At 37.2% G+C, this 114,602-nt stretch carries 115 protein-coding genes, 1 tRNA gene and 1 pseudogene; 67 read left to right on the top strand and 50 right to left on the bottom strand.

All coding sequences use genetic code 11. From position 1 onward, the window contains the following. The first annotated feature begins 579 nt into the window (after positions 1–579). The 12 genes and pseudogenes from H4J52_RS14755 (at position 580) to H4J52_RS14700 (ending at position 7,732) form a co-directional block, all read left to right on the top strand. Positions 580–969, top strand: coding sequence for a hypothetical protein (locus tag H4J52_RS14755; protein ID WP_182225016.1), 390 nt, complete (start codon positions 580–582; stop codon positions 967–969). A 236-nt stretch (positions 970–1,205) separates the two neighbouring features. Further along, entirely contained in the window at positions 1,206–1,535 is a 330-nt protein-coding gene (locus tag H4J52_RS14750) for a hypothetical protein (protein WP_182176862.1), read from the top strand. Positions 1,536–1,695: 160 nt separating this feature from the next. After that, positions 1,696–1,953: a type II toxin-antitoxin system Phd/YefM family antitoxin gene (locus H4J52_RS14745; protein ID WP_182176863.1), complete on the top strand. Its 258-nt coding sequence runs from the start codon at positions 1,696–1,698 to the stop codon at positions 1,951–1,953. Continuing rightward, positions 1,941–2,240 carry a type II toxin-antitoxin system RelE/ParE family toxin gene (locus H4J52_RS14740; RefSeq protein WP_182179509.1) on the top strand — a complete coding sequence of 100 codons (300 nt, stop codon included), beginning with the start codon at positions 1,941–1,943 and terminating at the stop codon, positions 2,238–2,240. The genes H4J52_RS14745 and H4J52_RS14740 overlap by 13 nt, the downstream gene beginning before the upstream one ends. 122 nt (positions 2,241–2,362) lie before the next feature. Then, positions 2,363–2,752 carry a hypothetical protein gene (locus H4J52_RS14735; protein WP_182179507.1) on the top strand — a complete coding sequence of 130 codons (390 nt, stop codon included), beginning with the start codon at positions 2,363–2,365 and terminating at the stop codon, positions 2,750–2,752. Between the two features lie 540 nt (positions 2,753–3,292). Further along, the gene (locus H4J52_RS14730; RefSeq protein WP_182179493.1) at positions 3,293–3,547 is read left to right on the top strand and encodes a type II toxin-antitoxin system Phd/YefM family antitoxin; all 255 of its coding nucleotides are present in this window, start codon (positions 3,293–3,295) and stop codon (positions 3,545–3,547) included. Continuing rightward, on the top strand, positions 3,540–3,800 hold the full coding sequence (locus tag H4J52_RS14725) for a Txe/YoeB family addiction module toxin (protein ID WP_182179491.1): 261 nt from the start codon (positions 3,540–3,542) through the stop codon (positions 3,798–3,800). Before H4J52_RS14730 ends, H4J52_RS14725 begins: the two co-directional genes overlap by 8 nt. Before the next feature lie 132 nt (positions 3,801–3,932). Next, positions 3,933–4,391 (top strand): GFA family protein, encoded by a 459-nt coding sequence (locus tag H4J52_RS20550; protein ID WP_182179489.1) that lies wholly within the window; start codon positions 3,933–3,935, stop codon positions 4,389–4,391. A gap of 311 nt (positions 4,392–4,702) precedes the next feature. Next, positions 4,703–5,776, top strand: a pseudogene (locus H4J52_RS14715) (IS3 family transposase). A 131-nt stretch (positions 5,777–5,907) separates the two neighbouring features. Next, positions 5,908–6,507: a helix-turn-helix transcriptional regulator gene (locus H4J52_RS14710; RefSeq protein WP_182179487.1), complete on the top strand. Its 600-nt coding sequence runs from the start codon at positions 5,908–5,910 to the stop codon at positions 6,505–6,507. Positions 6,508–6,625: 118 nt separating this feature from the next. After that, positions 6,626–7,171, top strand: a complete 546-nt coding sequence (locus H4J52_RS14705; RefSeq protein WP_182179485.1) for a hypothetical protein — start codon at positions 6,626–6,628, stop codon at positions 7,169–7,171. 117 nt (positions 7,172–7,288) lie between these two features. Next, positions 7,289–7,732: a DUF6326 family protein gene (locus H4J52_RS14700; protein ID WP_182179483.1), complete on the top strand. Its 444-nt coding sequence runs from the start codon at positions 7,289–7,291 to the stop codon at positions 7,730–7,732. An 87-nt stretch (positions 7,733–7,819) separates the two neighbouring features. On the opposite strand, the gene H4J52_RS14695 is transcribed toward H4J52_RS14700, so the two are convergent. Further along, on the bottom strand, positions 7,820–8,272 hold the full coding sequence (locus H4J52_RS14695; protein WP_182223885.1) for a hypothetical protein: 453 nt from the start codon (positions 8,270–8,272) through the stop codon (positions 7,820–7,822). A gap of 791 nt (positions 8,273–9,063) precedes the next feature. Here H4J52_RS14695 and H4J52_RS14690 point away from each other — a divergent pair. The 5 genes from H4J52_RS14690 (at position 9,064) to H4J52_RS14670 (ending at position 11,916) form a co-directional block, all read left to right on the top strand. Beyond that, entirely contained in the window at positions 9,064–9,396 is a 333-nt protein-coding gene (locus H4J52_RS14690) for a hypothetical protein (protein WP_182179480.1), read from the top strand. A 422-nt stretch (positions 9,397–9,818) separates the two neighbouring features. Continuing rightward, the gene (locus tag H4J52_RS14685) at positions 9,819–9,980 is read left to right on the top strand and encodes a hypothetical protein (RefSeq protein WP_182225014.1); all 162 of its coding nucleotides are present in this window, start codon (positions 9,819–9,821) and stop codon (positions 9,978–9,980) included. A 78-nt stretch (positions 9,981–10,058) separates the two neighbouring features. Then, entirely contained in the window at positions 10,059–10,493 is a 435-nt protein-coding gene (locus tag H4J52_RS14680) for a GNAT family N-acetyltransferase (protein ID WP_182179476.1), read from the top strand. Between the two features lie 114 nt (positions 10,494–10,607). Then, positions 10,608–10,847, top strand: a complete 240-nt coding sequence (locus H4J52_RS14675; RefSeq protein ID WP_182179474.1) for a DUF2798 domain-containing protein — start codon at positions 10,608–10,610, stop codon at positions 10,845–10,847. Between the two features lie 595 nt (positions 10,848–11,442). Continuing rightward, the gene (locus H4J52_RS14670; protein WP_259366654.1) at positions 11,443–11,916 is read left to right on the top strand and encodes a low molecular weight protein-tyrosine-phosphatase; all 474 of its coding nucleotides are present in this window, start codon (positions 11,443–11,445) and stop codon (positions 11,914–11,916) included. Positions 11,917–12,016: 100 nt separating this feature from the next. Here H4J52_RS14670 and infA read toward each other — a convergent pair whose 3' ends face one another. The 6 genes from infA to ald all read right to left on the bottom strand — a co-directional run bounded on the left by infA (position 12,017) and on the right by ald (position 17,007). Then, positions 12,017–12,235 (bottom strand): translation initiation factor IF-1, encoded by a 219-nt coding sequence (infA, locus tag H4J52_RS14665; RefSeq protein ID WP_011043571.1) that lies wholly within the window; start codon positions 12,233–12,235, stop codon positions 12,017–12,019. A gap of 84 nt (positions 12,236–12,319) precedes the next feature. Beyond that, positions 12,320–13,021, bottom strand: coding sequence for an arginyltransferase (locus tag H4J52_RS14660; protein WP_182223884.1), 702 nt, complete (start codon positions 13,019–13,021; stop codon positions 12,320–12,322). Positions 13,022–13,048: 27 nt separating this feature from the next. Then, complete coding sequence (aat, locus tag H4J52_RS14655; RefSeq protein WP_182225012.1) at positions 13,049–13,765, bottom strand: leucyl/phenylalanyl-tRNA--protein transferase; 717 nt, start codon at positions 13,763–13,765, stop codon at positions 13,049–13,051. Between the two features lie 3 nt (positions 13,766–13,768). Beyond that, the gene (gene trxB / locus H4J52_RS14650; RefSeq protein ID WP_182179468.1) at positions 13,769–14,725 is read right to left on the bottom strand and encodes a thioredoxin-disulfide reductase; all 957 of its coding nucleotides are present in this window, start codon (positions 14,723–14,725) and stop codon (positions 13,769–13,771) included. A gap of 161 nt (positions 14,726–14,886) precedes the next feature. Then, the gene (locus H4J52_RS14645; RefSeq protein ID WP_182179466.1) at positions 14,887–15,726 is read right to left on the bottom strand and encodes an isopenicillin N synthase family oxygenase; all 840 of its coding nucleotides are present in this window, start codon (positions 15,724–15,726) and stop codon (positions 14,887–14,889) included. A gap of 159 nt (positions 15,727–15,885) precedes the next feature. Next, positions 15,886–17,007, bottom strand: a complete 1,122-nt coding sequence (gene ald, locus H4J52_RS14640; RefSeq protein ID WP_182179464.1) for an alanine dehydrogenase — start codon at positions 17,005–17,007, stop codon at positions 15,886–15,888. A gap of 135 nt (positions 17,008–17,142) precedes the next feature. Here ald and lrp point away from each other — a divergent pair, with 135 nt between their 5' ends. The 12 genes from lrp to H4J52_RS14580 all read left to right on the top strand — a co-directional run bounded on the left by lrp (position 17,143) and on the right by H4J52_RS14580 (position 31,300). Further along, complete coding sequence (gene lrp / locus H4J52_RS14635; RefSeq protein WP_182179462.1) at positions 17,143–17,625, top strand: leucine-responsive transcriptional regulator Lrp; 483 nt, start codon at positions 17,143–17,145, stop codon at positions 17,623–17,625. A gap of 141 nt (positions 17,626–17,766) precedes the next feature. Further along, positions 17,767–20,292 (top strand): DNA translocase FtsK, encoded by a 2,526-nt coding sequence (locus H4J52_RS14630; RefSeq protein WP_259366655.1) that lies wholly within the window; start codon positions 17,767–17,769, stop codon positions 20,290–20,292. Positions 20,293–20,338: 46 nt separating this feature from the next. Next, a complete protein-coding gene (gene lolA / locus H4J52_RS14625; protein ID WP_182179460.1) occupies positions 20,339–21,025 on the top strand; it encodes an outer membrane lipoprotein chaperone LolA in 687 nt (228 codons plus the stop codon). Continuing rightward, a complete protein-coding gene (locus tag H4J52_RS14620; RefSeq protein WP_182179458.1) occupies positions 21,025–22,410 on the top strand; it encodes a replication-associated recombination protein A in 1,386 nt (461 codons plus the stop codon). Before lolA ends, H4J52_RS14620 begins: the two co-directional genes overlap by 1 nt. After that, positions 22,400–22,801 carry a fluoride efflux transporter CrcB gene (gene crcB / locus H4J52_RS14615; RefSeq protein ID WP_182179456.1) on the top strand — a complete coding sequence of 134 codons (402 nt, stop codon included), beginning with the start codon at positions 22,400–22,402 and terminating at the stop codon, positions 22,799–22,801. Before H4J52_RS14620 ends, crcB begins: the two co-directional genes overlap by 11 nt. 46 nt (positions 22,802–22,847) lie before the next feature. Continuing rightward, positions 22,848–24,128, top strand: coding sequence for a serine--tRNA ligase (gene serS, locus H4J52_RS14610; RefSeq protein ID WP_182179454.1), 1,281 nt, complete (start codon positions 22,848–22,850; stop codon positions 24,126–24,128). 146 nt (positions 24,129–24,274) lie between these two features. After that, on the top strand, positions 24,275–24,760 hold the full coding sequence (locus H4J52_RS14605) for a TlpA disulfide reductase family protein (protein WP_310649642.1): 486 nt from the start codon (positions 24,275–24,277) through the stop codon (positions 24,758–24,760). A 73-nt stretch (positions 24,761–24,833) separates the two neighbouring features. Continuing rightward, positions 24,834–25,961 (top strand): carboxypeptidase family protein, encoded by a 1,128-nt coding sequence (locus tag H4J52_RS14600; protein ID WP_182179452.1) that lies wholly within the window; start codon positions 24,834–24,836, stop codon positions 25,959–25,961. Between the two features lie 220 nt (positions 25,962–26,181). After that, the gene (locus tag H4J52_RS14595; protein WP_182179450.1) at positions 26,182–27,672 is read left to right on the top strand and encodes a sodium:alanine symporter family protein; all 1,491 of its coding nucleotides are present in this window, start codon (positions 26,182–26,184) and stop codon (positions 27,670–27,672) included. A 139-nt stretch (positions 27,673–27,811) separates the two neighbouring features. Further along, positions 27,812–28,138 carry a hypothetical protein gene (locus H4J52_RS14590; RefSeq protein ID WP_182225011.1) on the top strand — a complete coding sequence of 109 codons (327 nt, stop codon included), beginning with the start codon at positions 27,812–27,814 and terminating at the stop codon, positions 28,136–28,138. A 49-nt stretch (positions 28,139–28,187) separates the two neighbouring features. After that, the gene (locus H4J52_RS14585; RefSeq protein ID WP_182179446.1) at positions 28,188–28,478 is read left to right on the top strand and encodes a YeaC family protein; all 291 of its coding nucleotides are present in this window, start codon (positions 28,188–28,190) and stop codon (positions 28,476–28,478) included. Then, positions 28,475–31,300, top strand: coding sequence for a DUF349 domain-containing protein (locus H4J52_RS14580; protein WP_182179444.1), 2,826 nt, complete (start codon positions 28,475–28,477; stop codon positions 31,298–31,300). Before H4J52_RS14585 ends, H4J52_RS14580 begins: the two co-directional genes overlap by 4 nt. 365 nt (positions 31,301–31,665) lie before the next feature. On the opposite strand, the gene ansA is transcribed toward H4J52_RS14580, so the two are convergent. Further along, positions 31,666–32,676: an asparaginase gene (gene ansA, locus H4J52_RS14575; protein WP_182179442.1), complete on the bottom strand. Its 1,011-nt coding sequence runs from the start codon at positions 32,674–32,676 to the stop codon at positions 31,666–31,668. Positions 32,677–32,902: 226 nt separating this feature from the next. Further along, positions 32,903–34,789 carry a signal peptide peptidase SppA gene (gene sppA, locus H4J52_RS14570; RefSeq protein WP_182223883.1) on the bottom strand — a complete coding sequence of 629 codons (1,887 nt, stop codon included), beginning with the start codon at positions 34,787–34,789 and terminating at the stop codon, positions 32,903–32,905. A gap of 93 nt (positions 34,790–34,882) precedes the next feature. Here sppA and H4J52_RS14565 point away from each other — a divergent pair, with 93 nt between their 5' ends. Both H4J52_RS14565 and H4J52_RS14560 read left to right on the top strand, forming a co-directional pair. Beyond that, entirely contained in the window at positions 34,883–35,554 is a 672-nt protein-coding gene (locus H4J52_RS14565; protein WP_259366656.1) for an NAD(P)H nitroreductase, read from the top strand. Between the two features lie 16 nt (positions 35,555–35,570). Then, positions 35,571–35,990, top strand: a complete 420-nt coding sequence (locus H4J52_RS14560) for an N-acetyltransferase (RefSeq protein ID WP_182179438.1) — start codon at positions 35,571–35,573, stop codon at positions 35,988–35,990. A gap of 159 nt (positions 35,991–36,149) precedes the next feature. Here H4J52_RS14560 and asnS read toward each other — a convergent pair whose 3' ends face one another. Beyond that, positions 36,150–37,550 (bottom strand): asparagine--tRNA ligase, encoded by a 1,401-nt coding sequence (gene asnS, locus H4J52_RS14555; RefSeq protein WP_182179436.1) that lies wholly within the window; start codon positions 37,548–37,550, stop codon positions 36,150–36,152. Between the two features lie 196 nt (positions 37,551–37,746). Between asnS and H4J52_RS14550 the strand changes: the two genes are divergently transcribed. Next, complete coding sequence (locus tag H4J52_RS14550) at positions 37,747–38,115, top strand: hypothetical protein (protein ID WP_182179434.1); 369 nt, start codon at positions 37,747–37,749, stop codon at positions 38,113–38,115. Positions 38,116–38,167: 52 nt separating this feature from the next. Here the strand turns inward: H4J52_RS14550 and bioA are convergent, their stop codons facing one another. Next, positions 38,168–39,466, bottom strand: coding sequence for an adenosylmethionine--8-amino-7-oxononanoate transaminase (gene bioA / locus H4J52_RS14545; RefSeq protein WP_182225009.1), 1,299 nt, complete (start codon positions 39,464–39,466; stop codon positions 38,168–38,170). A gap of 113 nt (positions 39,467–39,579) precedes the next feature. Here bioA and bioB point away from each other — a divergent pair, with 113 nt between their 5' ends. From bioB to bioD, 4 genes are read left to right on the top strand one after another with little or no spacing between them, the layout of a single operon-like run. Continuing rightward, positions 39,580–40,626, top strand: a complete 1,047-nt coding sequence (bioB, locus tag H4J52_RS14540) for a biotin synthase BioB (protein WP_182179430.1) — start codon at positions 39,580–39,582, stop codon at positions 40,624–40,626. Positions 40,627–40,658: 32 nt separating this feature from the next. Beyond that, positions 40,659–41,798: an 8-amino-7-oxononanoate synthase gene (locus H4J52_RS14535; protein ID WP_182179428.1), complete on the top strand. Its 1,140-nt coding sequence runs from the start codon at positions 40,659–40,661 to the stop codon at positions 41,796–41,798. Next, on the top strand, positions 41,798–42,583 hold the full coding sequence (gene bioC, locus H4J52_RS14530) for a malonyl-ACP O-methyltransferase BioC (RefSeq protein ID WP_182179426.1): 786 nt from the start codon (positions 41,798–41,800) through the stop codon (positions 42,581–42,583). Before H4J52_RS14535 ends, bioC begins: the two co-directional genes overlap by 1 nt. Then, positions 42,576–43,265, top strand: coding sequence for a dethiobiotin synthase (bioD, locus tag H4J52_RS14525; RefSeq protein ID WP_182179424.1), 690 nt, complete (start codon positions 42,576–42,578; stop codon positions 43,263–43,265). The genes bioC and bioD overlap by 8 nt, the downstream gene beginning before the upstream one ends. Before the next feature lie 73 nt (positions 43,266–43,338). Here bioD and pepE read toward each other — a convergent pair whose 3' ends face one another. From pepE to H4J52_RS14500, 5 genes are all read right to left on the bottom strand, one after another. After that, positions 43,339–44,067: a dipeptidase PepE gene (gene pepE / locus H4J52_RS14520; protein WP_182179422.1), complete on the bottom strand. Its 729-nt coding sequence runs from the start codon at positions 44,065–44,067 to the stop codon at positions 43,339–43,341. A 51-nt stretch (positions 44,068–44,118) separates the two neighbouring features. Beyond that, positions 44,119–44,517, bottom strand: a complete 399-nt coding sequence (locus H4J52_RS14515) for a type II toxin-antitoxin system HicB family antitoxin (protein WP_182179420.1) — start codon at positions 44,515–44,517, stop codon at positions 44,119–44,121. A 522-nt stretch (positions 44,518–45,039) separates the two neighbouring features. Beyond that, complete coding sequence (locus H4J52_RS14510; protein WP_182223880.1) at positions 45,040–46,443, bottom strand: alkaline phosphatase; 1,404 nt, start codon at positions 46,441–46,443, stop codon at positions 45,040–45,042. A gap of 75 nt (positions 46,444–46,518) precedes the next feature. Then, positions 46,519–47,718, bottom strand: a complete 1,200-nt coding sequence (locus tag H4J52_RS14505) for an endonuclease/exonuclease/phosphatase family protein (protein ID WP_182179416.1) — start codon at positions 47,716–47,718, stop codon at positions 46,519–46,521. 5 nt (positions 47,719–47,723) lie between these two features. Next, positions 47,724–48,356 (bottom strand): TetR/AcrR family transcriptional regulator, encoded by a 633-nt coding sequence (locus H4J52_RS14500; protein ID WP_182179414.1) that lies wholly within the window; start codon positions 48,354–48,356, stop codon positions 47,724–47,726. A 695-nt stretch (positions 48,357–49,051) separates the two neighbouring features. Between H4J52_RS14500 and H4J52_RS14495 the strand changes: the two genes are divergently transcribed. The 3 genes from H4J52_RS14495 to deoA all read left to right on the top strand — a co-directional run bounded on the left by H4J52_RS14495 (position 49,052) and on the right by deoA (position 54,103). After that, on the top strand, positions 49,052–52,210 hold the full coding sequence (locus H4J52_RS14495; protein WP_182179412.1) for a TonB-dependent receptor: 3,159 nt from the start codon (positions 49,052–49,054) through the stop codon (positions 52,208–52,210). A gap of 157 nt (positions 52,211–52,367) precedes the next feature. Next, positions 52,368–52,790, top strand: a complete 423-nt coding sequence (locus H4J52_RS14490) for a cytidine deaminase (RefSeq protein WP_182179410.1) — start codon at positions 52,368–52,370, stop codon at positions 52,788–52,790. 11 nt (positions 52,791–52,801) lie between these two features. Beyond that, positions 52,802–54,103 (top strand): thymidine phosphorylase, encoded by a 1,302-nt coding sequence (deoA, locus tag H4J52_RS14485; RefSeq protein ID WP_182179408.1) that lies wholly within the window; start codon positions 52,802–52,804, stop codon positions 54,101–54,103. An 82-nt stretch (positions 54,104–54,185) separates the two neighbouring features. Here deoA and upp read toward each other — a convergent pair whose 3' ends face one another. The 5 genes from upp to udk all read right to left on the bottom strand — a co-directional run bounded on the left by upp (position 54,186) and on the right by udk (position 58,214). Further along, positions 54,186–54,812 (bottom strand): uracil phosphoribosyltransferase, encoded by a 627-nt coding sequence (gene upp, locus H4J52_RS14480; RefSeq protein WP_182179406.1) that lies wholly within the window; start codon positions 54,810–54,812, stop codon positions 54,186–54,188. 77 nt (positions 54,813–54,889) lie between these two features. Beyond that, on the bottom strand, positions 54,890–55,465 hold the full coding sequence (locus H4J52_RS14475; RefSeq protein ID WP_182179404.1) for a thymidine kinase: 576 nt from the start codon (positions 55,463–55,465) through the stop codon (positions 54,890–54,892). A 24-nt stretch (positions 55,466–55,489) separates the two neighbouring features. Then, positions 55,490–56,263, bottom strand: coding sequence for a deoxyribose-phosphate aldolase (gene deoC, locus H4J52_RS14470; RefSeq protein ID WP_182225007.1), 774 nt, complete (start codon positions 56,261–56,263; stop codon positions 55,490–55,492). A 24-nt stretch (positions 56,264–56,287) separates the two neighbouring features. Beyond that, on the bottom strand, positions 56,288–57,532 hold the full coding sequence (locus tag H4J52_RS14465; RefSeq protein ID WP_182179402.1) for a NupC/NupG family nucleoside CNT transporter: 1,245 nt from the start codon (positions 57,530–57,532) through the stop codon (positions 56,288–56,290). A gap of 31 nt (positions 57,533–57,563) precedes the next feature. Next, positions 57,564–58,214 (bottom strand): uridine kinase, encoded by a 651-nt coding sequence (gene udk / locus H4J52_RS14460; RefSeq protein WP_259366657.1) that lies wholly within the window; start codon positions 58,212–58,214, stop codon positions 57,564–57,566. 257 nt (positions 58,215–58,471) lie between these two features. On the opposite strand from udk, the gene H4J52_RS14455 reads away from it, so the two are divergent. Then, entirely contained in the window at positions 58,472–59,692 is a 1,221-nt protein-coding gene (locus H4J52_RS14455; protein WP_182225003.1) for a phosphopentomutase, read from the top strand. Positions 59,693–59,938: 246 nt separating this feature from the next. On the opposite strand, the gene deoD is transcribed toward H4J52_RS14455, so the two are convergent. The 3 genes from deoD to H4J52_RS14440 form a co-directional block, all read right to left on the bottom strand. Beyond that, positions 59,939–60,643: a purine-nucleoside phosphorylase gene (deoD, locus tag H4J52_RS14450; protein ID WP_146800086.1), complete on the bottom strand. Its 705-nt coding sequence runs from the start codon at positions 60,641–60,643 to the stop codon at positions 59,939–59,941. A gap of 210 nt (positions 60,644–60,853) precedes the next feature. Next, positions 60,854–61,849: an adenosine deaminase gene (add, locus tag H4J52_RS14445; RefSeq protein ID WP_182179399.1), complete on the bottom strand. Its 996-nt coding sequence runs from the start codon at positions 61,847–61,849 to the stop codon at positions 60,854–60,856. Between the two features lie 112 nt (positions 61,850–61,961). Beyond that, positions 61,962–62,867 carry an endonuclease/exonuclease/phosphatase family protein gene (locus H4J52_RS14440; RefSeq protein WP_182225001.1) on the bottom strand — a complete coding sequence of 302 codons (906 nt, stop codon included), beginning with the start codon at positions 62,865–62,867 and terminating at the stop codon, positions 61,962–61,964. 148 nt (positions 62,868–63,015) lie between these two features. On the opposite strand from H4J52_RS14440, the gene H4J52_RS14435 reads away from it, so the two are divergent. The 3 genes from H4J52_RS14435 to H4J52_RS14425 all read left to right on the top strand — a co-directional run bounded on the left by H4J52_RS14435 (position 63,016) and on the right by H4J52_RS14425 (position 67,236). Then, positions 63,016–63,573, top strand: a complete 558-nt coding sequence (locus H4J52_RS14435) for a phosphoribosyltransferase (RefSeq protein ID WP_182179396.1) — start codon at positions 63,016–63,018, stop codon at positions 63,571–63,573. An 18-nt stretch (positions 63,574–63,591) separates the two neighbouring features. After that, positions 63,592–64,698 (top strand): hypothetical protein, encoded by a 1,107-nt coding sequence (locus tag H4J52_RS14430; protein WP_182224999.1) that lies wholly within the window; start codon positions 63,592–63,594, stop codon positions 64,696–64,698. A gap of 306 nt (positions 64,699–65,004) precedes the next feature. After that, positions 65,005–67,236, top strand: a complete 2,232-nt coding sequence (locus tag H4J52_RS14425; protein WP_182224997.1) for an NADP-dependent isocitrate dehydrogenase — start codon at positions 65,005–65,007, stop codon at positions 67,234–67,236. Between the two features lie 69 nt (positions 67,237–67,305). On the opposite strand, the gene H4J52_RS14420 is transcribed toward H4J52_RS14425, so the two are convergent. Further along, positions 67,306–67,542, bottom strand: coding sequence for an RNA-binding protein (locus H4J52_RS14420; RefSeq protein WP_182179390.1), 237 nt, complete (start codon positions 67,540–67,542; stop codon positions 67,306–67,308). Positions 67,543–67,853: 311 nt separating this feature from the next. Here H4J52_RS14420 and icd point away from each other — a divergent pair, with 311 nt between their 5' ends. From icd to H4J52_RS14405, 3 genes are all read left to right on the top strand, one after another. After that, entirely contained in the window at positions 67,854–69,104 is a 1,251-nt protein-coding gene (gene icd, locus H4J52_RS14415; RefSeq protein WP_182179388.1) for an NADP-dependent isocitrate dehydrogenase, read from the top strand. A 213-nt stretch (positions 69,105–69,317) separates the two neighbouring features. Then, the gene (locus tag H4J52_RS14410) at positions 69,318–69,875 is read left to right on the top strand and encodes a cold shock domain-containing protein (protein ID WP_182179386.1); all 558 of its coding nucleotides are present in this window, start codon (positions 69,318–69,320) and stop codon (positions 69,873–69,875) included. A gap of 246 nt (positions 69,876–70,121) precedes the next feature. After that, positions 70,122–70,304 carry a hypothetical protein gene (locus H4J52_RS14405; RefSeq protein WP_182224995.1) on the top strand — a complete coding sequence of 61 codons (183 nt, stop codon included), beginning with the start codon at positions 70,122–70,124 and terminating at the stop codon, positions 70,302–70,304. A gap of 172 nt (positions 70,305–70,476) precedes the next feature. Here the strand turns inward: H4J52_RS14405 and H4J52_RS14400 are convergent, their stop codons facing one another. Further along, on the bottom strand, positions 70,477–70,803 hold the full coding sequence (locus tag H4J52_RS14400; protein WP_182224993.1) for a VF530 family DNA-binding protein: 327 nt from the start codon (positions 70,801–70,803) through the stop codon (positions 70,477–70,479). Between the two features lie 401 nt (positions 70,804–71,204). On the opposite strand from H4J52_RS14400, the gene H4J52_RS14395 reads away from it, so the two are divergent. After that, positions 71,205–71,354, top strand: a complete 150-nt coding sequence (locus tag H4J52_RS14395; RefSeq protein ID WP_182179380.1) for a hypothetical protein — start codon at positions 71,205–71,207, stop codon at positions 71,352–71,354. Between the two features lie 552 nt (positions 71,355–71,906). Continuing rightward, a complete protein-coding gene (locus tag H4J52_RS14390) occupies positions 71,907–73,148 on the top strand; it encodes a tyrosine-type recombinase/integrase (protein WP_182179378.1) in 1,242 nt (413 codons plus the stop codon). A gap of 78 nt (positions 73,149–73,226) precedes the next feature. On the opposite strand, the gene H4J52_RS14385 is transcribed toward H4J52_RS14390, so the two are convergent. Genes H4J52_RS14385 through yejK form a run of 4 tightly spaced genes read right to left on the bottom strand, consistent with a single transcriptional unit; the run spans position 73,227 to position 77,108 of the window. Continuing rightward, complete coding sequence (locus H4J52_RS14385; protein WP_182224991.1) at positions 73,227–74,066, bottom strand: M23 family metallopeptidase; 840 nt, start codon at positions 74,064–74,066, stop codon at positions 73,227–73,229. Further along, positions 74,059–74,937: a 6-carboxytetrahydropterin synthase gene (locus H4J52_RS14380; protein WP_182179374.1), complete on the bottom strand. Its 879-nt coding sequence runs from the start codon at positions 74,935–74,937 to the stop codon at positions 74,059–74,061. The genes H4J52_RS14385 and H4J52_RS14380 overlap by 8 nt, the downstream gene beginning before the upstream one ends. Positions 74,938–74,950: 13 nt before the next feature. Then, positions 74,951–76,003 (bottom strand): dihydroorotase, encoded by a 1,053-nt coding sequence (gene pyrC / locus H4J52_RS14375; RefSeq protein WP_182224989.1) that lies wholly within the window; start codon positions 76,001–76,003, stop codon positions 74,951–74,953. Positions 76,004–76,031: 28 nt separating this feature from the next. Next, on the bottom strand, positions 76,032–77,108 hold the full coding sequence (gene yejK, locus H4J52_RS14370; protein ID WP_182223872.1) for a nucleoid-associated protein YejK: 1,077 nt from the start codon (positions 77,106–77,108) through the stop codon (positions 76,032–76,034). A gap of 80 nt (positions 77,109–77,188) precedes the next feature. On the opposite strand from yejK, the gene H4J52_RS14365 reads away from it, so the two are divergent. The 3 genes from H4J52_RS14365 (at position 77,189) to H4J52_RS14355 (ending at position 79,338) form a co-directional block, all read left to right on the top strand. After that, the gene (locus tag H4J52_RS14365) at positions 77,189–77,401 is read left to right on the top strand and encodes a DUF1414 domain-containing protein (RefSeq protein WP_182179368.1); all 213 of its coding nucleotides are present in this window, start codon (positions 77,189–77,191) and stop codon (positions 77,399–77,401) included. 64 nt (positions 77,402–77,465) lie between these two features. Beyond that, the gene (locus H4J52_RS14360; protein ID WP_182224987.1) at positions 77,466–79,163 is read left to right on the top strand and encodes a DUF3413 domain-containing protein; all 1,698 of its coding nucleotides are present in this window, start codon (positions 77,466–77,468) and stop codon (positions 79,161–79,163) included. Positions 79,164–79,261: 98 nt separating this feature from the next. After that, positions 79,262–79,338: transfer RNA gene (locus H4J52_RS14355), tRNA-Pro, on the top strand. A gap of 153 nt (positions 79,339–79,491) precedes the next feature. On the opposite strand, the gene H4J52_RS14350 is transcribed toward H4J52_RS14355, so the two are convergent. Both H4J52_RS14350 and H4J52_RS14345 read right to left on the bottom strand, forming a co-directional pair. Continuing rightward, positions 79,492–80,031, bottom strand: a complete 540-nt coding sequence (locus H4J52_RS14350; RefSeq protein WP_182179364.1) for a hypothetical protein — start codon at positions 80,029–80,031, stop codon at positions 79,492–79,494. 110 nt (positions 80,032–80,141) lie between these two features. Next, positions 80,142–80,555 (bottom strand): LIC_13387 family protein, encoded by a 414-nt coding sequence (locus H4J52_RS14345; RefSeq protein WP_182179362.1) that lies wholly within the window; start codon positions 80,553–80,555, stop codon positions 80,142–80,144. Positions 80,556–81,771: 1,216 nt separating this feature from the next. On the opposite strand from H4J52_RS14345, the gene H4J52_RS14340 reads away from it, so the two are divergent. Continuing rightward, complete coding sequence (locus H4J52_RS14340; protein ID WP_182224985.1) at positions 81,772–82,320, top strand: heme NO-binding domain-containing protein; 549 nt, start codon at positions 81,772–81,774, stop codon at positions 82,318–82,320. After that, positions 82,317–83,810, top strand: coding sequence for a sensor histidine kinase (locus H4J52_RS14335; protein WP_182224983.1), 1,494 nt, complete (start codon positions 82,317–82,319; stop codon positions 83,808–83,810). The genes H4J52_RS14340 and H4J52_RS14335 overlap by 4 nt, the downstream gene beginning before the upstream one ends. A gap of 245 nt (positions 83,811–84,055) precedes the next feature. Here H4J52_RS14335 and H4J52_RS14330 read toward each other — a convergent pair whose 3' ends face one another. Then, a complete protein-coding gene (locus H4J52_RS14330) occupies positions 84,056–84,565 on the bottom strand; it encodes a hypothetical protein (protein WP_182179358.1) in 510 nt (169 codons plus the stop codon). 13 nt (positions 84,566–84,578) lie between these two features. Further along, positions 84,579–86,213, bottom strand: a complete 1,635-nt coding sequence (locus H4J52_RS14325; protein ID WP_182179357.1) for an LruC domain-containing protein — start codon at positions 86,211–86,213, stop codon at positions 84,579–84,581. 304 nt (positions 86,214–86,517) lie between these two features. Between H4J52_RS14325 and H4J52_RS14320 the strand changes: the two genes are divergently transcribed. The 9 genes from H4J52_RS14320 (at position 86,518) to H4J52_RS14280 (ending at position 96,680) form a co-directional block, all read left to right on the top strand. Beyond that, positions 86,518–87,258: a hypothetical protein gene (locus H4J52_RS14320; protein WP_182179356.1), complete on the top strand. Its 741-nt coding sequence runs from the start codon at positions 86,518–86,520 to the stop codon at positions 87,256–87,258. 220 nt (positions 87,259–87,478) lie between these two features. Further along, positions 87,479–88,771: a WecB/TagA/CpsF family glycosyltransferase gene (locus H4J52_RS14315; RefSeq protein ID WP_259366658.1), complete on the top strand. Its 1,293-nt coding sequence runs from the start codon at positions 87,479–87,481 to the stop codon at positions 88,769–88,771. An 8-nt stretch (positions 88,772–88,779) separates the two neighbouring features. Further along, complete coding sequence (locus H4J52_RS14310) at positions 88,780–89,478, top strand: sugar transferase (protein WP_259366659.1); 699 nt, start codon at positions 88,780–88,782, stop codon at positions 89,476–89,478. A gap of 369 nt (positions 89,479–89,847) precedes the next feature. After that, positions 89,848–91,137, top strand: a complete 1,290-nt coding sequence (locus H4J52_RS14305) for a polysaccharide biosynthesis/export family protein (protein WP_259366660.1) — start codon at positions 89,848–89,850, stop codon at positions 91,135–91,137. An 8-nt stretch (positions 91,138–91,145) separates the two neighbouring features. Continuing rightward, entirely contained in the window at positions 91,146–92,540 is a 1,395-nt protein-coding gene (locus tag H4J52_RS14300) for a hypothetical protein (protein ID WP_259366661.1), read from the top strand. Then, positions 92,495–93,763 carry an O-antigen ligase family protein gene (locus tag H4J52_RS14295; protein ID WP_182223870.1) on the top strand — a complete coding sequence of 423 codons (1,269 nt, stop codon included), beginning with the start codon at positions 92,495–92,497 and terminating at the stop codon, positions 93,761–93,763. Before H4J52_RS14300 ends, H4J52_RS14295 begins: the two co-directional genes overlap by 46 nt. Next, positions 93,756–94,847 carry a polysaccharide pyruvyl transferase family protein gene (locus H4J52_RS14290; RefSeq protein WP_182223869.1) on the top strand — a complete coding sequence of 364 codons (1,092 nt, stop codon included), beginning with the start codon at positions 93,756–93,758 and terminating at the stop codon, positions 94,845–94,847. Before H4J52_RS14295 ends, H4J52_RS14290 begins: the two co-directional genes overlap by 8 nt. A 4-nt stretch (positions 94,848–94,851) precedes the next feature. Then, entirely contained in the window at positions 94,852–95,796 is a 945-nt protein-coding gene (locus tag H4J52_RS14285; RefSeq protein WP_182179351.1) for a glycosyltransferase family 2 protein, read from the top strand. A gap of 38 nt (positions 95,797–95,834) precedes the next feature. Then, the gene (locus tag H4J52_RS14280; protein WP_182179349.1) at positions 95,835–96,680 is read left to right on the top strand and encodes a glycosyltransferase family 2 protein; all 846 of its coding nucleotides are present in this window, start codon (positions 95,835–95,837) and stop codon (positions 96,678–96,680) included. Between the two features lie 195 nt (positions 96,681–96,875). On the opposite strand, the gene H4J52_RS14275 is transcribed toward H4J52_RS14280, so the two are convergent. The 4 genes from H4J52_RS14275 to H4J52_RS14260 all read right to left on the bottom strand — a co-directional run bounded on the left by H4J52_RS14275 (position 96,876) and on the right by H4J52_RS14260 (position 101,248). Further along, positions 96,876–97,283, bottom strand: coding sequence for a hypothetical protein (locus H4J52_RS14275; RefSeq protein WP_259366662.1), 408 nt, complete (start codon positions 97,281–97,283; stop codon positions 96,876–96,878). A gap of 24 nt (positions 97,284–97,307) precedes the next feature. After that, complete coding sequence (locus tag H4J52_RS14270) at positions 97,308–98,318, bottom strand: glycosyltransferase family A protein (protein WP_182179347.1); 1,011 nt, start codon at positions 98,316–98,318, stop codon at positions 97,308–97,310. Beyond that, on the bottom strand, positions 98,311–99,585 hold the full coding sequence (locus H4J52_RS14265; protein ID WP_310649643.1) for an oligosaccharide flippase family protein: 1,275 nt from the start codon (positions 99,583–99,585) through the stop codon (positions 98,311–98,313). Before H4J52_RS14265 ends, H4J52_RS14270 begins: the two co-directional genes overlap by 8 nt. 208 nt (positions 99,586–99,793) lie before the next feature. Next, positions 99,794–101,248 (bottom strand): sigma-54 dependent transcriptional regulator, encoded by a 1,455-nt coding sequence (locus H4J52_RS14260; RefSeq protein WP_182179345.1) that lies wholly within the window; start codon positions 101,246–101,248, stop codon positions 99,794–99,796. Between the two features lie 556 nt (positions 101,249–101,804). On the opposite strand from H4J52_RS14260, the gene H4J52_RS14255 reads away from it, so the two are divergent. Together H4J52_RS14255 and H4J52_RS14250 are read left to right on the top strand one after the other, a co-directional pair. After that, positions 101,805–102,869, top strand: a complete 1,065-nt coding sequence (locus tag H4J52_RS14255; protein ID WP_182179343.1) for an ice-binding family protein — start codon at positions 101,805–101,807, stop codon at positions 102,867–102,869. A gap of 575 nt (positions 102,870–103,444) precedes the next feature. Beyond that, positions 103,445–103,681, top strand: coding sequence for a hypothetical protein (locus H4J52_RS14250; RefSeq protein ID WP_182179341.1), 237 nt, complete (start codon positions 103,445–103,447; stop codon positions 103,679–103,681). A gap of 693 nt (positions 103,682–104,374) precedes the next feature. Here the strand turns inward: H4J52_RS14250 and H4J52_RS14245 are convergent. The 3 genes from H4J52_RS14245 to H4J52_RS14235 all read right to left on the bottom strand — a co-directional run bounded on the left by H4J52_RS14245 (position 104,375) and on the right by H4J52_RS14235 (position 105,909). Next, positions 104,375–104,629: a hypothetical protein gene (locus H4J52_RS14245; protein WP_182179339.1), complete on the bottom strand. Its 255-nt coding sequence runs from the start codon at positions 104,627–104,629 to the stop codon at positions 104,375–104,377. Continuing rightward, complete coding sequence (locus tag H4J52_RS14240; protein WP_182179337.1) at positions 104,619–104,843, bottom strand: hypothetical protein; 225 nt, start codon at positions 104,841–104,843, stop codon at positions 104,619–104,621. The genes H4J52_RS14245 and H4J52_RS14240 overlap by 11 nt, the downstream gene beginning before the upstream one ends. Before the next feature lie 349 nt (positions 104,844–105,192). Further along, the gene (locus H4J52_RS14235; protein WP_182179333.1) at positions 105,193–105,909 is read right to left on the bottom strand and encodes a riboflavin synthase subunit alpha; all 717 of its coding nucleotides are present in this window, start codon (positions 105,907–105,909) and stop codon (positions 105,193–105,195) included. 237 nt (positions 105,910–106,146) lie between these two features. Here H4J52_RS14235 and H4J52_RS14230 point away from each other — a divergent pair, with 237 nt between their 5' ends. Next, a complete protein-coding gene (locus H4J52_RS14230; protein ID WP_182179331.1) occupies positions 106,147–106,320 on the top strand; it encodes a hypothetical protein in 174 nt (57 codons plus the stop codon). 682 nt (positions 106,321–107,002) lie between these two features. Here H4J52_RS14230 and H4J52_RS14225 read toward each other — a convergent pair. The 6 genes from H4J52_RS14225 to H4J52_RS14200 form a co-directional block, all read right to left on the bottom strand. Beyond that, the gene (locus tag H4J52_RS14225; protein ID WP_182223867.1) at positions 107,003–107,560 is read right to left on the bottom strand and encodes a YbhB/YbcL family Raf kinase inhibitor-like protein; all 558 of its coding nucleotides are present in this window, start codon (positions 107,558–107,560) and stop codon (positions 107,003–107,005) included. A gap of 93 nt (positions 107,561–107,653) precedes the next feature. Next, positions 107,654–108,457, bottom strand: a complete 804-nt coding sequence (locus H4J52_RS14220) for a helix-turn-helix transcriptional regulator (RefSeq protein WP_182179327.1) — start codon at positions 108,455–108,457, stop codon at positions 107,654–107,656. Positions 108,458–108,554: 97 nt separating this feature from the next. Then, on the bottom strand, positions 108,555–108,911 hold the full coding sequence (locus H4J52_RS14215) for an alpha/beta hydrolase-fold protein (protein WP_182224982.1): 357 nt from the start codon (positions 108,909–108,911) through the stop codon (positions 108,555–108,557). Between the two features lie 152 nt (positions 108,912–109,063). Then, positions 109,064–109,204 (bottom strand): alpha/beta hydrolase-fold protein, encoded by a 141-nt coding sequence (locus tag H4J52_RS20545; protein ID WP_182179323.1) that lies wholly within the window; start codon positions 109,202–109,204, stop codon positions 109,064–109,066. Positions 109,205–109,454: 250 nt separating this feature from the next. Beyond that, a complete protein-coding gene (locus H4J52_RS14205; RefSeq protein WP_182179321.1) occupies positions 109,455–110,078 on the bottom strand; it encodes a class I SAM-dependent methyltransferase in 624 nt (207 codons plus the stop codon). A gap of 127 nt (positions 110,079–110,205) precedes the next feature. After that, the gene (locus tag H4J52_RS14200; protein ID WP_182179319.1) at positions 110,206–110,706 is read right to left on the bottom strand and encodes a GNAT family N-acetyltransferase; all 501 of its coding nucleotides are present in this window, start codon (positions 110,704–110,706) and stop codon (positions 110,206–110,208) included. Between the two features lie 422 nt (positions 110,707–111,128). On the opposite strand from H4J52_RS14200, the gene H4J52_RS14195 reads away from it, so the two are divergent. Then, positions 111,129–111,374, top strand: a complete 246-nt coding sequence (locus H4J52_RS14195) for a type II toxin-antitoxin system CcdA family antitoxin (RefSeq protein ID WP_182179317.1) — start codon at positions 111,129–111,131, stop codon at positions 111,372–111,374. Continuing rightward, the gene (locus H4J52_RS14190) at positions 111,374–111,691 is read left to right on the top strand and encodes a CcdB family protein (protein ID WP_182183581.1); all 318 of its coding nucleotides are present in this window, start codon (positions 111,374–111,376) and stop codon (positions 111,689–111,691) included. The genes H4J52_RS14195 and H4J52_RS14190 overlap by 1 nt, the downstream gene beginning before the upstream one ends. A 127-nt stretch (positions 111,692–111,818) precedes the next feature. Here the strand turns inward: H4J52_RS14190 and H4J52_RS14185 are convergent, their stop codons facing one another. From H4J52_RS14185 to H4J52_RS14175, 3 genes are all read right to left on the bottom strand, one after another. Next, positions 111,819–112,028 (bottom strand): hypothetical protein, encoded by a 210-nt coding sequence (locus H4J52_RS14185; protein ID WP_182179313.1) that lies wholly within the window; start codon positions 112,026–112,028, stop codon positions 111,819–111,821. 542 nt (positions 112,029–112,570) lie between these two features. Further along, on the bottom strand, positions 112,571–113,404 hold the full coding sequence (locus H4J52_RS14180) for an alpha/beta hydrolase-fold protein (protein ID WP_310649644.1): 834 nt from the start codon (positions 113,402–113,404) through the stop codon (positions 112,571–112,573). Between the two features lie 646 nt (positions 113,405–114,050). Continuing rightward, complete coding sequence (locus H4J52_RS14175; protein ID WP_182177997.1) at positions 114,051–114,431, bottom strand: hypothetical protein; 381 nt, start codon at positions 114,429–114,431, stop codon at positions 114,051–114,053. Between the last annotated feature and the right edge of the window lie 171 nt (positions 114,432–114,602).

Here is a 114,602-nt window from a genome sequence, read left to right as displayed (position 1 = left end):
TAGAAACATTGGATGTTTGCCGTTCAATATTCGTAACCAACAGAGGCATATTCCACTTATCAAATATAGTAAACTAATCGATTGATAAATGGATTGGTCCAACTATAAGCCATTCAAGCAGGACATATAACAGTTGGCTATTTGCTCCTTCATTGCTTATTTTAGCCAACTATTATTTACCGCTTAAGTAGACGTTAGCATTATAAGGAAATCAATCTTGAAACGGATTTAAATATCACTTGTAAGTATTTTAAGTTTTGCTGCATTATCGGCAAATCAAAACCAATCAACATCTAAAGAATTTGACCTCGAAAATTTTTCAAAGGTTAGTGAGTCTTGTGATTTTGATATTACTAAATGGAAAAATATAGTCGAGGTGTCAAACTCTAATGATGCTATTTTTTCTGGTGACGTATTATTTAAAGTACATGATAAGCAATATAAAACTAAAGAATTATATGTTAAAAATTTCTACATTCGTAAAAACTGTGAAATTAAATCAAGTTTGGTTGTTCTCATAAAATAGTGCTAACAAGCTGTTCAAGCGGGACAAATAACAGGACGTTAGGTGTATATGTAATGTTCAAATCTATATTCTTCGTTGGTTTGCTCTTTATTTCCTTGGTGAGTGAAGGGAGTGTAAACAGAACTTATGTGGTTGTTTGTAAGCAAGATGACGTTTTATCTGAGAAATGGCATTACTTCATCACACTGGCTGATATAAGATTATCTATTATTTCTGAGGGTGGTAACCTTTCGTTAATTAATTTAGATAAATTATTATTAGAAATATTGCATTATTTTTTAAAAGTTAAATGTTTAGATCCGGATATGGTTGAGAGCTTCGGTTTCTTTGAGGAACAATTACAAGATTATCCTTTAACGTCTGAGTATTCAGGTTTAGAAAACTTATTTAATCAAATTAGAAGTAAGGTGGGTACACCTAATAAGCCAATTAAGCAGAACTAAAAACAGTTTTTTCGGTTTCGCTTCGCTTCACATTTTAGCAAACAATTTTTAGCCCCTTATTAGGGCGTTAGTTTTTCATCAATCAGGATTACATTTTGAGATTCGAAAATCACCCAGGAACGATGCCAACGCAACAAATATGGCAATATAGACGAGATTTGTTTGCCTACTATGTTGGGCAAGCTCTCGGAGATAAATAGATCGGTGTATCTACCGATCAAACAAGAATACTAGAGTTGGAATTAGAAAGAGTATTTTGCTCAGGGGCTTGGGTTGCTTGTATCATTTTAGCATGTGCGTCAGGTGAAGTTTATCTTCATGCTAAAGGAGCTAAACGCGAAGCTAAATTTTTAAAACAATATAGACTCAGAGAGGCTTGGATGTCACTTGAGACTCTAAGAAATAAAATAGTCCATAAAAGCGATACACTTTCATATCAAGAATATATGCACACCCCTGAAGACCTAGAAAATGAAGCCAATAAAGCTATTCAAATAGCACTCAAAGTGATTTTATTAGGAATAAGAGAAGAGCTAGATGATTCAATTAAAGTAGAAAAAAAATAACAAGTTGCTTAAACGGACACAAACAGCTGGCTGTGCTCGTACCTCGCTATTATAGCCAGCCATTTTTATCGGCTTAGCAAAGTGTTAGCTGTATAGTTGTAACCTCGAACTTTTGTGATACTATAGTGATACATTATTTGAGTTCTAAATAGGATTTATCATGAGAGTTGAACTTGTTACGACACTTAAGCGTCAAGCTACCAAAATTTTAGCTGACCTTCACATATCCAAAGAACCGGTGTTAATTACTGAGCATGGGCAACCATCGGCTTATTTAGTTGATGTTGACGATTATGAATTTATGCAGCAACGAATGGCCATTCTTGAGGGTGTTGCACGCGGTGAGCAAGCAATTAAAAGCGGTAATACATTCTCGAATCAAGAAGTAAAAGAGAAAATGAGCAAATGGCTGAAATAATTTGGACATCTCCAGCTCTTGATGATTTAAATGATATTGCTGAGTATATTGCTTTAAGTAATATTGATGCGGCTAAGAAATTGACTCACAAAATATTTGATAAAATATCTAGGTTAGAAGAGCATCCTGAATCAGGTAAAAGACCACTTGAATTAAGTAACTTGAATTACCGTGAAGTTAATGTTGATCCTTGTCGTATTTTCTATAAAGTGGATAGCGACAAAGTTTATATATTACATGTCATGCGTCAAGAGCGAGATCTTCGTAGATTTCTTCTACAGAGCTAAATATGGCTAACAAGGCGTATAAACGGACAAAAAACAGTTGGCTGTTTCACTCCGTTCACCATTTTAGCCAACAATTTTTTGCCGCTTAACGTGGCGTTATATGCTATAGGGAGGTTATAATTTTGCGCGCTTTTATTTTATTGTTATTCATATCCTGTAATATGAGTTTTGCTACATCGTTTGCGTTGAGCGGGCCTGTTGAAGAAATAGTGTTAACGCAAAAACAAGCTGTGGAATTAGGGTTTACCCCTCAAATTGAATCTAATAGAGCATATGACTCTATGGTAAACCTAGAAATTACTTACCCTAAAAAAATAAATGAGATTGACTTTTATGCAGCCTTTGCATTGTTATCACAAGATGGGGTAGACATCACATCTAATAAAGTATTAAACAGCACAAAAAAGGTTGTTATTAAGGTTAATCGTGCGGTGGTTACAAATGTTAAAGTATCCTTTTTCTTCGGTAAATTTAAAAAATATATAGTAAGCTACGACTTAAATAGCATATAACAAGTTACTCAAACGGACAAAAAACAGTTGGCTATTTTCACTTCGTTCAACATTTTAGCCAACAATTTTTTGCCGCTTAATGTGGCTTAATGTGGCGTTATGCGGCATTGCGAATTCGATTAAATGTAATTGTGGTAGTTGTCTTTTCTTTATCTTGGTTATTTACGCGTAATTAAATCTATTTCAGTTTTTGGTTGAATAGTTTTTCGCCAAAGCAGGTAAGTGGTAAATTCACTTTTCGTTAGTGGCTCAAAATTCACGGTTTGGTGTGTCGCAATGCTGTGGTTTTTTAAATGTGCATTTTATGTCGCTAATATTTATATAAATTGTGCAGTTTGTGTAATGTAAAAATCGCATAACAAGGCATTCAAACGGACAAAAAACAGTTGGCTGTCTCACTTCGTTTACATTTTAGCCAACAATTTTTTGCCGCTTAAGTGGGCGTTAGCTGCTTCAACTAAACTTGTACATCATCTTGCACAAGTGACTCTTTTTAGTTAGACTTGTCTTATTAAATGTACAACTAAAAATAAGGCTATTATGAGAATTGTATCTTTTACTGAAGCAAGAAATGGGCTTAAATCTGTACTTGATCATGTCGTAAACGACGCTGATTATACGGTAATTACACGTAGAGATTCTGAAGATGCTGTTGTTATGTCTATGGATCATTACAACAGCTTGATGGAAACTGTTCATTTATTAAAGTCACCTGCTAACGTAGTTCACTTAACCCGTTCTATTGAGCAATTTAAATCAGCTCAAGTGATTGAGCGAGAAATATTAAATGACTAGGTTGTTAGCGTGGACCAATGATGCATGGGCTGATTACGAATATTGGCAAGGGCAAGATAAAAAAACGCTTAAAAGAATTAATAAATTAATTACAGACACTAAACGTTCCCCATTTGAGGGGATCGGAAAGCCTGAACCGCTAAAAGAAAATTTATCAGGTTTTTGCTCTAGACGTGTGGATGAATCCAATCGCCTAGTATATGCCGTTAGTGATAGTCATATAACAGTTATATCATGTCGCTATCATTATTAATTATAACCAGTAGCTAACAAGTTGCTCAAACGGAAAAATAACAGTTGGGCATCGCTTCGCAATTATAGCCAACCATTATTTTCCACTTAGCAAGACGTTAGGGACTTATACCGATAATCAGAAGGAGGCACCATGCAAACATCTTGTTCATGTCCATGCGAAGAGAGTGAGGTAATAGTCAAAAATCATCCCGTAATTCGATTTATATGCCATTGCAAAATTTGCCAAGAGGTTTATCGTAAGCCGTTCGCTGATATTGTTGCGGTAAGATCTAACCAAGTGATTAAACCTATTAATCCTACAATCCGATTCGCTAAACATCGTTTTCCACCTGCAGTAAACCGAGGTTTTTGTCCTTCATGCAACAGCCCAGTGGTAGCATTTTTGCCTTTAGCTCCAGCCTTTGGCTTGTCCTTTATCCCAGCAGAAAATTTCTCCAAAGATTATGAATTGCCTAAACCAGTTCTGCATTCGTTTTATGATCGGCGGGTTGATGATGTAGATGATAATTTACCAAAGTTTAATGGCTATTGGCCCAGTCAGTGGGCAGTATCAAGTCGTTTTGTCTCCACTATTCTACGTCTAGGCTAAAACGTGCCTAACAAGAAAATCAACAAGGACTAAAAAGTATGGGCTATTACGCTTCGCTTCATTTAGCCCACAATTTTTAGCCTGTTATTTAAAGAGTATTCACGTTGAAGTGTCCACATTGCGATAAAAAACAAGTCTGTTTTCTAAAACTTTGAATAAATTTGGCAAAGTTAAAGTATGCCCTCATTGCTCTGAAAAATTTAAATTTTTTATAAATTTTAAAGTGGCTGCCATTTTATTTATACCTGTGACGTGGTCTAATTGATATGACTACCCCAGTTAAGACATAATAGACTTAATTGGAGATACAAATGAAAAACTGTAAAACCTATCTAAAAGAATTCAAACTAGATGCAATTGCACTCGTTAGAGATAAAACTACGCTGTAGCAGAAGCCGCTAGAAATTTAGACGTCAGTGCACAAGTGCTTGGTCGATGGATCAAAGAAGCTGAAAATGATGATGGTCATGCTTTTAGAGGGAATGGAAAGCTAACGCCAGAGCAAGATGAAATCCGTAAACTTAAAGCTCAAGTAAAGCGCCTAGAAATCGAGCGTGAGCTATTAAAAAAAGCGACGGTCTTCTTTGCAATAGAAACGAAATAAAAGACTCGTTTGTTACCCAACATAAGAAGATCTGGCCTGTGATACTGATGTGTCGAGTACTGGGTATAAAAAGTAACAATTATTATAGTTATCAGAAAAGAAAGGCTCAAAGACGTACTCAAAAAGCGTTGAATGCACTCAGCTTCCCAGTTAGCCGTGGAAAAACAGCGCAATTAATGAAAGAAACAAACGTTTGGGTACGTTACAAGAAAAAATATAAAGCAACGACAAACAGCGAACACAACAAGCCCGTTTACGCGAACGAACTTGAGCAAGACTTTGATGTGCAACAACCTAACCAAGCGTGGGTGCAAGATATTACCTACATATGGACTTCAGAAGGCTGGCTATATTTGGCGATAGTAATCGACCTGTACTCTCGTAAAGTTGTCGGTTGGAGCATGGGTTCAAGAATGAAAGCTCAACTTGTACCATGGCAATGTGGCAAAGAAAACCAAAGGCTGGACTGATAGTGCATTCAGATCAAGGTGTTCAATATGCGAGTCATCAATATAGACGAATACTCAAGTTACATGGCTTTGTTGGTAGTATGAGTAAGAAAGGTTGCTGCTGGGATGATGCGGTAGCAGAGAGCTTTTTTGGTAGTTTAAAAAAAGAACGCGTGCATTGGCGTAACTATCGAACACGTTATGCAGCTTAACAAGATGTGCTGAACTACATCACGATGTGGTACAACAGCAAAAGAATGCACTCATATCTTGGTTATCAAAACCCCAATGAATTTGAGTGTAAAGAAAGAGAATTGAAAAAGGTAGCTTAGCGAACTTAACTAGGGTGTCTGAATTTAGTTGACCAGGTCAGCCTGTCGTTAAATTGACGTAAACATGTCGTATACAAATAAGGATTTTTTTTACAGGATACAGTTTCGATTTATCTGTGTGAGAAATACAAATGGAAATGATAATAAACGCTGAAAAAGTTATAGCAGAACGTAAAATTAGAGCTTGGAGTCAACAACACTTAGCTGATGCCAGCGCTGTGAGTTTAAGAACTATTCAAAGGGTAGAAAATAATGGTTCTGGCTCTTTAGAGACAATTAAAGCATTAGCATCTTGTTTTGAGTTAAATGTAGATATGTTATTCGAACCTAAAGTTGAAGTTATTAATAAAAAGCCAAAATCAAAGGCTAAAACAAAACCTAAGATAGTAGTTTTCTGTTCATTTATTTTAGCATTACTTAGCAGCGTTCTATTTATCGTGCCAACAAGTATGGCATCCAATTTAACAATTAGTGCGGAGAGTATAAAAACGAATACGCATGAAGGGTACAGTATATACAATAAAAATGTTGTCATATTTTTACCTAAAGGTATGTCGCATAAAGTGGTAATTGACTCTAATTGGAAAACTAACTCATCATCTCCTTCCAGTGGTGGTATTAATATTTATTTAGAGCACTCTGTAATCTCCATTGGTAAAGCTTCAATTACAACAACAGAGAGTGGGACTAAAATTACAACCGAATACGCTAAATTATCAGTGCTTTATTAGCATACCATTAACAAGGGTTTCAAGCGGGACTGCTAACAGTTTGCTCGGTTCCGCTTCGTTACACATTTTAGCAAACTATTATCAGCCCCTTAAATGGGCGTTATTTTTATGAGGAAATATGGATTTATCCCTAGTAATTTCAATAATATCACTAGCCATAGCATTGTTTGTTGCTATCTACTCTATTTATAACATTGAGCGAGACAATTCAAAAATTGAAGCTTGGGCAGAAGTTAGTGTCTTTCGCGGGTTTCATGAAAAAAATGTAGGAACTAAAACTCTTATGGTAACCATTGCAAACATTGGGCGTAGACCTATTATTATTAAAGGGCTTAAAATTGAAGCTAAAGGTATGACCTTTGATATTCCAGCAAAGGAACCTGATGCCGAAGTTTCATATAATATTAACTCCACGTCTAATTACGAGGGTGTTAATGAAAAAATTAGAAAGCAATTTGCTACTAAAAATACTTGTGTGGTATTGAAAGAAGGTGAGTTTTTTGAAAGAGAACTTGCCATATCAGGTAATAGTAACGATTTAGTTGCCTTTATTAATGATGAATTACATGAAGGAGAAAATTTATATATACAAGATATACAGGGGCGTTTGTATTCTGTTGGTAATTTCAAAGGTAAACTAGAGTCCTTCAATAAAAAAACATAACAAACAATTCAACAAATCACGTAACAGTTGGCTGTGCTCATTCTTCGCTATCTTGGCCAACTATTACTTAGCTCGTTAATATGGGCGTTATACGTTATCGATAATAGGGAGTTTTGAATGAGTTCAGTTAAAAGTAATACGGAAGTTTATGAAGATTTTAAAATCAATATAAAATTAAAGATTTCTGCCCTTTGGGTAGCGGTTATGTTTTGTTATGTTTACGGTGACTATATACAGATTTATGTACCTGGAATATTGGCAGATGCTATGGCGGTTAAAGCAACGGCTGAAACTCAATTAGAGTTTTTTGCCGTTGCTTTATTAATGTCAATGCCAAGTGTGATGATATTTTTTACCCTAGTGGTTCAACCTAAGATCAATCGTTGGTTGAATATAATACTGAGCACACTTTATATAGTTATTCTTATTGCAACTAATTTGACAGAAACTTGGGTGTTTTACCTGTTTTTAACTGCGATAGCGGTTCTACTCTCAGTGGCGATTATTTGGTATGCATGTAAATGGCCTAAAGTGGATATATCACTAGCAAGTAACGTATAACAAGCTAATCAACAGGACTAAAAGTGGGAGCTGCTCTGTTCGCTTCGCTCCATTTTAGCCCACTGTCATTTTCTGCTTATGTAATCGTTAGCTGTATTTGTAGTACCCTGCTACTTTTTTAAATATTTCTGTTATTTCAAGAGAGTGCTCAATTTTTCTTAATTCCAATATTTTATTTTGAGCTTTAAGATATGCTTGTTCAAAGGTTTTGTTATCAATCGTTATATCAGTTTTTTTCTGTTTTCCATTTACGCTAATTTGAATATGTAAAATCTTTTTTATCGAACCATTTTTATTTTTTAATGTTCGTTTTAGTCCAATAACTGTTCCATCAGGATGAAATATCTTATTTATATCTAACTGCATACGTATTTGGCGATATAGTCTTTTTTGAGATATTTCTTCTTGTCTTTTCTCTGCTAAAATTTTAGCTTTGTCACCATGCTTGGCAATAGAAAAGTACTCTTGAATACCGAACACCTTATCTTGAATTCTATATCGCTTAACATTTTGTATATTTGGATGTGCCATGACAGTCATAAATGTAATTTTAACCTGCGTTTATTGGAATTAATTATAAATCGTTCATTCCTTAAACTTATAAGCCAGCGGAAGTATAAGTATTTTAATGTAATATTCAAACTTAAATATAAGCTAAAAATGCAATTTCCTTTCTATGCAACATTTAGACAACATGCGGCTAACAAGGCATTCAAACGCTCGCATAACAGTTGGCTATTTGCTCCTTTGTCGCTTATTTTAGCTAACTATCATTTGCCTCTTAGTGGGTATTATGCAAAAGCAATATTACGGAGATTTAATCAATGATTGGCGTAAATGAACTTACTTATTTTTTCGGTTTGTGTACTGTAATAAATCTTGGTGTTTATTGGTCGTAGATTTATTGGAAACTCTGTAGTAGTGGATTATTTACTCAACCTACTAAAGGTGACGTTAAGCTTTCTATGCGTGCGGAGAGTGAAATAAATGCCCACTTACCTATAACATCGATTCAGATACCCTCTTATTTGTTCGGGTAGGTATACAAAATAAATTTATGTATAACTTTCAATTGCCAAATTATGAAAAGATAACGTAGACATGAATGCTTTTGTTGATGCTATGCTAGCTCACCAAATATTAAAAAGTCTGTTTGTACTATAGAAGATATAAAAATCTTTAGAGACTTAAAAATAATGTGTCTTATTGTTATTTTGACGCGAATAAAAATATTACAATGATATACGTAGATAAAAAAGTATGCTTAAAACATAATAATGCGCTCAAACGGCTAATAAACCGTTGGCAGCTAATAAAGCAAAGAGGGTCAGATGGAAAACTTAAACACTGAAGCAGAAATAAGCTTTAGATTTAATCACTTAGATAAGATGCAAGCTTTTACGCTAGAGCGAGAGATATTAGGGGCTATACGTGATAATCATGTTGAAAATAACCGTTATGTTGTTTATGTGCCATTAACAGATAAACATTTTGATGAGATAAATGACTATTATGTACGCCAAAGAGTTGAGATAGATGATTGTGATATATTCATTTCAGTAAGCTCTGGTTCAGGAACTAATACCATTGATATACCCACAATAGTTAATCGCATGCTTAAGTATATTGATTGTAAATTAACCTTTTCATTTACGGTAGTATAAATACTTTATAACTGGACACTTATTACGAGTACCTTAAATTGTTATATTCTTATCTTGTAGATTATAGTTAACTGTTTTTTATCAGTAAGTCAGACGTTATATAGACAAAAGGGTTAGGAGGTATAAATGAAAAACGGATTTACTGGAGTCTTTGCTATTGCATCAGTATTAAAGACATTAGTGCTTTGTGTGCTAACACTTGGCTCATATTTGATGTACAAGCTATATCAATTCTCTGTTCAAATAAACCGGCATACCGAATTAAAAATATCTAAAACTTTTATTTTTATAACCCTTTTTTATATACACTTTCATTGGGTAGCTTACTTCATGCGCTAGCCAATTGGCAGGAACCTGGTATTTTAAATGTTATAATTGGTTTTCATGTAATATCCTCTATTTTCGATGTAACATGGATAATTATGGTGCGTAAACGTATTAATTTAATTGCTGGTGCTACTAAAGGTGACAAACTTTGGTTAAACCCATTTATTACCTCAATATTCCATGTTATTTATATGCAACATAAAATAAACCAAGGTTTGGCTAAAATGCATATAACAAATAACTCAAATACCCACTAAACACCGACTAGTTTATACTTCGCAGCGTTAGTTCATTATTTTTTGCTGTTTAATTACGCGTTATATTTAAAGGAATCTATGCAAAAATTTTCATGGGTCTATGAACAATCTGCCATTGATTGGGAACAATTATCCACATTATATCGTATTGCGCCATTAGGTCATAAACCAGCAGATGACCTTAAAACTGTATTTTCGAATAGTAAATTTAAGTGTTTTATTTTTGAAAACCAAAAACTTATTGGGGTTGGCCGAGCGTTAGCTGATGGACTTGATTGCTCATATATATGCGATGTTGCCATTCATCCTAAATACCAAGGTATTGGGTTGGGGCGTGATATTATTAAACAATTAATTAAATTATCTTTTGGTCATAAAAAAATAATTTTGTATGCGAGTCCGGGTAAAGAGGGCTTCTATAGTAAACTTGGCTTTAAAAAAATGAATACGGCTATGGCTATTTTTAGTAATGAACCGCAGGCAATAGCGGTTGGATTGGTGAGCTCATTATAATCAGGCATTAAACCGAACAATAACAGTGGGTCCTTGTTCGTGCCCTATAAATTTCAGTCAGTTATTCTTAGGCTTTATTAGGTCATACGCACTATACCATTTTTGAGTATTTAAATGATTTCACGCAAACATCACAAAATAGTATTTTCTTTTTTTATGGCGTTACTTATGTCATGTATTATGTCTTTTGTTATCAGTATTTTTAACGTTGGTCTGGTGAAAAATATTGTTGATATTTGGCTAAAGGCTTGGAGCTTTGCTTTTATCATTGCCTTTCCAGTCATCATTATCATCTCTCCAATTGTTCATAAATTGGTAAGCTTTGTCTTGCATGAAGAAGAAAATATCACCTAACAAGTAAAACAGATAAAGTTGATGTTACTTGTTTTAATCAGTTTCAACTGGCTATTATTAGTCACTTTACTGGGCTTGAGTATATTAATGAACCAATCTATTATGGGCTATCATCAGTATGAAGAAGATGATTGAGTCACCCAATTACAATATATTCACTTTCAGTACGTTAGAGATAATTCACCTTTTATATGTCGTCCTTAGGTAACGACAGAAATAGGTCGGCGTGCGATGTTGGGCCACCAATTAAACGTTATAAAGTGTGATTCAAAAGACACACCGAATGTTCAATAAACTACTGCAGGTTAGGTCGTAGTTTACCTACCATAAGCTTCCAACTAATAAAGGTTGGGGCGTTTGTCGTTCAGTGGCGCGTTAGTTGGTAACGGTACCCTTTACATCATATTATTTAAAAATGGAGCATGTAATACCAAAGGTCAATTTTATTTTCTTTATCTGTTTATGAAATATCCTAAAACTAACTTTATCTTTCTCGAAATAAAATGTAACCTGTTGATAGCTATAAAGTTGATGTTTGAAATGTGATAATAAAATTGGATGTAATAAGTGTTTGATTATAATAAAGGAATTAATTTTGGAAGACTTAAGTAACATTAAATCTGTATTGTTTGTTTGCATGGGCAATATCTGTCGTTCGCCAAGTGCTGAGGCGGTCTTTCGTCATAAAGTTAAAGAAAAGGGTATTTCTTTAACTATAGATTCTGCGGGTACAACGGGTTCTCATGCGCGTGAAAAACCCGACCATCGTGCACAAAAGATAGGCATTGAACGTGGCTATTCATTTGACAAAATTAAAGCACGTAAAGTCATTATTGAAGATTTTACCAAATTTGATTTGGTCTTAGCGATGGATGAACATAATGTTAAAGAGCTAAAAAAGTTAGCACCAGAGCATTTACATGAAAAAATTCAATTGTTTCTAGAGTATGCAGATAATTTTGAAGAGTTAGAAGTACCCGATCCTTATTACGGTGGGGCGAGGGGATTTAAGTTTGTATTAGATTTAGTTGAAGATGCTAGCAACGGCTTATTAAAAAAGCTGGTTTAATCATCAATGCTTGAATTCTAGATTTAACGATACATATCTAAAGTAATAAAAAAGCCCTGTGAATATTATTCACAGGGCTTTTAGCTTTATAGGGTCTTAATTATCTAGCACGGAAAATAATACGGCCTTTAGATAAATCATACGGTGTCAATTCAACCGTTACTTTATCACCCGTTAATATGCGAATGTAGTTCTTACGCATTTTTCCTGAAATATGTGCCGTTACAACATGACCATTTTCTAGTTCAACGCGGAACATAGTATTTGGTAAGGTATCAAGAACCGTACCTTGCATTTCAATATTTTCTTCTTTCGCCATTGGGCGCTAAACCTCTAAAGTTGTGCATAAACAAAAATCTGGGCAGATAATGCCGAAAACAGGCTGGAATGTAAAGCTATAGTGTTATTTATTTACCGTTTGCCAGCTGTTTTCTATTAAGACTTGGTGTGGGTAATAACGATTCTTGTAATTCATCTTTTTACATTCGTTAATTTGGTAACCGAGATAAAGAAAATTCTTCTGCATATCTTTTGCTAACGCCACTTGTTGCAAAATTGAAAATACACCTAAACCGTGCTTATTATAATCTGGATGGTAAAAGGTATATACGGCAGATAGAGCGTCTTTTAGGGTATCTGTTACCGCAACACTGATAAGTTCACTTTTATGCCAAATTTCAAGGTATAGCTGCTCTGTAACATTACAATTGATAACGCTATTATATTGATCAGCCGTGGCTGGGAACATTGAGCCATCTGTATGTAAAGTATTGATATAATTTTCGTACAATGGATAATAAATGGCTTTTGTTTCAGTTGAAACGTTAATGGTGAACACGTTATTTTTTTTAATATTGCGCTTTTGACTTTTAGATAAACAAAATTCTTTCACTAAGACCCGTAGAGACTTACATGCAGAGCAGAGTTCGCAATGAGGCCGATATATTTGATCGCCACTGCGCCTAAAACCTTGTGACATCAGCCAACCATAATGTTCACTGTTGTGTAAACGCTCGTCGGTTGCAATCAATAATCGTTCTTGTTGGTTAGGCAAGTAATTACATGGAAAGGATTGGGTAATACCTAGCTGAAAATTTGTGCTCATATCAAGTTTCTAATGGTAGTTATCGAATTAAGGCGCTAATGTCAGTTGGCGAGGTAGCCAAAAATCAGAAGGTAGTGAAACAGACAATGCTGTTGCTTGTAATGCCATGTATTGTGAACGTGGAATTTCTATGCAGCCCATATCTTCTAAAAAGGGGTTAAGCATTTGGCAGTCAATTAATGGAATGTTTTGGTGTTTTAATAAGTTGTTTAAATAAACCAGTGCTATTTTAGAACCATTACTTTTTCGATAAAACATCGATTCACCAGAAAAGCAGCCATTAATTGCCACACCATATAAACCGCCAGCTAATTCACCGTCCATCCAAACTTCAATAGAGTGTGCAATACCATGGTCATGCAACTGTTGATAGGCAGCAAGCATATCGTCAACTATCCACGTTTCTTCTTTTCGAAAGGGAGCATCGGCGCAATAATTGATAACACGATTGAAGGCTTGATTTAATGTTACGGTAAAGTTTTGCTGTTTTAATACTTTTCTCAAGGTGCGATTAATGCGTAATTGGTCGGTTAAAATAATACCGCGCGGATCAGGGCTCCACCACATAATAGGCTCGCCGTCACTATACCAAGGGAATATGCCTGAACGATAAGCTGACTGTAATCGGGCTACAGATAAATCACCACCAAAAGCGAGGAGGCCATTTGGTTCATCAAGTGCATTTTGCAGAGGAGGGAAAACCAGATTATCGATATTGAGTAATTTGATAATCTGGTTGTTCAATGACTAAGCGCCTTTAGCGTCTAAGTAACGTTCTGCATCTAGTGCGGCCATACAACCGGCACCAGCAGAGGTGATTGCTTGACGATAAATATGGTCAGCAACATCACCGGCAGCAAAAACACCTTCAACGCTGGTTTGAGTCGCATTACCTTGAGTACCACTGAGTATCGTTAAGTAACCATCTTTCATGTCTAATTGGTCTTTGAAAATATCAGTATTTGGTTTGTGACCAATAGCAATAAAACAACCCATTACGTCGAGATCTTTAGTTGTGTCAGACTGAGTCTCTTTCAAACGAACACCGGTAACACCCATGTTGTCACCTAAAACCTCATCCAACGTTTGATTTAAGTGAAGGGTAATATTACCGTTTTTAACTTTCTCGTATAAACGGTCGGTTAAAATCTTTTCAGAGCGAAAAGTTTCACGGCGATGAACTAAATGCACTTCAGAAGCAATGTTTGATAAATATAAAGCTTCTTCAACAGCGGTATTACCACCGCCAACAACCGCCACTTTTTGGTTACGATAGAAAAAACCGTCACAGGTAGCACAAGCCGAGACGCCTTTACCCATAAATGCTTCTTCTGAAGGTAGACCTAAGTATTGAGCTGAAGCACCCGTACAAATGATTAATGCGTCACAGGTATAACTTCCGCTATCGCCTTTTAAAGTAAAAGGGCGGCTCGAAAAGTCAACGTCGTTGATATGGTCAAAAATAATTTCAGTATCAAACTTTTCAGCATGTTTTTGCATACGATCCATTAATGCAGGACCGGTAAGGTCATCGGCATCACCAGGCCAGTTTTCAACTTCAGTCGTCGTTGTTAATTGACCACCTTGTTGCATACCAGTAATCATCACTGGTTTTAAATTTGCGCGTGCGGCATAAACAGCTGCAGTGTATCCAGCTGGACCTGATCCTAAAATGAGTAACGGGCAATGTCTTGCTTCGCTCATGTATGACTCCAAAAATTGATAAATGTAATTATAGGTTATAAGTTGGGAGTTTAAGCAAAGATCACAAGAGGGTAAATTACTTTTTTGATAAATAAATTTTATAAGTGCAATGTTAAATGTACAGTGATGGCATATAAACCCTTATATGCCATCACTCATCACTATTTTACGCCAAGTTCTTTTAATCTTTCTAAAAGATAACTTTTTTGAGTGTGTCGGTCAGATAAAACAACTTCATCTCGCGGATGAAGAAATAATGGCAGTGATATTCTAGACTTTTCACTGGCCTTGCCTGAAGGATTTATTACGCGATGGCTAGTGGATGGAAAATAGCCTCCTGAAGCTTCTTGTAACATATCACCAATATTAATAATTAAGCTGCCAAAATCGCTCGGCACATCTATCCAAGAACCATCTTGTTGTTGTACTTGCAGGCCAGGTTCATTAGCCGCGGGTAATATCGTTAACAAATTGATGTCTTCATGTGCTGCGGCTCTAACTGCACCAGGCTCTTCATCACCTTTAAGGGGAGGGTAATGTAAAATACGGAGTAAGGTATTTGGCGTATCTTTAATCATATTAGAAAGTTGTTCTGAATATTTTGATGAAACTTCGACGGGGCTATATTTTTCAACCCAATCAAGTAATTCTGCAGCAAGCTCAGATGCATTATTATAATAGCTCAGTATTTCTGCTTTAAGTTGCTCTGGGATCCTACCCCAAGGATAGACATGAAAATACTCTTTTATGTCTTTATTGGCGTGACCTTTTGCTGTTTCAGAAATTTCTGTTGAAAAATAGCCGTCTTGTTTTTGAGGATCAAAATTTAGAGTATGTTTTTCTTCGCTAGAAAAAAATTCATACCAATTTTTATAAATAGATTCAACAACTTGCTGTTGAATAGGGTGGTTAATTAACACACCAAACCCTGTTTCTCTCAAACTTTGAACAAATAATTTTGCGGCATTTTTATCTTGGTAATCGACAACCTGAATTTGCATGATTGATTTCCTGTAGCTTATTTTAGTTATATTAATCGAAAGATAGCATAACTTAACCATATGGTCAGTTTTATAGTCTATAACAAAAAAAACCTCTGTTAAAAATATAACAGAGGTTTTATATATTAAAGAAATATTTTTATAAACGTGACTTCGTTATTATAAAGTCGCAATAGCCTGTTCAGGCGGCACATAATCGTAGCCTAAAACTTCGGCAACTGGCTTATAAGTAATTTTTCCACCTAACACGTTTAAACCATTCATTAAGTGTACGTTATCAAGCATTGCTTGTTTGGCACCTTTATTAGCAAGCATTACTGTAAATGGCATGGTTGCATTGGTTAGCGCCATTGTCGATGTACGAGCAACGCCACCTGGCATGTTCGCGACACAATAATGTACTACATCGTCTACCACATAAGTTGGGTCTTGGTGAGTCGTTGCTTTTGATGTTTCAAAACAACCGCCTTGGTCAATCGCAACATCAACAACAACAGCACCTTTCTTCATCATTTTGATGTGGGCTCTTGTCACTAGTTTAGGAGCAGCAGCGCCTGGAATTAATACCGCGCCAATGACTAAGTCAGCTTCAACAATTAATTGATCCATCGCATCAGCAGTAGAGTAAACTGTTTTTAAACGACCATCAAATTCAGTATCTAATTGACGTAAACGTGGTAATGAACGATCTAATATAGTCACGTCAGCGCCCATACCTACCGCCATACGTGCAGCTTGAGTACCAACAACACCACCACCTATAATTAATACTTTCGCTGGTGCAACACCAGGAACACCGCCTAATAAAGCACCTAAACCACCTTGTGCTTTTTCAAGGGCATGAGCACCTGCTTGAATAGACATACGGCCAGCTACTTCTGACATTGGTGCTAATAGTGGTAAACCACCTTCAGCAGCCGTTACGGTTTCGTAAGCAATACACGTGGCGCCTGAAGCAACGAGTAATTCAGTTTGCTTCGCATCGGGTGCAAGATGTAGGTAAGTGAAAAGGATTTGACCTGGGCGCAGCATTTTACATTCAGCTGGCTGAGGTTCTTTAACTTTGATTATCATGTCAGCGGTTGCAAAAATTTCTGCCGCTGTGTTTATTATTTTTGCGCCAGCTGCTATATATTGGCCGTTTTCAAAGCCAATTGACTCGCCGCCATTATTTTCAACAAGTACTTCATGGCCATTAACCGTTAATTCATTAACGCCAGCAGGCGTTAAACCAATGCGGTACTCATGGTTTTTAATTTCTTTAGGAACACCAATAATCATAATAGTTTCACTCGTTGTATGTTTTTTATAATATTTGCGGCTATTATAATGCGTTATTCTCGAATTATCCTGTCGTATTATTTTATTTATCAATATATAATCCTGTTATATTGAAAATATGTAGTGTTTTATATAATGTCCAGTTCTCCAAGTAAAAGTATCGATCGAATCGATCGTAATATCCTCGTTGAGTTACAAAAGAATGCGCGCATCTCTAATGTAGAGCTATCTAAAATAGTTGGTTTAAGTCCAACACCCTGTTTAGAAAGAGTAAAAAGGTTAGAAAAAGAAAACTATATTAAAGGATACCAAGCGATACTCAATCCTCAAAAACTTGAAGCCGCTTTACTTGTATTGGTTGAAATAACGTTAACAAAAACGAGCCCAGATGTTTTCGACGATTTTTCCAAAGCCGTGCATGAATTAGATGTTATTCAAGAGTGTCATCTAGTGTCAGGTAACTTTGACTTCTTACTTAAAACACGCGTTGCTGACATGATCGCTTATCGTGAATTACTCGGTGATACTTTGCTTCGTCTTCCTTCGGTAAGTGAAAGTAGAAGTTATATGGTGATGGAAGAGGTGAAATCGACTAATTTTCTGCCAATTAAACGATAAATCAGCAAATCATATAAAGTAAGTCATTTAAACATTTAACTCCTTACGATAGTTTGTTATTTTACTGTATATAAACATACCTGTGCTAATGCTTCTTGCAGTAGTGCGGATATAAAATAGCTATTAACTCGGTTTATTATATTGTCTACAGAATCTCCTACCCAAAGTAAATTAAACGGTGTGCAACGACTACTTGAAGCAGGTTTGTTGGTTTCATTCGTTTTTGCCATGTTTATTATGCTGGCGCTGTTTAGCTTTAACCCTGCTGATCCAGGTTGGTCGCAAACAGGTTATCAAACCCCCATTCGAAATTTAGGCGGTGCTGTTGGGGCTTATCTTTCTGACTTACTTTTAAATCTATTTGGCTTTATTGCTTATAGCCTACCTTTTGTAGCCGCAATAACGGGTTGGTTGTTGTTTCAAAAATATCACCGCCTCATTCAATTAGATTATTTAACCTTAGGTTTGAAGTTTATTGGCTTTATTCTTTTTTATATTGGCGTAACATCAATTGCAAGTATGAACTTTGATGATGTGTTCTATTTTTCTGCGGGTGGCATTATTGGTGACGTATTAAGTCAAACTGTCTTGCCTTACTTTTCGTTTGTGGGCAGTACTTTATTATTTTTAACGTTCTTATTTTCTGGTTTTGTATTGTTAACAGGGTTCTCTTTAATCGCTTTTATCGACAAAACTGGTGCCTATACCATTTTATTTGCGCAATACTTATTGACGATACCGCAAAAAATAAAAGATTATTTGGCTGAATTTAAAGCCGCAAAACTCAAGCAATCACGATTGGTTGAATCTAATCAGCAAAAAGAACAATCGATAATTTTACCCGACTTTGCAGAGCAACAAGTTGAAAATGTTCATCAAAATGACCGTTTAGCGGATGAAAGTAAAGAATTACACCATGCTTTTAATGCGATAAATGAAGAAGAACATCAAGATCTTATTGCGCCCAGTAAAAATGATGTTTCATTTGATCCCCCAGAAGATATTGAACACTTTGTCGCGATAGACGATTTAATCGGTGAACCTATCGCTTTTAATGTGCAAGAGCACGTTAGTGAAGACGAAATAACGGCAGCCTTTGAAAACGTCGACCCCATAATCGTTGAAGAGCCAATAAAATTAACGCCTAAAAGTGAAAGCGCAACTTATCAAGGTCTCCCAGGATTCGATTTGTTAGACCGTCCCAATAGAACTCAAAACCCTATTGATGAAAAAGAGCTTGAACTGGTGAGTCGTTTAGTCGAAGAAAAACTTTTAGAGTTCGGCGTTGTAGCTGAGGTTGTGGGGGTTTTTCCGGGTCCTGTTATAACCCGCTTTGAGTTAAACCTAGCGCCAGGAGTCAAGGCAAGTAAGGTAAGCGGTTTATCTCAAGATATTGCTCGTTCATTATCCGCTAAAAGTGTCCGTGTTGTGGAAGTGATTGAGGGCAAATCAGTTATCGGTATTGAACTTCCCAATAAATACCGAGAAACGGTCTATTTTACTGATGTTATTTCTGCACCTGCATTTGCAGCATCAGGATCTCACTTAGCGATGGCCATTGGTAGCGACATATCGGGTAAGCCTGTTATTGCTGATTTAGCCAAAATGCCGCATTTATTGGTGGCAGGTACCACTGGCTCAGGTAAATCTGTTGCTGTTAATACCATGATTGTGAGTATTTTATATAAATCGACGCCTGAAGATGTACGGATGATCATGATCGATCCTAAGCAGGTTGAATTATCTGTTTATAATGGTATTCCACATTTGTTGGCTGAAGTGGTCACCGATATGAAAGAAGCGGCCAACGCACTGCGTTGGTGTGTTGGTGAAATGGAACGTCGTTACAAACTAATGTCTTCTTTAGGGGTACGTAATCTTAAAGGTTATAATGAAAAGGTACTCAATGCCATTGAAGCTGGAGCGCCTTTAATAGACCCAACTTGGCAACCTAATGATGCTTTTACTCAAACACCGCCTTTATTAGAGAAGTTACCCGCGATTGTTATTCTTGTCGACGAATTCGCCGATATGATGATGGTTGCTGGTAAAAAAGTTGAAGAACTTATTGCACGTATTGCCCAGAAAGCGCGAGCCGCGGGTATGCATTTAATTTTAGCAACGCAACGCCCGTCAGCGGACGTTATTACGGGGCTAATAAAAGCGAATATTCCAACCCGTATGGCACTTCGCGTGCAATCAAGAATGGAGTCTCGTATTATTTTAGATCAACAAGGGGCTGAGCAATTACTGGGTATGGGAGATATGTTTTATTTACCACCGGGTGAAGCTGTTTCTGTTCGTGTGCATGGCGCCTTTGTAAACGATGATGAAGTTCATGCTGTGGTTGCTGACTGGAAAACACGTGGTGCCCCTAATTATGTTGACGAAATATTATCAGGTGATAGCGACAACGAAATATTGTTACCTGGGGAGCAAGCAGAGGCTGATGAAGCCGTTGAACTTGACACCTTATATGATGAAGCTGTTGAATTTGTGACTAAAGGTCGACGTGTTTCAATTTCAAGTGTGCAACGAAAATTTAGAATCGGCTATAACCGTGCCGCCCGTATTGTTGAAGATATGGAAAACCAAAGTGTGGTCAGTTCGCCAGGACACAATGGTGCACGTGAAGTATTAGCTCCACCACCTGTAAGAGATCAATAGGGGTTATATCTTTACCTCAACTTACTAAATTAATAAGGATAACTGAGTGATTTTTTCCCTAAAAAAAACAGCCGTCGTTTCATTTATTTCTGCTGTTCTTCTGAGCAACTCGAGTGCTTTTGCTTTACCAATAAATGATCCTATAAATACTCTAGAAAAACCGATAAAAGCCTCTCAATTGGTAAAAGGTACGCTCATTAAAAAGTTAGCTTCGCTCGAGTACTTTACTGCTGACTTTAAACAGCAGGTGCTCGATGCAGAAGGCAATGAACTCCAAAATGCCTTAGGAACGCTAGCGGTTAAAAAGCCTAATTTAGTGCATTGGAATACCGTTGAACCTGATGAGACATTAATTGTTTCAGACGGCGTAACACTATGGTTTTTTGACCCCTTTGTTGAGCAGGTCAGTGCGTACCTTTTAGAAAAAGCATTGATGAATACCCCTATTTTACTGCTAACGAGTAGTGATCCAACACTTTGGCAACATTACAGTGTTAGTTCAACAGATGAGAATAATTACCTTATTCATGCGATTGATAATAATGCGCAAGTGAAGACATTAGAATTACGTTTTAAAGAAAACAGTCACAAACTTGATAGTTTCACCATATTAGACGCTACAGGTCAGTTGAGTATCTTTAAGCTTTCACAATTTGATGACAAGCATTCTCCAGACAGCGCATTGTTTATTTATGAAATTCCTGAAGGTGTTCAGTTAGATGACCAACGTTAATGGCTAATATTACGCCTAATGGTTCTTTGCCTTTAGATTTTGCAGATGAAGGCAATAATGACGATGATATTCAACGTGATGAATTTCAGCCGCTTGCTGCCAAACTTAGACCAAAAACATTAGCAAATTATCAGGGGCAGCAGCATATTTTATCGCCAGGTATGCCATTAACCCTGGCTATTGAACAAGGAAAATGTCATTCGGTTATTTTTTGGGGACCGCCAGGTACGGGTAAAACGACCTTAGCAGAAATTATTGCCAGCCATGCTAATGCAGAAGTAGAGCGTTTATCAGCAGTAACTTCTGGCATCAAAGATATTCGTCAAGCGATAGAAAATGCCAAACAACGTTTACAGCGTCAACAAAAACGTACCGTGTTATTTGTTGACGAAGTGCACCGCTTTAATAAAGGTCAGCAAGACGCTTTTTTACCTTTTATTGAAGATGGAACGATTATTTTCATTGGTGCGACGACCGAAAACCCCGCTTTTGAATTAAACCAAGCGGTATTGTCACGTGCACGTGTTTATACCTTAAAAAAACTAACGCGTGTAGACTTAACGATTATTTTAAAACGTGCGTGTGACAACGAACAACGCAGTAAAAAAGTCACCATTAATATAGAAGATAAAGCAGAACATCAATTATTGACCTTAGCTAATGGTGATGCTCGACGCTTATTAAATGTATTTGAAAATTGTGTCGATATTCTTTCAGGGTCATCGAAAACAGTTACCTTAGAAACTGTCGTTCAAGTGGCTGGAAATAAAGTTGCTTTGTATGATAAGGGCGGCGATGCGTTCTATGATTTGATCAGTGCTTTTCACAAATCAGTAAGGGGTAGTTCACCTGACGCGGCACTTTACTGGTATGCAAGAATATTAGCCGGTGGTGGTGATGCATTATATGTAGCACGCAGACTGCTTGCAATTGCGAGTGAAGATATTGGTAATGCGGATCCCCGGGCCATGCAACTAGCTATAAACGCGTGGGATACCTTTCAACGTGTTGGACCCAGCGAAGGAGAGCGAGCAATAGCGCAAGCTACTGTTTATATGGCACTAGCGCCAAAAAGTAATGCGGTGTACATGGCTTTTAATCAAGCCAAAGAATTGGCTAAAAACACCTCAGAATTAGACGTACCCTTGCACTTAAAAAATGCGACAAGTAGCATTACTAAAGAATTAGGCCACGGTAGTGAATACCGATATGCACACAATGAAGATAATGCTTTTGCCGCAGGAGAAAACTATTTTCCAGAGTCTTTACAGCTTACCTCGCTTTATCATCCGACAGACCGTGGTTTGGAAAAACAACTTAAAGATAAACAGCATTACCTCAATGAATTAAACCGACAAAGTAATGAGAAACGTTATGACAAATAACATCAGCAATTTTTCATTATATCTATTTGTAGCACTTGGCGGAGCATGTGGGGCAAGCTTAAGATTTTATTTTTCACAATTAATATTTAATTGGCTCGGAAAAGGGTTCCCTTTTGCCACGCTGGCGGTTAATATTTCGGGCTCATTAATCATGGGCGCCTTATATGGCCTTATTGAAAATGGTGTTATTGAAGTCAGTGTCTATCGAACCTTAATTGGTATCGGATTTTTAGGGGCCTTCACGACCTTTTCAACCTTTTCACTTGATACATTATTATTAATGCAGCAGGGTGAATTCTTAAAGGGCATGATAAATATATTACTGAATGTCAGCCTGTGTGTTTTTGCCGCTGGTGTTGGGTTGTACTTAGTAACTTATGCTACCAAGTAGACCCTTTTCAAATAAATAAACCACTCAACTTGTAGATGTGAACAAAATGCTTGATCCAAAATTATTTAGAAATGATATCGAAGCCACTGCGGCACAATTAGCGAAACGTGGTTTTGTATTAGACACTGCGTTATTAATACAATTAGAAGAGCAACGAAAAGCTTTTCAAATTAAAACTCAAGAGTTACAGAACCAACGCAATACACGTTCGAAATCTATCGGGAAAGCGAAAGCTCAAGGCGAAGATATTCAGCCATTATTAGCTGAAGTGAGTCAATTAGGTGCTGATTTAGATGCAGCAAAAGCCGAACAAGACGATGTACTTGCGAAAATTGATGACATTCTGTCTGCCGTACCAAATTTAATTCATGAATCTGTACCCGAAGGTGCAAGTGAAGATGACAACGTTGAAATTAAACGCTGGGGAACGCCACGCGTATTTGATTTTGAGGTTAAAGATCATGTTGATGTTGGCGCTGGCATCGGTAATGGCTTAGATTTTGAAAGTGGTGCTAAACTCGCAGGGACCCGTTTTGCCGTATTACGGGGTCAAATAGCTAAAATGCACCGCGCGCTTGCACAGCTGATGTTAGACGTTCATACACAAGAGCATGGTTATCAAGAAATGTACGTACCTTATTTAGTGAATCAAGAGTCACTATACGGTACAGGGCAGTTACCAAAATTTGGTGAAGACTTATTCCATACGGACTTGAGTAACAAGAAGTTTTCTTTGATCCCAACGGCAGAAGTTCCTTTAACGAATTTACTCAGAAATGAGATTGTTGAAGAAGCCGAATTACCGATTAAAATGTGCGCGCATACCCCCTGTTTTAGAAGTGAAGCCGGCTCAGGCGGTCGTGATATTCGTGGTTTAATTCGTCAACATCAGTTTGATAAAGTTGAAATGGTACAAATTGTTAAACCTGAAGATTCATTTGCCGCCTTAGAAGCACTCACAGGTCATGCTGAAAAAATTCTTGAAAAATTAGAGTTACCTTACCGTACCGTTATTTTGTGTACCGGTGATATTGGTTTTAGTGCCACTAAAACATTCGATATTGAAGTTTGGTTGCCGGCACAAAATACTTACCGAGAAATATCTTCATGTTCTAATATGGGCGATTTTCAGGCACGCCGTATGCAGGCTCGCTTTCGAAACAGTGACACTAAAAAGCCAGAATTGTTACATACGTTAAACGGTTCAGGTTTAGCGGTTGGCCGTACTTTAGTGGCTATTTTAGAAAATTATCAACAGGCTGATGGTAGTTTACAAGTTCCTACGGCATTACAACCTTATATGAACGGTTTAACGCAAATCGGTTAACGCTACTTGGTAACCTCCCTTTATTAATAGCAATAAGAATCCAATACCTAGGTATTGGATTTTTTGTTTTAATTTGAATTTTTAATTGGGTGATCGGGTCTGTAAATATAACTATTTCGTTATTATATTATTTATAAAGGTGAGTTGTGTTGAAGAGTTTATTTATTCAAGCTGTGGTATTTTTGGCTATCTTTCAAACACTGACAATGTTCAGAGAATCAGACATGCTATCAACGGGAGAACAGATAACGCCACAAACTGTTTCGTTAGAAACACTCGATTATAAAACCATTGCACTATCCCCTCTAAAGCATACGACGGTTGTTTACTTCTTTGCGCCTTGGTGTCAAATATGTCATATCAGTATTGGTAATCTTCAAGAAATATATGAAAAGAACCAACAGATAAATGTTATCGCCATTGCGTTGGATTATGTCAATAAAAAAGAGGTCTTTGAATTTTCTAGCCAGCATCAATTAACTTTCCCTATTGCCTTAGGTACAGAGCAAATTAAGCACCAATTCAAGATAGAAGGTTATCCAAGCTATTACGTTATTGATGATAAAAATACCGTTATTGCAAAGTCTATGGGTTATTCGTCTGAAATTGGGCTGTTTCTTCGAACACTTTAGCGCATATTACTTCTGATCTTTTCATTGATTGTGTACACTGTGGCTATTCATAATAAAAATAGCAGATCACGGTATGCAAATTACATCAAACTTTGACAGTGGCAATATCCGCGTTATCGACGCAAGCCAAGCCAATAACATTCAACTTGAAATTGTTAAAGACAATCAATCAGATTTTTATCAGTGGTTTCATTTTAAACTTCATAATACAGAGCGATGCGAGCATACCCTACATTTAATGAATGCCGGTACTTCCGCTTATACCGAAGGTTGGACAGATTATCAGGCCGTCGCTTCTTATGATCGAGAGCACTGGTTTCGTGTACCAACAGAATTTGATGGCGAAAAACTCAGTATCACGCTAACCCCAGAATACGACTCCGTTTATTTCGCTTATTTTGCTCCATATAGCTATGAACGTCATCAAGACTTACTTCATCAAGCCCAGTTAGATATTGATTGTCAGTTACAAGTATTAGGGCAAACACTAGACGGCCGTGACATTTCAGTATTGAAAGTGGGTGACGACGGCGAAAATAAGAAGGTTATTTGGGTAACTGCTCGCCAGCACCCGGGTGAAAGTATGGCTGAATGGTTTATGGAAGGTTTTATAGACCGTTTACTTGATGAAGATGACGGCGTTGCTCGTTCACTATTAGACAGTTCAGTGTTTTACTTAGTACCTAATATGAATCCTGATGGTTCAGTTCGAGGACATTTAAGAACAAATGCTATCGGTACTAATTTAAATCGTGAGTGGTTAGAGCCTTCAATGGAACGTAGCCCTGAAGTATTTTTAGTGCGTGAAAAAATGTTAGCTACCGGTGTTGACCTGTTTCTTGATATTCATGGCGATGAAGCTCTACCGTTTAACTTTGTCGCTGGCTGTGAAGGTGTCCCCGCATATGACGCTAAACATCAAGCCTTAGAAGAAAAATTCAAAGCCATTCTTCTAGCGGTAACACCAGAATTTCAAGATGACAAAGGTTATGATAAAGATGAGCCCGGCCAAGCTAACTTAACAGTGGGGGCTAATTGGGTTGGTAATAACTTCAAATGTTTGTCTTACACGGTAGAAATGCCCTTTAAAGACAATGATTTATTACCAGATCGCAGTGTCGGTTGGTCAGACACGCGCAGTAGCTTATTTGGTCGTGATTTTTTAACGGCCATTTATCATGTTGTTGGCGACCTTCGTTAAACAATATCTTCAGTTAATAAATGTAACACTGCTCTATAAAGTGTTACAAAAGAGCTACCTTGGCAGCTCTTTAAATACTACCTATAGCAAAAAGTTTAAAAAATTTATATGTATTCGTTATCAATCAACATGCCTTAGCACGCTGATACTTATGTCTTAATTGTTAACGAATATACAATTGATAAAAAACTAAATAATAATAATAAATCAGGAGTGGCATGTGGAAGAAATTGTAAATACGATTAATGGCTATATTTGGAGCCCATACTTAATTTATCTCTGTTTAGGTACAGGTGTATTTTTCTCTATTTTAACGCGATTTGCGCAAGTACGTCATTTTCGTGAAATGTTTCGCTTATTACTTTCGGGTAAAAGCTCAGATAAAGGTATTTCATCTTTCCAAGCTTTAGCTGTTTCTTTATCCGGACGTGTTGGTACCGGTAATATTGCCGGTGTTGCAGCCGCGATAGGTTTTGGTGGTCCTGGTGCCGTTTTTTGGATGTGGGTCGTTGCCTTTTTAGGTGCAGCTACTGCTTATATTGAATCAACCAATGCTCAGATTTATAAAGAAGAAGAAGAGGGTCAGTACCGAGGTGGTCCTGCTTATTACATTGAAAAAGCGCTGGGTCAAAAGTGGTATGCCTGGATATTTGCCTTATCAACTATTCTCGCTTGTGGCGTATTATTACCGGTTGTACAATCAAACGGTATTGGCGATGCGATGGTCAATGTGTTTGGTTCCGGTGGTTCGGTAACTTCTTTTATGGGTGATTTACCTTTAACTAAAGTCTATACCGCCGTGTTTATTGTGCTATTACTTGGGTTTATCATTTTTGGTGGTGTTAAGCGTATTGCTAACTTTACCCAAATTGTTGTGCCATTTATGGCATTGGCTTACATTATTATTGCCTGTACTATCATTGCATTACATATTGATCAATTGCCGGGGGTCTTTATGTTAATTATTACGGATGCTTTTACGCCAATGGCAGGACTTGGTGCTGCAATAGGTTGGGGGGTTAAACGAGGCGTTTATTCCAATGAAGCGGGACAAGGTACTGGGCCACATGCCGCCGCCGCCGCTGAAGTTGAACACCCAGCGCAACAAGGATTAGTGCAAGCTTTTTCTGTTTACATTGATACGTTGTTTGTCTGCTCTGCAACCGCATTTATGATCTTAATTACCCAGTCGTATAATGTTATGCCAGAAGGTGCGACGAGCTTTGTTGTTAGTAACTTAGCGAGTGATGTTGTTATTAGTGGTCCTGCCTTCACGCAAATTGCTGTTGATAGTGTTTTAACAGGATTTGGTAAGCCTTTCATTGCTATTGCCTTGTTTTTCTTTGCTTTTACAACCGTATTGGCTTATTACTTTATTGCAGAAAATAATGTTTCTTATATCAATAAAACCATTAAAATGCCGGTGCTTAAATTTTTTCTTAAAGTTGTTTTAATGTCAGCTGTGTTTTACGGTACGGTTGCCGAACCAAGCGCCGCATGGAGTTTAGGAGATATTGGTGTTGGATTAATGGCATGGTTGAATATATTTGCGCTTATCGCCATATTCTTTATGGCAAAACCTGCTATTAAAGCCTTGAAAGATTATGAAAGCCAACAGAAGTTAGGGGTAACAAAATTTACCTTTGATCCGAAAAAACTTGGTATCGAAAAAGCTAAGTTCTGGGAAGATCGCTTTAATAAAAACAAGTAACATTGTTAATAATTGCTTTACGGTTATTAATTTACAATAAAAGTAAAATTACTTTAAAAAACGTCCATTAGGACGTTTTTTTTTGCTTAAATTTAGGTAGAATATTGACACTAATTATTTTATGAAAAGTTATCTTCCTATGGCTGTAATTAATTGCCCGAACTGTAAGAAAAAGATATCTGACAAAGCGAAGTCTTGCTCTCATTGTGAAATAGATTTAACCACAGTTGATGCGAGTCAAATGGCATCAATGAAAAAACTGAGCAAAATAAATCAATTACAAAATCTGATGAATCACTCCTTTATCGCCATGCTACTTTTTTGTGGTGGTTTTCTCTTTTTGTATTGGCAAGATGCTCAACAAGGCACATGGCAATATTTTATGAGTATAGGTTCTGCAGTCATTGGCTTTATTTGGTATATTACGACCCGAGTTCGTTTGCTTATGCTTAAATACCGAAATTAACATTAACTTCCCTCGAAAGAACGAAGCAATAAAGGCTGTAAATAAAACAATGGATATTATTTCATTAGTAGACAATATGTCAGAAGAAATGTACTTGCGCTTAAAGTGTGCTGCTGAAACAGGTAAATGGCCTGAAGGTACGGTGGTTGATAAACCGCAAAAAGACTCCGCATTGCAAATTACTATGGCGTATCAATCAAGACATTTAAATTCAGATGAAATCTTAAGTGTTGGCGCGGACGGTCTTATTATTGATAAAACTAAACGTCAGTTAAAAAGCGAATTCGCTGAGCTTAAAAACAATCCAGACAATAATATTGCAAGGTTTTCCGATCTATGATTTTTTCTAAATTTTTCAAAGCAAAATGGCAGAGCAAAGAACACAATGTGCGGTTAACCGCGATTAATGAAGATTTATCATCGAGCAATTCAGATGAATTAGTTATCTTAACAACCCTCGCACAAACAGATCCTAATGAATTAGTACGTCGTGCTGCGCTCCTTAAAATCGCCAACTTTACTGTTTGGCATCAAAACAGCATCGACAACGACAATAAAAAAGTGCGTGAGTATTGTATTAAGCAAGTTGAGAAAATTTTGCTTGGCCAGCATGACATTACCATCAGTAATCAAGATAAATTGGCGCTATTAAAAAGTAATAATAAATTGCCATCTTTGGAGTTATGGTTACAAAGTGAAACAAAAGCAGATGTTGTTATCGCCTTGTTTGAAAAAATAAATAAGCCGTCGTTAACGCTTTCTATATTTACACATAAGCAAAATGAAATAGTACAAACATTCTTGCTGCAACAAACACTACCTGTTGATGTGTTAGACAAGTTGTTAAAGAAATCGTGTAATGAACAAATAAAAAATCAGATTGAGCAAAAGATTGAACAATTAAAAGTCTTAGCAGAGCAGCCCGACAAAATTAAAAAAGGTGTCCAGTTAGTTTTAGCCAAGTTACTCGCTTTAAAAGACGTTAATGATTATCTGCAAATAAAAGAAAAACAAACAGAACTCGAAGAGCAGTGGCACAGTTACCATCAAGATTTTTCTTGTTTAACATCACACGAATCTGACAGTTTTAATCAAAAGTATAAAGTTATCAATGCACAATTGATTAAACATTTTGCTCCGCTGCATGAAGCTTATGAACAACAAATTATTGCTGATAAATTAATTCACGATAAAAAAGTCGCAAATGAACATTTTAATCGTCAGCTTAATGAAATTAGTCAAAAACTTACCACAACAATATTTGAAAGCGGTGAGTTAGATGAAGCACAATACCAGCATCAACTTGAACAATTACTTTCAGAAATATCAGCATCAATACTCAGTAAGAAAGAGCAAGACTCATTTATTGTCTTAGTTAAAGCACAGTCAAAAAAATTGGCGTTGTTACCTGAAATTGCGCAATCGGTGAGTGACGCCACTCATTTAATTTCAAAAATTTCACAAGTAGCTTTACCCAAAGACATTGATGAGCTGAACCTGCGCAAGCCTTTATTCGATGAATGGTTACAAGAATGGAAAAGTGTTGAGCAAAAAGCGGCGGGGGTTTTACCACAAACAGTTGTTGATGCGTTTAAAGAAATAAAGAAACAATGGCAAAAAGGCCTGAAGTCTTTACTTAAAGAGCAAGGACTACTACTAGCGCAATGTCAGAAAAAAATCGCTGATGTTAAACGATTAATTATCAGTGGCAAGTATAATGCTGCTTTTGGGGTTTTCAAAAAAGCTAAAAAACATTATGACGGGTTATCTGATGAGCAAAAATCACGTGTGCAACGTGACTTTGATGATATCTCAGATAAAATTGCTGAACTAAGTGACTTAGAGCATTCAATTGCAACGCCAAGAAAACACCAACTACTCGCTGATATTCAGTTATTAGTAAACCAACCACTTGATAACCCTAATGACCAAGCAGCGAAAGTAAAACAATTTCGTGTTACTTGGAACTCTTTAGGGCACGCAGAAGAGACTGTTGAAAAAGAATTAAACTATCAATTTAATGCGCTTTGCGAACAAGCTTTTGCTCCCTGTCGTTTATTTTATGCAGAACAAGAAAATTTGCGTGAGCAACATCTTGTCACGCGCCAACAGCTTATCGTTAACGCTCAAAGTTTTGCTGATGACTTTACAAAAAAAATCAGTGAAGGTACTGATAATAAAGCTATTGATTGGAAGTTCATCGACGGAACACTTAATAAATTAAGTCAACAATGGCAAAATTCAGGGCAGGTCGATAAACAGAAGTTTCAGTTACTTAATGAAAAATTTAATGAAAGTTTACAACCCGTAAAGCTTGAATTAAGAAATTATCACCAACGTAACAGTGACAGTAAAAATTTATTGATTGCCCAAGTCACGCAAGCATTAAGTGATGAGGATGTTTTTTCTGCTATTGAAAGTGTTAAAAAACTACAAACACAATGGCAAGCGATAGGTTACAGCGGACAGCGCGAAGAGAATCAACTTTGGCAAAAGTTTAGGAAAGTTAATGACCAACTATTTGCTAAACGCGATGAAGCCAAATTGGTTGAACAATCTGACCGTCAACATCAACAAGTTGAGTTAACAGAGCAACTGGGTAATTATCAACAACAGATTGTTGACCAAGGTTCTGCTTCTGAATTATTAACGATACAAGAAAATATTGATGCATTACGTTTAAAGCTTGTTAGCCAAAAGCCGTTGATCAAAAGTGCAGTAACACAGGCGGAAAAGCTACTTGCACAAATAACACAAAAATTAGCAGTGATTAACGAAAACAAAAAGACTGAAACTTGGCAATTGATTTTTAATTGCTTAGAATATATAGCCACTGATGAAACACCATCAATTGAAAAGTTCAGTGAGTCGCTGGTAGATTTACCCAACGTTTGGCAAAAACGATTACAAGAATGTTATCAAAATACCCGTAGCGTTGACCGAAGTGATAAGACATTAGAGCTTGAGATATTAGCAAGTAAGGAATCTCCGGCAGAATGTAAAGCGAAGCGCATGCAAGTTCAAGTAACATTATTGCAAACCCAGATGCTTTCAGGACAACCTATCGACTTAACAAAATCACTTGTTGAATGGTTAAAATTAGGTAAATTATCATCCACTGACTTGCCGTTACTCTCAAGAGTTAAAGCTATTTATTGTTGATATTCTGTAAATAAATAACGTTAATCGCCACTGATTATTCAGTGGCTTTTTTATATTTACTGTAAAATAAGCTCACCTTTAAGGTTGTTTATTTTCAGTAGATATTTGATAAAAACATAAAATTTATATCTATACTGAGCAATAACACCTTATTTTTGGTTACGTGTTACTGGTTTGGCAAGTGATATATAATATGATTTTCAATTAAAGCAGAATGGATAGCTTGTTAAATCACTGATAACAAATGATTTTATTTTTTATGTTTGGAGGTGAGGGCTTTTCAGATAACCCGATGTAAATAGTTCGATAATTTAGGCTATTTTGCTTATTCTGCAAAATAGCCTAACTATAATGTGAATAACATCTTAGTGAGTGGTGAGTTCGCCGCGTAAATTTTCTTTTAATAAACGACAAATTTCAGCTTGTGGTAATTCTTTGCTCAGTAAATAATGTAGCTTAGTTAATGTTGCTTCTAACGTCATATCGCCACCACCTACAACGCCACATTTACTCAACGCGACACCCGTTGCATAACCATCCATGTTAACGGTACCTTTTATACATTGGCTACAATTAACGACAACAATACCTTGATGATAAGCTTGTGTTAAGCAAGCAAGTAATTGTTCATCTTGTGGCGCATTGCCAACCCCATAACTGCGAATAATTAATGCTTTTACGGGTTGTTTAATAATGTTGGCGACCAACTCGCTAGAGATCCCAGGGTATAAATGCACAACCCCAATGGGTTGCGGTGTGATTTGCGCTAAGTTAAATGGTGCATCATTTACAACATTTATTTTACCTTCAACTAATTTTATATTAATGCCCGCCTCTAAAAGTGGTGGCATATTGGGTGAGTCAAAAGCGTTAAAACCATCAGCATAAGCTTTAATACAACGATTACCCCGGTATAATTTATTATTAAAATATAAACCCACTTCATTAATAGGGTAGTTTGCCGCAATATAAAGCGAATTTAATAAATTGACTTGCCCGTCTGAACGTAATTGGCTTAAGGGAATTTGAGAGCCGGTAACAATGACGGGTTTGGCTAAATTTTCAAACATAAACGAAAGTGCAGAACTGGTGTAAGCCATTGTATCTGTACCATGCAACACAACAAATCCATCGTAATCATCGTAATTAGCCTTTATATCATCAGCGATACGTTGCCAATCTCTTGGGGTCATGTTCGATGAATCGATTAAAGGCGAATATTCATTGATAGTAAACTCTGGCATCTCTTGTCGATGAAAATCTGGCGTTCCATTGATAGACTCGGTTAAATGGCCTTTTACCGGTACGTACCCTTGGCCACTGTTCTTCATTCCTATTGTGCCGCCCGTGTAGGCGATATAAATCCGCTTTTTCATTTATTTACCTTGAATACTTACTTTATTTGGTTGGTTATCAAAATAGCTTGTTCGTCCTGAACATCGTCACTCTTTCACATCCGTGCGATCATGACATTCCGTTCATCCTGAACATCGTCACTCTTTCACATCCATGTGATCATGACATACCGTTCATCCTGAACATCGTCACTCTTTCACATCCATGTGATCATGACATACCGTTCATCCTGAACATAAAGAGTGGCTAATTAATTTCACAAGCCATACACAAAGAATAGATGCCTTGCGGATCATTAAGTAAGTTGAGGTGCGATAATTGATTTTTCAATTGTAAAAATAACTTGTCTGTATTGCTTAAGCTTATTATTTCAGATTCAGGGAAAAAGCTTGTTGCTTGGCCCACTAAACCTTGTAGAAAAAGGTCTTTAGGTGATTTTTCTATTTCGATTAATAATGTGTCATACGTTGCAAGATCAGCTAATTCTGCGGCTGCATTAATGGCGCTTGTTAAATTACCTAGCTCATCAACGAGTCCCAACTCTTTTGCTTTTAAGCCAGACCATACGCGCCCTTGAGCAATATTATCAACCTGTTCTAGGGTCATATTTCTATTCTCAGCAACAAGGCTGATAAAGTCTTGGTAGCCTCGATTTATATTTAATTGAAATACTTTTGCCATACCCTCAGTCAGTGGGCGGGTAACACCAAAACCTGCAATATCAGTTGTACCAACACCATCGGTATACACGCCCAGTTTACTTAACGAATTTTCAAAGGTCATGAAAAAGCCGTAAATACCAATAGAGCCGGTAATGGTTGCAGGTGATGCTATTATTTTATCAGCAGGTGCTGATATCCAATAGCCACCTGAGGCTGCATAAGTTCCCATTGAAGCAACAACAGGTTTTCCTGCTTGTTTTATCAGTTCTATTTCTTGACGAATAATTTCAGAAGCATAAGCGCTACCGCCTGGGCTGTCGACACGTAAAACAACCGCTTTTACCTGGTTATTTAAACGTGCTTCTCTTAACAATGCAGCGGTACTATCGCCGCCAACAGCACCTGGCTTTTGGTTACCATCTAAAATAGTCCCTTTAGCGACAATAACGGCAACTTTATCAGAGTTTGGGTTAATAATCGGATACAGAGGAGATGTTGCTGATAAATAATGTTTAAAACTGATGTGATTATAACTGTCACCTGCGGCATTCTTGCCAACAAGCTTGATCAAAGACTTTTTCATATCTTGACGATTTTTTAAGGCATCAACCCATTGGTTATCTAAAGCATATTGCGCAATATTACCCTCAGCTTTTTCTAATTTTGCGACTAAAACATCAGCATCTTCATCGAAGTTATCAATTGAAAACTTTCTGTTACGTGCAACATCACTTTTATATTGTGACCACAGCTCACTTAACCATAATTTATTTGCTTCTTTAGCTGCAACCGACATATCGTCACGCATATAAGGTTCAACAGCCGATTTATAGGTACCCACACGAAAGATATGCTGGCTTATCGACAATTTCTCTAATGCTGATTTGAAGTAAAGTTGGTAGCGACCATAACCGTCAAGCAATAACCAACCGCGCGGGTTAAGCCAGACTTCATCCGCTGAACTTGCTAAGTAATATTGATCTTGAGAATATTGATCGCCAACAGCGATTATTTTTTTACCCACCGCTTTAAATTTTTCTAAAGCTTGGGCAATATCTTGTAACTTACTCAGGCCGGTACTATTCACTCCTTGAAGTTGTAAAACGATCATTTTGATACGTTTGTCATTTTTTGCGCTTTCAATGACATTAATAATATCGGTGATTAACACTTCTGGATTTTTTTCTTTTTCTTCTAGTGCTTCAGTAATCAAAGCATCCATGGGGTCTATGACATGTTTTTGTTCAACAATATCACCAGTAATATTTAAAACTAATGCGGCATTATCTGGAATAACAATTTTTTCGTCGCCACCACCTATTGCAGCAATAAAGAAGAAAAGCACTATAAAAAAAACAAGGTTAACAATTATTTTTCTAAATGAATTTAATAAACTAAAAATTCTTAATGTAGCTCGTTTTAAAGCACTTTGCTTTACTGGAGCATTTGGTAATGATGTTTTTTCTGTCATAATAGCCGGCATGATAAGTCTGTAATTATAATTACTGCCATGCTACTTAATTATTGATCATTTATGTAGTCTCAATAGTAAATAAATGTGTTTTTGCCTAAATTAATCTTATTATTTACCGTGCTTTATTTTTTATTAGCCCTGCTTGCTTTACCCTTATCAAACATTAGCTTTATAATCACCAGCAACGAAAATATAACCGGGTCTTTATACTTAATGAATGCTAAAGAATTATTATTACAACGACAATCCAATCCCAGACTAATATCGCCAGCGCCTCAGCCGTGTGATCTTGATTTTATACTGAGTGCAGGCATGCGAGCGCCGGATCACGGTTGTTTAGCGCCTTGGTTTTTTACTGTCATTAAAGAAAGTGGTTTAGATAAATTAAGTCAAGTCTTTGAACAAGCGGCCATAGAGCAAGATTTTGCTAAAGCCAATATAGAAAAAGCTAAAAACATGCCGTATCGCGCCCCCTTAATTATTGTGGTGAGTACGCAATATCAACACCATGAAAAAGTCCCTAAAGGTGAACAGACGATAGCAGCAGGTTGTTGTGCTCATGCTATGCAAATGGCGGCGTTTAGTTTGGGTTATGGGGCCGTGTGGCGAACAGGCGACTTTAGTTATAATAGTTCAGTAAAACGCGAGTTAGCGATAAGTGCAGACAATGACATTATTGGTTTTATCTATATTGGTACGCCTTTAAAAGAGCGTCCGATTAAACCCGCTAGAGTGATTGAATCACATGTATCGTACTTTTAACGATTAAAGAGGTTTGATGAATATTGAAATACTAGACGAGCCTGAACAAGCGTTAATTAACTTTCTCGATAAAAAAATAGCAGAGTTTAATTGGGCGCATTGGGAAGTGAATGAACGCAAGCCACTTGCTATTCAAATAACCGATGACCAAGGGCATATTATTGCTGGTTCTTCGGCACGTACGTTTGGCAATTGGCTATTAATTAATACACTTTGGGTTGACGAGTCACTTCGTGGTAAGAAAGTGGGTACTAGAATTTTAGCTGAGCTTGAAGAAGCAGCAAGCGGAAGAGGTTGTACCTTAAGTATGCTTGATACCTTAAACTTTCAAGCAATGCCTTTTTATCAAAAGCACGGTTATCAAACAAAGTGGGTGCAAGAACATTACCCCAAAACAGGTTGTAAATATTTTATGGTAAAAGAACTTGTCCAATAATATATGCTAATTTGGCTATAAACGCTCCATGTGATCATGACATACCGTTCATCCTGAACATTGTCATTCTTTCACATCCTTGTAACTATGACATACCGTTCATCCTGAACATAAAAAAACCTCAATAAAGAGGTTTTTTTATATGACTTTATTCGATGCTTAGAATGCCGCGTTATTTGGCGTTCTTGGGAAAGGAATTACGTCTCGTACGTTTTGCATACCTGTTGCATAAGCAACTAAGCGTTCAAAACCTAAACCGAAACCTGAATGAGGCACTGTGCCGTAACGGCGTAAATCACGATACCAGCTGTAGTCCTCTTGATTCAAATTCATTTCAGCTAAACGAGCGTCTAATACATCAAGACGTTCTTCGCGTTGACTACCGCCAATAATTTCGCCAATCCCTGGTGCTAAAATGTCCATAGCAGCAACTGTTTTTCCGTCATCATTTAAGCGCATGTAAAAAGATTTAATGTCTTTCGGATAGTTTTGTAACACTACCGGACCATTAAAATGCTCTTCAGCAAGGTAACGCTCGTGCTCAGAGTTAAGATCAACACCCCAAGCGACTTTGTTTTCGAATGTCTTATCACAATTTTCTAATATCGTAATAGCGTCAGTGTAATCTAAACGAACAAAATCATTTTTTATAACTGAGTTCATACGATCTACAACTGTTTTATCAACACGTTGCTCAAAGAACGCCATGTCATCGCTACGCTCATCAAGTACGGCTTGAAAAACATACTTCAACATTTCTTCAGCAAGGTCAGCAGCATCCGATAAATCAGCAAAAGCGATTTCTGGCTCGATCATCCAAAATTCTGCTAGGTGACGTGTGGTGTTTGAATTTTCAGCACGAAATGTTGGACCAAAAGTATAAACTTTTGAAAGGGCACATGCGTAAGTTTCTACATTCAATTGGCCAGAAACCGTTAAGAATGTTTCTTTACCAAAAAAATCTTTGCCGTAATCAACATCACCTTTGTCAGTACGAGGTAAGTTTTCCATATCAAGCGTACTAACACGGAACATTTCACCCGCACCTTCACAGTCTGAGCCAGTAATTAATGGCGTGCTGATCCAAAAATAACCTTTACTGTGAAGAAAACGATGAACCGCTTGAGCTAAGGTATTTCGAACACGAGCAACGGCTCCGCCGATATTAGTACGGGCACGTAAGTGAGCTTGTTCACGTAAAAATTCTATACTATGACGTTTTGCAGCCATTGGGTAAGTATCAGGGTCATCAACTAAGCCTAATATCTCTACTTTCGTCGCTTGTATTTCAAATGACTGACCTTTACCCGGGGATTCAACCAAAATACCGGTAACTTTTACAGATGCACCGGTAGTTAATTTTAATATTTCTGATTGATAATTATCGAGATCACTTGGCGCGATGGCTTGAATAGCATCAAAACATGAACCGTCATGAACGGCTAAGAATGAAATACCGGCTTTAGAATCACGGCGAGTTCGGATCCAACCGTGTACTGTAACTGCTTCACTTACTGGGTATTTACCAGCAAGTACATCAGTGATTGAGATAACTGACATTTATCAACCTCTTATCTTTATTTAATTATTGTCATAGATAGTTGTACATATATCCAGTTTAGGATGCTGAATTTATTTGCACTAACTTTAAGGTGTGATATGTTACCTTTACTGTTGTTTTTAACAAGTAAAACTTGCTATTCCGGCCTATATATAAACAAAACATAGTCATATTGACTTTAGAGGGTTTAGATCAATGGTCTTAGCAACAAAAAACAGGCGAAAGTCTGCAGATATTGGGGTAGTGTTAACACGAGTTTTGGCATTAAGTGGCTGGGGTTTATTCATATTTGCCATCGTTATGTCATATTTTGCTGCACCAGAGCAAGATTATGGTTTACTACGATATAGAGATATCGAAATAAGACAATTTTGGCTAACACCCTTGACCGGGTATTTATATATAGTGCTTTGGATAAGCGCGTTATGTAGCTATTTTTGTTTAGTGCTTGATCATTATCGAAGTAGAAGAAAACAAGACAGTAAGCATTTTAATTTAGTCCTTTTACTGACGATCACTGTCGCTTGGGTTGTCTATATTTTAGTTAAACTCAATGAAGTATAAGTTCATTGCTAAATGTGTTTATCTCTACTTCAAAAATATAATTTAGTCTTTATTATGCAAAGCACTGTGCTTCATCAAGTACTGTGCTTATTGCTTTAACAAGTCTCTTTAAATCTGCCTCGGTGATAATAAAAGGTGGCATAATATAGATAAGCTTACCAAAGGGTCTGATCCATACACCCAGCTCAACAAACCTCTTTTGTATGTTAGCCATATTCACTGCATCTACTGTTTCTATAACACCAATCCCCCCGAGTACTCGCGCATCTTTCACTCTTGAGTGCTTATTTAAGGGTAATAATTTTAGCTTTAAATAACCTTCAATAAAACCAATTTGCTGTTGCCATTCTCCTGTTTCTAAAAGGTCTAAACTTGCATTAGCGACAGCACATGCCAGCGGGTTTGCCATAAAAGTAGGGCCATGCATAAAACATCCTGCTTCGCCATCGCTGATGGTATTGGCAATTTCTTCTGTACAAAGCGTAGCTGCAAGGGTCATATAACCGCCGGTTAATGTTTTTCCTAAACACATAATGTCAGGGCTTATTTCTGCCCAGTTACAGCCAAACATTTTACCCGTTCGGCCTAAGCCTGTGGCTATTTCATCAACAATAAATAATACGTTAAATTGCGTACATAAAGCGCGACATGCTTTTAAGTACTCAGGGTGATAAAAGCGCATGCCGCCTGCACCTTGCACTATAGGTTCGATAATAAAGGCCGCGATTTTTTCGTGCTGTGTTTTAAATAATGTTTTTAACCTTGTAAGTTCACTTTCATCCCACGGTTGATAAAAATTACTTTGTGGCGCCGGCGCAAAAATGTTTTTCATTAACACCGTTTCAAAAATTTGATGCATACCATTCACGGGATCGCAAACCGACATTGCTGCAAAGGTATCGCCGTGATAGCCATTTTTAACCGTGAGTAGTTTGTGTTTTTCGCTTTTGCCTTGACTATGCCAATATTGTAAAGACATTTTAATGGCCACTTCTACAGATACTGAGCCTGAGTCTGATAAAAAGACTTTTTGAAGCGGCTCTGGTGTTATATCAATCAACTTCTTACAGAGGTTAATCGCAGGTTCATGCGTTAAACCACCAAACATGACATGTGCCATTTTTTGCGTTTGATCAATAAGTGCTTGATTCAATTTTGGATGATTATAGCCATGTAACACCGACCACCACGAAGACATACCATCAACAAGTTCTTCTCCTGAGGCGAGTTTTATATGAACACCTTGTGCGGATTCAACTAAATATGATGGCAGTGGATTCGACATAGACGTGTAGGGGTGCCAAACATGTTTTTTATCAAAATCAATTAAATCTGTATGTTTTTTATTCATATGTAAAGCTTGCATGGGTTTTTATGTTGACAATTAATGACTGGCGCATAGATTACCTGCTAATATTTAACGATGCAATTATCCCATTTACATTTTTACAGCAAAGGTTTCATATGTCTCAAACGAATATACCTCGTCATGATTGGTCAATAGCTGAAGTTGAAGCATTATTTGCTATGCCTTTCAGTGATCTTATGTTTAAAGCTCAAACCGTTCATCGTGAACATTTTAACCCGAATGAAGTACAAGTTAGCACGTTATTATCAATAAAAACGGGTGCTTGTCCTGAAGACTGTAAATATTGTTCACAAAGTGTTCGATACAATACTAATGTTCAAAAAGAACGGTTAATGGAAGTTGAAAAAGTATTAGAAGCTGCAAAAGTAGCTAAAGATCAAGGTTCAACGCGTTTTTGTATGGGCGCCGGTTGGAGGAATCCTAAAGCGCGTGATATGCCTTTTGTACTTGAAATGGTAAAAGGTGTTAAAGCGATGGGTTTAGAAACCTGTATGACATTAGGCATGATTGATGGCGGCCAAGCCGACGAACTTCAAGAAGCGGGGTTAGATTATTACAACCATAATCTTGATACATCACCGGAACATTATAATTCTATAATTACCACCCGTAGCTATCAAGATAGATTAGACACGTTACAGAATGTTCGTGACTCGGGCATGAAGGTATGTAGTGGTGGTATTGTTGGTTTAGGCGAAAAGGCACAAGACAGAGCCTCGTTTTTAGCCCAATTAGCTAACTTACCGCAGCACCCTGAAAGTGTGCCTATCAATATGTTAGTAAAAATTGAAGGTACGCCATTAGCAGATGTTGACGATTTAGACCCTTTTGATTTTATCCGTTGTATTGCTATTGCCCGTATAATGATGCCTAAAAGCCATGTACGTTTATCGGCAGGACGCGATGCGATGAATGATCAAATGCAAGCAATGTGTTTCTTAGCCGGAGCAAATTCAATTTTTTACGGCTGTAAATTGTTAACAACGGGTAATCCTGAAGCGAATAAAGATATGCAATTGTTTGCAAAATTAGGTATTAATACCGAAACTATTGCCACTGAAGATGAAGATACTGAGCAGCAGATAACAACAGCGGTTGTCAATCAGCAAAACAAAGCGCTTTTTTACGACGCTTCTTTGTAACGTTCACATCGCATAAGAGTCAAACTGAATCTATGTCTTTTAACTTTATTGCTGAGCAAGTTGCTCAGCAAAAAGAAAAATCTCAATATCGTCAACGTCAATGTATAAGCGATCAAAATGGTCGAGAGATTTTTGTGTCAGGTGAACGTTATTTAAATTTTTCTTCTAATGATTACCTCGGTTTAAATCATCACCGTGATATAAATAAAGCGTTTCAAGAAGGTGTTGATAAATTCGGTAGTTGTGCGAGTGCTTCTAGTTTAATTACGGGTTTTCATTATGCGCACCAAGCGCTAGAAGAAGAAGTTTGTCAGTGGTTAAATAAACCACGCTGCTTACTTTATAGTAGTGGTTTTGCAGCTAACTCCGGTGTTTTACAAGCGTTAGGTAATAAAGAGAGCCAATTTTTATTAGACAAGTTAAGTCACGCTTCTTTAATTGATGGTGCGTTATCAAGCGACGCTTCAGTAAAGCGTTATCTACATAATGACCACCAACAACTTAAGCGGTATTTAGCTAACAGTACTTATGAAAATAAACTTATTATCTCTGAAGGTATTTTTAGCATGGATGGCGATTGTGCTGATGTTAGCCAGCTAATTGATATTGCAAAAAAACAACAAGCGATGCTTTATATGGATGATGCTCATAGTCTTGGCATCATAGGTGATAAAGGTCAGGGAAGTAGTAGTTTTGGACCGGTCGATATTGTTATGGCCACTTTTGGTAAAGCTTTAGCTACCAGTGGTGCTTTTATCGCTTGTGATGAAGATGTTTATGAGTATCTGGTGAATTTTTCCCGTCATTATATTTATTCAACCGCTATTTCTCCTGCTATCGCTTGGGCGACAAAAACGAGTATAAAACTTGCCCAAAGTGAATCTTGGCGTAGAGAAAAAATTAGGCAATTAAGCGAGATTTTATCAATGAACCTTGATGCCAGCATCAATATAATAACGTCATCCTCTTCTATTCATGCCATTGTTATTGGCAGTGAAGAAAGAACGCTTAACGTCTGCCAAACGTTGAGAAATAGAGGGATTTGGCTGACCGCGATACGACCTCCAACTGTTGCTAAAAATAGCTCTAGGTTACGCGTAACCATAACAGCAAAGCATAAAGAGAAAGATATCAACTATTTAGCGAATTGTTTGAATGAGGTTTTAAGTTAATGGCAGAGGGATTAAACAGGGTTAAAATAGCCAAGTCATTTGGCTTAGCAAGCCAATCGTATGATGTTTCATCTCGATTACAGCGTTATACGGGTAAAAATTTGATGTCATTATTACCTAATCGCTCAGATCTTACTGTGGTAGATTTAGGATCGGGTACCGGTTTTTTTACTGATATTTTAGCGAGTAAATTCAACCAAACCATTGGTGTTGATATTTCAGCTAAAATGTTATCTTTTGCCCAGGAAAATCGTAGTAAAGGTATTTCTTGGTTAGAGGCTGATGCTTATCATCTGCCTCTCAAAGCAGATAGTATTGATGTTATTTATTCTAATTTAGTTATTCAATGGTGTGATCCCCTCGACGTCCTTGTTAAGGAAGTTTTACGGGTATTAAAGCCTGGTGGTTTATTTATATTTTCAACCTTACTTGATGGCACCTTACATGAATTAAAGTCATCTTGGGCACAGGTTGATGATGATAAACATGTGATTGATTTTAAGACAGAAGGCGAACTAAAAACCATTTTTAGTCTTTGCTCATGTAAATTACTTGAACAAAAAAATGAAGATTTAGTCTTAGAATATGAAAACGTGATGCATTTAGCCCGTGAATTGAAGGGGCTCGGCGCAAATCATGTGCCTAAGGAAAAAGGAAAAGGTTTAGCTGGTAAAGACAAGTGGCAAAGAATGACCCTTAGCTATCAAGACTTTCAAGAGCCAAGTGGCATTTATCCTGCTACTTATAAAGTGTATTCTGGGATTATAGTTAAATTAAATGATTAAACTTTTTATTACTGCAACGGACACTGATGCAGGCAAAACCTACGTTGCTCAGTTACTCACTGCGGCCTTAGTAAAGATGAACTTTAACGTTGCCGTGTTTAAGCCTATTTCAGCCGGATGTGAAAGAATAGCTTCAGCAACAGGAGAAGTCCTTGTTAATGAAGATGCACAATTACTCTTACACCAGGCAAATTGCGGACAAACCATTAACGAAATTAACCCTCTCGCTTTTGAACCCGCCATTGCGCCTCACATCGCTGCTAATTTAATGAATACTGAAATTAAATTATCGGACATAAACCTTGGATACAACAACGTTTTAGCAAGAGCCAGTGACATTGTGATTACAGAAGGCGCAGGTGGTTGGCGATTACCATTAGGTCATGGCAAATTTTTATCTGAGTTTGTTCAGCAAACGAACCAGCAGGTGATTTTGGTGGTAAATATGAAGCTAGGCTGTTTAAATCATGCCGTGCTAACTTATGAAACGATACGAACAGATGGACTTGATTGCATTGGTTGGATAGCTAATTGTATCGAGCCAATGAGTTACTTACATGAAAATATAGCGGAGCTAACGACACTAATTTCAGCTCCGATGATTGCTCAATTAGGTTTTGAAGCGGATCTAAACAAAGCCGTGTCGGCAATAAATCTATCGTCGATTATTGAACTGCTTTAGGATATTAGTGACGTTTGTCTAAATGAGAGAAAGGGGCCGCATTACAACCTCTTTCTTCATTAATCAGCCCACTCTACATTGACAACAAATGACTGATATCTTCACTAACGGCAATCGTTTTTTTACTCCCTCCTTTAAATAAAAAACCATCAGGATTTCCTATTTTCGCACAAGCGATTAGTGACAATTTATTATATTCGAGTGTTAAAGCACTTCCTTCAACAATCGCCACAATAGGCATTTCAGGGTTAATGACCATAAATTCAGCTAAACGTTGTTCTCTTGTTTCACCGTTATGACCCGGTGGATTAAAATCAGTGTAATGAGGGTTAAGCTGAAATGGCACTAAGTTAAGAGCCTTAAAACTGGAGGGTTCAATAATCGGCATATCGTTGGTAGTGCAGATACTCGCACCGGCTATATTAGCGCCGGCACTCCAGCCAATATAAGGTACACCGGTTGCTACTTTGTCAGTAATAACAGAGATTAAATTATTCTCGTACAACTGATGCAATAAATGAAAGGTATTACCGCCACCAATAATAATTGCTTTTGCGTTATTAACCGCCGTAACCGCATCGCTAAACTGATGAATACCTGTAACGTTAATGTTCAATGGTTGCAGAGCATCTTGTACTTTCTTCGTGTAATCGTCATAACTAACACTAACACCTGCGTAGGGAATAAATAATACGTCTTTAATGCCTGCTAAGTGGTTTTCAATCATTGTTTGCGCATGTGCTAAGTAAGGTGTATTACCGACACGAGAGCTACTGAGTAGTAGCAAATTTTTATTTGTCATTTCTATTTCTCAATTTTAGTTTTTACTGATTGGCCAATGCTATTAACATTGTTATTGATTCAATTGACTCATACAAGCACTCGCAATAAAGCCTGAGCGTGTTTTGTATGCCGAAGACTTACTGACCCGATCATCAATTTGTTTTATCAGCAGCTCTGGTAAGGTGACATTAATTTTATGACTCTTGCCTAAGTAGGGCACTATATCGATATCAATGATACCCCAGATAACATTTGGGTAGCTAGCTAGGTGGTTTTCAATCGTTGTCGCGTGTGGAATAGCCTCACTATATTCAGCCAAAATAGCAAGGTGCTCAGCGATACTGTCCTTTATTTTGTTAAGCGAAGCATCAATGCTTTCGCCATTACATTCACAGCCCGGTAAGTCAGGGACGTTAACCTTATAGTTATCTACGCCAAGTATTTTCTTTAATGCGATAGGGTATTTCATTGTTATATCCTTTATTAACAGCTTGTCAAAGTATAACCCCGGCAACCCTTTAAACCAAGTAAATAATAACCCCAGCAACCCTTGTCGTGTGGTTACTGTAACTCTGGTAACTCTGTGTAGGGCGACCTTAACAACCCCGGCAACTCCGTTATTATTAAGGAGTGAATGTTTACTTAAGGCCTGAGTCTTTATATATAGCAATGATAAAAGGGCTGTAAGTAATTTTTTGTGTTCTTTGTCTTTGTTTTTAATCAAGTTTTATAGCGTTTTTGGGGTTACCATATTAAAGTGTTGTTATTTTATGAGAGAAATAAACGTTGGTCGTTGTTATTTTTCATGAGTAGGATTTAAGAATATAAAGCGATAAGACAACTGTTGGGTTTATGTCTCATCGATGAGTGAGGCTAGATTAATGAATCTATTGTTTGCTAATCATATTGTGCTTGGACGTAACAACAAAAAAACCGCTAATGAATATTAGCGGTTTTTATGTTTATAAAATACATCATGCTAGAACTAGCTTTATTTTTTACCCAGCAGTAAAAATATTTGTTTGGCTATATCGGTATTATCAATTTTACCTTTAAGTATCTCACTGCGTTTACCTAAGGTATGAACAGGAACATCAATTGCTGTGTGTCCCCCTGATGTCCAACCCGTATTTGTTCTAATATCAATAATTTTTTTAATAACACTCTCAATCGCTTTATTCATCTCAGGTTTTTTAATGTTGGTTTTTGTTTCTTCACCAAGCTGTTTGTATGCCGCTAATTCTTCAATGGCGGTAACTTTGGCTGCTACAATTTGCTCAACTTCATTTGTCGTTACATCAAAGCTAAGTAATTCAGTTAATAATTGTTGTGTTATTTTATTTTCAACTAAATTATCCGCAACGATCATTGGCGATTTTTTCATTGTACGTAAAATCTCAGGATTCCACTCATATTTACCACGCGCACCTATCGTTAAACCACCTGTGCTGTGATCAGCAGTTAGTATTACTAACGTGTCTGGGTTTTGTTTGACGTACTGCTCTAAGTATTCCATTGTTATCGCTAAATCTGACATTTCTGCCATTGCAGTAACAATATCATTGGAATGACCAGCCCAATCGATTTGACTGGCTTCAATTAGCATAAAATAACCGTTGCTGTTCTCTAATTGTTGAATCGCTTTTTTTGTCATGGTTGATAATCGATGCTGGTCTGTGTCGTCAATTGCTGAGGGTAACCCCTTATTTGCAAAAAGACCGATAACAGGCGTTTGCGCTTTAAGCGTATTTAAGGCGTTGTAGTTATCGATATATTGAAAACCAGCGGTTTTAAATTCGTCAACCAAATTTCTATCTTCACGAATAAAGTACTGCCAGCCACCACCAAAATAAACATCAGCCTTAATACCGTTATCTACATAACTGTCGGCAATGGCATTGTAGTTATTTCTACTTTCGTTGTGTGTCAAATAAGCTGCAGGAGTTGCATGGTTTATTTGTGAAGTAACCACCACACCCGTTTTTTTGCCTTGCTTTTTGGCAAACTCTAAAACAGTTTCTACACTTATCTTATTAACATCTAATGCTATTGCGCCATTGTAAGACTTAACACCCGCAGCAAGGGCTGTCGCTCCCGCGGCTGAGTCAGTAACAAGTCCAGAGACTCTAGCTGGGTATGTACTTGCAGAGCCGACCAATAAACGGTCAAATACTGTTTCTTCGATAATCGTTGTTGCAGGGTCATCGTTAAAATATCGGTAAGAGGTTGTGTAGGCCGGTCCCATACCATCAGCTATTACCATAATAATATTTTTGGGTGCATGCATATTTTCAACAGTTTTTACTGGTGATATAGCAACACTTGCGTTATTTTCAGTTTTTTCACAGGCTGTTAAGGCAATGACAACGCTGACAGCAGTAAGGAGTTTTTTCATTTTTTACTTCTTGTAGTAAGTGTTAAAGTTATGAGGTATTTATGGTTCATCTAAATACTAACGGTTTACTGTTAACTATTTATTATTTAATAAGAGGTCAAGCCATACCATACGGTGATCTGACGATGCTGCTCTATCTTTTATTAATCGATAGGTATCTTCATCTTTTGTTGGCCAATATACACCCGCGTCTTTAATGGTAAGTCCCATTTTTGAGGGTAAAACGTAATCTGCTCTCATCCGCCAAAAGGCCGTATGATGTTTAGCGTTAGTATTATCTTGGGTATGTTTTTCTGCGCCTTCGCTGCTAGGCATGGCATCTTGTATGTCAACATGAGCTAATAAACTTGAAATGCCAGCATTCATTGCATTCCCATCAACACTCGATGCATTTAAGTCACCAAGAATAACGAAAGGTGCTAATGGTTTTAAACCACCTTTGTCACCTTTGTCATCATAGATATAAGCTGACTTGTCAGCTGAAATGTAATCGGCCCAAAAACGAATTTCATCATGGTTACGTTTACCGTTCCTATCTTCTGGCCCGTCAAAAACGGGTGGTGTAGGGTGGCTTGCTAATATATGTATAATTTGTCCATTAACCTCTACCGGAACATCCCAATGAGATTTAGAAGAAAGTCTTAAATCTTGCCAAGCTTGAGGGCTAAACCAAGGCTTTGACGTTGTAGGGTCAATAGGTTGCAAGGCATTTGGCATATCTCGCCATTTAAAATATTGAAAAGTGCGTATATTCTTTACATCAATAGGGTATTTTGACATTAATACCATGCCAAAGTGCCCTGAAAAATGGCCATAACCAAAACCGTCACCGGGTAAAACACCGGGTGTTCCATTGCCATCTAGATCGTAACCGGAGTTAACACCGGTATTTACCTGACCTTGATAGTAATAAGGGAAATCGATGGCCTTTTGGCCATTTTGGCTTTTATTTAAATAGTGCTTACTAAATATTTTCAATGCCTGGTGTTGATTATCTTCATTATTATGTTGATTATCAAATTCATTGAGCAGAATAATGTCAGGGTTTACGCGCTGAATAATTTCTGCAATATTTTTAATTTGCTGATGGTTGCTTTCTAAAGCGACTTGCAAAGCATTACTTGAAACAGTAGCCGTTTCACGGTTTTGGGGAGACTGATAATTTAAAGCCTCCATACTTACGTTGAATGTTGCTATTTTAAGTTGTTGTGCTTGTGCTGTACTCATATAAGTCAACGCTAGTGTTATAGTGATAGATAAAATTGAATTTTTCATAAGTCTTAGTTTAAACCACATCCGCGTAAAATCATGTCTGTTAAAAAGGCAATGACATGCTCAACATCTTCATCTTCGTAATCTGCTCTATTCATAATAGTTAAGATCTGTGTTTCAAAATCAGCATAGTGCTGGGTTGAAGACCAAATAAGAAAGATCAAATGTATTGGGTCAACATCTCGCATTTCGCCATTGTCTATCCACTGCTGAAACAGCTGCGCTTTTTCTCTTACCCACTTACGTTGATAAGTACGCGCAAAGTCTTTTAAATGTTGGGCACCTTGGATGATCTCCATGGCATAAATTTTTGATGACTCGGGGTGTTTGAAAGACATTCTTACTTTTGCATCAATAAACTTTTCAATCGCCGCTTTAGGACCATCTTCGGGCGTTATATCTCCGATACCTTCATCCCACATTTGTAAGGTATGTTCTAATACGGCGTGGTAAATGTTTTCTTTATTTTTAAAATAATAAAGTATATTAGCTTTGGGTAGGCCCGCTCGGTCGGCAATTGATTGCACCGTAGCTCCTTTAAAGCCTTGCAAAACAAACTCAGTACTCGCCGCTATCATTATTTTATGTTGGCTTTGTATCCGAATATTCCCTGTTTTTTTAATTTCTTTGTTGTTTTTCATAAAGTTGCTCTATATTAAGAATGCATAAATAAAACATTTTTGAGTTAATTATTATTATTATAATTTTATTTATTTACTAGGTCTTGACCATATAGTTAACTTTTATGGCTCGTTAGACTTATCTCGATCTTGTCGTAGATTCAAGAGACAAAATTACATTTTTATGAAATTCTACTATAAATGTTTACACATTTATTTGAAAGGGCACTTTAACGCTTTAATCGATGTTCCTGACGTTTATTATTATTTACATTTTACGCGCTTACCTAAATAAAATCAGCTCAATCTGTTGTAAACATGATTGTTTATGCTTTATTTGTATACTTATGTAATGAACTGGCTGCACACACATATAACTAAAGGGAATTAAAATAAGATATCGATACCAATATCTTATATAAAGTCCATTTTCATTATCAATTATATTGATAACGCCTTGATTGTTTTTTATCCTATTGTTTATTAACGTTATTAATTGTTTTTGGATTTCGCTTTATTTATAAAAAGTTGTCATATAACATTTGATTTTAAAAAAGTCTGAAAATATGTAATGAAAGTGTAATAAAAATCTGGTCTAATTTCATTCGAAATTAAAAACAGAGCAACTGGTTAAGTTTTTAGTTGCTAAAAATATTAATAAGTAATCAACACTTAAAACGTAATCAATAATTAAAAACGTAATCAAGGAATAACAGATGAACACTCCTCGTCTCTCACTCATAACAGGCGCCGTTGTATTAGCGCTTGGACTTTCTACTTCAGCTATGGCTGCTGATACATCATCCTCAATACGAGGACAAATCTTAAGTAATAGCGGTTCACCTGTTACAGGCGCTACGGTTACTGTTATACATATACCTACAGGCTCTAAAAAAACAGTTAAGCTAAACGAAAGTGGTGTATTTTCTGCTAGCGGTTTAAGAGTAGGTGGTCCTTATAAAGTCATTGTTGACTCTAATATTTATCAAGATAAAACCTTAGAAAATATATTTCTTCAATTAGGTCAAACTTCACAAGTCAGCATTGAACTAGGCTCAGAAGAAATGGAGCGTATATCTGTTTCTGGTAGTAGTCGTCATGCGTTAATTCATGGCGCTAAAAATGGCATGGGTAGTGTATATGGTGCAGATGATATTAATCGTGCCCCTGCATTTGACCGTGATTTAAAAGATATTATTCGTCAAAATCCTTTGGTGAACATTTCTGATAGCGATAGTAATGAAATGTCAGTAGGTGGTGTAAATCCACGTTTTAACAGCTTGTCAATTGATGGCGTTAAACAAAATGATGATTTTGGTTTAAGTGCAAACGGTTACCCAACGAACGGTTCTCCTATTTCTTTATTGTCTATTGCACAGGTAGCCATTGATATTACCCCTTTTAACGCCAAAGCTTCGGGCTTTACCGGTGCGTCAATAAATGCGGTTACAAAATCAGGTACTAATGAACTATTTGGAGAGTTGTTTTACGACTACTCAAGTGATTCTTTAGCCGGCACGCCTAAAAATGAAGATGGCGAAGATATCAATTTAGACTTTACACGTAAAAATTATGGTATGGCTTTAGGCGGCAAGATTATTGAAGACGAGTTGTTCTTTTTTGTAAGTTATGAAGAGTCTAAAAGTCCATTTGTAAATAATTTTGGTCCTGGTACTGCAAATCCTAAAGATTGGTTAACTTCTGATACGATTACAGAAGTACAAAATATTGCTTCAGAAGTCTATGGCGTTAACGCTGGCGGTATTGCTGATGGCCTATCTAACGATAGCGAAAAATTAATTGTTAAGCTTGATTGGAATATCAATGATGACCATCGTGCAGCATTTACTTATCAAAACACACAAGATAACTCAGTGCGTGATCAACATACAAGTTCAAGAAATCAATTTGGTTTATTGAGTAACTGGTATAACGTTGATGCAAGTGTTGAATCATATGCTTTACAACTTTATTCATACTGGACTGATGAACTATCAACACAGTTAAGTGTTTCATTTAAAGATGTTGAAAACAAACAGGGTTCATTCTCTGATGTTTTAAACGATAAAAAAATTGGTCAAGCGTGTATCACTATCGGTGAAAGTGATGAGAGATGCTCTGACCGTGATTCAAATTCAATATGGCTTGGTACTGACGCATATCGTCATGCCAACCAATTGACAAATGACACTTTAGCTATTGATTTTGACGGTGAATATTTACTTGAAGAACATGTATTGTCATTTGGTGTTGGTATTGAAAAAACCAACGTATTTAACCAGTTTGTACCTTTTTCTCGAGGTGAGTGGTTATTTGATTCAGTAGAAGACTTCAAAAATCAAAATGCTGAACGTGTTTCTTATTCAAATGCTTACACAGGTAATGCGAATGATGCAGCAGCAGAGTTTTCATTATCAAACTTCCACCTTTTTGTTGAAGATAAATGGCAAATTAACGATGAGTTATGGGTAAATGCAGGTGTGCGATATGAGCGTATTTCAACGTCTGGCACTATCCGTGAAAACGAAGCTTTTGTTGGTTTATATGGTTTTAGCAACACTAATAGTTTAGACGGTAAAGATATTTTCTTACCTCGCTTCGGTTTTAACTGGTCAGTGCAAGACGACTTGACCTTAAGTGGTGGTATCGGTCGCTATTATGGTGGTACTCCAAATGTTTGGATTTCTAACGTATATTCAAATGATGGCCAAATCAATGTACGTGCAAACGTAAATGATGTTGACTTAACAAATGCTGATATAACTCAACCTCCTGCAGGTGCAACACTGACTCCAGGTGACGGCGATGTTGATGCAATCGATCCTAACTTTGAATTGCCAAGCGAATGGCGTGTAGGTTTAACAGCGAACTATACCGCTGATTTAGGTCCTTATTTAGGTACGGGTTGGGATTTAGAAACTAGCTTCATGTACGTTGAAGAAAAAGACGCTGTTCGCTGGAAAGAATTATACAGAACGACACAAGAATCTGTTGTTGGTCCTGATGGTCGTGTTATCCCTGTTGGCACAGGCTCGCGTGATAGAGCTGATGCTATGGTTACAAATGGTGAAGGCGGCAAACGTAAGATATTTACTTTAAGTGCAGCTAAAGCGTTTGATAACGGTCTTTATTTCAATGTTTCATATGCAAATACTGACGCAACATCATTAGCTGGCGGAACGAGTTCAACCTCTAACTCAAACTTCTCGAAATATAATACCGCTGATCGAAACAACCCTCAAGTTGGTACAAGCCGTTATGAAATTGAACATAGTTTCAAACTAAACTTGTCTTATAACATTGAATTGTTTGAAGGTTACAACTCGACTTTCTCACTTCAAGGTGAACGTTCATCAGGTCGACCTTACAGTTGGGTATATGATGGCGGTTCAAATGCTTTCGGTGGTCAAAACAACTACACAAGAGCTGATATGTTTTTACCATATATACCAACAGGTGCAGATGATGCAGCGGTAACATATGCTGATGGTTATAGTTATGAACAACTTAAAACTGTACTTGATGCGAGTGGTTTAACGAAATATGCTGGTGGAATTGCACCTCGTAATACTGAAACAGGACCTTGGAATTCTCGTCTTGACTTTAAATATAGCCAAGAAGTTCCTGGTTTTATGGAAGGTCATAAAGGTGTGCTTTTCGTTTCGGTTAAAAACGTTCTTAACTTAATCGATAGTAGTGCAGGTAAAGTTAATGTGACTAACTTCACAAATGCTAGAGAGTTAGTTGATATTAATTACGACCAAGATACTAATACTTATGAATATAGTGAAGGGTTTAGAGATAGTGCGCCAACATATTATGATGCTGAGCGTTCTTCTTGGAGAATTAAAGTAGGCGTTAGCTACAAGTTCTAATTCAACTGAGTATGACTTCAATAAAAACCCTTTAGTTTACTAAAGGGTTTTTTTTTATGGAAAAATTTAACCCTTTTACTCATACCTAAACTACATACTTGACCACTTGGTCAACTATGTTATTCTGATACGACTCAATAACTCTTGAATCTTTATAATGATAAATACAAATACAATCGAAATACCGGCAAATTTAAAAGCCGCCGCTAAAGAAGCTTATGGTAAAGCTTATGCGCCTTACAGCAATTTTTATGTAGGTGCCGCTGCTTTAACAACAAAGGGAAATATTGTTCAAGGTTGTAATGTTGAGAATGCGTCTTATGGTTTAACGGTTTGCGCAGAGCGTAATTGTGTAAGCCATGCCGTGATAAAAGGCGAGCAGAGCTTTCAGATGATCGTTATTTATACCGAGCAAGACAAATTAACGCCACCGTGCGGCGCATGTCGACAAGTTATCGCCGAGTTTTTTGAACAATCAGCTCCGGTGATTGCGTTTAATCACAAAAATGAACAGCAAGTGTGGAGTGTGGCACAACTTTTACCAGATGCTTTCACACCAAAAGATCTACTGGATCTATAAGGATTTTAACCATGGTATTACCGCAAGAAATTATTCGCATTAAGCGTGATGGTAAAAACCTCAGCGAAGGTCAAATTCACAGTTTCGTGAAGGGTTTAGTTGACGGCAGTTTTTCCGACAGTCAAGTGGGTGCAATGGCGATGGCAATTTTTCAAAAAGGATTGTCGGTTGAAGAAAAAGTAACACTCACTAAAGCGATGATGAACTCAGGTGATGTACTTTCGTGGGAGGGCTATGATGCCCCCATTGTAGACAAACACTCTACAGGTGGAGTAGGAGATAAAGTGAGCTTTATGCTTGCTGCAATCGTTTCTGCGTGTGGTGCTTACGTGCCAATGATTTCAGGGCGCGGGTTAGGACACACCGGTGGTACCTCAGATAAATTAGAAAGTATTGCGGGTTTTAATGTTGAACCGACCATAGCTGAATTTAAGCGCATCGTAAAAGAGGTGGGTGTCGCTATAATATCCCAAACTGACAACTTAGCGCCTGCAGATAAACGCCTTTATAGTATTCGAGATGTCACCGCGACGGTTGAGTCTATTCCCCTGATAACCGCCTCTATTTTATCTAAAAAACTCGCTGCGGGTCTTGATACTTTAGTGATGGATGTCAAAGTGGGTAATGGCGCGATGATGTCATCTCTTGACGATGCTAAAGCGCTTGCTGAGAGTATTTCAAGTGTCGCCAATGGTGCCGGCGTTAAAACTCAAGCGATCATCACTGACATGAATCAAGTGTTAGGCACCAGTGCTGGTAATGCTATTGAAATGTATGAAACCGCTAAATATTTAACCGGTAAACAGCGAGAACCACGTTTGCATAAGGTTGTTAAAACGTTAGCCTGTGCGATGTTAGTAAACTCTGGTTTAGCAAGCGATGAACAAAGTGCCTATCTTAAAATTGATAAGGCGCTGCATTCAGGTAAAGCGGCAGAAATATTTGAACGTATGATAGCGGCTTTAGGTGGTCCAACAGATTTTGTTGAAAACCCTTGGGGTTCAATGCATAAAGCTGCAATTATTATGGAGATAAAAGCGAGTCAACATGGCTACTTAGCACAAATGAACACCCGTGATGTCGGTATGTCAGTGGTTGGTTTAGGCGGCGGTAGAACTGCGCCAAAACAAAAAGTAGATCACAGTGTGGGTTTCGATCGAATTTTACCGCTGGGAGTACAAGTAAACAGTGGCGAAGTTATTGCGCGTGTTCATGCGAAAGATGAAAATTCTGCGCGATTAGCTGCTCAGCAATTTCAACAAGCAATCACTTATTCTGAAGAGTCACCTGAATTACCACCGGTGATCTATTAAGCTTGCATCATATAAAATCACTTTTTATTTAGCCCATAAGAAGTGATTTTAATACTTTAGTCAATTTATCACGTATCGAATATTACAACGTACCGAAAATCTTGTCTCCTGCGTCACCTAAACCCGGTAGAATATAACCTTGCTTGTTAAGTTTTTCATCTATTACGCCAATGGTTAACGTAACATCAGGGTGAGCATCTGCTATCATTTTAATGCCTTCTGGTGCCGCAACCAAAAATAGCGCGATAATGGTCTTACAACCTGAGGTTTTTAATAAATCTATTGTCGCTAATGCAGTGCCGCCTGTTGCTAGCATCGGGTCAATAATAATTGCTGTTCTGTTTTCTATATCAGAAATTATATTTTCGTAATAACTTTCAGCCGCTAAAGTCTCTTCATTTCGTTGTATGCCAACAACACTAATTTTTGCACAAGGCAATATTGAAAGAGAGCCTTCAAGCATACCCAAACCCGCACGTAATATGGGAACAAGCGTGGGTTGTTTATCAGCAAGTGTAGGGACTGATATTTCGCCAGACCAACAGGTTAATGAGGTATTTTTAAGACTAAGGTGTTGGGTTGCTTCAACCGTCAGTAACATTGATATTTCTTTAGTCAACTCTCGAAAGGCTTTAACTGAAATATTGTTATCTCGTAATAAACTAATTTTGTGCTTGACCAGTGGGTGAGTGCTTTCAAAAACTGACATGGAGTATTCCTTGTTTTATACAGGGACAAATGAGATAAATATCTTCCTCGTATTAAACAAAGAAGAAATGACTATGTTTACCAGACTAATTGCTTGAAATGGGCTCTACAAAGAGGCTCGTAACGTTCATTACCACCCACCTCAACTTGTTGACCCACTTTTACAGGCACACCATATTCATCTTGTCTGATGACAAAGTTAGCTTTACGTCCACAATGACAAATCGTTTTTAATTCGACTAATTTATCAGCCCAAGCGAGCAGGGCAGCACTGCCAGAAAAAGTTTCTCCTAGAAAATCAGTCCTTATGCCATAAGCTAATACCGGTATATGCAATAAATCAACAACATCCGTTAACTGCTTTACTTGTTCTGTTGACAAAAACTGTGCTTCATCAATAAGCACACAATCAATTTTTTTTGCCTGGTGTTTGTTTTTTATATCAACGAGCATGTTGATACTATCATCAAATAAGAAAGCATCTGCGTCTATACCTAAACGCGAGGCGACTTTTCCTTTGGCAAACCTGTCATCAATTTGTGCGGTGTAGATAGCCGTTGTTAAACCACGTTCGCGATAATTATAAGATGATTGCAACAGGTGAGTCGACTTACCTGCGTTCATTGATGAATAATAAAAATACAGTTGTGCCATGAATTACTTCTTTATCAATGGTGATCAGTAGCTATTTGCTGACTTATTTTCAGTGGTGTGTCCTAGCGTGTCAAGTAAACTGTTCAATAAGCTACTTGCGCCAAAACGAAAATGGTTATTATCAACCCACTCATTACCTAATATACTATCAGCTAAATCAAGGTAAACCGCGGCATCTTCAGCATTTCTAACACCACCTGCGGGTTTAAAACCAACATTGATGTTTTTATTTTTAATGACTTCAAGCATAATTTTAGCGGCTTCTGGTGTGGCATTAACCGGTACTTTACCTGTTGATGTTTTGATGTAATCAGCACCGGCATTAATTGCAATTTCACTTGCTTGTTCAATTAATACTGCTGATTTAAGCTCACCAGATTCGATAATAACTTTGAGCTTAGCAAATTCACCACAAGCTTGTTTACACACTTTTACCATATCAAAGCCAATCGCTTCGTTACCTTGCATTAATGCTTTGTAAGGAAAGACTAAATCAACTTCGTCAGCCCCGTAGGCAACAGCAGCTTGTGTTTCGGCTAGAGCGATATCTATATCGTCATTTCCGTGAGGAAAGTTAGTTACCGTAGCAATTTTTATATGAGGGGTTTGCTGTGCTTTTAATAGTTTTTTTGCGAGCGGTACAAACCGTGGGTATATACAGATAGCGGCCGTAGCGCCTGCTGATGAATTAGCTTGTTGACACAAGGTTTTAATTTCTTCTGTCGTTTCACTATCCGTTAAGCTTGTTAAATCAATTAACGAAAGGGCGCGCTGAGCAACTTTTTTAAGATCAGACATTACGATTATTTTCCTTTTATTTCTCTACAAAGAAATGAATACGCCGGCAATAGCAGCACTCATTAAATTAGCTAACGTTGCAGCTAACATTGCATGGACACCAAGCCTAGCGATATCACGTCTACGGCTAGGAGCCATTGAGCCAATACCACCAAGTAAAATGGCTATTGAAGATAAGTTAGCAAATCCACATAACGCGAACGTTACAATTGCTTGGGTTACCGGTGAAAGCGTGTCTTTTATTTCAACAAAATTTACGTAAGCAAAAAATTCATTTACAACCACTTTTTGGCCGATAAAACTGCCTGCTTGCAGCATTTCGTTTACCGGTACACCAATAATAAATGCGAAAGGGGCAAAAACGTATCCGAGAATGAGTTCGATAGTAATATTATCATATCCAAATAAACCACTAATACCGCCAACAATCGTATTTAGTAAAGCAATTAGCGCAATAAATGCCAATAACATTGCACCCACGTTTACCGCCAGTTTTAACCCAGATGCAGCTCCAGAAGCCGCTGCGTCAATGACGTTAGCCGGTTTATCATCGCCTTCATCGAAGTCAACTTCTTCTTGAATGATTTTTTCAGGTTCGGTTTCAGGATATATAATTTTAGCCATTAATAAACCGCCGGGAGCTGCCATGAAAGATGCCGCGATTAAATATTTAAGGTCAATACCTAAACCTGCATAACCTGCCATAATAGAGCCTGCTACAGAAGCAAGTCCCCCTACCATAATGGCAAAGAGTTCTGACTGTGTCATTTTAGCTATATAAGGACGAACAACTAAGGGGGCTTCAGTTTGACCAACAAATATATTGGCGGTGGCTGAAAGTGACTCTGGCTTACTGGTTTTTAATAATTTCTGTAAACTCCCGCCAATAATTTTGATGACCCATTGCATAATGCCAAGGTAGTAAAGAACGGCAATTAAAGAAGAGAAGAAAATAATATTAGGTAACACTCGAATAGCAAAAACAAAACCAACGCCATTTTCATACATTGCGTCTGTGCCAAGCCCACCAAAGAGAAAACTTATGCCAACCTTCGCACTGTCAATGACACTTTGTACGCTTGAGGTGATTGTCGTTAATACGTCTTTACCAAAGGGAACATATAAAACAAAAGCACCCAGTAACAGTTGTAATAAAAAGGCAAAACCTACGGTACGAAAGTTAATATCTTTTTTGCTTTTTGAAAGTCCATAGGCGATGGCTAATAAAACAAATATGCCTATTACCCCTCTATATGCGGAAAAATCCATAAATCCCCTTAATTTATAATTATTGTTATTTTTATTTTTGTAGTGGTAGTTTTGAGAGTTGGCGTATTTTTGCTTTAAGCACTTCAATCGCCATTCTGTTTTTTCCGCCGCGAGTGATCACTATATCAGCCCAAGCTTTAGAGGGTTCAATAAATTGATAGTACATCGGTCTCACTGTTTCTAAATATTGATTGGTTACCGACTCAATACTTCTATTGCGTTCAGTTAAATCGCGTTTAATGCGTCTAACCAAGCAGATATCAAGTGGTGTGTCCATGTAAACTTTAATGTCAAACTGATCTCGAAGTGCTTTATCTGTCAGTAATAAAATGCCTTCAACCAAGACAATCTTGGTGGGTGTAAATCTGCGGGTTTCATTTAAACGTGTGTGTGTTTTATAACAATAAATAGGCACATCGATAGATTTATTTTCAGTGATACTTTTTAAGTGCTCGGCTAATAAATCATGCTCAAAGGCGCTTGGGTTGTCGTAGTTTGTTTGTTCACGTTCAGACATCGTTAAATGAGATTGTGAGCGGTAGTATGCGTCTTCACTTAAAATGGAAATACCGTCTTCACCTAGTTCATCGATAAGTTCATCATGAATCGTATGCGCAAAAAGGGTTTTACCCGATGCTGATGGACCAGTGATTGTAATAATTGTCGGTTTATTTGCGTTCAATGTTTTTGCCTGTCGATAATTCAGCTTCAAAAATAATTTTAATTCTGCCATCCGCTGTAGAGATGACAGTAATTAAAAGCTAGTTTATACTTTTATGATGTAATGATGAAAAATACGTTACTTTATCAGCGTATTTTTAAAAGCATCATTTACCCCATTTTCAAAAGGTGATAAATTAGCACAACTTGACCATGTGGTCATGTTTTATTCTGCTATTTATGAATATATATTTGAAAAATGATCATAAAGGAAATGCTATGGCCCGCGCAATAGTTTTAGTGATAGACAGTTTTGGCATCGGTTACTCTGCTGACGCAGCAGAATTTGGTGATGTTGGTGCAAATACCCTTGCTAACCTTGCTAAGGCATATTACACCGAGACAGGAAAGGCCATAAACTTACCTAACCTTGCAAGTTTAGGTTTATTTAAAGCTGGCCACGAGGCTTCAAATACTGATTTTCCACAGCAAGGTGGTGAGCCCAAAAAAGGCGCTTACGGTTATGCACAAGAAATAAGCACCGGCAAAGATACGCCGAGTGGACACTGGGAAATGGCCGGTGTTCCCGTACTTTTTGACTGGGGATATTTCACCAATAAAGAAAATGCCTTCCCTGAAGATTTGATTGAAAAAGTTAATCTGGCGACAGGCTTTAGCGGTATGTTAGGTAATTGTCATGCCTCTGGCACTGACATTCTAGAAAAATTAGGGCAAGAGCATATCAAAACAGGTTTACCCATTTGTTATACCTCAGCAGACAGTGTCTTTCAAATAGCGGCACATGAAGAACATTTTGGTCTAGACAATCTTTATAAGTATTGTGAAACGGTACGCGCTGAACTTGAAGGCTTAAATATAGGACGAGTTATAGCAAGACCTTTTATTGGTGAGACTCCCGAAAATTTTGCGAGAACTGGTAACCGTCGCGATTACTCGGTATTACCACCAGCGCCGACGGTACTTGATAAAATTTATGATGCCGGTACTCATGTGATAAGTGTCGGTAAAATTGCTGACATTTTTGCTCATCAAGGCATTAGTGAAAAAACCAAGGCAACGGGATTAGATGCGTTATTAGATGCAACCATCACTCATATTAATAGCGCACAAGATAATGCATTAATCTTTACTAATTTAGTTAATTTTGATCAGGACTTTGGCCATCGACGTAACCCAGTAGGTTATGCTAGAGAGCTTGAAGCTTTTGATGCTCGCATCCCTGAAGTACTGAGTGCGATGAAAGATAGCGATGTATTGTTTCTAACGGCTGACCATGGTTGTGATCCAACTTGGCCAGGTAGCGATCATACACGTGAATATGTGCCGGTATTAGCCTATCATCACAATATTGCTTCAGTGAATTTAGGTAGACGAACCACTTTTGCTGATTTAGGACAAACCATAGCAGAACTGTTTAGTGTTGAAGAAATGGCTTACGGGACAAGCTTTTTAACGGAGCTTGGTTTTAATAACACATAGCCATTTTTTGCTTGATCAAACCATTTACTTGGCTTAAATAGTTGATATAAAAAAGGGTTAGCCATTAATGCTAACCCTTTTTATGTTTAGGATAAACGGTCAGTTTATTTTTCAAACAAAACTTAGTCTCTATATCCTTGTATGCAATGTTGTGGTGCTCTGGCCGTTCTTAGGCGTTTATACCTATTAGCATGAGTATTTCCATCCACGTCGATGGCTAATCACAACATAACCTTCATTTAAACGTTATAGAATACTTTCTAAAGTTAATTCCATCATGTCTTTAAACGTTGTTTCACGTTCATCAGCTGTAGTTTGTTCACCCGTTTTAATATGGTCGCTCACCGTTAACACCGTTAATGCTTTTTTACCGTATTCTGCTGCTACGCCATAAAGACCCGCTGCTTCCATTTCAACCGCTAAAATTCCATATTTCTCCATGGTGGCAAACATTTCTGGTTGAGGTGTGTAAAATAAATCAGCCGTAAAAATGTTACCTACGCGTACGGGCTTATTTAATCGTTCGGCAGTATCTACCACACTTTTTAATAATGAAAAATCTGCACATGCTGCAAAGTCAACGCCATGAAAACGCTGTCTGTTCACGTTAGAGTCAGTACTTGCTGCCATACCTATAACAATATCACGCACTTTTATGTCGTCACGAACAGCGCCACAAGAGCCAATGCGAATAATACTTTCAACGCCGTAGTCTTTATAAAGTTCAGTCGCGTATATTGAAACGCTAGGGATCCCCATTCCTGAACCCATGACTGAAATAGGCTTACCTTTATAAGTGCCCGTGTAACCAAACATGTTACGAACACGCGTTACGCATTTAACATTTTCTAAGAAATTATCGGCAATATATTTTGCTCTAAGCGGATCGCCCGGCATTAATACTGTTTTTGCAAAGTCGCCGGCTTGAGCTTCAATATGTGGTGTTGGCATAAGAGTTATCCTTTAGTTCGTTAAGTGTAACTCAGTAAGTTTTTAGCCAGAGCTGATGAGATCAAACTGCTATCAAGGATTTTTTACTGAAAAATTGTTTTTGACGATGTTTTAACATCGCCTAAGAGTTAATGGCGTTATAATAATACTAAGTGAAGAAACGATCAATTATCGATTGATCATTAACGCCAATACAGCACTTATCTTCACCTATATTTTTAATTCACGTAGGCTTTGTTTTTCTTCGTTGCTTAAAAAGCTCATTTCAATCGCGTTGGTTTGTAATTGAGTTATTTGCTCTTCATTGAGCTTAAGTAATTTGCTCGCAAGATTGAATTCATCTTCAAGCTCAATGTTTTCAACGGCTGGATCATCGGTATTGAGGCAAACATTAAGACCATTCGCTAAAAAGGTTTTAATGGGGTGCTTGGTTAAGTCTTTTATCGTACCTGTTTGGTAATTCGAGGTGAGGCATGACTCAAGACCAATTTCATGTTTACGCATGTAATCCATAAGTTTGTGATCTTTTACACAAGCTACGCCGTGACCAATTCTTGTTGCGCCAAGTTTTTCTATGGCATGCCAAACACTTTCTGGGCCAGCAGCTTCACCCGCATGTGCTGTTATCTGTAAACCTGCATCGAGGGCTTTTTTGAAATGGCTTTCAAAAAGATGACCAGGAAAATTATATTCATCTCCGGCTAAATCAAGTGCAACAATATTATCTTTATGGGCTAATATTGCATTGAGTTCGGTTTGGCAGTTTTCAACACCAAAGGTACGGCTAAGAATGCCAATTAAGTTTATTTTGGTAGGATATTTTTTACACCCTTGATTGACCCCTTCAATAATAGCCTCAACAACACCTTCAATAGGCAGTTGATGGGTCATCGCCATATAAAATGGCGAAAAACGTAACTCGGCATAGTCAATGTTGGCCAAGTAAGCGTCTTCAACATTTTCATAACCAATACGAATGACATCATCTAATGACGTTATGACTTTAACGCCCCAATCTAATTTCTTTAAAAAAGCGAGTAGGTCGGCCTCATTATTAGTAATTTTAATGTGCGGGAGGAAGTCTTCAAAATTAGCTTCAGGTAGTTGAATATTGTTCTTTTGGGCTAATTGCCAAACAGTTTTAGGGCGAATGTTACCGTCTAAATGTCGGTGAAGGTCTATAAGTGGCAGTTGCTTGTTATACATGGGGAAATGTTGTCCTAATAATATAAAGTGTTGCTCGTTAATACGAGCAACGGTTAACGCTTATTTTCTATTTTAGCTTAAAATCCTTAATATGCTGCTAGGGGTTCATTAATTAAAGCTTTAATTTAACGGAGATAGGGCAATGATCGGTTAAGGTGTTAGCGAGCTCTCGTGTGTATTTCTCTTTAAAGACTAATTGTTCAAAAGAGTTGTCTACATACATACTTTTAGCGCTAGGGTTAAACACAATATGGTCTATATAGTCTTTGTAGTAACCGCCCCAACAATCAGAGTTTTTAGTGGCTGTAGGTGTCCAAAGTGACTCGTTTGCTTCATCGTCTAGTGCTTGCCATAAACCTTGATCTTCAGCGTATTTATGACTTATGTCTTGTGAGAATCGGCGGTTAAAATCGCCAAGTACAATAAAGGCTTCGTCATCTTTAGCGCGCTCATCTACCCAACGTTCAAGTGGTTCAATTTGCATACTCAGGGTAGTACATGCTTCTTTTAATCTTAATTCTTTATCGGTATTACTTGGCAATAAAGCGAGGTTTTTAGCATCGAGTGGCAAGGCAAAGCAACCCGATTTCAAATGTACCGCAAGGAGTCTTATTTCTTTACCGTTTCTCGATAAGGTGACATCCATACCGTGTCTCACTCGGGTAACATTTAACGCTTTATATTCTTTAGCAACAACCCTTAAGCCTGCTGATTTTTTAACGGCAACACCAACACGTTGTACCCAATCTTTGGTTGAAAAATAAAAGTCATATTCATTACCAAATACCTTACGAGCCCAATTTTCATCTTCAACCTCCTGCAAAGCAATGACGTCTGCATCTAGTTGTTTGGCATATACAGCTAATTGCTGATAATCGTTAGATTTTCGTTTATTATATTCATGAGAACCTAACCAAGCGATATTCCATGAAGCTACTTTTAGTTCTTGTGAGTAACTGGGTGAAACATACATGAGGCTAAAGAGTAAACTAGCAGTTGTTAATATTTTTTTTTGCATTAATACTTCTCTTAGTTAAACTCAATGTATTATTTTGAGCACTGGTAGATAATAAAAGTTAATTCGTTGAATAATTTACTTAACCATTCGGTCAACAATTGATATAATTTGTCACATTACACTACTTTTACAGTAAGAAACAACCACTATGAATAAAAAATTTATTACCGCACAAGAACTACTCGAAGATTCTTTTAGACTCGCAGCACAAGTATTTGAAGATGGTTTTAGACCCCAGTTTATCATTGGTATATGGCGTGGCGGAGCACCTGTTGGTATTGCAGTTCAAGAATATTTTGATTTCAAAAATGTTGAAACTGACCATATTGCTGTTCGTACGTCTTCTTACTACGGTATTAACCAACAAAGTAAAGAAATTAAAGTGCATGGTTTGCATTACATTATCGAAAATGCCAATGCCACTGATGGTTTACTGATTGTTGACGACGTGTTTGATTCAGGCAGAAGTATTGACGCGTTGATAAAACAGCTTAAGAAGTTAGCACGCAACAACATGCCTACCGATGTTCGTATTGCTTGCCCTTGGTATAAACCAACCAATAACGTAGTTGACATAAAACCTGATTATTATGTTCACGAGTCAGATGAGTGGTTGGTTTTTCCACATGAATTATCAGGTTTAACGCAAGAAGAAATTGCCGAAGGCAAAGCAGACTTAGCAAATATATTACATCTTTTAAAATAATTAAAGGTTGAGACGTTAATGAAGCTTTTATCCTTTTTAGCCTTTTATCTCTCTACTTCTTTTGTACTTGCTGATGATGACTTTCATCAGCAAGTTACTTTACAAGGAAAGTGGCTGGTAGAGACCAATAAAGCGGTGATGTTAGACCCCCAAACTTCAGCATTAAAGTTGTGGCGAGGAAAGTTACTTTCATTATCTGACCGATCTGCTCATCACTCTCAGCAAAAACAATTACACATTATTGACCCTGCTTCAGCACTCGTGGCAGAAAAATCGCTCGTAATGACCTTATCGAACCAAGTAAAAGAAAGTTGCTTTTACCCATACTTAGCCGACAAACCTGACTTTGAAGCATTAGCTGTTGACCCTAACAATGATAACGTTTTTGTTGTTGTTACCGAAGATGCTCGCGACGGTGTTCAGCTTTCACCAGCATGTCAGCAACGCTTTAAAGAGACGGGCTCGACAAAATACCCATCACTATTAGTACGTTTAGAAATTGACGAAAACAATGTTTTGTCAATGACACATGTAAGGCCGCTCCAATTTAATGCGCGTTATAACGTAGGAGACTACGCTAATGATGGTATTGAGGGCTTGGCTTTTGGTAAAAACAACACGTTATATCTAGGTTTAGAAAAAGATAATAAAGGTGCGGCTCGTATTTTTTCATTGGCGTTAACTGAAAAATTTTGGGTGTCAGAAGAATTTGCGACTGTTGTAGATACTCACGTTGTATTACCGAATTTTAGTAAAGGACAACACCCGATAAATGGTATGGATTATTTACCTGTAGATAATCACCCTGGTTATCTAGCGGCGGCGGCAAGAAATGACAATCAATTATGGATTATTGATTTAGCAAATAAAAAACCAACAAAAGTTATTTCAATGACGTTTTTAGCGCCTGTTGTTAGTCATGATGAGGAGTGCAAAGACTGGGAGCTTATTGGTAATACCTCTTTAGAAGGTGTAGCGGTTGCTAATAATGAGATTTGGCTGATCAATGACCCTTGGAAAGCCCATTATATGGAAAATGTAAAATGTGCATCAAACCGCGATAACTATAAACGTTTAGCGCCGCTGTTATTTTCATTACCCATTGATAAGCATTGGTTTGAATAAATAAGTTGTCCGACAACAGCTTTGTGCAGAGTAAACGCTTAAAAATCAATATTAGTTATTTGTAATTATAGCCATATTGTTTACGAAGCTTACGTGAAGGTTTATAATGCGCAGGTTAACCAGTGGTGATCCCACTGGTTTTTTATGTCTGAGCTAACTCAGGCAGGTGACTCGCGAATAATAATCACATTTTTAAAACGCGCTAGCGTTATCGCGGAAAAATTAATATTGATAGAGTGGAAGTATAGCTAAACGCCATAACGTTCACTTTATTAGGCAATCAGCAGATTAGAAATAGGAAAGTAGATGAGCTCAGATTCAACAAAAATAATTTATACGATTACCGATGAAGCGCCCGCGTTGGCGACTCATTCTTTATTACCAATTATTCAAGCATTCACGGCTTCTTCAGGCATTAACGTAGAGACTCGTGATATATCACTTGCCGCTCGTGTATTGGCTAACTTTCCTAAATATTTAACAGCTGAACAGCGTGTAAGTGACGCTTTAGCAGAATTAGGCTTGTTAGCAAAAACACCTGAAGCTAATATTATTAAATTACCTAATGTTTCAGCTTCTATTCCACAATTAGAAGCGGTAATTAAAGAGCTGCAAGCGAAGGGTTATAATTTACCTAATTACCCAGCTGAGCCTCAAAATGAAGCAGAACAATCAATCAAGCTTACTTATGCAAAAGTTTTAGGCTCTGCCGTTAACCCTGTTTTGCGTGAAGGTAACTCAGACCGTCGTGCACCGAGTTCAGTTAAACAATATGCGCGTAAAAATCCACATTCTATGGGTGCTTGGTCAAAAGAATCAAAATCACACGTTGCTCATATGCCTGCAGGTGACTTTTACGGCAGTGAAAAATCAACAACACTAAATGCTGCAACGAATGTAAAAATAGAATTTGTTAGCGACAATGGTGATGTTACTTTATTAAAAGAACACCTACCTTTGTTAGACAAAGAGATTATTGATGCTGCGGTAATGAGCAAGTCTGCATTAGTTGAGTTTTATGAAGCCGAAACAGCTAAAGCCAAAGAAGAGGGCGTTTTACTTTCTCTTCATTTAAAAGCAACCATGATGAAGGTGTCAGATCCGATCATGTTTGGTTATGCGGTTAAAGTTTTCTATAAAGACGTTTTTGATAAGCATGCCGCTATTTTTGAACAACTGGGTGTTAATGCTGATAATGGTATTGGCGATGTTTATGCAAAAATTTCTCGCTTACCAAGTGAAAAGCAAGCTGAAATTGAAGCTGACTTAGCGGCTGTTTATGCGACACGTCCAGAAGTTGCGATGGTTGATTCAGATAAAGGTATTACTAACTTCCATGTGCCTAGCGATGTTATTATCGATGCTTCAATGCCAGCCGCTTTAAGAGCATCAGGAATGATGTGGGATAAAGAGGGTAAGCAAAAAGATACTAAATTTATGATCCCTGATCGTAACTACGCGGGTGTATTCTCAGCGGTTGTTGATTTTTGTCGTGAAAATGGTGCCTTTAATCCAACAACTATGGGTACCGTTCCAAACGTTGGCTTAATGGCTCAAAAAGCTGAAGAGTATGGCTCGCACGACAAAACATTTACAATGACAGGTAAAGGCTCTGTTCGTGTTGTAAATGACAACGGCGAAACGCTATTAGAACATAGCGTTGCTCAAGGTGATATTTGGAGAATGTGTCAAGTTAAAGACGCACCTATTCAAGATTGGGTAAAACTAGCCGTAACACGTGCTAGAGCAACCAACGTTCCTACTATCTTTTGGTTAGACGAAAATCGTGGTCATGACGCCGAGATGATTAAAAAGGTTAATACCTATTTAGCTGATCATGACACGACAGATTTAGATATTAAAATTTTAGAGCCGGTTAAAGCGTGTGAATTTACTTTAGCTCGAACAGCGAATAGTGAAGATACTATTTCAGTAACGGGTAATGTTTTACGTGATTACCTCACTGATTTATTCCCAATTTTGGAATTAGGAACGAGTGCTAAAATGCTTTCAATTGTGCCACTTATGAACGGTGGTGGGTTATTTGAAACAGGCGCAGGCGGTTCAGCACCTAAGCACGTACAACAATTTGAAAAAGAAAACCATTTACGTTGGGATTCTTTAGGTGAGTTTTTAGCACTTGCTGCCTCTTTAGAACATGTAAGTGTTCATACAAAGAATAACAAAGCACAAGTCCTTGCAGATACATTGGATTCAGCAACGGGCAAGTTCCTTGATGAAAATAAATCACCTTCTCGCAGAGTTGGTGAATTAGACAACCGTGGCAGCCACTTTTATCTTGCTATGTATTGGGCACAAGCACTTGCCGAGCAAACGAATGATGAAGAGTTGAAAGCCGGTTTTACAGCGATAGCTCAAGCATTAACTAAGCAAGAAGATAAAATTATTGCTGAATTAAATGCCGCGCAAGGACCAGCAATGAACATCAATGGTTACTACTATGCTGACGTTGAACTTGCGAGTAAAGCAATGCGACCAAGCGAAACCTTTAATACGATATTATCTAGCTTACTCTAACGGAGTACGTGATATAAAAAAGGCTGAGCATCGTTATAGATGCTCAGCCTTTTTATTGAACGCTAGACATTATTTAGATATTTTAACTCTAATTCTGTTACTGCCAATTCTAGTTTCATGAAGCGCTTTGATCGCTTTTTTAGCTTCAGCTTCAGTCGGCATTTCAACAAAAGCAAAACCCTTAGATTTTCCCGTTTCTTGATCTAAAACTAAAGTACATTCGGTGACACCACCATGAGCTGAAAATAAAATCCGAATTTCTTGTTCGGTTGTAGAGCGAGATAAATTACGTACTAATAGTTTCATCAACAATCCTATAAAAATAATATTAAAAGTAATTATCTCAAGATAGTTTACATTCACCAAGCTATTTTATTTCATTAACCGTTATTAATGCCTTTCAAACATGTAATTTAAACGAATGTTTGAATTATTCACCGTCGTTATAGTCGATATCACCTATTCTGTATTAGTGCTGAAGCTCTTTTTCATTTATTTTTAACGTTAAAGGGAAGATAACCTATACTAAAACAAGCAGTTTTATCCATAATTTAAATAATATAGGTGTTAAGTTCAAAAGCCCTTAATGTTATTTTGCAAAAGAAGAGGAATCGTATATGTCTACAAATGTAATAATCCCCACAGACGGTCAAGCCATTACTAGCGAGAACGGAAAACTACGTGTCCCTAACAATCCAATTATTCCTTTTATTGAAGGTGACGGTATCGGTATCGATGTGACACCACCGATGATAAAAGTTGTTAATGCTGCTGTTGAAAAAGCCTATAACAGTGAACGTAAAATTCATTGGATGGAGGTTTACGCCGGGGAAAAAGCAACACAAGTGTACGATTCAGAAACATGGTTGCCTGATGAAACCTTAGACATGTTCAAACAATATAAAGTAGGAATAAAAGGGCCCTTAACGACACCCGTTGGTGGCGGTATGCGTTCATTAAACGTAGCCCTAAGACAAATATTAGATCTTTATGTTTGCCAGCGCCCAGTGCAATGGTTCACTGGTGTACCAAGCCCGGTTAAAAAGCCAAGTGAAGTTGACATGGTTATCTTTCGAGAAAACTCCGAAGATATTTATGCAGGTATCGAATATAAAGCCGGTACTGAACAAGCTAAAAAAATGATTAATTTTTTAATTGAAGAAATGGGTGCGACAAAAATTCGTTTTACCGAAAACTGTGGCATTGGTATTAAGCCAGTGTCTAAAGAAGGTACTGAGCGTTTAGTGAGAAAAGCCATTCAGTATGCCATTGATCACGACAGAGAGTCGGTGACCTTAGTACACAAGGGCAATATCATGAAATACACCGAAGGCGCCTTTAAAGAGTGGGGTTACCAATTAGCACGTGATGAATTTGGTGCTGACTTTATTGCAGGGGGGCCGTGGTGTTCATTTGTAAACCCAAAAACTGGCAAAGAGATTATCATCAAGGATGTTATTGCTGATGCAATGTTACAACAAATATTATTAAGACCTGCTGAATACAGTGTAATAGCGACCTTAAATTTGAACGGGGACTATATATCTGATGCCTTAGCTGCACAAGTTGGTGGTATTGGTATTGCACCAGGCGCGAATATGAATGACGACATTGCCATCTTTGAAGCAACGCATGGCACAGCACCAAAATATGCCGGCTTGAATAAGGTCAACCCAGGCTCTGTTATTTTGTCAGCTGAAATGATGTTAAGACATATGGGCTGGGTTGAAGCGGCTGACTTACTACTTAAAGGAATGTCGGGAGCTATTAATGCAAAAACAGTTACTTATGATTTCGAACGCTTGATGGACGGTGCGACCTTAGTCACCTGTTCAGAATTTGGCGATTGCATTATCGACCATATGTAACCCGCTAAGATGCTCAGTCGGGTAGTGCGCGACTGAGCATCTTTTAATGGAATTTTAGAATTTAAAGCTTGTTAAAAGCTTTCAATCTACAGAGATGTTATTCGACGTTAAGTGATAGATGCTAATGCTTATTTTACTGTATGTAGCAGACCTTCATACTGACTCACGAATTAATCGTTTAGAAATATCATCTATCATAGGTATAGGATCGTAATGTACAAAGGACAGCTCAAAAGCTGGAAAGACGATAAAGGCTTTGGATTCATTGAATCGAGTGAACTTAATCAAGATACGTTTATTCATATATCCTCACTAAAAAGCATGAGTAGAAAGCCTAAAGTAGGCGACTTCATCTACTTTGATATAGAAAAGCAAGCCACGGGTAAAACCAAAGCCATTAATTGTCGTATTGAAGGTGTTGCAGCTAAAGTCATTCAAAGACATAAACCGCGTATTCATAGAAGTACTTCAGCGCCTAAAAATAAACTTATCTTAATACTTGTGTTCATCGGTATTGGCGCTTTTGTATTTCAACGATTAGGGTTAGCGCCTTCAAGTTCAGCGCCACAACATTCAATATCACCACCGAGCCATTCATTACCGGTCAGTTCTTTTTCAAGTGAAAATTCACAGTTTGCATGTGATGGTAGGCAACACTGTAGCCAAATGACCTCGCGCTCAGAAGCCGAGTATTTTACACAGCATTGTCCAAACACGAAAATGGATGGTGATGGAGACGGTATTCCTTGTGAAAATGATTCACGCTTTTAAATCTTTTCAATGGTAGGTTCTTACCATGGGCCAATGAAAATAGTCTACAACGACCACAAAGCCTGAACAATGAGGATGCGAATAAAATATAAATCTATTTTAGCTAGCGGGAATATGGAATAATTTGTTATTCGGCTATCGACTTATTCAAAATGTTCTAAAAGGAACTAAAATACCATGTGGGCTATTACCAACACATCAAACAATCTTAAATTTTACTGCTTTGAAAATAAAGAGTTCATGAGTGTGGCTACGCTTAAGTACAAACTTGATAAGTTTGGCTATGTTGACAAGGAACTAGAGGATCATAACGTTGTGCTACAAGCATTAGATTCTGCTGGTATTCGTGTTTTTATTGATAGAAAAGAAGCGAAAGCACATATTACAAGCGAGAAAATAACGGGCTTTAAATACTTAGAACTAAATTGAAAAAAATTGTTAAACCAGTTTAAGCGATATTGACCCTGTCATAGATTTTTTGTAACTGCCTGTTTTAAATAAAGTCCTTTAAATGGTCTTGAATCAAATCATAAATCGATTCAAGACCGTTTTTCCTATTTCTAATAGGCATACTCGAATGAGACCCGCCTGTGACATAAGTCTATTTATTTTTCAATGTTGGCCAAAGAAAGGGAGTGGGCTTTTTGGAGGTCGTTTCTGATGCTGTTTTCTGGGCGAGTATCCCCCTGATTAATTTCCCTGTTTCTTTATGCTTACTACAAAATGTTTTTAGGTATAAAATTTCAACTCTACTACGTGCCCAAGGAGTTGTGCGCAAAAATTTTAAACTTGATTTAAGACGCGGCTTATTGGTGAAACAACGAATGTTAAGTAGCTCACCCATTTTATCCCAACCAATTTTCTTCTCCAGTTCGGTTAGGATCTGTTCAAGTTTCACCCCATGTAGCGGATCATTACTTTCATTCATAGTCTGCCTAAAATCAAAAATAGCATTGTAACAAGTTTTCTAAATATTGACAGAATTGATAGATGATACTTAGTCAGTAAACCGGCTTTTGATAAATATATAGACTTATTGGCAATCGATACAAGCGATAGCGTCATAATCATTAAACTAAAAAGAAATAAAACGTCACGAGATATTGTAGCTCAAGTAATCGATTATGCTTCTGGGTTCGTAGATATAGATCTCAGTAAACTGGTTGATATATGGTGAATAAAGCCAAAAGCGCCTATTAAAATAACAACGTTTGGATAGGGCGTTTAAGTATCAATTTGGGGCTGATGCAATGAAGTCTGATTAAATAATGCCGGTCATCAACTTTGATATTCTAACACCTTAAACATTGTAGAAGCTGGTGGTTGTGTTTGGATCAATATCCGGGTACTGGTTACGTTGGTGTTGCAGAAGTTATCAGTGATATACGTAGAGCTGATAAATATCAATTTAGGGACTTTAACAATAAAACACTTAACGAGTTAACCACTCAAGAAATTATCCAGCTTTTGAGAGCTTAGTTGATTATAATGCAGAATACTTAGTTCCAGTTAAATGGCATAATAGTAAATCAATTAAAACTGTTTTTAGTGAAACAGGCTTATGTGGTAATTAAAATTCTGTTTGTAAACCGACAACACCGAAATGGAGCCATACCATTGAGAGATTAAAAACAGACTTTAAATTGAATAAAATTACATCATTGAACGTGACACTACGTCAAAATTAACAAGGTAAGCCTCACAATTAAACATTTCATGCACGTAGCGCACAGTAAGAAAGAGTGATAATTATTATTAAGAATACAAAGAAGCGAACATAAATTTGATCCAGCGTTATATTTGCAAACTAGTTTTACATGAAACATTAATGCAGGCCGCTAAATAGATGAGATCACGTTTACAAGCATTGATTGAGTCGTTCTAGTGGTAAGCTTTGAGTAACACAGTTACAGGGAGCACTTCCCTATATTCTACATAGCCCACTATGTCCGATACTCTTCAGTATTGGACATAGTGAGTATAATGGTTTAGACTGCCTTTATATGTACTATCTACTTGGTTTTCAAAATAATGTTGTTAAATAAACCTGTTCCTTTATATCCACCATACATTGATTTGTGTGATTTTGATTTTGATGACTACCCAGAGTTAGATAAAATATTCTCATCAAATGAACCTTGGTGGCTTGAACAATTTGATTGGGGGAAAGTTTTCCTTACTTATATAGGTAGAAATAAATCTACACATACTTATGACCGATTTAGAAATGACGTTGAACGTTTTCTTTTGTGGTCATTTATTGAAAAGAAAAAACCAATAGATCAATTACGTAAATCAGACTTACTTGAATATGCTGACTTTTGTTGGCAGCCACCAGTTACTTGGATTGGTACATCAAATCAAGAACGTTTCAAAATATCCAATGGTTATTCCTTAGCTAATGAACTTTGGTTCCCATATAAAATCCAAGCACCTAAAAGTCTAAAATCTGAATATATCATCGATAAGAAAAAATATCGTCCATCACAACAAACACTTTCATCAATGTTTACCGCAATTATCGTTTTCTACAACTATTTAATGGCTGAGGATTTTTGCATTGGTAATCCCGCACAAATAGCTAAAAAAGATTGCCGACATTTTATAATAGACTCTCAAGTTAAAGAAGTTAAACGGTTAACCGCTAGTCAATGGCAATATGTTTTAGATACAGCCGTTGAAATGGCTGATGAAAATCCACTATTTGAACGAAATTTATTTGTTATCTCTGCATTAAAAACCCTTTTTTTAAGGATTTCCGAACTATCGGAACGTGAAAATTGGTCACCTACAATGGGACACTTTTGGCAAGACGATGATGAAAATTGGTGGCTTAAAGTCTTTGGGAAAAGCCGTAAATTACGGGATATCACGGTTCCTCTTGATTTCTTACCTTTTTTAGAGCGTTACCGTTCTTCCCGTGGTTTATTAGGTTTGCCATCAAGTAATGAAAATTCAATTCTTGTTGAGAAAGTTCGTGGTCAAGGTGGTATGACATCTCGACATTTACGCCGTTTAGTTCAAAGTGTTTTCGATCAAGCACATGAAAACATGCGCAGATCTGAAGGTGAAAATAAGGCATTAAAATTGAAAGAAGCTTCTGCCCATTGGTTAAGGCATACCGGTGCAAGTATGGAAATTGAACGCGGGCGCCCTCTTAAGGATATTTCAGAAGATCTTGGTCATGCAAGCATGGCAACAACCGATACGGTATATGTTCAAAGTGAAAATAAGAAACGTGCGGAAAGTGGTAAAAAAAGACAGGTTAATTAACCCAACATTCATTTATTTGTATGACTTACTACCGACTTAATAAATGAATGTAGACCTTAATATATAGCGTTAAAATTTCTATTTAATCGGAAAAGCTTTTAACGCTAATGCGGGATCTAAACGCATATTAAACCAATTAATACGCCAATCTAAATGAGGACCTGTAGTTCTGCCACTAGAGCCTACGGCCGCGACGACTTGTCCTTTTTCAACATCATCCCCTTTCTTAACGTAAGATTTACTTAAATGTAAGAAGCTAGAAGTAATGCCATGGCCGTGGTCAATGATCATTGTACCACCAGAATAAAACATATCTGGCACGAACATCACCACAGTGCCAGATGCAGGTGCTTTGACTGGATCGCCAGTATTGCCGGCGTAATCTAAGCCAAAGTGTGGGCGTTTAGGTATACTATTAAAAACACGTTGGCTTCCATATACACCCGTGATAACACCTTTTATAGGAGCAATAAAACCTGCTGAAAAATAATTTTTATCGCTTAAGGTTTGTCTCGCTGCTCTGACGTCAATACCATCTTTTTTAGATCGGGCTACAGACTTGGGGTGTGGATTCATTATTTTTTTAGCAATGCCTTCAATACGTTGAATATTATATTCACGCTTTGTTGGCGTTAAGGTTTTTTGCTCTCTTTTACCATCTGGCTGAGTGATCACTAATTGATGAGGCTTAACATCATCTCGCCCGAAACCAAAAACATAATCGCCTTGCGTTGATAAAGGCAGCACTTTGCCATCGAACGTAACGATATTATTAATCGCTGTTTTACCTATAACTAAAGCGCCCTGCTTTATTTCCCCTGAAAGCTTAATTTCAGCCATCAGGTTTTGGCTAAATAATATACTGACTAAACAAAAAGCCACAAGCTGAATTTTTTTTATATCGATAATACTAAGCATTGGCAATAGCGCCTTTGCCTACACCCTCATAGGCGACTACGGTTATGTCTTTATTATTATCAGCAACTAATTGTCTAGCAATAAAATCAGCTAATAGCTCAACCGTAGAATCACAATCTACAACATCTAATACTTTGCTTTCAACCGCAATATCAAAACGCCCCTGTGGCGCGGTATAAGAAAAATAATGGTGATCGGGAGTCAAATTGCTATAAGCAAATGCCGACAGTTCGATATGTTGTCTTTCAACTCGGTCGACTTCTGAAGCAATATAAATATCTTCCCAACGCAAACACCACGCCTTTTCTAATTGCGCAACACGCTCACCGTTTTGTAAGATATTAATTGTAGAGCGGTGACCATGAGCAATACGCTGACAATTGCCGTCATGTAATTTTAACCCATGCGTGTAATGATAATAATCACCACTGATATTCTCTGGTCGCAGTGTTAATTTCAGCCCTTGAACATTTTGTGGTAATTGCTCTAAAATAATCGCGGTTAAATGCTTAGTCACTGAAGCTATATCAATAGTATCAGTGGCTATTTTTGCAAAAGCACAATGTGGAGACTGTAAATAATAATTGGCACGTTCAGTGGTTAAGTCAACGTATTCATGTTCGTTATGATGTGAGGAATCTGTAACAGTGATACAGGCGTTTTTCATCGGTAATAGTAATTTATGATCAACAGCATCATCAATAATTGCTTTAATTTGTTTTTTAACAACAGCAAAATCAAGTACCATGCTCATTTCATTGAGTGCACCATTAAGTAGTACATCGACAATCCAACTCTCACCTACAATACCGCGTTGTGGACAGCAGTATGAAAAATCAATGACCGTTAAATCATTTACAAATAATTGCATTATTACTTCCTATTTAGAGCGCGTCTTTTACTTGCCAAGCGATGGTATCATTTGCGCGAATAGGCACAACAACATCTTGACCGAATGATAAAGTGGCAGGGACATGCCATTCAACTTTTTCTAAGGTTATTTTATCATCGTTCACGGGCAAATTATAAAAGGCTGGGCCGTGTAAACTTGCAAAACCTTCTAATTTGTCCAAAGCCCCTACTTCTTCAAATACCTCTGCGTAAAGTTCAATGGCAGCATGTGATGTATAACACCCAGCACAACCACAATCAGATTCTTTGGCATGTTGGGGATGAGGAGCAGAATCTGTGCCTAAGAAAAACTTAGCACTGCCACCAGTTGCAGCTTCAATTAATGCGTGTTGATGAATATTACGTTTCAAAATAGGTAAACAGAAGTAATGAGGACGCATCCCCCCCACTAACATATCATTACGGTTAAATAACAAGTGATGAACGGTTATGGTCGCCGCAACGTTGTCACTGGCTTGTTGCACAAATTCAACCGCATTTTTAGTGGTTATGTGTTCTAAAACAATTTTTAAATCACGATATTTAGCCACTAAAGGTTTTAATATCGTATCGATAAATACCGCTTCGCGATCAAATATATCAATATGATTGTCAGTGACTTCACCATGAACTAATAAAGGCATGCCCACTTCTTGCATTGCGGCTAAAACGTCAGCAATATTATCAACATTCGTCACACCCGAAGATGAATTGGTGGTTGCTCCAGCAGGATATAGCTTAGCAGCAAAAACAATACCCGTAGCTTTAGCGTCTTTTATTTCTTGAGGTGTTGTTTTATCTGTTAAGTACAACACCATTAAAGGTTGAAATTGTTTGCTTTTACTGGAGTTATTGGTGTTAGCGGCCAAAATTCGTTGATGATATTGCGTCGCTAGTTCAGCATTTGTTACGGGTGGCACTAAATTTGGCATAACAATAGCGCGCCCAAAATAACGGCTAGTGTCAGGCACTGTGGTCGTTAATGCTTCGCCATCGCGTAAATGTACATGCCAATCGTCTGGGCGAGTAATGGTTAATGTTGTCATTTTCATACCTATCAATTTATTTGCTAATTTAAAATTCTGTATTTTCAGATTGCTGCGATTCTTGTTCATTTTTATCAGCCGTTTGTAATAACGCTAATAATTGATCTTTTAAATTTGGTGGTACTTTGTAAATAGTAAGACTGTCATTCGCTGCATTATAAACGACATCTTCACCAAAATGGCTACGTTCAAAACTTAAGCTAATACCATTGCCATAACCGGAATATTTAGTCACTTTATTAACAACGGTTTGGTCATGCGGAAAAGAGGCTTCAAGTGGGTAAGATTGCTCTTGGCAAAATTGATGAAAATCTTGACTTGCCCCTTCTTGTTTAATCACTTGTCCTATTTCTTGAATCGAAACATCTTGTGCCGCGCTTTTCTGCTCTTTACAATAATTGAGCAATTCCTTACGGGTATTTTGTTTTTCTGTCGCATCAAGTTGATTAACCGAAACATAATCTTCAACGGCTTGTACTAATGTTTGTGTTTGTTCTTTTGAATTTAAACCTTCTTCACAGCCTAAAAAGTCTAAGAAAAAATCAGAAACAACGCGACCTGCTCGGCCTTTAATAAACGAAACGTACTTATTACCTTGTTCGTTATCTTTATAATCGAATAAATCAATGCGAGCTGCTAATTGCATACGCGCAGTATCGAGGTGTTTGTCAGCAGAGATATTTAATTCTCCATCGACAGAATAATGCTCTGAAACAGGAATAACCGTCGCGAGTAAGTAACGCCCACCCATATATTCATAGTGACAAACAACAAGATATCCAGTTTCTGCCAAATTATATTTTTCTAATTCATTTTTTAATAAATTTGCTGCTTGGCAACTAAAAGCATAAAAACTTTGTGCATCCGCTAAATAACTTTCCATAATATCAACAAAGCGAGCAGTATCTCCTGCAGCCGGCATTGACGAAAAGTGCCCGTAGGCCTTACTTGCTTTAGCGTTGTAGATTTTATGTAAGCCATCAACAAAGTTTTCAATCTTGCTGCTAAATTCGATGGATTCTGGCCCTAAACGCAGCACAACTTCACCGGTTTCTTCTTTTTTAGTTAAAAAATGTAGGGCAATGTTTGAAATAATTAAGCTCATAGTTAAAGGCCAGTTTTATATTGTTCAGGCATTTGATAAACTTGTATAAATCTATCAAGCAACCTATTAAGTATTTTAAGATGCCTATTGTATCCAAGTATTCCAACGAACGTGTAGAAAAAATTATCCAAAGCTTACATGATGTTTTAGTTAATGAGTCTGCAACCCCTGATCTAGCGCTGATGTGCTTAGGAAATACCTTAACAGAAATTATTAATAAAAATATTCCTGAAGCTAAAAGAGCTGAAATTGTAACCAATTTCACTAACGCTTTACGAAAATCAGTCCAATAATTACCTATTAATTTTAAAAATATAAACCTGATAAACTAAAATAATAAGAGAATGATAATTACCTATGGTTGCATTTGACTCAAAAACGTATAGCAAGCGTCTGTTACACCTAATTAGTTGGAGCCATTGGTTCACTTTTTTTAATATAATTGCTGCTATTGGACTATCGTCCTTTTATATTTTTAGTGAAGGCGGCCCAGAAACATTACTGGGCCAGTTTTATTTGGTCACTACCTGGTTTAGTCATATGGGTTTCTTAACCTTTATGACCTTCGTTTTAATACTGTTCCCGATCACCTTAATATTTCCACATACTCGGTTTATCAGAGCAACAGCTTCTGTCGTGTTCACCATACAATTATTGGTCTTGTTACTTGATGCTTATATCTATAATAGTTTAGGCTATCATTTAAATGCCTCTTCAAGTGCACAAATTTTTGACTTGATTACCACGCAAATACATCACAACAGTCGTATGTTTTGGTTTGCCAGTATCTTGTTAACACTGGTTATCTTTGCCTTTGAATTAACAATGAGTAATTACGCTTGGAAACATCTACGAGATTTACAAAAAGTTGTCTTTGCCAAATTTGTTGTTATTGGTTTAGTCAGTTCTTTTTTCTTTAGCCACCTTATACATATTTGGGCCGATGCTAATTTAGAATATGATATTTTAAGACAAGATACGGTTTTACCTTTATCTTATCCTGCAACGGCCAAAACATTGCTAACAAAATATGGCCTGTTTGACAGAGAAGCCTATATCGAGCGCACCACTAGCCCACTGGCATTTACCAATGAAATTCCACAATATCCGTTATTAAGTGACGAATGTTCAGCTGAATTACCCATACAACAATCAGTCTTTATGGTGGTTAACGATGAAATGTTGACCGATAAACAGATTAAGCAGTTTAAGCAAAGAAACACCCAAAACGAATTAACATTAGAACATCATATTGATAACGCGTTACCTAACAGCGCTTGGTTCAATCTGTTTTATAGCTTACCCAGTATTTACCAAGACGGACTCGTCAAGCAGAATGCGATTCCATTATTGTTTCAATTATTAGCAAGCAATAAACTTGCAACCACCTACACATTGATCCATGGTAAAGACAGTAAAAATGATGAAGGATCGCAACAATCATACGGTTTTGAACACTTGTTTAACGAGAAAAGCTCACTTAATAATATTTCAACGTTAGTCTTTGCTGAAAAGCTAAATAACATCTCTGACGGTTTACACTTGTTCTATTTTGCAGACAGTAATAGTTATCAGTTTGAATTATTTATGGATGCTTTGCTCTTAGCGCAAAAAGCAAAACAAATTAAAGATATTATCTGGATAACGTCGGTGGGTAATGCATCAAAAGCGACAAGTTTATCGATTAAACCTTCACTCCTTATTTTACCTGACAGTAAGAGTAAAACAGTTAGCCATTTAACCAGCCATATGGACATTCAACCAACATTGATGAATCGCTGGTTAAATTGCGATCTTAATGAACAAGCTTACAGTAATGGCAAAGACTTATTGAAATTAGCGAAAGACCGCATTATTGCTAACACGATGGACGATGGCATGATGGTCTTTAGTAAAGACAAATCAGTGTTTATTGATCAAAACGGTAACTTTCAAAGCTATTCACGTCAACTAGCTGCACCGATAATGGTTAACTCAGACTTCCCATTAATGATTGATGGGGTGAATTTTATTAAGCAATTTAGCCAACAGACGAATAAGTTGAGTAATAAATAATCGAACGCATTAATTTTCGTTACTTTATATTGCAATCACTGATTAAACCATTATTATACAAGCAGTAAATTTATTAACCCTCTTAAAGTTTACTGTTTCGGGGTATAGCGCAGCTTGGTAGCGCGTGCGTCTGGGGGACGTGAGGTCGCAAGTTCGAATCTTGCTACTCCGACCACATTTAGTAATATTAAAGCCCTGTTTACACAGGGCTTTTTTTTATTTCAGTTTGAGAAATATAATAACTTTTTAATTCCCACCTTTCAAAGCTATATTCATGCGTGAACTTAGTAAGCTGTTAGCTGCCCTACTTAAAATTCTTGTTAAGTTTTTAGTTTATAATTTGAGAAAAATAGTCATCAAGAGAAATAGAAGAATGTCTTGTTTCAGGGGTTTTTCCAAGATTTGAACCAGACTTTTGACCAAAATATAATCGTTCACTATCAATATAAATTAAAGTATAACGCGGAGGTGGATTGGTCTTATCTGAACTAAAAATAAAAGTCTCATTTAGGCCGTAAGCTTCAATGCTCTCTTCACTTATAATTTTATCTGTAATTTCAAGTCTTGAGATATCAGTAGTGTTAAACATCATTGAAGCACATGCTGTATCACTTGGTCGGAAAAATTCTGTTATATAAGTAGACTTCATCGAAGAATCTATACGTAACCTAATGTTGATGTACCATGAAACTGGTGAGCCGTCAGTGGACAATTTATCATAAGGAAAACATTCTTTTTTCCAAGATGTATACGATAAATTTGCTATAAGGTCTTGATTTGACTTTTCAGTAGTAACATCTCCTTCAGAACCACCACAAGAGAATAAAACCATTGACGCTAGAGCAATGGTAATCGATATATTTTTCATTTGTACTCCATATTCTGATAAACGCTAACGCCCTATTAAGTGGCGAAAAAGTAATGACTAAAATTGCGAAGCACGAAGCTAGGCACGGTCATTTGTCCTGGTTGAAATTATTATGTGTTAATTAGAAAAAAAGCACTTACAAAACATATTGTTGAGATTAGAATGCCAAAAAATGGGATTTTAAACCAGTAATCTTTTGCTATAATCAAATATGAAATTCCAATAATAGAAGGTAATACACCAAACCAACTATTATTAACAATAAATTGGATGTGTGAAAAACCTAAAGGAATGTAAATGGCGGCAAAAAGTATTGCGCCTATACTATGACTAGCGTTGAAACCAACCCAAGCACGCCAAACAGTTGTTTCTTTGGTTATTTTTGTTGTGGAGCTTTTCATTACGGCCATTACATCAGGGTTGTGCGGATGAAACTTGTCAGTAAATAAAGTATAAATTAAATGTACAAAACCCAGTAATCCGAATATTGCAGCACCTACGATGAATAATACTTGTGATAACACGCCTAACTCCTTTTAAATATATAACACCATATTAAGTGGAAAAATAATTGGCTAAAATGTGTGAGGAACGCAGCCCAGCCAACTACTTTTCTCCGTTTGAGTCACTTGCTAACATTTAGTTAAAAACACCAAGCTCATTACAAAATGTTAAACTGCATTGATGAGAGTGATAAGTAAAAAGCTACCGCAACACTTAGACACAAAACGTAACAGATAAGCAATAACATTTAACAATATAATTACAAAAAAAGAAAGCAAACACCACAAGAACGATTCAGAACTAGTGTTGCCTGCTTGAATCGCTCGTATAGATAATACATCCATCTTTTTTGTTCTTTTAAAAACAAGTTTAGGTCAAGTGAAGCCAAAGCTATAGCAGCAACTAAAGCCTTTTTATACAGTAGTTTGATTGAACAAAGACTCCTCTATTGAGAGACCCATAACAAGATTGAACACCGTATAAAACTCCAAGCACTAAACTCGGATAGTCAGCTGGGCCTTGAATCCGAAGAGTAAGACAGGTGTAGCTAATGATGAATAGCATCAATAATTAAAATGAAATTAATATTGGTGTTGATACAGGGAAAACTCCCTCGACATTGACCTACGCCCTTACACATTTATTTCGTTGTTCCTAATGATGAAAGCAGCCCTTAATCATGGCCTGTGCAAGAATGGTAAAGGTTTATAACGTAAACTAAGCAAAACTTAATGCATCGACATGACCATAATACACAAAATTAATAGTTAACGAAAATAACACTGACAAGCCAATATAAGATATGTCAGGTGCTTGCTCTTTAGACGTAACTCAATAAAAAACAATTATAATTATCAGATAATACGCCTGAATATACAGCAATGCTACCTAGACATAATCGCCCTATTCATTCTTACTTTGAAGATAAATGCCTACCTCTGATTAATATCAACTGTAAAAGCGTGATCAATAAAGACAAAAAATCATCTGTAAAAATATTCAATTGGCTTTAAAACACTCGGTAAGAACCTAGGCAAGCGGAAGTGAATAGAGTGTTTTCGTTGCTTGAAGTTACCGTATAAATCATCTGGTATTTAGTCAAGTCTGCAAAATGCCGCCTAATAGTTAGAAAGTGCTTCCTCTGTCATTAATAAGCTATACTTCAAAAAAAAGTAATAAAGTTCGGTTTGATTTTTAATAGAGTCAATGGAGAAGTCCACATAAAAGGGTAACCAGATGAAAGGAATTGTTTTAATTAAATTTAATGAATTTATTGTAGAACGTTGGGGAGAATTTTTTTGGGATGACTTGTTGACAGCAGCTAACTTACCGAGTGAAGGAGCATTCACTTCAACTATTATTTATGATAATCAAGAATTAATGATTCTCTTTAGATTAATAAAAAAGAAAAAAAATATTTCCATCAAAAGAATTCAACAGGCTTTTGGCCATTTTTTCTTTAGCGCTATTTACCCTCATATTCCAGCCAGCGCAAACACAGACAAGATAAAAGATGTTTTTGAATTCTTACATAAGGTACAAAACTTAATTCATAGTGAAGTTAAAAAATTCGAACCAGAGGCTTTATTACCAGAATTTATATTTATTGACGAGACACCTACGACATTAATTTTTCACTACAAATCAAATCGTCAACTGTGTTATTTTTGTGAGGGGTTAGTTCATGGCTTAGCTGAACATACTGGCCAAAGTGTCAACGTCTGTCAGATTGAATGTGAGCATGAAGGTCAACAACGTTGTTTAATAAAGGTTGAAAAATTATGAAAGACGCTTTGGAGTCCCTGAGAAAACAATTAGCTGTTTATGAACGTAAAGCACAAAGAGAGAGGAAGGCAAGATGTTTAGCTGAGCAGCAACTTGAAAATTACTCAAGAGAACTCTACGAGACCAATCAGTCTTTGCAAGCGTCTTTAGTTAACGCTAAAAAAAAACAGGCCGAACTAGAGTTTCTTGCTAAAGCATCTGATGATGTTATTTCCAAACTATCGATGACAGAGCTAATGTTAAATACGGTTGAGTTAACAGGCAATTTTTTCTCGGCAGAATATGGTTTTTTCCTCGTGACTAAATTGGGCTCAACCGTAGATTTTAATAATACTCAACTTTGGAATAAGGAGACTGGGTGGTCACTCAATCAAGAATTTCTCTTAGCATACATGGAGTATTTACCACTAGCTCAAGATGCCGTTTATCAGTCTTGGTCTGTGGTACCAATCCCCCTAAAAGAGAAAGGACAGTTAGCAGGATTTAACTGGCTCGTTTATTTTAATATTCAATTACACAATGAGCAAAAAGTGTGGATTACATTTTTGAGTCGTGCCGAATATTTAGACAAAGAATCGTTATTTGTCTTAGATACTGCCAAAGGACACTTACTCAGTAGTATTAGGCGCAGATTAAATGATGTTCAAATGATTGAAAATAAAAGTAAATTAAATGATAGTGTTACAAGTTTAGAAAGGGCTAAAGGCCAATTAATGCAGTATGAAAAAATGGCATTACTTGGTCAACTTTCAGCGGGGGTGGCCCATGAAATTAACAACCCTATTGCTTTCATTCGCTCCAATATGGAAATATTACTTGATGACTTAAAAGTATACAATGCACTATACCGGGATATTAAGCATCACCTGTCTGAGCATCATTCATTAAATCTGGAGTCTTTTGAACAATTCATCAGCGAAGCTGATATTGATTACATTGCCACTGATGCCTTTAGTTTACTGCGATCAAATATTGATGGCATTGATAGAGTAAGAGACATAGTTGATAGCCTAAAAACCTTTTCACATAGCGGAAAGACCGCATTTTGTGAAATGTCTATTGTTGGCTGCATTGAAGGTGCTCTCAAAGTTTCTTCTCTAAGGTACAACCATAACATTGAAAATGAACTAACCGATTACCTGCCCTTTATCATGGGTAATAAGGGGCAACTGCAGCAAGTATTTGTTAATCTTTTTGTCAATGCGTCTTATGCAATGGATAATGATGGCGTCTTAAGTATAACGGGCAGGGAAACTGATGATTCGTTGATTATTAGGGTCTCTGATACAGGGAGTGGCATGGACAAAAAAATTCTCAAACAGCTTTTTACACCGTTCTTTACGACCAAACCTGTGGGAGAAGGAACTGGATTGGGCTTATCTGTTTCTTTTGCAATTATTGAGGCCCATGATGCAACAATAACCGTCAAGTCTATTGAAGGTGTAGGAACAACTTTTGAAATATCTTTTATAAAAATGTCAGTCAAATAAAAATCCCACCTTTTTATTAATGGCAATTTATCTCAGATAAAATAAAAAATGGTCGGCGTTTGACCAACTTTCTATAGTTAATCAATATTTTTGCTTCATATCAAACGTACTATCGAGGGGATTAAATTTACTAACTAACTATTTTGTTGTTCGCGTATCTTATATAATTGACATTTATTCACCGTCAACACGAACCTCATTATTAGTTGGTTTCATGTTGACTAGCATTTAAAATTATTTTCGCCTTATTCCACTTGAAAAAAATGGCTTATGTATTCTGTATTATCTAATTCAATAATGACTTTATTGTTCTCACTTTGTATGTTCAGCTCAAGCAAAACCCTTTTGACTGAACTTGAGAGCTCTAACGTTTGGTAAACACGCCCATATTCATCTGAGCGCACAACACCTATTAGCGATTTTTGTTCGAGTCGTTGATCATACAGGTCTAAAACCTCTTCCGGTATATTCGAAATAAGCGCAATTGCCCCAGCAACAGGGTTCCCATTTATGTCAACTACTGATATATCTACGGTCATCAGTTTAAACGTATCAAAACGAAACTCAGGTTCAACATATAGCTCTTTTGAACGACCCGCATTTGTATCAAGTTTTCCAGCCATTGGCTGATGATCCTGTCGTGTATTTTCATTGGCGTCAGCAGGTAAAAATAAAGCCAAAAACAGTATAATCAATACAAGTCCAATGGTAGTTGGCCTTAAAACATACCTTTTATTTAACAATAAATTATTCATTTTCTTTATCCTTTTATGGGTTAATTATTGTGGGAACATAAAAGTGGCTTGTACGATTACTGGTTTTATACCACGCCGTTGCCAAACCTCCTGAACTTTCAACCCACTCTTCATAATCGGGATAAGCCCACAACACATCGATATATTCACGGGGGTAAGCCCAGTTATCACTGATTTTTAAACCCCAGGGTAAATTATTCGTAGATCTAAAGTATCGTTCTTGACTAACATCAGAAGTGTCGTCGGCGGTTCCAAAACGAGCAAAGTTAAACCAGTCTGTTGGCGCATAGCCCGGCATATGAATTTCCAGGGTACGATCATTTGAACGATAGATAAAAAAATCGATTACAGAATGATTCAAAGACAGTAAACCATTGGTAAACCTTAGGTCAAAAGTAAATTCGACAGGGGCAAATTCAGCACAGTTTTTGTTCGTATTAAACAACGAACATTGGCCAGTTTCACCCGTATCAGTAAAGACTTTACTATTACCCCATAAAGAGATAACTGCATCTGACTGATTTGACTCTGTTTTTTTATCATAAGTGATATTATTTATCTGAAAGTTGGCATATTCAACTTGCGACGCTGGAATGTCGACTAACCTGAGCGCAAATCCATTAGCGTTTGATCCGCCACGAGCGGATATAAAACCCTGAATAATGAAACCACTGACGAGACCTGAAGCATCATAAGTTGTCTGAAAGCGCTCTTTGACAACCAAATCGTTAAAGTCGTAATCGCCAAGTTTTGGCCAATTATCCTCATAAGCAAGGGTCACAAACTCCGTTTGACTGGGGAAATATGTACTGTATGCACGTCGATAATCTTCTGGAAATTCATCCAAGGAGTCAATTAAACCATCTGCATCACTATCGTTAACGTCAGGCACCTTGGTAAGGGATTCGTTATGTATCGCGGTTCCTGGGCTTGTTTTAATGCTAAATACCGCATCATTAAAATCATTATCTCCCCATGTTCCCGGTAAATCTTCAAAACCCAAAATCACTTCGCCCACCTCTTCATCATAAAGTAGCACCGTATGTTGACGTAAAGTAGGATCCTCTTCTGGATTAAGATATTGTAATGAGTAGTAGTAAGGGATTTCTTCTGTTCTTACGCCAGTATAATAATCAAAGCCATTAGCCGCAATCAAAAATCCTATGCTGGTACCCGCAGGAAAAGTGCCCAAACTTAATCGATGGCCACTGGCCATATGAGGAAACGATAAATTTGGGAAAATAATAGTTTCCATTACTTCGGCGCTGGATTGTGGCGGATTGTCCCGATCAAAAGTGAAAAAACCAAAGGCATTTTTATAGTCCGTTCCTTCGTGAACAAAAGTAACAAATACTTCACCTTCCTCATCTAGATCGACTATTGACCCACAATCATCAGTTAAAAAAGCTTCATTTAACTCACTTTCTGGCAGTGCATTATTGATACGAGCAAAGAAGTCCGTGGTGTATTCACTGGCACTCCACAATAAATTATCTGGCTTACCAATATTTTGATTATATCCAATAGGCCAAGGTTGTCCAGACAGAAATTGCCAAACATAATCGCCATTTTCTTGCTCTGTGGCTAAGGTAGAATAACTCAGTAGTATTAATATACTGATAAAACTAAAGCTGAATTGTTTTTTCATAATATTGCTTCCTGATCCTGTAACTAATCTTAAGTGGTCCATCGAGATGGTGGTTGTATCCGGATTACCAAGAATACAATGCTAACATCAAGCCAAGTTTTACATCCCCCTATAAAGCAACTGCTCAGGTGCTTTATAGCTTGTCATAAAGAAAAAATATTGATATTTTTTGCAATTTGCATCGCAAAAAAAGATATTTTATCAATTCGCAGAGAGAAAGCGCCAATTTCAACCTGGTATTATATGGATTGGTTCTTGCTAATAGTTATTACCTGATTGTTAATCAAAATAATAGGCAACGAATATGCAAAATAAAACATTGATCTTTAGTATTGCCCTAAACGGTTATCAGTGGTTGTACCGTGATTGTATAAGTTCACAGCGAGCATATGCAAAGCATTATGGCTATGAGTATAGGGTGATCTGTCGTCCTTATTTCACTTCTATGGGTGTCGAATGTTGTTGGTTAAAGTTAACCGTAATGCTTGAAGCGTTAAAGGCAGGATATAACACGGTATTATTTGTCGATGCTGATGCTTATATTAAGACAAGTGCATATCAACTTGAATCACTACTTCGGCCAAATAAATATTTATACCTTGCTAAGAGCTATAGCGGACGTTTTAACTCTGGTGTGATCTTGGTTAAAAATCATTATAAAATACAACAATGGTTAGTAGACGTTATCTCGGCTAGACACCTCTCAGTATTACCTGAACATGATGTTGGCTGGGGGGAAAATGGACATATTATTGAGCACACCCAAAATTGTCAATTTGTCTGTACACTTAATAGACGTTGGAACAACACCTACGATATACATTTATCTGATTATATAAGACATTTTAGTTTTGGCCCCCTACGTCAAAATTTTTTTCTTAATCTTAGCCACAAACTGCTTGGACGAGGTACCAGAATACTCACTATATTACAGGAATATGCCCAGACATTGTATCTGCTAAATGACCATCAAGATCCCTTAATAAAACTGACCAAATCTGCACTGCATACTACCGATTTTTTTTCTAAAACTGATGATACCTGATTATTTATTTAAGATTTTTCATTTTAATAATATTTTCAAGTTGCATATCCAAAACGATAATTAAAATTATAAAATCATCCTCACAAATAAATAAACAATAAAAACAATGACTTATTATTATAAAAGTTGGCATGATTTAAGCTGCACTACTTATGATAAATTGATAAGGACAACCACCGGTTCTACTTAACCCTAATATTTCTAGTTTGCGGAGAAAAAAATGTCATCTAAATTTATACAAATAATGTTCAAGCCGAAGAATATAGAAATAAAGCAATCACAAGATAAGCTCTATAAGGGATGTGAATTTAACCGAGTCATTAGTACGTGTTTATTAGTACTATGTTTACCGATTATTGTTGTAAATACCGTGCTGGCACTTTTGCAAAAAAAATCAGTACTGCAACAAGTACGACATCAGGATTGTTTAAACCGAGTAGTCGACTATTATCATTTTAGTTCAGGTGTGATGAAAAATATAGCGGCATTAGGGGCGGTAGTTAGCAAACGTATTAGTTTATGTGGTATGCCAATAAATATCGAGCTGACCAGCAAAGATAAAGCCGCGTTGTCTCACTATAGACACATTCAAGCAGGTTTCTTTGATGCAATAACAGTGCATCAATCTGGTGGGTTGCATACTGTTGATAAAGTCGTTTTACTTGAAAAACAATTTTCAGGGACACGAACCAGTTACCTTTTACTGATATGTAGAGGGGTAATAAGTCAATTAATTTTTAGCAGGGAGAGTTCACACTTACATTGCCCTGAAAAATTTTCCCTTTTTGGGCTAAAAATTAATAACGATTACATGGCGGAGGCAATAAACTGGGTAATGACTAAACCCTTGGAGCCTACAATCAAACAAAGATGTAAAGTCAGTTTTTTTGTCAATGTAAATTCGGTTAACCTAGCGCATAAATCCCCAAAATTCAAAGTTCATATTAATCAAGCAGACCGTTGTTTTGCTGATGGTTTAGGCATGCGTATTGCTGCTAAAAAAATTGGAATACAGCTTAAAGATAATGTCAACGGCACTGATATGTTGCCACGGTTATGCAAGGCGGCTATTGCAAATAATGTATCAATTTATTTACTGGGTGGAAAACCTAATGTTGCCGAAACTACAGCCAAAAATCTTTGCGGGCAATATCCAGGGCTGCAAATTGCTGGCAGCGAACATGGTTATTTCGAGGCAAGCAGTTCTCTTAAAGTGATTGATAAAATCAATGGATCCAATGCAGACATTTTGCTCGTTGCAATGGGCTCTCCTGCGCAAGAAAAATGGCTCATTCAACATAAAAATCTCATTAATTGTCGGACGGCTCTGGCGGTTGGTGGTTTATTTGATTTTTACTCTGGAAAGATATCTCGTGCGCCACTATGGATGAGAGAGCTTGGCATGGAATGGGTATGGCGCCTTATTCAAGAGCCTAAAGTAAAGTTCACTCGTTACATTATAGGTAACCCTTTATTTTTAATTCGTACTTTTATACTTAATCAAGCAAGCTAAGGATATTAATGATGAATATTGACAATATATTTTATCTAGAGACGCCAGCGGAGCAAGACATTGCAACTAATTTCGACTTGCCTAGACAGGAGCAGACTTTGGGTAAACATCGTGGAATACCTTTGTTTATTCAAAGGTTAATAGCGCTAGTGGCATTAATCCTGTTGACGCCGATTTTACTCATTACCACCGTCATTATTTGTTTAGAAAGTAAGGGGAGCTTTTTATACAGTCAAGATCGTATCGGTAAATATGGTCGGCATTTCAGAATGTACAAATTTCGTTCAATGTATCTTAAAAGTGATCCAAACTACCAAGAACCTGATCCAAGTCAAAGTGATCGTGACGGTGTCTGTAAGAAGTACAAAAAGGACCCACGTATTACCACTATGGGCTGGTTCATCCGAAAATTTTCCATTGATGAACTACCACAGTTTTACAATATTATCATCGGTGATATGGTTTTAATCGGCCCTCGCCCTGCATTGTCAAATGAAGTCGATGAATATTCATACCTTGCCTTAGGCCGCCTTAATGGCTTACCAGGACTGTCTGGCTTATGGCAAGTATCTGGGCGAGCAGACACCAATTTTAAAACCCAAGTTAATCTCGATAAGAGTTACTTGTGGCAACAAAGTACCTTATTGGATATCAAGATCATACTGGCTACGATCCCCGTTGTCTTAAAAGCTCAAGGGGCTTATTAATTAATCGATAAAGAATTTACCAATAAAATAACCTACAAATAAGCGATATCAACATCGCTTATTCTACCCGATATCGCTATGAATTCACACTTTCCATATAATACTACAACCCAATAAAAATATTTCATTGGGTTTGTTGTTGCTCTAAACAATCATATTAAGAGCTTCTTAGCAGAACATCATCCCTTTTACTGTGTTTCGCAAATTAAAAACCATCCTTATAACGCCTCCCAAAATGCAAAAACAATTTGCAAGTAAAAGTAAAAGCCAAAAAAAACATATACTTATGTTTTTTTATTGTTGGCTTACTTAGTGCAATAAATATTTATCTGTAAGGATCCGTCCCAGTACCAATAAAGGGAATATTTCATGAAAAATATTTGGTTTAACTTAAACACCCTATTAAAGGCGATGTTAGTCGGTGCTTTATTAGGTGTCACTACCTTAAGTGGGTGTGCCAACAATGATAGCTTACAAGAAATAAGTAATCACTCTTCAGGCTTTTATGGCTCAATCAATGATCATGGAGAGCTATTCACTCAGCAAAGTATCCCAACCAAGGCTTTTGAAAGTCAATTAAATTGTACTGATAAAGATCAGTTTGCTGCACCACTGAATTACCGGGTAGACAAACCGATATTATCATCATCACCAAGCCAGACCCCCTTGCCTGCTAATATTAATCCCTCTCGTAATGCCTTACCTCTTAGCCCCGGAGATATGTTAGAAATTATGATGGAATATGGAGAAGGATTTAATGGTATCTATGTATTGGATAATTTTGGACTATTAACTCTACCAATACTCAATGCAATAGATGCATCTGGCATGTCGCCTAAGTACCTGTCTGAGCAGATCGAATTAGCACTCATTAAAGCTCATATTTTTCGCTCAGCGACTGCAACTGTAAACGTTAAAGTTCTCCACTTGGCGGCCATAGAAATTCCTGTAACAGGTGCTGTTTTCCAACCGGGAAGAGTCTTAATTAACGATAAAAGTGCAACAGAAAGAATGGACCAAAGAGTAAATGCTAGTGGTGATTACAGCAACAAAAGATTACTTTCAGAAGCGCTCCGAGCGGCATCAGGGATTCGACCTGATGCAAAACTAGACCAGATTATACTGATACGCCAAGGCTGGCAAATTGAAGTTGATTTAACCGGAATATTAACTGGTTTACCCGTAAAGGACTATCCCTTGATTGCAGGCGATCAAGTGATAGTACCTAGTACTGGATGTTTTCAATCTCACCTAGTGCGCCCCAGTCAAATAACCCCAAAGGGTTTTCGTGTGTTTATGTCTAACTTAATTGATTCTGCGCTAAGTAACTCCAGTGCAAACGTCACGAGTTATTCCACCAATCTGCCCTATGGAACTAAATTGCTCCAAGCTGCAGTCTCAGCAAATTGTGTTGGTGGAAAAGAATGGACTAATGCCTCACGTAAAGTCATGTTGGCGAGTATCAATCCAATGACAAATCAAACTCAGGTAATTGAGCGTTCGATAGAACAATTGGTCCGAGAAGCCAATCGTGATGAAATTAATCCTTACGTTATGCCTAATGATGCCATTGCTTGTTACGACTCTAGTGTAACCAATTTGCGTGATGTCGCACGAACTGTTTTAGATGTAATAACTCCATTTACCTTGTTATTTTAGGACGCTTTATGATGCAATATCCAATAGCCATTTTAACCCCTAGCAGCAGTTTTAGAGCTACAATTTATCGTTTTTTCAAGTGGCCTTATTTAACATTTACCTTAGGAGGTTATGTATTAATTATGCTCATCGTCTTTTTATATTTGGGCAAAGCGCCTGTTTATAAAAGTGAATTAGAATTAGTTTTACCAGGCACTGGCACCTCTTCCAGTGTCTCTATCGACAATGTTGGTCAGGTGGTATCAACTACCAGCGCACCTTTTTCGGGTGGTGGATATAACCCAAGAGTAAATTACAAAGAAATGCTATTAAGCCGCGGCGTATTAGCATTGGCTCGTGAAAAAATGTTTTTGTCGGAAATTGGCTATGGACTACCAAAGGTAAAGTTAACCGCCCAAACCTCCATTCTAGCTGTTAGCATCATAGGTATCAGTGCTAAACAAGCGAATGCAAAAGCTTGGGCGCTTTATCAAAGTTTACAAGAAGAATTAAATCGTCTGCGTGCCGATGAAATCAAACGTCGAGATGAGAGTACTCAGGGAGTGCTTGATGATTATCGGGTGAGGCTAAACGAGGCGCGCGCTAATATTTTACAGTTCCAAGAGGGCTCTTTTTTAGTCTCCCAAGATCAGTTCATGTTACTGGTGACCAGTTTACAAAGTATTAAAGAAAAACAGCTCTACCTAAAAGCCCAAGCCGCTAATCTTGGTGATTACAGTTATGGCTTGAGCGAAAGCTTAGGTGTATCGTCCACTTTAGCTGGTAAGGCTTTGTTATTGCAATCAGATGTTGAGTTTAGAGGTTTACTTAAAGAGCTTGATACCAGTACATCTCAACTTTTAGAGTATCAATCTCGCTGGGGAATCGGTCACCCCAAAGTGATTGCTGAACAACAGCGTTACGATGGGGCACGCGAAGCCTTGCTGCACAGAAGTAACGAATTAGCTGGTCCACATGCCGCAAATCTCTTCGCTCACTCTGATCTTGAAGTCAATCCAAAACGTGCCCAAATGTTTGCTGATTTAATTGAGGCTAAAGCTCGTCAACAAGGTACTCAGGCGGAAATAAATGACTTACAGCGCTCTGAATTGCAACTCAGTGATCAGTTAAAAATATTTGCCCGAGAGTCTGCAGTGCTAGATCAATTGCAGCGAAGATTTGATCTGGCTGAAGCTATTTTCACCTCTGCTGCAGCGAGATTAGAAGCAGGTAAAGCGGATGTTTTTGCTTCATATCCTGTCTTACAACTACTAACAGAACCGTCACTACCGACTAAAATAGACAGTCCCATTCCTGAGCTTGGAGTGGCTGCAGGTATAGTGGGTTTCATTTTCCTTACCTCAGGAGTAACAGTTTTATGGAATCGCAGGCGCATTATCAGGATACTTTTGAAAAGAAGCTAATAGTTGGGGCTTTGCTATTTACCTACCCAATATACGCTATTGGTGGTCTTTATATCACGGGCTCAGTTTTGGGTTGGACAGTGTTAGCTTTGGTTGCACTGAGGGCTTTTATTGAAGGTGAAAATTCTTTTACTGGTATTCCAGTACTAGTTTGGCTATGGATCATTGGGATGTTAGTGATGCTAATAAGTCTTTGGGTCGCACATGAACAATGGTCTTTAGGTAGCACTCAAACGATCAAAAGCACCGTTGGATGGACAAAAGGCTGGGCACTTTTGGGTTTGTTTCCAATGCTGGGGGCAATAGTCAAGCTTAAACCTGAAGTCTTAATAAGAGCGGTGTGCATCGTTGCCAAACATAGCGCTATATTTGGTGTTGTAACATGGTTACTTTACATGACTGGATTGCCAGGGAAATTATTTATCTCCCCCCTGCAAATTTTGGGCGGTTCAGGGGAGAATTTTTTTATGGTCAGTCTTTACCAAACCAATCCAGAGGTAGCTGCTGGACGTTGGCAATTTTTTGCACCTTGGGCTACTGCTGCCGGATTACTTAGCTGCCTTTTTGTTATTTTTTGTTTACAAGAAAAAGATAAAAACTACCGTAATTGGGGACTTACCGGCTGTATAGTGATGGCTTTATTGTCACAATCTCGTGCAGGCTGGGCTATTTTCATCGTAATTGTCCCAACATATATGCTTGCCAGCCAAGTTAACAAACCTTGGCTACTGATCGCTTTTGGACTGCTGTTGCCCATTATTTTACTCTTAGGTGAACCCTTATATGAATCAGTAATTAATATCTATCAACAAGTTAAAGAAGCACGCCCCGCATCCACTCGTGTGCGTGCTGCGCTTGAAAACCTTGCTATTCAGCGTTGGCGTGATGAAGCACCTATTTGGGGACATGGCATCGTTGAGTCAGGTCCAAAAATTGTTGAGTTTATGCCTATTGGTTCACATCACAGCTGGTATGGCTTACTCTTCGTTAAAGGACTTGTTGGTTTTTTTGCATTGGCCATCCCAATGATCTTGAGTACGTTATATCTATTGATTTTTGCCCATAGCAGCATTCAGGCTCGCTCGGCACTTTGTATGCTGTTGATTATTATCAGCTACAGTTTTTTTGAAAATCTTGAAATTTTGGCCTATTTATATTGGCCAGCGCTATTTTGGATCGGCATGGTACTTAAAAATCTTCAAGGCAGAGGTCAACATGTTTAAAAAATTCAATGCCTACCTCATGGGCTATTATGGGATGAATAATACCGGTGACGACGTTTTACTTTATACAAGCCGCTGGGCAATACATCATCTATTGGGATATCAAAGACACTTAGTGAGCAGCACTAGTAGCATTAGCTGTCCAGAATTTGGTGATATTTTGGCTTTTCCTTCGGCTAAATTTCGTGGTCACCATCGTCTGTTGCATTATAGAAATGCGTTGCTAAGTGAAAATATAATCTTTGGGGGGGGCTCGGTTTTACATAGTGAAAAGGACATCCAATTTAAACGACACCTAATTACATTAACCAACGGTAAATCAAGTCGTTGTGTTGGTGTAGGTATTGAGGCATTCGAATCTATTAAGGCAGAAAAAGCTTGTGCTAAATTTTTATCTGAATGTGGTTTTATTGGTGTACGAGATGCCAACAGTTTAGAAATAGCCAAGGCTATTGCACCAATGGCTAATGTAAAACTAACCTTTGATCTTGCGCCATTACTGTTATGTCATCAGTCCAATCGTCTCGTGGCAATAGAACGAAAAGGAGTGATGTTCAATTTTTGTCAACAGGCCGTAGACGCCTTCGGCCACACCAATGTTGATAATGAACATCGCCGCATCAAAACAGCCATTGAGGCTATTGAAAAAATCTGGCAGCAGACTCATGAAGATGTTTATCTCTTAGATTTCAATGGACATCCTGTTTTTGGTGACTTTCATGTACATCAGCAAATAATCCTTGGTTTACCCGACTATATCCCCGTGGTCCATATTCCCTATGATCCAAACCCATTTCGCGTATTACAGCGAATGGCTCGGTTTAAAGCAACCGTCTCGATGAGACTACACGCGGCGATAATGTCTTACTTGGCGAATACTCCCTCTATATCGATAATTTATCATACAAAGTGTAAGAGTTGGTGTGAGCAGGTTGGGGTTCCTGAGCAATATCAATTTGACGCGGTAGAACTTTGTCCTAAAACCTTGACTGACACCTTAACAAAAGGCCTTAGTATCGGTTTCTCTTTGCCGACGATGAAGACCGATGAGGCTATTAAAGCGACATTATTAAATTGGAGATAATGGTATGAATACAACAAAGTTTTCAGTAGTAGTCCCCTTATTCAATAAGGCTAAAAGTGTTTGCCAAACCCTTAAGTCCATCAGTCAACAACGCTTTCTAGCGGCAGAAATTATTATTGTTGATGATGGCTCAACTGATGGTAGTGCAGAAAAAGTTTTAGCCCTTCACCTTCCGCAGGTTAGGTTAGTCAAACAAAAAAATCTAGGGGTATCTGCTGCCCGAAATTATGGCGTTTCTCTAGCGAAATATGAACATATCGCCTTTATCGACGCCGATGATCAATGGTCACCGTTTTTTTTATTGGAAATGAGTAAATTGATTGAACGTTTCCCCGGCCACGAATTCTTTGCAAGTAATTACCAAAAAGTTGGTAAGCATGGTATTTTTATCGATCCCAACCTTGCTATAGGTCACATTCCTCCTCAAGGATGTGTGCTTAACAATTATTTTTCCATTGCCGGACATGGCGATCTGCCGTTTATGGCATCTAGCACGGTCATAACACGCCGTTTATTTAAGCAAGTTGGCGGGTTCCCTCTTGGTGAAACTATGGGAGAAGATCAAGCATTATTTTCCCAAATCGCTATAAGGGCAAGCATTGTTTACTCACCCTTAGTCCTATTAAAATATCACATAGACAGTGAAAATAGAGCCTGTGACAGACACCTGCCTAATGACTTATTGCCTTTTGCCAAGCGACTAGTCGACTGGGTAGAGAATAAGTCTACTGATGCTCGTTTGAATAAAGCTATTTTAACTTATTGTGCAGCGCATACCTGTCAGTTAGTTAAGTTAAATCTAGCGGCCGGAAACCTAGTAATAGCAAAGCAATTATTGAAATATCCATGCTGTAAGTTTAAACCTTTTCATCACTTTGGCTTTTATGTCTGGCTAATAGTGAAACTTATTTCATCTCCAAGAGCTTATTTTACTCAGCTTAAAGAGTAATCCATTCATATGAACAGACATCAGTACAAGGCAATATTATGAAATTAAATGCTATTTGTATCATCAAAAATGAAGTCGATATCATTATAGAAACGCTCAATAATGCTTTGCGCTTTTGTGACAATATCTATGTCTTTGACAATGGCTCAACCGATGGCAGTTGGGAGCTCATCTGTGGGAAAGCGGCAAAAGATCCTAGAGTTGTCATCGCCGCTCATAGCGATGAAATCTACCGAAATCAATTAAGGAATAGGATCTATAATATGTTTCATTCGCGCTTTTTGGCATCTGATTGGTGGTACATCTTGGATGCTGATGAAATGCTAACAGACGATCCCCGTCCAATGTTAATTAAGGCAATGCAGGGTAAAAAAAATCAAATGCGCGTATGGCAAGCGCAGTTTTACTTCACTGATAATGACTTAGCGGCATACCAGAAAGAAGATAAAACGCTGTTGGTCTCACAGCGGCGGCGTTATTATCGCATAAATTGGCGAGAACCACGCTTTTTCAAAAATTCGCCAGAGAAAAGTTGGCCTGAAGATATGAGTGGTAAGGTGCCGCCGTTTTGTCGTAAATTATATCATCCATCGCCTATTTGTCGCCATTACGCTCAACGCACGCCAGAACAGATAAAAATGCGCAGAGAAATTCGTCTAAATAACCCTTTTAGTTTTTTACATATTAAAAACAAATCTGATGATGACTGGCTAAAAAAATCAGCTGAGTGTTTTTATCATAATGACAATAAAAAAATGGTCTTTCCACTGATGGACAGATTAAGTTTTTACGCAAGTCAAACCAGATACTGGTTGATCTGGCGCGCCAAGAATGTGTTATCACTAAAAGATAAGCTCATTGCCAAGTTTTTTGGTCCGATATAGCGGTCGTCAGCCCTAACAGAGCCTTTGTTAAAGCAACTCGGGTAAATCTTTAAGAGCAGTTTCTCTGCAGTTTAACTATGGCATACTGTTCTTGACTTTTGAGTAACTGATAGACAAGCTTAAACGATTAAAAAACTCATTGTTACTGAGTATTTCAATCATTTTTAATGAAACTATTTTAACTTAATAATATTTTTATATGTCATTAAACCATCCCCACAAGCCCATTGAAACACCTTCCAGTAAATCGATACCCAAAGCTGATTTGAGCAGATATAAGATAACTAAACCCGATGCTGAGCTTAATAAGACAAACACGCTAAATATAACGAATAATGCCGCTAGCGCTAATGATTTTTCTCGCCGGTTAAGCGAACGGAGATTGAGCCCCATTAACAACACATAATATATGCGGTATTCAGTAAAAAAAATAGGGATTGTTCCTCTTACATCAACTTTATGTTTACGATACTTGGCGGTTCCTATCGCCACTTTAATATGTTCGAGTTCGCTATCACTAAATTTGGCTGCAGACATCTGAGGTAGGCGACTCAGGAAATTCATGATGTCGGGATCTTGTCTAATTGCTTTTTTATTATTCAAAAAAAACTCCTTTGTTGTAAGTAGTTAACGGATACTATGGCCACAATACTTAACATAATTGATAACTATATTCTCCAACATACGATGACACGACAGGGGTAAGATTGATATTAATGCGAAGCCAAACGTTGCAAAGGTCCGGATTGGTTCTTCAACTATGATTCTAGGATCAGTAATTAGCGCTTTGTGGATTAACTTAAGTGCACTCCAGCTATTGCCGGAACGAATAGCCCTTCGAGCAAGGTAACGAAGTTGATAGGCCCTAGCCAAAGCCAGATAACGTTGAAAAAATTCTTCATGGCCGACAATATTTTTTTTCACAGCTAAGCACCAATTCGCGTATTGCTTTGTTACATTGGCCGATAGTCCGCTATTGTTTATTCGATAATAGGTCAGAGGGACATCAATACCTTCAAACCTCCACCTTTCATGTAATGCGATCCTGAGCCAGAGTTCAATATCTTCAGATTGACTTAACTCTTCATCAAATACACAGAGATGACCCGTTTTTGGACACTCAAAAGTCATTTCGCGAAGTAGTCGATGACGGATCACCGGCGCAGAGCCATTACCAACAGGATTACGGCAGAAGATATCTTTACAGGTGATCTTTTTTAGCTTGGGGAATTGGCCTATACCCATTAGTCCCCCTTGTTCATTGACAAATAAAGAAGGGCAATAACTTACACCTACATTGGGATGACTATTCAAATGATTAACATGATAGGCTAGTTTTTCACTTGCCCAAAAGTCATCAGCATCAAGCAAAGCAACATAGAGTCCTCTAGCGGCAAGAATGCCGCTATTACGCGCACCTGACAAACCTCTATTGACTTGTTGAATAAGCTTAATACGTGGATCAGTAAATTGCCTAAGTTTATCTAGTGTGCTGTCTGTACTGCCATCGTTAACACAGATCACTTCAAAGTTTTGAAACGTTTGAGCTAATACAGATTCAATACACTGTTGAATATGATCTTCAACGTTATACATAGGAATAACCACTGTTACTATCGGTAACGATTGTTTATTCATTAGTTTTACTCCTTATTGACAGTGATTTAAATGAGGTAATATTCTGGCTAATGGTTGGCCTAAAAAGTAGAGCCAATAGCCAAGTTGTACTACTTGCCAATACAACTAAAGCGAAAACTTCTGGCGTCTTTGTTTGGAAAATCAGTAAACCCAGTGTACTGGCAAGTAAGCAAAACAAACGCACGTATAATTCACATTGATAGGCTCCCTGTGATCGTAATATATTGCAATGAGTGTCAATGTAAAGTCCAGATAATGCCGCTAAACATAACAATGAAATAACAAGGTATTGCTGTTGCCATTGTTGGTCAAACAGCAACGGTACGTAAAAAGGTACGGCGACGGCTTGCAACAAAAATAACAATGCAACGGCAGTAGTAACCAGATAGATCCAACGGATATATTGTGATAATTGACCTTGTCTGTGTTTATCACAAAGGTAGGGGTAAAGTGCTGAATTAAATGCATTATTAAGCGACTGACTTAAGCCAACGCCAGCACTTTTTGCGAAGCTATACAGCCCAAACATTTCTGGACTTAATAAACGAGCACCAATTAGCATGTCAAGTTGCATGCGTAATGCCCTTGCTAATTCGGTTAACAGTAATTGACCAGAGGTGCGGCAAAGCAGCAAAAATGTACTAAGCTGAAAGCCAATACCAAAGTGTTTCACCGGAGCGAAATAAAATAGGCATACCCATAGGAGTCCAAACACCCATTTTCCATAGACAATGGACATAATGCCAAAATCAAAGATGGTAAATATAGTAATGGTTAGGTTTTCAGCCAGAATACAGCTGGCATTTCGTACACTATAGAAACGCATATTACTTGCACGGTGAATTAAAAATACTTTAATACTGACCAACGGATACAGTAGATAAACACTGGCCATCGCTACGAGTAATTGAGTCACCTCGGGATTATTATAAAAATTTCCAACAGGTTTAGCTAAAGTCGTCTGAATTCCAGCTAACGACAGACACACTAACCATTGTAATATCGCGCCATTTTTAGCATATTGCTTGAGTTTATCTTCAGAGCACTGGATGATTTGTGCGCCAGCACCTGAGCGTAATATCAGCCTAAGAACTTCATGGCAGGCTAATGCGAGCATGACGGTACCATATTCAATAGCTGATAAATGAGCGGCTAAAGCTAAGATCACGAGTATCCTAGAAATTTTAGCAGCAGCCTCTGTCAGTAATAACCAAGTGGTGTTATCGAGTAAACGTCTATTTTCAACTTGCATTAATTCAAATTTCACAACGCTTACCTGATCAAGAGAATTATAATAAATAACTCAAGAATCGTTCCAAGTATACAGAAAATCAACTAATTGAATTTTAAGGGGTATTTTTTTATTGAATCTAAATATTGAGCTTTTTTGCTATTTGCACAAAAATAATTTGCAGATAGCGAAAAATAGCAAAAAGAAAAACAGATGGATAATGCGTTATAAAATGGCGTTATTGCTATTCTTGCCACTGTTGTATCTTACGATACAAAGTCGAAGGACTGACTCGAAGTAAACTGGCCGCTTTGACAATATTATCGCTGCAAGCAGCAATAGCATGTTCAATAGCTGCTTTTTCAACGGCTGCTAAACTGCGCACCTCAGCATAATTGTCAAACAAAGATGTAGATTCTTCATCCGACAATCGGTCTGTTAAATTATAGGTATCTAATGGCGGCCTTTTACTGATCAGTCTACTCGCCTGCCCTTCGTTGAGTTGTAACTGTCGAGCTAAATTATTTTCAGTCAACAAAGGGCCTTCTGACATCACCACGGCACTGTGAATAATATTTTCAAGCTGCCTGACATTACCAGGCCAACTGTAGTGATTGATTAACTTTTCTGCATCAGCAGACATACCAACAAATATTTTTTTTTCGATATCACTAAAGCGATTAATAAAATATTGAGCTATTTGACTGGCGTCTTGCTCTCTTTCACATAAAGGAGGCAGGTTAATTGAAATAACGTTTAGTCTATAATACAAGTCTTCTCGCAAATGGCCATCAGCGATAGCTTCAAAGGGTAATCTGTTGGTGGCACTGATAAATCGAATATCAACTTTTTCTGTTTTACTGCTGCCGACTCTTTGAAAAGTCCCCGTTTGAATAAATCTTAGGATTTTGGCCTGTAAAGCGATATCCATCTCACCTAATTCATCCAAAAACAAAGTACCATTGTGAGCAAGTGTCGCGGCACCATCGCGGTTTGATATCGCACCAGAAAACGCGCCTTTGATATGGCCAAATATTTCAGACTCCATCAGCTCGCGTGGAATAGCTGCACAGTTAAGGCATATCAAGGGTTTATCTTTTCGCAGACTTAAATTGTGTATGGCATCAGCGGCAAGTTCTTTACCTGAGCCACTTGGCCCAGTAATAAATACCGATGCAGAACTTACTGCACAATGTTCGATGGCATCATAAACAAATTGCATAGCCGTAGATTGGCCGATAAAATGTTCAAAGTGACGTTTTCGTTTAGATTGCACCTGATCTAGGGTATGGCGCAATAAGCTTCGCTCTGCAAGGACTTCCCTAAAAATCAAGGCCTGCTGTATACTTAGCCTTAACTCCTTGTTATCCCAGGGTTTCTTTATATACCCCCATATTTTACCCGCATTTATTGCGCTTATTACATCAATCAGTTCTGTATAGGCAGTCAGCATAATTCTTACGGTGTCTGGCCATTCAATAGCAACTTTTTCCAAAAATTCATTACCATTCATGCCTGGCATATTTTTATCTGAAATAACAATATCAATGTAATTTTTCTCTAGAATACTCAGTCCTTCTTCTGCAGTAATGGCGGTATGTACTTCTAAGTTTAAATCATGAACCAAACGCTTCAAAGATAATAAGATATTTATCTCATCATCAACAAATAAAATACTTGCATTAGTTTGTCTGGTCATTGGCAATATCTACTTAGTTGCTTAGATAGGTATATATTCACAATGGCACATTCTTAAGCTATTTTCACTTATTAGTTTTTTTATCGATGAATAAAATAAAAAAAATATCTGCACGTTGTTGTACATAGCTTAGAAAATTGAAAGAACGACTTCTCAATCAATGAATAAAGCCTAGTTTTCTGGTTTAGTATTACTCTCTGGTCAATGTTATAGAAAAGATCAGATCTCAGTAGATATTTTTAAAATAAGTCCCTTTATTAGCAAATTGCGAAAATCAGTGTGCCAATTGATCGGTTAACCGATACCAATAAAAATAAAACAAATAAAATCAATAGGTTAAAAAACATAATAAATTGGCATGATTGTGGCTATATAGAACTGTAACCTGAGAAGTTTATGAGTCGTTAACGAAACTCATGCGCTCTTCTTAATTACGCTAATCCAAATTTTTGTTATACGACACCCCCTTATCGAGGCTAGTAAGGTCCAGGAGATTTAGTGGCGATAATAATGGGCACAGATCAATATAATTTATATTTAAGTTAGGGGCAGGTATATGAATAACAAACAGTCGACTATTTTTTTATGCAGTATATTACTCAACTCAACCGCGTCGGTAGCCGACTCATTGCTCGGTCCTGACTTGTTAGGTTACTCAGCCATTGCTGGTGCTGCACTCACTATAGAAGCGGATGCCGTTGTCAGTAATAATCTTGGTGCACAGGCGGCAATTACTATAGGAGCAGGGAGTTATACTGCAAATATATATGCTGGCGCTGCCGTTGCGATAGGAGATGGTTCTAACACTGAGAATATCTATGCTGGAGAAGCTGCTGGTATAGCCGCTAATGGCAGTGCTGAAAATATCTATGCTCTTGCCGCTGTTGTAGTCGGCGCTAATGGTGCTACTGCAAACATCTATTCTGGTGCAGCAGTAGGTTTGGGGGCTGGCTCTACTTCAGGCGACGTTTATGCCGCAGGAGCAATTACTGGCGTGGGGGCAAACAGTATAACCGCTTACACTGATACCTCTGAAAGTATAAATGCATATAAACAAACGCTAAACATGGTAAATGCGCTTGAACAGATAGTGAGTGCTCAAGCAACTTTATTCGAGCTCGAAAATGATTTTGTTATCCCAACAACATTGGGGTCTTATGTCTTTGAACCTGGAGTATATGGAGGGTCGGCTCTAACCATAACAGCGGGAGCGACCATTACGCTTGATGGCAATGGTGAAGAGAGTCCACTTTGGATTTTTAATCTTAGTGGTGCTCTGTCTGCAGGGGCTGGTAACATATTCGAAATAATTAACGCTGGCGGAGGGGCTAGTGTTATTTGGAATATAGGGGGTGCTGCAACACTAGGTGCTCAGGCCTCTTTTATTGGTACTGTTTTTTCTTATGGAGCAATAACTGGCGGTGCTGGTTCAAACGTTAGTTGTGGAAACTTATTTTCTCTAGCAGCGGTTGGAATAGGTTCACTAACATCGACTAATTGCATCGGTACAGACACATGGGATGGCTCAATTAATGGGCTAAATGATAGCCTCAATATTACAAATGGCGTCGCGTCAAACGGTATATCCGTACCATTGAAAACGTGTCCGAAAAATTGGTAAACCTTTTTTATAAAGCTCACAGACTACGTTAGGTACAAGGCTGTATTATCTTAGTTTAAATGAGTGACAGGGAAATTCAAGATAAATGAGGTTCCTTATTAGCCATCTATTGACGCCTATTATAGGCCTACCTAGTCTTATAATAGGCGTCATAAATAAGTCATAGTAACGAAAATAAAATTCACCATTATTTTACCCAAAAATAACATATTATCATTTAAACTCAGTCATTAATTTTATTAACTATAATACTCACAAGCGCTGATAAAACCGCCAACTTTTTAGTGGTGACTATTGATTACCAACATCTAATACTAGCCTTTGAAGCATAACAATAATAATAGTTTTTATCACCCTTTTATGTCGAATAGACATAATGCTCACTTTCAGCATCATTAGCTCTTCTAGCTTCATCGAGTAATCATATTTCAGGGGGTAGTATGGCTCTAGCGAGAGCGATATATTGCTTTTTTTTTAGATAATCTAACCCCCCTGCTCATCGTAAAAAAGTTGAGTAAATCCATGCTACCGATCTATAACATCATGGCAATAGCACCAAAAGTTAAAATATAGCGATGGCAACTAACAATGAACGTGGTTTTCTTCTCTGTTTTATTACAGCAAAATCTTTATCAACTTATTCATTAAAAGCGGCTTATTACTTTGTTCATGAATATAACGTTGCTATTTTGAATACACAAATAGCACATAAACCCAAAAATAGTATTAATTTTAAAGTTCGTGTCCAGCAGCATAACAAAACCGTGCCCAACTCATTTGACTACTTCAACGTTGCAAAATGCGAGGCATAAAGAGAAATTATATGACAATAGAATACATAAAACCTAACTCCCCACCTAACGTTATTATTTTAAGTTGTATTTTTTTGTATATATTTTGCTCTAAATGCCAGAGCAGGTTTGATTAATTCTGAAAATGCAGCATTAGATGGTTTACCTACAGATAATGGCATCATAGAATTCAGTGATGCTTTCATGGCCGATTTCGTAACTGTACGTTTTGGCTTTGATAGTAATTCGGACAGAATTTTAGATACTAAGATAGAATCTCCATGAGATATAGACAACATAAAAAGGTACTCATAATAATTTAATACTGCTAATTATTTTATATAACTTTGAATGTAATACCTATTTAAGCAGAAAAATACTGACTAAAATAGAGTGAAATGTGGTTTAACAAACTTATGTGGGTGTAATGTCCAAGTAAAACACCGAGTATTAATGAAAGAATAAAAGCTCTACCTGTTGGGGTTAACGAGTTCAAAGGATTTACCTCAAATCCTTTTCCTAAAGAGTAAGCTGTATAAAGCTAGGTTATTCAACACGGGCATTAAATATAGAGCAGTAAACCATTATTACTGTTGTCTTTTGCCGTGTAATTGCATAATAGCTGGTTAAAATAAGCAAGGAACGAGCAACAACCCGTGATTAATTGTGCTTTACCCGAGTTTTAAGGCATTGTTATGAGTAAATTTAGATAAACTACGTTCGCTTTACATCTAGAATATTACTGATTTCTGACCTTAAACGTATTAAAGAATCTAGATGGTTATTTGAAACTTTCTCACCTTCTTCAGAGCAACGTAATTGGGAAAATTTAACAATATTTAGCGCCATATCTATTTTTTCTATTAAAGCATAAGCATCATCAGGTATTGGGTTAATCCATTGTGCTGAAGCTGATAAATCCTTACTCCCATTATCAGATAAGAATGTCATTAGTTCGTCACAGTGCATAGGTTACCCTTACTTTAAGCGCCACATTAAGAGGCAAATGATAGTTGACTAAAATAAGCGATGATGGAGCAAATAGCCAACTGTTATTTTTATTTTTTAACAGCTTGTTAGCCTTTTTACAGCAAACCAATTTATTAATAAAATCCTGATATGCTTTTATTGCTTTGTCTTTTTTCATCGTTTTGGCATGCTCAGTATTTGGAATAATAGCCAAAACCTTAACCTGACTTGATGGTATATTGTAAAGTTATTTGGAGTTTTCCATTGGAGTACTTTAATCATTATCACCGATTAAGAAAAGTAATGGTTTTCTATCTTTTTTAATGAAATCACCATTGTTTATTTCTGCTAATTCAGGTGATAAAATAGTTTTGACCAACTAGGCATCAAAGTATCTACTAACACAGGAACTGTACTAATGGCACCATCAAGAATTAGTGCATCTATTTATTTATTAGCGGCAAGATAACTTGCAACTACAGTTCCCATTGATAAACCATGGATAATTGTTGGTAAATTAGTCGCAAAGCGATGGCAAACTGTTATTATCGCGTTTAAGCAACTTAGTTGCTCTTACTTACGGGCAGTTCAGAACTATGGCCTAATGAATTAACATCGATACCTTGCTCCATGAGTAGCTTTTCGAACAATGGAAGTAAAGGGCCCAAACTTTCATGAAGCGTATCTCTTACAGTATCTACTACAACCTGAGTGCCACGTTCTATTTCAACGTTAATATTATCACCGACAATCTTATCTTCGAATACAGTCATTCTACGTGTTTCTGGAATTAACCAAACTTCAAACCAGTTCTCTTGTTTATTTACTTGGGAAACAGTCAAACTTGCTCCATTTAACGCTATGTACCCTTTAGGGAAAATATAACGTTTCCAATCATTCGATAAACTTAAACGTATACAATAATTATCTTCAATCTGAACAATTTTTTCAATTGGCGTATTAAAATCGACATGGCCGGACAATGGATGCCCACCAATTTCAGCGCCATCTTTTGCTGCTCTTTCGACATTTACATCTGAATCGTTTTCATATTCGCTTAAAGCGGTAATCAAAAGACTTTGTAACATAATATCAAATTTAACTCTAACCTCTGAGATTAGTTCTGTTACAGTTAGACAAACGCCATCAACTGCAACACTTGCCCCAACCTCTAAATCATTACAAAATCCAACCTTGAAATCGATAATAAATGTCCTAATACCATTTTTGTCACTAACGTTAACAATCTTAGCTATAGATTGAACTATTCCTGTAAACATAAAACCCTCTCATTATTGAATGTGAAAATATATAACTTTTTTGTCGATTTGAATGCCTTGTTAGGCGAACAGTTTTGTAATTACAATTACTTAATACGAACGACCAAAATAATATAACCGCAACACGGTAAAATACCAAGCAGACAATTTGAACCCTTTATAAAAAAGTGTTGCCGCCTAACGCCCAGCCAACGTTGAAATACAAGAAAAAAAGGTCACTGGGAAATAGATACCGTGATGGAAAAAGCCTCTAAACACTGCATTTTCGCACTCGTTGAACATAAAACAGGTTACACATTGATAGGTCAATTAAATGATGGAACGACTAAATCAACAAACAAGCGAACGATTAATCTCATGAATAAAATGCCCGAACAATTTAAAACAATCACCTCTGATAACGGCTCCTAATTTCATCAATATAAGAAAGTAGAAGAAGCGACTAACTGCCTTCATTACTTTGCTAATCTGCACCACTGCTGGGAGCGTAAACAAACGAAAATACGCACGGGTTAATCAGGCAATACTTGGTCAAAGGAACATCGATGAAAGGGTTAATTCAACAACGATGCAATATCACCGCTGCTAAATTAAATACAAGAAAAAGAAAGCGTCTTGGCTATAAAACACCAGAGCAATGCTTTAATGAATAGTTACTTTTGTTGCACTTTAAACTAAAACTAACCATTCGGTTTAATACTGTGCTTTTACCATAATGCATACAAGCACATGATTTTATTATTAATACCTAAAGTACTATTGAAGGACAACCAGTTGAATTTTTATATTTAATACTAAATGGTGGTTCATCAGAAATTAAAAAATAGTAATACACACCCATGAATTAAAACACAACCATTTGCAAATATGATAGTTTTGAACGTGGGAATTCAACTATTTCAGTGCCATTAGCTGGTGTTGGATCTGCTTTTTTTATGTTGCCTAAAGCAGCTATAATGCGACCCAAAAATGAAATTATAAATACACTCATACTCTAAGAATGCTTAACGCCTTGCTACGCGAAAAATAACGGTTGGATATAATCGTGAAGCGATGGCCAACTGTTATTTTTACGTTTGAGCAACTTATTAGGCTAATCTCGTTTATACAATGATTCAATAGTATTAGATTCTATTGTATTAGCATTGATCATGTAACCAGCTAATGCACCAGAAGCATTTTCAGGTAGATCCAATTTCTCTACTGATAGTGCATGTATTGTAAAACGATAGTGGTGCACACCATGACCAGAAGGAGGACAAGCACCACCAAAGGCCTTGCTACCATAATCATTCTCTATATGCCTGCTTCCCTGCCCAGCAATGTCAGACTTTTTACTACCAGCCCCTGTTGCTATCTCCGTTACATTCTTTGGTATATTCACAATCTGCCAATGCCACCAACCACTACCTGTTGGAGCATCTGGGTCATAAGCGGTAATAGCAAAGCTTTTTGTGCCTTTAGGAGCATTAGACCACTTAAGATGTGGAGACAAATCCACACCGTCACAGCCGAACCCGTTGAATTCCTGCGCTTTAGCCATAAACTCACCGTGTTTAATATCATGACTAGATAATGTAAGAGAACCCGCAAAGGCTGATGCCGAAATGCCAAGAGATAAAACAGTAACAAGCTTGATTGTATTAAGCATAATAATCCTAATTAGTAGTAATTAATTGAAGGCTTATCTTAAAAGTTTGTCTTTAGAAAAATTAGTACCAAAACAATCACATTGTCGCCTTAATCAGTCATTTTTAGTTTTTCTTAATTCTGAAGGAGTTAAGCCAAATCGCCTCTTAAAGCGCTCAGTAAATCGTGACTGTGATTGATAACCACATTTATCTGCAACCACACCAATTGAGTTACACGATGTTTGCAGTAAATGTAATGCTAGGCCTAATCTGGCTTGGTCCTTGATTACTTGAATACTTGTACCTTCTAATTTCAGCTTTCGTCGTAACGTAGATTCGCTCATTGCTAGCTGTTCACAAAGATCTTTAGTGGTTAATTCATGAAAGCCTTGATCAATAAACATCTCGTGTAGTCGATCTTTTATTTTAAGATTACCTAGCATGGTTAATATTTCTTCATGCCCCATATGACACAATAACGAAATAATTTCTCTTTTTCGTAGTGACCACAATTGCTTTGGAGCCCATAATGAAACTTCAATAAATTGTTTTAGACAGCTTTCTAAATCGAATGTTGTTTTACCAATAAAATATTCCTTTTTATTAGAGGCATTGACTTGAAGGCCATTGAAATCTTGATAATCAAACTCGATTAACAGAGCAAAATACTCTTTGCCCTTAGGTATATTTCGCATATCTATCGAAGGACTGTCGGATAAGAAGATAAACTCACCCGAATGACAAGTTAATTCTTTATCTACACCCAACTCTTTATTCCCACTCAGCACTACAATCAATAATGGTTTCGCAATTGGGACATTTAATAGCTTTTGCTCTTTGATGGAAGTGTAAACCGAAAAAGGCTGCTCACTATTTTCATTGAGAGTGTTTTTAATTGTACTAAGTAGAGTTACCATGGAAGCCTATACCTATGAGTGACACTTGAGCCTAATGCCCCTAAAAGGCAAATAATAATGGGCTAAAATAAACGATGAAGGAGCAAATAGCCAACTGTTACTTGTCCATATTGAAATTCTTGATGACTTTTTCAAATTCTTGAATAAATCCCCAGACTGTATTATATCGTTCTGGATAGACGTTACTTATAGCCCTATCAACAGTGTTCAAATAGACATCTTTGCGTGCTCCATTATAGTTTTCAAAAAAAATTTTTGCATTCTTTAATATCACTTGTTCATCCCACCAAGCACTAAAATCAATAGCCAAATATGAATAAAACGTTTCTGGACTATTAAATAGCGAATGTAAAACAGGCAAACCAGTAAAAGAATAACCTACAAAAGTCCTATATGAATTTGTTCGATAATTTTTATCAACAAAAGGAATTAGTTCTTTCTTTATGAAGTTCAAAAATCATTTGCACCACCACTGACTTCAAGGCCTTTTTCTTCTTTCTCACAGTATCAAATAAGTGAGTTTGTTGAGGATGAATCTCTTACACGATCTTAACTTGTGATAGCGATTACAATCACTTCTGGCATTTTTGGTGTTGCATCACTGCTTTATTGAGCAACAGTTCCTGAAAATGAATGAAAAAACGTTCTCCCATCCAAGAGATACAAAACAGGATATGTAGCGCTTTTATATAAGTCATATGAGTTTGGCAGATAAATCTGGATTTCTCTGTCAGAATTTAGAATCAATGATTTAATTGTAGTGCGTTTACCAATAGTTATGTTGGAAGCATTCTGTGCCAGTGTAATGTTTGAACATAATATAAATACAAAAATAAAAATTTATACATTTTAAATTTCATCCTTGAGAGCCTTTTTTGTTTTTTGATGATTATGTACAAAACCTCAGGTAAACATAACGCCTCGCTAAGCGGAAAATAATGGTTGGCTATAATCGCGAAGCGATGGCCAGCTAATATCTTTCCGTTTAACTAACTTGTTATGCCTTTTTAATTGCTACACCACAGCTGATATAGGATGCAAATTTAGGCATACCTTTTATATAATTGCTCTCAGACCAATCTATAGAAAATCCACTGATTTGTATATTTTCAATCACCGTCCTATTCAAGTTACAGCCACCAAAAACCCTACCCCATAAGCCATTTAAACGATTTTGCCATTTCTTAATTGATTCGTCTGGCGCTTGACCATGCTCACAGAACAGGATTTTACCTCTTGGTTTCAATACTCGATGCATTTGCCTCATAGCTGCAGACCAATCAGGAATAGTACAAAGGGTATAAGTTAAAACAATTGAGTCCACTGAATTGTCATCAAGGGGGATTTGTTCACCCGGAAGGTTTAACCACTCAACCTTAACTTGTGATTTAGCTAAATTTTTATTCGCTTTTTTTCGCATTCCAAGAGATGGTTCAAGCCCCCATACTTTGGTTACCTTATCTGGATTATATAAATCCAGATTGATGGCAGACCCCATACCAATCTCTAAAACATTTCCAAAAGCTAAAGGAACTACTTTTTCTCGAATCTCCATTATGGCACTTGAAGAACAAGCACAATTTATAATATGTGGAAGAATATTGTTTTCATAAAAGCTCAAAAGTTAGCTCCTTTCTAGTTTTAGATTAAAATGCATAACGCCACAATAAGCGGCTAAGTAATAGTTGGCTAAAATAAGCGACGAAAGAGCAAATAGCCAACTGTTTAGTGTCCATTTGAATAACTTGTTATGTGCATCTGCTTAGCACCGAAGTGTTTTTTGAACCTGTAGCTCTTTTTTCAGGGTCATAGAATGTCTCAACCAGATTAAACCCTGCCTTGCGCATCATGCCCGCAGAAGCCAAATTTTCTTCATGGCGTTCGATATAGATATGGCTACATTGTTTATCGCTAGCAAATTTAATCGATTCTTTTAAAAGTTGACTGCCAAGACCTTTACCACTTTGGCTTGAGGCCACAACCACGTCATTTATGTATGCAATATCTGATAGGACAGCATACTTACTTAATTTAGCCGGGCACGCCTCTTTAATGATGAGGACAGCGAAGCCAACGATGTTGGTATCTTCGGCTAAAACGGCTACAGCTTTCCCTTGGTTTATAAGTTGAAATTGATGAACCATGCTCTCATCTGTAATGTAATTCCAATCATTTGGACCTTCTTTTAGAAGAAGAACCTTCATTGCTTGAAAATCAGCTTCATTTAGCTTTCGAGAATGTATTTTCATACGATGACCTCTTGCCATAACGCCCCTATAAGAAGCTAAAAATTGTTTGCTAAAATATTGAGGAACGAAAACAGCAAACTGTTTTTTTCCGTTAGAAGTTTTTGTTAGACTTGGATATGCTTATAAAGCCTAAGTAATACTTTTACATTACAGTAAATTTAAGTGTTAATCATTGCCTGTAAACATCTACCGTTTTGATCTTCTATTATCCCCCTGAGGAATCCAACCTTGCTTTATGAGGTCGTTAACCTCATTGATTAATCCTTTATACGTAGATGTTTTCACAAGTGTATATTCCATTAATAATCTCCTTCGACAAATAGCCAACTGTTATTTGTCCTGCTTGAATGGTTTGTTATGTGCCCTTTACAATACGCATTAGAGTGCGCATAATAAAAACAATGATTACTTGGAGACATACTATGCAAGCATTATACGATTTTGAAGCCCCTAAAAAAGCAACAAACCTTAGCCTAAATAGTGACTTACTAAAGAAAACAAGAGCACTTAACATTAATTTATCTGCAACTTTAGAGCAAGCATTAAAAGATAAATTGAGAAGTATTGAAGCTAAAAGGTGGGTAAAAGAAAATAAAAACGCTATAAAAGCCTACAATGATTTTATAGATGAAAATGGCTGTTTTGGTGACGAGTTTAGAGAGTTTTAATGGCACAATTTGATGTATACATCAACCCAAGTAAAAAAAGCAGGGAAGCATATCCATATATAATTGATATCCAAAATGCATTAATTAGCGATCTCGCAACGAGAATTGTGATCCCTTTAGGAAAGCTTAATCATTTTAGAAATGAAAAGATGGATGGCTTAACTCCAGCGATAGAATATGAAAATGAACAGTTCATTTTACTCACACCACAGATTTCATCAATGCCAGCAAATTTACTCAAAAACCCTGTTGGCTCAGTTGTATCATTAAGAGATGAGATTATTGCAGCGATCGACTTTGCTATTACGGGCATATAACGCCCCATCAAGACGTAAATAATAGTTGGCTAAAATAAGCGACGAAGAATCAAATAGCCAACTGTTTTTTGTCCTGCTTGAATGGCTGGTTAGCTATACACTATTTACACATTCTAATTGGCGAAAACTAAAACACTCGTTTTCCAGATATTGCGATATAAATGGCGACAAAACCAAGCAATGAATATATCCATTCGAAATAATCAATCCCTTGATAATCGCCTTCCAATGCCATTGTGCCAACCATATACGCTAAAAATAATGACGGAATAGCAAAAACACCTAGTAGAAGTCGAATATTTAGAGGTAATTTTGTACTTTTATTTTTCGTATTCATTGTCCATGCTGTCCTTTGTAAATTTTAGCTAGTGCCAAAAAATATGACCTGTATAGCCAACAACGCAATAAGTGGAAAATTACTGTTGGCTAAAATGTTGAACGGAGTGAAAACAGCCAACTGTTTTTTGTCCGTTTGAATGCCTTGTTATGCGACTTTTACACTACCACAAACCAAACAATTTATATAAATATTGACGACATAAAATACATATTTAAAAAATCACAGTATTGCGACACACTAAACTGTGAATTTTGAGCCACTAATGAAAAGTGAATTTATCACTTACCTACTTTTTTGGCGAAAAACTATTTAACCAAAAAACTTAAATAGATTTAATTACGCGTAAATAACCAAGACAAAGAAAAGGCAATAAACGCCAAAGCCGTTTATACAACACAACTACCACAATTACATTTAATCGAATTCGCAATGCCGCATAACGCCACGTTAAGCGGCAAATAATAGCTGGCTAAAATGTGTGGGGCACGAAGCTAGCCAACTGTTTAGCGTCCGTTTGAGTAACTTGTTATACCCAATTATCACGATTTTTTGAACAGCCAATACAGCCCTTGGATTGCAGTGGTTGGAAACGCTGTTTCATGGTTTGCACCCTCAACTGTCAAGAGCCTAACTTTTACATTTGGAAATTGTTCCCCAGATAGCCTTGACGCAAGCTTATTTGCACCATTGACCATATCATGTTGCGGGGAATCGAGCTCAATAGTTTCCCTAGCACCGACAGCAATAAATATATTGTGTGTGTTTAGATTGGGCTTTGACTTAAGTGTAAGAATATCACTGTTATTAAACCAAACCGACGGACTACTTAAAATATAGTTATTAAACATATCTGGTTTAGTTAAAAAGATATAAGCACCAAATAAGCCACCCAGAGAATTACCTACATAAGTACGTGAATTATTTACCCTGTAGTGAGATTTGATAAATGGGAAGATTGAATCTTCTATGAAAGTAGCATGTTCAAGGGCCTTTCCAGTTTGAAGTTTCCAACTAGTGTCTTTCTTGTGCGTATAATCACGAACGCGGCTTGAAGGTCCTTTAGAACCTTTTGAATATGAAATCCCAACAATTATCGCTTCCTGCATTTTACCTGAATTCATTGGGAAACGAGTGGCACCAGAAACGATTTGAAAACTGTACCAAGCATCCGTTAAATAAATGACAGGATATGATTTTTCATTATTCCGCTTATATGACGCGGGTAGCTTTATGAATATGGGGTAAACCCTATCGGAAATAGAATCTTTAATCTCGATTACACTACTTCTAGGTATTTCGAAAGAACTTATATTTTGTGCTTTAACTAATTGAGTGAAACTAATTAAAATGAATATTAATGGTAAAAATTTCACCCAAACTCCGTTTTGCGTATAACGCCCAAATAACAGGCTAAGTAATGGTTGGCTAAAATTGTGAAACGAAGCGGAACCTAACCAACTGTTAAAAGTCCTGCTTGAATGGCTTGTTATACGTTTTTTAGCTCTATAGTTTCAAATTGCACAGGTAAACCTGAACCGTCATCAAAACTACAACTTGCTTTAAAAGCACCTATCGCAATTTCTTCTGATGATTGTTCTTAATCATACGCATTATGCAACGCACCTAAAGCATACCAGAGCCCAAGACTTATTGTATTCATCAACGCCACGATAACTATCAAATTCAAAAATACCATTCGGTGTTAAAATTAAGCCATCAATTTGTGATGATTCGATTGGTTGATCATCATTTTCGCTAGTTTCTATAAAATATTCATCTTTCAATATTTGATGGATTTTAATGAGTGATTTGAAAATTGAATGCTTAACTGTAAATTCTAAATCTTTGATTCATCAGCAATAGTTGCATATCCATTTTTTTAACAACTACCAATGTACTCATAAACATCCCTAAACGTATAACGCCCCACTAAGAGGCAAATAATAGTTGGCTAAAGGAAGCGACGAAGGAGCAAATAGCCAGCTATTATTTGTCCTGCTTGAATGCCTTGTTATATTTTTAAAAGCCAACACTATTTAACCAATTATTAGCTTTACCTATATCTTCGCAATATTTTTTCTCTACATTGGTAAGGATTTTATAGGTTTTTTCAAGTATCTCTTTTTGAATCGAAAGGCCAAAAACAACAACTAAATATTTTAAATTTTGATTGTTTAACCATAAATATAATTCAGATATATAACTTCTTGTATCAGGTGTTGCTAACTCCCATTCAGTTAGATCGACCAAGCATGCCCAAGGTTCATTATTCATTTGAAGTACAATACTTTTAAACTCCTTCCCCCATTCTATAGCTGCTTCATAATTCCAAGCATCATAAGCTATAAAAGTAACGGTATTTCTATTAACTTCTAATTTATAAGAACCATGCGCATTCATTAAGACCTCGGTAAAATATAACGCCCCATTAAGAGGCAAATAATAATTGGCTAAAATAAGCGACGAAGGAGCAAATAGCCAACTGTTATTTGTCCTGCTTGAATGGCTTATAGTTGGACCAATCCATTTATCAATCGATTAGTTTACTATATTTGATAAGTGGAATATGCC

Origin of the sequence: Colwellia sp. MB02u-14, assembly GCF_014076915.1 — a bacterium.
GTDB lineage: Bacteria > Pseudomonadota > Gammaproteobacteria > Enterobacterales > Alteromonadaceae > Colwellia_A.
This window is presented reverse-complemented; position numbering and strand designations above follow the sequence as displayed.

Bases quoted from the DNA above. Each gene is read 5' to 3' on its own strand.
- H4J52_RS14440 (WP_182225001.1), bottom strand. From the start codon at position 62,867: ATGCAAAAAAAAATATTAACAACTGCTAGTTTACTCTTTAGCCTCATG.
- H4J52_RS14350 (WP_182179364.1), bottom strand. From the start codon at position 80,031: ATGAAAAATATATCGATTACCATTGCTCTAGCGTCAATGGTTTTATTC.
- H4J52_RS14510 (WP_182223880.1), bottom strand. From the start codon at position 46,443: ATGAAAAAACTCCTTACTGCTGTCAGCGTTGTCATTGCCTTAACAGCC.
- H4J52_RS14400 (WP_182224993.1), bottom strand. From the start codon at position 70,803: ATGAATGAAAGTAATGATCCGCTACATGGGGTGAAACTTGAACAGATC.
- H4J52_RS14305 (WP_259366660.1), top strand. From the start codon at position 89,848: ATGAAAAATATTTGGTTTAACTTAAACACCCTATTAAAGGCGATGTTA.
- add (WP_182179399.1), bottom strand. From the start codon at position 61,849: ATGTATAACAAGCAACTGCCACTTATAGACCTTCACCGACATTTAGAC.
- H4J52_RS14495 (WP_182179412.1), top strand. From the start codon at position 49,052: ATGAACACTCCTCGTCTCTCACTCATAACAGGCGCCGTTGTATTAGCG.
- H4J52_RS14600 (WP_182179452.1), top strand. From the start codon at position 24,834: ATGCAAATTACATCAAACTTTGACAGTGGCAATATCCGCGTTATCGAC.
- H4J52_RS14360 (WP_182224987.1), top strand. From the start codon at position 77,466: ATGGTTGCATTTGACTCAAAAACGTATAGCAAGCGTCTGTTACACCTA.
- H4J52_RS14700 (WP_182179483.1), top strand. From the start codon at position 7,289: ATGAGTTCAGTTAAAAGTAATACGGAAGTTTATGAAGATTTTAAAATC.
- H4J52_RS14430 (WP_182224999.1), top strand. From the start codon at position 63,592: ATGAAGCTTTTATCCTTTTTAGCCTTTTATCTCTCTACTTCTTTTGTA.
- H4J52_RS14230 (WP_182179331.1), top strand. From the start codon at position 106,147: ATGGAAAAAGCCTCTAAACACTGCATTTTCGCACTCGTTGAACATAAA.
- H4J52_RS14710 (WP_182179487.1), top strand. From the start codon at position 5,908: ATGGAAATGATAATAAACGCTGAAAAAGTTATAGCAGAACGTAAAATT.
- H4J52_RS14380 (WP_182179374.1), bottom strand. From the start codon at position 74,937: ATGCAATTATTTGTAAATGATTTAACGGTCATTGATTTTTCATACTGC.
- bioA (WP_182225009.1), bottom strand. From the start codon at position 39,466: ATGAATAAAAAACATACAGATTTAATTGATTTTGATAAAAAACATGTT.
- H4J52_RS14465 (WP_182179402.1), bottom strand. From the start codon at position 57,532: ATGGATTTTTCCGCATATAGAGGGGTAATAGGCATATTTGTTTTATTA.
- serS (WP_182179454.1), top strand. From the start codon at position 22,848: ATGCTTGATCCAAAATTATTTAGAAATGATATCGAAGCCACTGCGGCA.
- H4J52_RS14535 (WP_182179428.1), top strand. From the start codon at position 40,659: ATGTCTTTTAACTTTATTGCTGAGCAAGTTGCTCAGCAAAAAGAAAAA.
- H4J52_RS14335 (WP_182224983.1), top strand. From the start codon at position 82,317: ATGAAAGACGCTTTGGAGTCCCTGAGAAAACAATTAGCTGTTTATGAA.
- H4J52_RS14435 (WP_182179396.1), top strand. From the start codon at position 63,016: ATGAATAAAAAATTTATTACCGCACAAGAACTACTCGAAGATTCTTTT.
- H4J52_RS14320 (WP_182179356.1), top strand. From the start codon at position 86,518: ATGCAAAATAAAACATTGATCTTTAGTATTGCCCTAAACGGTTATCAG.
- pepE (WP_182179422.1), bottom strand. From the start codon at position 44,067: ATGACAAATAAAAATTTGCTACTACTCAGTAGCTCTCGTGTCGGTAAT.
- deoD (WP_146800086.1), bottom strand. From the start codon at position 60,643: ATGCCAACACCACATATTGAAGCTCAAGCCGGCGACTTTGCAAAAACA.
- H4J52_RS14730 (WP_182179493.1), top strand. From the start codon at position 3,293: ATGAGAATTGTATCTTTTACTGAAGCAAGAAATGGGCTTAAATCTGTA.
- H4J52_RS14250 (WP_182179341.1), top strand. From the start codon at position 103,445: ATGGCAACTAACAATGAACGTGGTTTTCTTCTCTGTTTTATTACAGCA.
- H4J52_RS14295 (WP_182223870.1), top strand. From the start codon at position 92,495: ATGGAATCGCAGGCGCATTATCAGGATACTTTTGAAAAGAAGCTAATA.
- H4J52_RS14620 (WP_182179458.1), top strand. From the start codon at position 21,025: ATGGCTAATATTACGCCTAATGGTTCTTTGCCTTTAGATTTTGCAGAT.
- H4J52_RS14560 (WP_182179438.1), top strand. From the start codon at position 35,571: ATGAATATTGAAATACTAGACGAGCCTGAACAAGCGTTAATTAACTTT.
- H4J52_RS14745 (WP_182176863.1), top strand. From the start codon at position 1,696: ATGAGAGTTGAACTTGTTACGACACTTAAGCGTCAAGCTACCAAAATT.
- H4J52_RS14515 (WP_182179420.1), bottom strand. From the start codon at position 44,517: ATGAAATACCCTATCGCATTAAAGAAAATACTTGGCGTAGATAACTAT.
- H4J52_RS14185 (WP_182179313.1), bottom strand. From the start codon at position 112,028: ATGAATACGAAAAATAAAAGTACAAAATTACCTCTAAATATTCGACTT.
- H4J52_RS14585 (WP_182179446.1), top strand. From the start codon at position 28,188: ATGGATATTATTTCATTAGTAGACAATATGTCAGAAGAAATGTACTTG.
- H4J52_RS14310 (WP_259366659.1), top strand. From the start codon at position 88,780: ATGATGAATATTGACAATATATTTTATCTAGAGACGCCAGCGGAGCAA.
- H4J52_RS14390 (WP_182179378.1), top strand. From the start codon at position 71,907: ATGTTGTTAAATAAACCTGTTCCTTTATATCCACCATACATTGATTTG.
- H4J52_RS14580 (WP_182179444.1), top strand. From the start codon at position 28,475: ATGATTTTTTCTAAATTTTTCAAAGCAAAATGGCAGAGCAAAGAACAC.
- ald (WP_182179464.1), bottom strand. From the start codon at position 17,007: ATGATTATTGGTGTTCCTAAAGAAATTAAAAACCATGAGTACCGCATT.
- H4J52_RS14455 (WP_182225003.1), top strand. From the start codon at position 58,472: ATGGCCCGCGCAATAGTTTTAGTGATAGACAGTTTTGGCATCGGTTAC.
- H4J52_RS14290 (WP_182223869.1), top strand. From the start codon at position 93,756: ATGTTTAAAAAATTCAATGCCTACCTCATGGGCTATTATGGGATGAAT.
- H4J52_RS14690 (WP_182179480.1), top strand. From the start codon at position 9,064: ATGGAAAACTTAAACACTGAAGCAGAAATAAGCTTTAGATTTAATCAC.
- H4J52_RS14270 (WP_182179347.1), bottom strand. From the start codon at position 98,318: ATGAATAAACAATCGTTACCGATAGTAACAGTGGTTATTCCTATGTAT.
- H4J52_RS14755 (WP_182225016.1), top strand. From the start codon at position 580: ATGTTCAAATCTATATTCTTCGTTGGTTTGCTCTTTATTTCCTTGGTG.
- icd (WP_182179388.1), top strand. From the start codon at position 67,854: ATGTCTACAAATGTAATAATCCCCACAGACGGTCAAGCCATTACTAGC.
- H4J52_RS14675 (WP_182179474.1), top strand. From the start codon at position 10,608: ATGATTTCACGCAAACATCACAAAATAGTATTTTCTTTTTTTATGGCG.
- ansA (WP_182179442.1), bottom strand. From the start codon at position 32,676: ATGAAAAAGCGGATTTATATCGCCTACACGGGCGGCACAATAGGAATG.
- infA (WP_011043571.1), bottom strand. From the start codon at position 12,235: ATGGCGAAAGAAGAAAATATTGAAATGCAAGGTACGGTTCTTGATACC.
- trxB (WP_182179468.1), bottom strand. From the start codon at position 14,725: ATGAGCGAAGCAAGACATTGCCCGTTACTCATTTTAGGATCAGGTCCA.
- H4J52_RS14325 (WP_182179357.1), bottom strand. From the start codon at position 86,213: ATGAAAAAACAATTCAGCTTTAGTTTTATCAGTATATTAATACTACTG.
- deoC (WP_182225007.1), bottom strand. From the start codon at position 56,263: ATGTCTGATCTTAAAAAAGTTGCTCAGCGCGCCCTTTCGTTAATTGAT.
- H4J52_RS14300 (WP_259366661.1), top strand. From the start codon at position 91,146: ATGATGCAATATCCAATAGCCATTTTAACCCCTAGCAGCAGTTTTAGA.
- H4J52_RS14550 (WP_182179434.1), top strand. From the start codon at position 37,747: ATGGTCTTAGCAACAAAAAACAGGCGAAAGTCTGCAGATATTGGGGTA.
- H4J52_RS14500 (WP_182179414.1), bottom strand. From the start codon at position 48,356: ATGAAAAACAACAAAGAAATTAAAAAAACAGGGAATATTCGGATACAA.
- H4J52_RS14385 (WP_182224991.1), bottom strand. From the start codon at position 74,066: ATGCTTAGTATTATCGATATAAAAAAAATTCAGCTTGTGGCTTTTTGT.
- H4J52_RS14410 (WP_182179386.1), top strand. From the start codon at position 69,318: ATGTACAAAGGACAGCTCAAAAGCTGGAAAGACGATAAAGGCTTTGGA.
- H4J52_RS14285 (WP_182179351.1), top strand. From the start codon at position 94,852: ATGAATACAACAAAGTTTTCAGTAGTAGTCCCCTTATTCAATAAGGCT.
- bioB (WP_182179430.1), top strand. From the start codon at position 39,580: ATGTCTCAAACGAATATACCTCGTCATGATTGGTCAATAGCTGAAGTT.
- H4J52_RS14315 (WP_259366658.1), top strand. From the start codon at position 87,479: ATGTCATCTAAATTTATACAAATAATGTTCAAGCCGAAGAATATAGAA.
- H4J52_RS14235 (WP_182179333.1), bottom strand. From the start codon at position 105,909: ATGTTTACAGGAATAGTTCAATCTATAGCTAAGATTGTTAACGTTAGT.
- H4J52_RS20550 (WP_182179489.1), top strand. From the start codon at position 3,933: ATGCAAACATCTTGTTCATGTCCATGCGAAGAGAGTGAGGTAATAGTC.
- H4J52_RS14245 (WP_182179339.1), bottom strand. From the start codon at position 104,629: ATGCACTGTGACGAACTAATGACATTCTTATCTGATAATGGGAGTAAG.
- H4J52_RS14200 (WP_182179319.1), bottom strand. From the start codon at position 110,706: ATGAAAATACATTCTCGAAAGCTAAATGAAGCTGATTTTCAAGCAATG.
- H4J52_RS14255 (WP_182179343.1), top strand. From the start codon at position 101,805: ATGAATAACAAACAGTCGACTATTTTTTTATGCAGTATATTACTCAAC.
- H4J52_RS14725 (WP_182179491.1), top strand. From the start codon at position 3,540: ATGACTAGGTTGTTAGCGTGGACCAATGATGCATGGGCTGATTACGAA.
- H4J52_RS14505 (WP_182179416.1), bottom strand. From the start codon at position 47,718: ATGAAAAATTCAATTTTATCTATCACTATAACACTAGCGTTGACTTAT.
- deoA (WP_182179408.1), top strand. From the start codon at position 52,802: ATGGTATTACCGCAAGAAATTATTCGCATTAAGCGTGATGGTAAAAAC.
- H4J52_RS14195 (WP_182179317.1), top strand. From the start codon at position 111,129: ATGCAAGCATTATACGATTTTGAAGCCCCTAAAAAAGCAACAAACCTT.
- H4J52_RS14475 (WP_182179404.1), bottom strand. From the start codon at position 55,465: ATGGCACAACTGTATTTTTATTATTCATCAATGAACGCAGGTAAGTCG.
- H4J52_RS14340 (WP_182224985.1), top strand. From the start codon at position 81,772: ATGAAAGGAATTGTTTTAATTAAATTTAATGAATTTATTGTAGAACGT.
- crcB (WP_182179456.1), top strand. From the start codon at position 22,400: ATGACAAATAACATCAGCAATTTTTCATTATATCTATTTGTAGCACTT.
- H4J52_RS14260 (WP_182179345.1), bottom strand. From the start codon at position 101,248: ATGACCAGACAAACTAATGCAAGTATTTTATTTGTTGATGATGAGATA.
- H4J52_RS14685 (WP_182225014.1), top strand. From the start codon at position 9,819: ATGGTGCGTAAACGTATTAATTTAATTGCTGGTGCTACTAAAGGTGAC.
- H4J52_RS14680 (WP_182179476.1), top strand. From the start codon at position 10,059: ATGCAAAAATTTTCATGGGTCTATGAACAATCTGCCATTGATTGGGAA.
- H4J52_RS14365 (WP_182179368.1), top strand. From the start codon at position 77,189: ATGCCTATTGTATCCAAGTATTCCAACGAACGTGTAGAAAAAATTATC.
- H4J52_RS14330 (WP_182179358.1), bottom strand. From the start codon at position 84,565: ATGAATAATTTATTGTTAAATAAAAGGTATGTTTTAAGGCCAACTACC.
- H4J52_RS14660 (WP_182223884.1), bottom strand. From the start codon at position 13,021: ATGAGCACAAATTTTCAGCTAGGTATTACCCAATCCTTTCCATGTAAT.
- H4J52_RS14740 (WP_182179509.1), top strand. From the start codon at position 1,941: ATGGCTGAAATAATTTGGACATCTCCAGCTCTTGATGATTTAAATGAT.
- H4J52_RS14280 (WP_182179349.1), top strand. From the start codon at position 95,835: ATGAAATTAAATGCTATTTGTATCATCAAAAATGAAGTCGATATCATT.
- H4J52_RS14225 (WP_182223867.1), bottom strand. From the start codon at position 107,560: ATGCTTAATACAATCAAGCTTGTTACTGTTTTATCTCTTGGCATTTCG.
- bioD (WP_182179424.1), top strand. From the start codon at position 42,576: ATGATTAAACTTTTTATTACTGCAACGGACACTGATGCAGGCAAAACC.
- H4J52_RS14220 (WP_182179327.1), bottom strand. From the start codon at position 108,457: ATGGTAACTCTACTTAGTACAATTAAAAACACTCTCAATGAAAATAGT.
- lrp (WP_182179462.1), top strand. From the start codon at position 17,143: ATGTCCAGTTCTCCAAGTAAAAGTATCGATCGAATCGATCGTAATATC.
- H4J52_RS14645 (WP_182179466.1), bottom strand. From the start codon at position 15,726: ATGCAAATTCAGGTTGTCGATTACCAAGATAAAAATGCCGCAAAATTA.
- sppA (WP_182223883.1), bottom strand. From the start codon at position 34,789: ATGACAGAAAAAACATCATTACCAAATGCTCCAGTAAAGCAAAGTGCT.
- asnS (WP_182179436.1), bottom strand. From the start codon at position 37,550: ATGTCAGTTATCTCAATCACTGATGTACTTGCTGGTAAATACCCAGTA.
- yejK (WP_182223872.1), bottom strand. From the start codon at position 77,108: ATGAGCTTAATTATTTCAAACATTGCCCTACATTTTTTAACTAAAAAA.
- H4J52_RS14695 (WP_182223885.1), bottom strand. From the start codon at position 8,272: ATGACTGTCATGGCACATCCAAATATACAAAATGTTAAGCGATATAGA.
- H4J52_RS14705 (WP_182179485.1), top strand. From the start codon at position 6,626: ATGGATTTATCCCTAGTAATTTCAATAATATCACTAGCCATAGCATTG.
- pyrC (WP_182224989.1), bottom strand. From the start codon at position 76,003: ATGACAACATTAACCATTACTCGCCCAGACGATTGGCATGTACATTTA.
- H4J52_RS14420 (WP_182179390.1), bottom strand. From the start codon at position 67,542: ATGAAACTATTAGTACGTAATTTATCTCGCTCTACAACCGAACAAGAA.
- upp (WP_182179406.1), bottom strand. From the start codon at position 54,812: ATGTCAGTTTTTGAAAGCACTCACCCACTGGTCAAGCACAAAATTAGT.
- H4J52_RS14425 (WP_182224997.1), top strand. From the start codon at position 65,005: ATGAGCTCAGATTCAACAAAAATAATTTATACGATTACCGATGAAGCG.
- H4J52_RS14190 (WP_182183581.1), top strand. From the start codon at position 111,374: ATGGCACAATTTGATGTATACATCAACCCAAGTAAAAAAAGCAGGGAA.
- H4J52_RS14590 (WP_182225011.1), top strand. From the start codon at position 27,812: ATGGCTGTAATTAATTGCCCGAACTGTAAGAAAAAGATATCTGACAAA.
- H4J52_RS14490 (WP_182179410.1), top strand. From the start codon at position 52,368: ATGATAAATACAAATACAATCGAAATACCGGCAAATTTAAAAGCCGCC.
- bioC (WP_182179426.1), top strand. From the start codon at position 41,798: ATGGCAGAGGGATTAAACAGGGTTAAAATAGCCAAGTCATTTGGCTTA.
- H4J52_RS14175 (WP_182177997.1), bottom strand. From the start codon at position 114,431: ATGAATGCGCATGGTTCTTATAAATTAGAAGTTAATAGAAATACCGTT.